The organism is Streptomyces sp. NPDC087845, from assembly GCF_044742755.1.
In the GTDB taxonomy this organism is placed as follows: Bacteria; Actinomycetota; Actinomycetes; order Streptomycetales; family Streptomycetaceae; genus Streptomyces.
In genome coordinates, this window is sequence record NZ_JBIUVC010000001.1 from 1,030,740 (window position 1) to 1,141,988 (window position 111,249).

Annotated in this window: 101 protein-coding genes, 1 tRNA gene and 5 pseudogenes (2 of these 107 running past the window's edge); 51 read left to right on the forward strand and 56 right to left on the reverse strand. The window is 70.0% G+C overall.

The genetic code is table 11. The annotated features are described in order from the left end of the window. The 4 genes from ACIOMQ_RS04735 to ACIOMQ_RS04750 all read left to right on the forward strand — a co-directional run. A protein-coding gene (locus ACIOMQ_RS04735) for a hypothetical protein (protein ID WP_402187832.1) crosses the window boundary here: on the forward strand, positions 1-5,412 show its 3' end. 7,566 nt of this gene lie to the left of the window's left edge; only the last 5,412 of its 12,978 coding nucleotides appear in the window; the start codon falls outside the window, past its left edge; it ends in the stop codon at positions 5,410-5,412. 147 nt (positions 5,413-5,559) lie between these two features. Then, positions 5,560-5,799, forward strand: coding sequence for a hypothetical protein (locus ACIOMQ_RS04740; RefSeq protein WP_402187835.1), 240 nt, complete (start codon positions 5,560-5,562; stop codon positions 5,797-5,799). A gap of 450 nt (positions 5,800-6,249) precedes the next feature. Next, positions 6,250-9,285, forward strand: coding sequence for a hypothetical protein (locus ACIOMQ_RS04745; protein ID WP_402187837.1), 3,036 nt, complete (start codon positions 6,250-6,252; stop codon positions 9,283-9,285). 50 nt (positions 9,286-9,335) lie between these two features. Further along, positions 9,336-10,844 (forward strand): hypothetical protein, encoded by a 1,509-nt coding sequence (locus ACIOMQ_RS04750; protein ID WP_402187840.1) that lies wholly within the window; start codon positions 9,336-9,338, stop codon positions 10,842-10,844. Between the two features lie 198 nt (positions 10,845-11,042). On the opposite strand, the pseudogene ACIOMQ_RS04755 reads toward ACIOMQ_RS04750, so the two are convergent. The 3 genes and pseudogenes from ACIOMQ_RS04755 to ACIOMQ_RS04765 form a co-directional block, all read right to left on the reverse strand. Beyond that, a pseudogene (locus tag ACIOMQ_RS04755) lies at positions 11,043-14,095 on the reverse strand (CHAT domain-containing protein). A gap of 3 nt (positions 14,096-14,098) precedes the next feature. Beyond that, positions 14,099-15,466 carry a hypothetical protein gene (locus ACIOMQ_RS04760; protein ID WP_401262942.1) on the reverse strand — a complete coding sequence of 456 codons (1,368 nt, stop codon included), beginning with the start codon at positions 15,464-15,466 and terminating at the stop codon, positions 14,099-14,101. Then, positions 15,466-16,836 (reverse strand): hypothetical protein, encoded by a 1,371-nt coding sequence (locus ACIOMQ_RS04765; protein ID WP_402187842.1) that lies wholly within the window; start codon positions 16,834-16,836, stop codon positions 15,466-15,468. The genes ACIOMQ_RS04760 and ACIOMQ_RS04765 overlap by 1 nt, the downstream gene beginning before the upstream one ends. A 279-nt stretch (positions 16,837-17,115) precedes the next feature. Between ACIOMQ_RS04765 and ACIOMQ_RS04770 the strand changes: the two genes are divergently transcribed. The 6 genes from ACIOMQ_RS04770 (at position 17,116) to ACIOMQ_RS04795 (ending at position 22,091) form a co-directional block, all read left to right on the forward strand. Beyond that, positions 17,116-17,541 carry a hypothetical protein gene (locus ACIOMQ_RS04770; protein ID WP_362194990.1) on the forward strand — a complete coding sequence of 142 codons (426 nt, stop codon included), beginning with the start codon at positions 17,116-17,118 and terminating at the stop codon, positions 17,539-17,541. A 531-nt stretch (positions 17,542-18,072) separates the two neighbouring features. Next, positions 18,073-19,281, forward strand: a complete 1,209-nt coding sequence (locus tag ACIOMQ_RS04775; RefSeq protein ID WP_362194987.1) for an HNH endonuclease signature motif containing protein — start codon at positions 18,073-18,075, stop codon at positions 19,279-19,281. Further along, on the forward strand, positions 19,281-19,595 hold the full coding sequence (locus ACIOMQ_RS04780; RefSeq protein WP_362194984.1) for a nucleoside triphosphate pyrophosphohydrolase: 315 nt from the start codon (positions 19,281-19,283) through the stop codon (positions 19,593-19,595). Before ACIOMQ_RS04775 ends, ACIOMQ_RS04780 begins: the two co-directional genes overlap by 1 nt. Positions 19,596-20,873: 1,278 nt before the next feature. Beyond that, positions 20,874-21,140, forward strand: a complete 267-nt coding sequence (locus ACIOMQ_RS04785; RefSeq protein ID WP_362211943.1) for a hypothetical protein — start codon at positions 20,874-20,876, stop codon at positions 21,138-21,140. Next, positions 21,121-21,477 (forward strand): DUF6545 domain-containing protein, encoded by a 357-nt coding sequence (locus ACIOMQ_RS04790; RefSeq protein ID WP_402187845.1) that lies wholly within the window; start codon positions 21,121-21,123, stop codon positions 21,475-21,477. Before ACIOMQ_RS04785 ends, ACIOMQ_RS04790 begins: the two co-directional genes overlap by 20 nt. Beyond that, positions 21,474-22,091 carry a hypothetical protein gene (locus ACIOMQ_RS04795; protein ID WP_362211940.1) on the forward strand — a complete coding sequence of 206 codons (618 nt, stop codon included), beginning with the start codon at positions 21,474-21,476 and terminating at the stop codon, positions 22,089-22,091. The genes ACIOMQ_RS04790 and ACIOMQ_RS04795 overlap by 4 nt, the downstream gene beginning before the upstream one ends. A 356-nt stretch (positions 22,092-22,447) precedes the next feature. Here ACIOMQ_RS04795 and ACIOMQ_RS04800 read toward each other — a convergent pair whose 3' ends face one another. The 4 genes from ACIOMQ_RS04800 to ACIOMQ_RS04815 are packed head-to-tail and all read right to left on the reverse strand — an operon-like array spanning position 22,448 to position 28,146. Next, positions 22,448-22,891, reverse strand: a complete 444-nt coding sequence (locus tag ACIOMQ_RS04800) for a hypothetical protein (protein ID WP_362211937.1) — start codon at positions 22,889-22,891, stop codon at positions 22,448-22,450. 10 nt (positions 22,892-22,901) lie between these two features. After that, complete coding sequence (locus tag ACIOMQ_RS04805) at positions 22,902-27,242, reverse strand: DUF6531 domain-containing protein (protein ID WP_362211934.1); 4,341 nt, start codon at positions 27,240-27,242, stop codon at positions 22,902-22,904. Then, complete coding sequence (locus ACIOMQ_RS04810; RefSeq protein WP_362211931.1) at positions 27,239-27,805, reverse strand: hypothetical protein; 567 nt, start codon at positions 27,803-27,805, stop codon at positions 27,239-27,241. The genes ACIOMQ_RS04805 and ACIOMQ_RS04810 overlap by 4 nt, the downstream gene beginning before the upstream one ends. A 2-nt stretch (positions 27,806-27,807) precedes the next feature. Further along, entirely contained in the window at positions 27,808-28,146 is a 339-nt protein-coding gene (locus ACIOMQ_RS04815) for an SseB family protein (RefSeq protein ID WP_362211928.1), read from the reverse strand. Positions 28,147-28,389: 243 nt separating this feature from the next. Here ACIOMQ_RS04815 and ACIOMQ_RS04820 point away from each other — a divergent pair. Together ACIOMQ_RS04820 and ACIOMQ_RS04825 are read left to right on the forward strand one after the other, a co-directional pair. After that, positions 28,390-28,593 (forward strand): annotated as a pseudogene (locus tag ACIOMQ_RS04820) (transposase); the annotation flags it as partial. A 27-nt stretch (positions 28,594-28,620) separates the two neighbouring features. Continuing rightward, a pseudogene (locus tag ACIOMQ_RS04825) lies at positions 28,621-29,788 on the forward strand (IS701 family transposase). A 184-nt stretch (positions 29,789-29,972) separates the two neighbouring features. Here the strand turns inward: ACIOMQ_RS04825 and ACIOMQ_RS04830 are convergent. The 3 genes from ACIOMQ_RS04830 to ACIOMQ_RS04840 form a co-directional block, all read right to left on the reverse strand. Continuing rightward, a complete protein-coding gene (locus tag ACIOMQ_RS04830; protein ID WP_362211925.1) occupies positions 29,973-30,167 on the reverse strand; it encodes a hypothetical protein in 195 nt (64 codons plus the stop codon). Beyond that, positions 30,167-30,607, reverse strand: coding sequence for a hypothetical protein (locus ACIOMQ_RS04835; protein ID WP_402187850.1), 441 nt, complete (start codon positions 30,605-30,607; stop codon positions 30,167-30,169). Before ACIOMQ_RS04835 ends, ACIOMQ_RS04830 begins: the two co-directional genes overlap by 1 nt. A gap of 108 nt (positions 30,608-30,715) precedes the next feature. Continuing rightward, a complete protein-coding gene (locus ACIOMQ_RS04840) occupies positions 30,716-31,954 on the reverse strand; it encodes a helix-turn-helix domain-containing protein (protein WP_391724069.1) in 1,239 nt (412 codons plus the stop codon). 514 nt (positions 31,955-32,468) lie between these two features. On the opposite strand from ACIOMQ_RS04840, the gene ACIOMQ_RS04845 reads away from it, so the two are divergent. The 9 genes from ACIOMQ_RS04845 to tyrS all read left to right on the forward strand — a co-directional run bounded on the left by ACIOMQ_RS04845 (position 32,469) and on the right by tyrS (position 41,513). Continuing rightward, the gene (locus ACIOMQ_RS04845; RefSeq protein WP_402187854.1) at positions 32,469-33,215 is read left to right on the forward strand and encodes an HAD family hydrolase; all 747 of its coding nucleotides are present in this window, start codon (positions 32,469-32,471) and stop codon (positions 33,213-33,215) included. Next, complete coding sequence (locus ACIOMQ_RS04850) at positions 33,212-34,213, forward strand: zinc-binding dehydrogenase (protein ID WP_402187856.1); 1,002 nt, start codon at positions 33,212-33,214, stop codon at positions 34,211-34,213. Before ACIOMQ_RS04845 ends, ACIOMQ_RS04850 begins: the two co-directional genes overlap by 4 nt. 18 nt (positions 34,214-34,231) lie before the next feature. Continuing rightward, positions 34,232-35,383 (forward strand): hypothetical protein, encoded by a 1,152-nt coding sequence (locus ACIOMQ_RS04855; RefSeq protein ID WP_402187859.1) that lies wholly within the window; start codon positions 34,232-34,234, stop codon positions 35,381-35,383. Further along, on the forward strand, positions 35,377-36,273 hold the full coding sequence (locus tag ACIOMQ_RS04860; protein WP_402187861.1) for a radical SAM protein: 897 nt from the start codon (positions 35,377-35,379) through the stop codon (positions 36,271-36,273). Before ACIOMQ_RS04855 ends, ACIOMQ_RS04860 begins: the two co-directional genes overlap by 7 nt. Further along, positions 36,270-37,286 (forward strand): hypothetical protein, encoded by a 1,017-nt coding sequence (locus ACIOMQ_RS04865; RefSeq protein WP_362211909.1) that lies wholly within the window; start codon positions 36,270-36,272, stop codon positions 37,284-37,286. Before ACIOMQ_RS04860 ends, ACIOMQ_RS04865 begins: the two co-directional genes overlap by 4 nt. 14 nt (positions 37,287-37,300) lie before the next feature. Then, the gene (locus ACIOMQ_RS04870) at positions 37,301-38,011 is read left to right on the forward strand and encodes a methyltransferase domain-containing protein (protein WP_362211906.1); all 711 of its coding nucleotides are present in this window, start codon (positions 37,301-37,303) and stop codon (positions 38,009-38,011) included. Positions 38,012-38,034: 23 nt separating this feature from the next. Beyond that, the gene (locus ACIOMQ_RS04875; RefSeq protein ID WP_362211904.1) at positions 38,035-39,096 is read left to right on the forward strand and encodes a leucine-rich repeat domain-containing protein; all 1,062 of its coding nucleotides are present in this window, start codon (positions 38,035-38,037) and stop codon (positions 39,094-39,096) included. Next, positions 39,093-40,010, forward strand: coding sequence for a glycosyltransferase (locus ACIOMQ_RS04880; RefSeq protein ID WP_362211901.1), 918 nt, complete (start codon positions 39,093-39,095; stop codon positions 40,008-40,010). The genes ACIOMQ_RS04875 and ACIOMQ_RS04880 overlap by 4 nt, the downstream gene beginning before the upstream one ends. 99 nt (positions 40,011-40,109) lie before the next feature. Beyond that, positions 40,110-41,513: a tyrosine--tRNA ligase gene (tyrS, locus tag ACIOMQ_RS04885; RefSeq protein WP_362211897.1), complete on the forward strand. Its 1,404-nt coding sequence runs from the start codon at positions 40,110-40,112 to the stop codon at positions 41,511-41,513. 267 nt (positions 41,514-41,780) lie between these two features. Here the strand turns inward: tyrS and ACIOMQ_RS04890 are convergent, their stop codons facing one another. Then, entirely contained in the window at positions 41,781-42,035 is a 255-nt protein-coding gene (locus ACIOMQ_RS04890) for an integrase (protein WP_362211894.1), read from the reverse strand. Between the two features lie 89 nt (positions 42,036-42,124). Between ACIOMQ_RS04890 and ACIOMQ_RS04895 the strand changes: the two genes are divergently transcribed. Together ACIOMQ_RS04895 and ACIOMQ_RS04900 are read left to right on the forward strand one after the other, a co-directional pair. Further along, a complete protein-coding gene (locus ACIOMQ_RS04895; RefSeq protein WP_362211892.1) occupies positions 42,125-42,757 on the forward strand; it encodes a helix-turn-helix transcriptional regulator in 633 nt (210 codons plus the stop codon). 17 nt (positions 42,758-42,774) lie between these two features. Then, positions 42,775-44,400 (forward strand): tyrosine-type recombinase/integrase, encoded by a 1,626-nt coding sequence (locus ACIOMQ_RS04900; protein ID WP_362211946.1) that lies wholly within the window; start codon positions 42,775-42,777, stop codon positions 44,398-44,400. Positions 44,401-44,492: 92 nt separating this feature from the next. Here the strand turns inward: ACIOMQ_RS04900 and ACIOMQ_RS04905 are convergent, their stop codons facing one another. From ACIOMQ_RS04905 to ACIOMQ_RS04915, 3 genes are all read right to left on the reverse strand, one after another. Then, on the reverse strand, positions 44,493-45,494 hold the full coding sequence (locus ACIOMQ_RS04905; protein WP_362211889.1) for a hypothetical protein: 1,002 nt from the start codon (positions 45,492-45,494) through the stop codon (positions 44,493-44,495). Between the two features lie 59 nt (positions 45,495-45,553). Next, on the reverse strand, positions 45,554-46,195 hold the full coding sequence (locus tag ACIOMQ_RS04910; RefSeq protein ID WP_362211886.1) for a hypothetical protein: 642 nt from the start codon (positions 46,193-46,195) through the stop codon (positions 45,554-45,556). Between the two features lie 255 nt (positions 46,196-46,450). After that, positions 46,451-46,524, reverse strand: a tRNA-Thr gene (locus tag ACIOMQ_RS04915). Between the two features lie 178 nt (positions 46,525-46,702). Here ACIOMQ_RS04915 and ACIOMQ_RS04920 point away from each other — a divergent pair. The 3 genes from ACIOMQ_RS04920 (at position 46,703) to ACIOMQ_RS04930 (ending at position 49,229) form a co-directional block, all read left to right on the forward strand. Next, positions 46,703-47,839, forward strand: a complete 1,137-nt coding sequence (locus tag ACIOMQ_RS04920; RefSeq protein ID WP_093540284.1) for an ABC transporter ATP-binding protein — start codon at positions 46,703-46,705, stop codon at positions 47,837-47,839. 231 nt (positions 47,840-48,070) lie between these two features. After that, positions 48,071-48,484: a hypothetical protein gene (locus tag ACIOMQ_RS04925; protein WP_362211883.1), complete on the forward strand. Its 414-nt coding sequence runs from the start codon at positions 48,071-48,073 to the stop codon at positions 48,482-48,484. 34 nt (positions 48,485-48,518) lie between these two features. After that, entirely contained in the window at positions 48,519-49,229 is a 711-nt protein-coding gene (locus ACIOMQ_RS04930; protein ID WP_362211880.1) for a nucleotidyltransferase family protein, read from the forward strand. Between the two features lie 172 nt (positions 49,230-49,401). On the opposite strand, the gene ACIOMQ_RS04935 is transcribed toward ACIOMQ_RS04930, so the two are convergent. From ACIOMQ_RS04935 to ACIOMQ_RS04970, 8 genes and pseudogenes are all read right to left on the reverse strand, one after another. Beyond that, positions 49,402-51,081: a DoxX family membrane protein gene (locus ACIOMQ_RS04935; protein WP_402187866.1), complete on the reverse strand. Its 1,680-nt coding sequence runs from the start codon at positions 51,079-51,081 to the stop codon at positions 49,402-49,404. A 115-nt stretch (positions 51,082-51,196) separates the two neighbouring features. Beyond that, positions 51,197-52,153, reverse strand: a complete 957-nt coding sequence (gene rlmB / locus ACIOMQ_RS04940) for a 23S rRNA (guanosine(2251)-2'-O)-methyltransferase RlmB (RefSeq protein WP_362206469.1) — start codon at positions 52,151-52,153, stop codon at positions 51,197-51,199. 83 nt (positions 52,154-52,236) lie between these two features. Then, complete coding sequence (gene cysS / locus ACIOMQ_RS04945; RefSeq protein WP_362206468.1) at positions 52,237-53,640, reverse strand: cysteine--tRNA ligase; 1,404 nt, start codon at positions 53,638-53,640, stop codon at positions 52,237-52,239. A gap of 81 nt (positions 53,641-53,721) precedes the next feature. Further along, a complete protein-coding gene (locus ACIOMQ_RS04950) occupies positions 53,722-54,126 on the reverse strand; it encodes a PPOX class F420-dependent oxidoreductase (protein WP_402187868.1) in 405 nt (134 codons plus the stop codon). Between the two features lie 56 nt (positions 54,127-54,182). Then, positions 54,183-54,428 (reverse strand): annotated as a pseudogene (locus tag ACIOMQ_RS04955) (MFS transporter); the annotation flags it as partial. Positions 54,429-54,447: 19 nt separating this feature from the next. Then, on the reverse strand, positions 54,448-54,951 hold the full coding sequence (gene ispF / locus ACIOMQ_RS04960) for a 2-C-methyl-D-erythritol 2,4-cyclodiphosphate synthase (protein WP_402187871.1): 504 nt from the start codon (positions 54,949-54,951) through the stop codon (positions 54,448-54,450). Continuing rightward, the gene (gene ispD / locus ACIOMQ_RS04965) at positions 54,941-55,687 is read right to left on the reverse strand and encodes a 2-C-methyl-D-erythritol 4-phosphate cytidylyltransferase (protein ID WP_362206465.1); all 747 of its coding nucleotides are present in this window, start codon (positions 55,685-55,687) and stop codon (positions 54,941-54,943) included. The genes ispF and ispD overlap by 11 nt, the downstream gene beginning before the upstream one ends. Positions 55,688-56,020: 333 nt before the next feature. Next, positions 56,021-56,503: a CarD family transcriptional regulator gene (locus tag ACIOMQ_RS04970; RefSeq protein ID WP_006380568.1), complete on the reverse strand. Its 483-nt coding sequence runs from the start codon at positions 56,501-56,503 to the stop codon at positions 56,021-56,023. A 629-nt stretch (positions 56,504-57,132) separates the two neighbouring features. On the opposite strand from ACIOMQ_RS04970, the gene ACIOMQ_RS04975 reads away from it, so the two are divergent. After that, the gene (locus ACIOMQ_RS04975; protein WP_362206464.1) at positions 57,133-57,804 is read left to right on the forward strand and encodes a DUF461 domain-containing protein; all 672 of its coding nucleotides are present in this window, start codon (positions 57,133-57,135) and stop codon (positions 57,802-57,804) included. A 118-nt stretch (positions 57,805-57,922) separates the two neighbouring features. Here ACIOMQ_RS04975 and ACIOMQ_RS04980 read toward each other — a convergent pair whose 3' ends face one another. Further along, on the reverse strand, positions 57,923-58,603 hold the full coding sequence (locus ACIOMQ_RS04980; RefSeq protein WP_362206463.1) for a response regulator transcription factor: 681 nt from the start codon (positions 58,601-58,603) through the stop codon (positions 57,923-57,925). Then, a complete protein-coding gene (locus tag ACIOMQ_RS04985) occupies positions 58,600-59,874 on the reverse strand; it encodes an ATP-binding protein (RefSeq protein WP_362206462.1) in 1,275 nt (424 codons plus the stop codon). The genes ACIOMQ_RS04980 and ACIOMQ_RS04985 overlap by 4 nt, the downstream gene beginning before the upstream one ends. A gap of 197 nt (positions 59,875-60,071) precedes the next feature. On the opposite strand from ACIOMQ_RS04985, the gene phoU reads away from it, so the two are divergent. Beyond that, positions 60,072-60,749 (forward strand): phosphate signaling complex protein PhoU, encoded by a 678-nt coding sequence (phoU, locus tag ACIOMQ_RS04990; RefSeq protein ID WP_362206461.1) that lies wholly within the window; start codon positions 60,072-60,074, stop codon positions 60,747-60,749. 206 nt (positions 60,750-60,955) lie between these two features. Further along, on the forward strand, positions 60,956-61,105 hold the full coding sequence (locus ACIOMQ_RS04995) for a hypothetical protein (RefSeq protein WP_401262833.1): 150 nt from the start codon (positions 60,956-60,958) through the stop codon (positions 61,103-61,105). A gap of 342 nt (positions 61,106-61,447) precedes the next feature. Here the strand turns inward: ACIOMQ_RS04995 and ACIOMQ_RS05000 are convergent, their stop codons facing one another. Continuing rightward, positions 61,448-62,740: an MFS transporter gene (locus ACIOMQ_RS05000; RefSeq protein WP_362206459.1), complete on the reverse strand. Its 1,293-nt coding sequence runs from the start codon at positions 62,738-62,740 to the stop codon at positions 61,448-61,450. Between the two features lie 238 nt (positions 62,741-62,978). On the opposite strand from ACIOMQ_RS05000, the gene ACIOMQ_RS05005 reads away from it, so the two are divergent. Further along, complete coding sequence (locus ACIOMQ_RS05005) at positions 62,979-63,737, forward strand: phosphoglyceromutase (protein WP_389792007.1); 759 nt, start codon at positions 62,979-62,981, stop codon at positions 63,735-63,737. A gap of 252 nt (positions 63,738-63,989) precedes the next feature. Here ACIOMQ_RS05005 and ACIOMQ_RS05010 read toward each other — a convergent pair whose 3' ends face one another. Continuing rightward, entirely contained in the window at positions 63,990-64,592 is a 603-nt protein-coding gene (locus tag ACIOMQ_RS05010; protein ID WP_402187873.1) for a hypothetical protein, read from the reverse strand. Positions 64,593-64,727: 135 nt separating this feature from the next. Here ACIOMQ_RS05010 and ACIOMQ_RS05015 point away from each other — a divergent pair, with 135 nt between their 5' ends. Next, entirely contained in the window at positions 64,728-64,976 is a 249-nt protein-coding gene (locus tag ACIOMQ_RS05015; RefSeq protein ID WP_362206441.1) for a hypothetical protein, read from the forward strand. Beyond that, the gene (locus tag ACIOMQ_RS05020) at positions 64,973-65,215 is read left to right on the forward strand and encodes a hypothetical protein (protein WP_402187876.1); all 243 of its coding nucleotides are present in this window, start codon (positions 64,973-64,975) and stop codon (positions 65,213-65,215) included. The genes ACIOMQ_RS05015 and ACIOMQ_RS05020 overlap by 4 nt, the downstream gene beginning before the upstream one ends. A gap of 114 nt (positions 65,216-65,329) precedes the next feature. Here ACIOMQ_RS05020 and ACIOMQ_RS05025 read toward each other — a convergent pair whose 3' ends face one another. From ACIOMQ_RS05025 to mshA, 5 genes are all read right to left on the reverse strand, one after another. Continuing rightward, the gene (locus ACIOMQ_RS05025) at positions 65,330-65,671 is read right to left on the reverse strand and encodes an SCO0607 family lipoprotein (protein ID WP_402187942.1); all 342 of its coding nucleotides are present in this window, start codon (positions 65,669-65,671) and stop codon (positions 65,330-65,332) included. 104 nt (positions 65,672-65,775) lie between these two features. Further along, positions 65,776-66,564 carry a hypothetical protein gene (locus ACIOMQ_RS05030; RefSeq protein ID WP_362206439.1) on the reverse strand — a complete coding sequence of 263 codons (789 nt, stop codon included), beginning with the start codon at positions 66,562-66,564 and terminating at the stop codon, positions 65,776-65,778. A 353-nt stretch (positions 66,565-66,917) separates the two neighbouring features. Further along, positions 66,918-68,534, reverse strand: a complete 1,617-nt coding sequence (locus ACIOMQ_RS05035; RefSeq protein ID WP_402187944.1) for a glycosyl hydrolase family 28-related protein — start codon at positions 68,532-68,534, stop codon at positions 66,918-66,920. Positions 68,535-68,914: 380 nt separating this feature from the next. Next, positions 68,915-69,433 (reverse strand): YbjN domain-containing protein, encoded by a 519-nt coding sequence (locus ACIOMQ_RS05040; RefSeq protein WP_362206437.1) that lies wholly within the window; start codon positions 69,431-69,433, stop codon positions 68,915-68,917. After that, on the reverse strand, positions 69,426-70,778 hold the full coding sequence (mshA, locus tag ACIOMQ_RS05045; RefSeq protein ID WP_362206436.1) for a D-inositol-3-phosphate glycosyltransferase: 1,353 nt from the start codon (positions 70,776-70,778) through the stop codon (positions 69,426-69,428). The genes ACIOMQ_RS05040 and mshA overlap by 8 nt, the downstream gene beginning before the upstream one ends. Before the next feature lie 194 nt (positions 70,779-70,972). Between mshA and ACIOMQ_RS05050 the strand changes: the two genes are divergently transcribed. The 3 genes from ACIOMQ_RS05050 to ACIOMQ_RS05060 all read left to right on the forward strand — a co-directional run bounded on the left by ACIOMQ_RS05050 (position 70,973) and on the right by ACIOMQ_RS05060 (position 74,975). Then, complete coding sequence (locus tag ACIOMQ_RS05050; RefSeq protein WP_362206435.1) at positions 70,973-71,764, forward strand: class I SAM-dependent methyltransferase; 792 nt, start codon at positions 70,973-70,975, stop codon at positions 71,762-71,764. A gap of 293 nt (positions 71,765-72,057) precedes the next feature. Further along, the gene (locus ACIOMQ_RS05055; protein ID WP_362206434.1) at positions 72,058-73,140 is read left to right on the forward strand and encodes an NlpC/P60 family protein; all 1,083 of its coding nucleotides are present in this window, start codon (positions 72,058-72,060) and stop codon (positions 73,138-73,140) included. 431 nt (positions 73,141-73,571) lie between these two features. After that, positions 73,572-74,975 (forward strand): PP2C family protein-serine/threonine phosphatase, encoded by a 1,404-nt coding sequence (locus tag ACIOMQ_RS05060; RefSeq protein ID WP_402187878.1) that lies wholly within the window; start codon positions 73,572-73,574, stop codon positions 74,973-74,975. On the opposite strand, the gene ACIOMQ_RS05065 is transcribed toward ACIOMQ_RS05060, so the two are convergent. From ACIOMQ_RS05065 to ACIOMQ_RS05080, 4 genes are all read right to left on the reverse strand, one after another. Continuing rightward, the gene (locus tag ACIOMQ_RS05065; RefSeq protein ID WP_362206432.1) at positions 74,957-75,292 is read right to left on the reverse strand and encodes a DUF2516 family protein; all 336 of its coding nucleotides are present in this window, start codon (positions 75,290-75,292) and stop codon (positions 74,957-74,959) included. The two genes, ACIOMQ_RS05060 and ACIOMQ_RS05065, sit on opposite strands and share 19 nt — an antisense overlap. Before the next feature lie 123 nt (positions 75,293-75,415). Then, the gene (locus ACIOMQ_RS05070) at positions 75,416-76,084 is read right to left on the reverse strand and encodes a hypothetical protein (protein ID WP_362206431.1); all 669 of its coding nucleotides are present in this window, start codon (positions 76,082-76,084) and stop codon (positions 75,416-75,418) included. 27 nt (positions 76,085-76,111) lie between these two features. After that, positions 76,112-76,597: a helix-turn-helix transcriptional regulator gene (locus ACIOMQ_RS05075; protein WP_362206430.1), complete on the reverse strand. Its 486-nt coding sequence runs from the start codon at positions 76,595-76,597 to the stop codon at positions 76,112-76,114. A 358-nt stretch (positions 76,598-76,955) separates the two neighbouring features. Then, positions 76,956-78,074: an FAD-dependent oxidoreductase gene (locus ACIOMQ_RS05080; protein WP_401262821.1), complete on the reverse strand. Its 1,119-nt coding sequence runs from the start codon at positions 78,072-78,074 to the stop codon at positions 76,956-76,958. 53 nt (positions 78,075-78,127) lie between these two features. Here ACIOMQ_RS05080 and ACIOMQ_RS05085 point away from each other — a divergent pair, with 53 nt between their 5' ends. Beyond that, entirely contained in the window at positions 78,128-78,820 is a 693-nt protein-coding gene (locus ACIOMQ_RS05085) for a TetR/AcrR family transcriptional regulator C-terminal domain-containing protein (RefSeq protein WP_362206428.1), read from the forward strand. 336 nt (positions 78,821-79,156) lie between these two features. Here ACIOMQ_RS05085 and ACIOMQ_RS05090 read toward each other — a convergent pair whose 3' ends face one another. Continuing rightward, positions 79,157-79,900 carry a hypothetical protein gene (locus ACIOMQ_RS05090; protein WP_401936791.1) on the reverse strand — a complete coding sequence of 248 codons (744 nt, stop codon included), beginning with the start codon at positions 79,898-79,900 and terminating at the stop codon, positions 79,157-79,159. Between the two features lie 314 nt (positions 79,901-80,214). On the opposite strand from ACIOMQ_RS05090, the gene ACIOMQ_RS05095 reads away from it, so the two are divergent. Next, positions 80,215-81,126 carry a LysR family transcriptional regulator gene (locus tag ACIOMQ_RS05095; RefSeq protein WP_362206426.1) on the forward strand — a complete coding sequence of 304 codons (912 nt, stop codon included), beginning with the start codon at positions 80,215-80,217 and terminating at the stop codon, positions 81,124-81,126. A gap of 111 nt (positions 81,127-81,237) precedes the next feature. Here ACIOMQ_RS05095 and ACIOMQ_RS05100 read toward each other — a convergent pair whose 3' ends face one another. Further along, positions 81,238-81,855: a TetR/AcrR family transcriptional regulator gene (locus tag ACIOMQ_RS05100; RefSeq protein ID WP_362206425.1), complete on the reverse strand. Its 618-nt coding sequence runs from the start codon at positions 81,853-81,855 to the stop codon at positions 81,238-81,240. A gap of 69 nt (positions 81,856-81,924) precedes the next feature. Here ACIOMQ_RS05100 and ACIOMQ_RS05105 point away from each other — a divergent pair, with 69 nt between their 5' ends. The 3 genes and pseudogenes from ACIOMQ_RS05105 (at position 81,925) to ACIOMQ_RS05115 (ending at position 84,230) form a co-directional block, all read left to right on the forward strand. Continuing rightward, complete coding sequence (locus ACIOMQ_RS05105) at positions 81,925-82,326, forward strand: hypothetical protein (protein ID WP_401262813.1); 402 nt, start codon at positions 81,925-81,927, stop codon at positions 82,324-82,326. Positions 82,327-82,819: 493 nt separating this feature from the next. Further along, a pseudogene (locus ACIOMQ_RS05110) lies at positions 82,820-83,492 on the forward strand (class I SAM-dependent methyltransferase). Between the two features lie 240 nt (positions 83,493-83,732). Beyond that, on the forward strand, positions 83,733-84,230 hold the full coding sequence (locus ACIOMQ_RS05115; protein ID WP_401758783.1) for an HIT family protein: 498 nt from the start codon (positions 83,733-83,735) through the stop codon (positions 84,228-84,230). Positions 84,231-84,308: 78 nt separating this feature from the next. Here ACIOMQ_RS05115 and ACIOMQ_RS05120 read toward each other — a convergent pair whose 3' ends face one another. Continuing rightward, positions 84,309-85,499 (reverse strand): serine hydrolase domain-containing protein, encoded by a 1,191-nt coding sequence (locus ACIOMQ_RS05120; RefSeq protein ID WP_362206421.1) that lies wholly within the window; start codon positions 85,497-85,499, stop codon positions 84,309-84,311. 270 nt (positions 85,500-85,769) lie between these two features. After that, entirely contained in the window at positions 85,770-86,300 is a 531-nt protein-coding gene (locus ACIOMQ_RS05125; RefSeq protein WP_402187882.1) for a hypothetical protein, read from the reverse strand. On the opposite strand from ACIOMQ_RS05125, the gene ACIOMQ_RS05130 reads away from it, so the two are divergent. Further along, a complete protein-coding gene (locus ACIOMQ_RS05130; protein WP_402187885.1) occupies positions 86,299-87,207 on the forward strand; it encodes an oxidoreductase in 909 nt (302 codons plus the stop codon). The genes ACIOMQ_RS05125 and ACIOMQ_RS05130 overlap by 2 nt on opposite strands. 250 nt (positions 87,208-87,457) lie before the next feature. Then, complete coding sequence (locus ACIOMQ_RS05135) at positions 87,458-87,979, forward strand: DUF2199 domain-containing protein (RefSeq protein ID WP_401262800.1); 522 nt, start codon at positions 87,458-87,460, stop codon at positions 87,977-87,979. Positions 87,980-88,045: 66 nt separating this feature from the next. On the opposite strand, the gene ACIOMQ_RS05140 is transcribed toward ACIOMQ_RS05135, so the two are convergent. From ACIOMQ_RS05140 to ACIOMQ_RS05155, 4 genes are all read right to left on the reverse strand, one after another. Then, positions 88,046-88,729: a TetR family transcriptional regulator gene (locus ACIOMQ_RS05140; RefSeq protein WP_401262798.1), complete on the reverse strand. Its 684-nt coding sequence runs from the start codon at positions 88,727-88,729 to the stop codon at positions 88,046-88,048. A gap of 222 nt (positions 88,730-88,951) precedes the next feature. Next, positions 88,952-90,202 carry a GNAT family N-acetyltransferase gene (locus ACIOMQ_RS05145; RefSeq protein ID WP_401262795.1) on the reverse strand — a complete coding sequence of 417 codons (1,251 nt, stop codon included), beginning with the start codon at positions 90,200-90,202 and terminating at the stop codon, positions 88,952-88,954. 129 nt (positions 90,203-90,331) lie between these two features. Further along, a complete protein-coding gene (locus tag ACIOMQ_RS05150) occupies positions 90,332-91,306 on the reverse strand; it encodes an asparaginase (protein WP_362206417.1) in 975 nt (324 codons plus the stop codon). A gap of 47 nt (positions 91,307-91,353) precedes the next feature. Continuing rightward, positions 91,354-91,935, reverse strand: coding sequence for an ABC transporter substrate-binding protein (locus ACIOMQ_RS05155; RefSeq protein WP_401263469.1), 582 nt, complete (start codon positions 91,933-91,935; stop codon positions 91,354-91,356). Between the two features lie 212 nt (positions 91,936-92,147). Here ACIOMQ_RS05155 and dtd point away from each other — a divergent pair, with 212 nt between their 5' ends. Then, positions 92,148-92,597: a D-aminoacyl-tRNA deacylase gene (gene dtd / locus ACIOMQ_RS05160; protein ID WP_362206415.1), complete on the forward strand. Its 450-nt coding sequence runs from the start codon at positions 92,148-92,150 to the stop codon at positions 92,595-92,597. A 123-nt stretch (positions 92,598-92,720) separates the two neighbouring features. Here dtd and ACIOMQ_RS05165 read toward each other — a convergent pair whose 3' ends face one another. From ACIOMQ_RS05165 to ACIOMQ_RS05175, 3 genes are all read right to left on the reverse strand, one after another. Next, a complete protein-coding gene (locus ACIOMQ_RS05165; RefSeq protein ID WP_362206414.1) occupies positions 92,721-93,686 on the reverse strand; it encodes a folate-binding protein in 966 nt (321 codons plus the stop codon). Positions 93,687-93,739: 53 nt separating this feature from the next. Further along, on the reverse strand, positions 93,740-94,210 hold the full coding sequence (locus ACIOMQ_RS05170) for a Fur family transcriptional regulator (RefSeq protein WP_362206413.1): 471 nt from the start codon (positions 94,208-94,210) through the stop codon (positions 93,740-93,742). Between the two features lie 78 nt (positions 94,211-94,288). Further along, positions 94,289-94,861 (reverse strand): FABP family protein, encoded by a 573-nt coding sequence (locus tag ACIOMQ_RS05175; protein ID WP_402187887.1) that lies wholly within the window; start codon positions 94,859-94,861, stop codon positions 94,289-94,291. 458 nt (positions 94,862-95,319) lie between these two features. On the opposite strand from ACIOMQ_RS05175, the gene ACIOMQ_RS05180 reads away from it, so the two are divergent. Beyond that, complete coding sequence (locus ACIOMQ_RS05180; protein ID WP_362206411.1) at positions 95,320-95,682, forward strand: DsrE family protein; 363 nt, start codon at positions 95,320-95,322, stop codon at positions 95,680-95,682. Positions 95,683-95,736: 54 nt separating this feature from the next. Here ACIOMQ_RS05180 and ACIOMQ_RS05185 read toward each other — a convergent pair whose 3' ends face one another. The 8 genes from ACIOMQ_RS05185 to ACIOMQ_RS05220 all read right to left on the reverse strand — a co-directional run bounded on the left by ACIOMQ_RS05185 (position 95,737) and on the right by ACIOMQ_RS05220 (position 101,602). Further along, positions 95,737-95,994, reverse strand: coding sequence for a DUF3099 domain-containing protein (locus tag ACIOMQ_RS05185; protein WP_362206410.1), 258 nt, complete (start codon positions 95,992-95,994; stop codon positions 95,737-95,739). A gap of 155 nt (positions 95,995-96,149) precedes the next feature. Next, the gene (locus tag ACIOMQ_RS05190; RefSeq protein WP_030925040.1) at positions 96,150-96,437 is read right to left on the reverse strand and encodes a DUF1416 domain-containing protein; all 288 of its coding nucleotides are present in this window, start codon (positions 96,435-96,437) and stop codon (positions 96,150-96,152) included. Positions 96,438-96,533: 96 nt separating this feature from the next. Continuing rightward, positions 96,534-97,379 (reverse strand): sulfurtransferase, encoded by an 846-nt coding sequence (locus ACIOMQ_RS05195; protein WP_362206409.1) that lies wholly within the window; start codon positions 97,377-97,379, stop codon positions 96,534-96,536. Between the two features lie 159 nt (positions 97,380-97,538). Next, positions 97,539-97,646 carry a putative leader peptide gene (locus ACIOMQ_RS05200; protein ID WP_353782750.1) on the reverse strand — a complete coding sequence of 36 codons (108 nt, stop codon included), beginning with the start codon at positions 97,644-97,646 and terminating at the stop codon, positions 97,539-97,541. A gap of 239 nt (positions 97,647-97,885) precedes the next feature. After that, positions 97,886-98,575 carry a DUF2993 domain-containing protein gene (locus tag ACIOMQ_RS05205; protein ID WP_401758771.1) on the reverse strand — a complete coding sequence of 230 codons (690 nt, stop codon included), beginning with the start codon at positions 98,573-98,575 and terminating at the stop codon, positions 97,886-97,888. 144 nt (positions 98,576-98,719) lie between these two features. Then, positions 98,720-100,303, reverse strand: a complete 1,584-nt coding sequence (locus ACIOMQ_RS05210; protein ID WP_402187947.1) for a hypothetical protein — start codon at positions 100,301-100,303, stop codon at positions 98,720-98,722. Positions 100,304-100,397: 94 nt separating this feature from the next. After that, entirely contained in the window at positions 100,398-100,652 is a 255-nt protein-coding gene (locus ACIOMQ_RS05215) for a MoaD/ThiS family protein (protein WP_362206406.1), read from the reverse strand. Positions 100,653-100,693: 41 nt separating this feature from the next. Beyond that, complete coding sequence (locus tag ACIOMQ_RS05220) at positions 100,694-101,602, reverse strand: alpha/beta hydrolase (RefSeq protein ID WP_362206405.1); 909 nt, start codon at positions 101,600-101,602, stop codon at positions 100,694-100,696. Positions 101,603-101,915: 313 nt separating this feature from the next. Between ACIOMQ_RS05220 and ACIOMQ_RS05225 the strand changes: the two genes are divergently transcribed. The 6 genes from ACIOMQ_RS05225 (at position 101,916) to ACIOMQ_RS05250 (ending at position 107,450) form a co-directional block, all read left to right on the forward strand. Continuing rightward, entirely contained in the window at positions 101,916-102,719 is an 804-nt protein-coding gene (locus ACIOMQ_RS05225; protein WP_401758765.1) for a winged-helix domain-containing protein, read from the forward strand. Positions 102,720-102,743: 24 nt separating this feature from the next. Continuing rightward, the gene (locus tag ACIOMQ_RS05230) at positions 102,744-103,787 is read left to right on the forward strand and encodes a LacI family DNA-binding transcriptional regulator (protein WP_362206403.1); all 1,044 of its coding nucleotides are present in this window, start codon (positions 102,744-102,746) and stop codon (positions 103,785-103,787) included. 219 nt (positions 103,788-104,006) lie between these two features. Beyond that, a complete protein-coding gene (locus ACIOMQ_RS05235; RefSeq protein WP_362206402.1) occupies positions 104,007-105,023 on the forward strand; it encodes a trypsin-like peptidase domain-containing protein in 1,017 nt (338 codons plus the stop codon). A gap of 10 nt (positions 105,024-105,033) precedes the next feature. Beyond that, entirely contained in the window at positions 105,034-105,252 is a 219-nt protein-coding gene (locus tag ACIOMQ_RS05240; protein ID WP_402187890.1) for a hypothetical protein, read from the forward strand. Positions 105,253-105,294: 42 nt separating this feature from the next. Further along, complete coding sequence (locus ACIOMQ_RS05245; protein WP_362206400.1) at positions 105,295-106,026, forward strand: response regulator transcription factor; 732 nt, start codon at positions 105,295-105,297, stop codon at positions 106,024-106,026. Next, positions 106,023-107,450: a HAMP domain-containing sensor histidine kinase gene (locus ACIOMQ_RS05250; protein WP_362206399.1), complete on the forward strand. Its 1,428-nt coding sequence runs from the start codon at positions 106,023-106,025 to the stop codon at positions 107,448-107,450. Before ACIOMQ_RS05245 ends, ACIOMQ_RS05250 begins: the two co-directional genes overlap by 4 nt. A gap of 104 nt (positions 107,451-107,554) precedes the next feature. Here ACIOMQ_RS05250 and ACIOMQ_RS05255 read toward each other — a convergent pair whose 3' ends face one another. Further along, positions 107,555-108,448, reverse strand: a complete 894-nt coding sequence (locus ACIOMQ_RS05255; protein ID WP_362206398.1) for a phosphatidylinositol-specific phospholipase C — start codon at positions 108,446-108,448, stop codon at positions 107,555-107,557. Between the two features lie 448 nt (positions 108,449-108,896). On the opposite strand from ACIOMQ_RS05255, the gene ACIOMQ_RS05260 reads away from it, so the two are divergent. Continuing rightward, positions 108,897-109,412: a hypothetical protein gene (locus tag ACIOMQ_RS05260; protein ID WP_402187892.1), complete on the forward strand. Its 516-nt coding sequence runs from the start codon at positions 108,897-108,899 to the stop codon at positions 109,410-109,412. A gap of 326 nt (positions 109,413-109,738) precedes the next feature. On the opposite strand, the gene ACIOMQ_RS05265 is transcribed toward ACIOMQ_RS05260, so the two are convergent. Further along, positions 109,739-111,249, reverse strand: partial view of a bifunctional metallophosphatase/5'-nucleotidase gene (locus tag ACIOMQ_RS05265; RefSeq protein WP_362206395.1) — the 3' portion only. 340 nt of this gene lie beyond the right edge of the window; 1,511 of the gene's 1,851 nt are visible here — the last part of the coding sequence; its start codon lies beyond the right edge, outside the window — the gene reads right to left on this strand; the stop codon is at positions 109,739-109,741.

The following is a 111,249-nucleotide window of genomic DNA, read 5'->3' on the forward strand; positions in this document are numbered from 1 at the left end:
TCCGGCAGCCTCTCCATCCCCACCATCGACGACAGCAAGCACAAGCTGGGCCTCGCCCCCTCGGCCACACACACCACCACGCGCACCGACACCGTCACCAACACGAGCACCGCGGAGGACCGCCTCTGGATGCGTACGGAGGGAGGCGCGGAGTTCCGGCTGGCGTGGACCTTCACGGCCTCGATGGAGATCGACGGGACGACGTACGCGATCGACCAGGTGGACGCCGCCGTCACCGTCCGTTTCGCCAAGGACGAGGATCCCCTGGTCACGGGCGAGGCACCGGCCGAACCCAACCGTCTGCCCAAGGGCGTGCGGGAGACCGACCCGAGGAACACCGCGAACGGACTGCTGACCGCAGTGCCGGTGAGGCCCACCGGTACGGAGACCGTCTACGAGATCAGCCACCACCAGGAGCTTCTGCAAGCGGTCCACGAGGTGGCCCCCGAACTCGCGAAGGGCGCCACCCTCAGCAGCGGCGCCAGCGACGAGGCGGCGGCGGCACGGCTGACGGAGCTGCTGCACGGTGGGGAGATCACAGTCGACTCACTGCGTCAGGCAGCGGGCTTCGGCGGTTCCGCGCCCCGCGCCGACGGCACGTCCTCGGTGAAGATGACCACGCAGTTGCTGCGACCGAAGATCATCGGCAGCAGCCGCGGCGTCACCATCGACCACGTACGTCAGACCGGTTCCGGCACCACCGCGACCTCCTCCGTGTCGCGTTCGTCCGCCTTCTCCCTCGGCGCGAACCACACCGTCGACAGCAAGGGCGAGCACACCCTCGGCGTCTCCACCACGCCCTTCCAGTTCCAGTCGGTGCCCCAGGGCCAGGGCGGCGGTGTCTCGGCCGGCGGACGCCGCTGGACGAAGATCGGCACGGCGGGGCTGCCCACAGCCACGAAGGGCCTGCAGACGCACGAGGTCGAGGTCGACACGGTCACCACCGTCACCAGACCCGGCGGGCCGGTCCGCTACGTCACCGGCACCGCGATACTGCGGGTCTCCGAAACGGATCTGCGGGGGCTCGGCATCCTGCCCCCGGGCAACGGCGTCTGGGACCTGCCGCCCCTCCCCACCACACCCACCACGACAACGCCCACGACAGGCACTGCAAACGCAACAGACACTGCGGCGCCAACGGACACCGCCAACGGCGGACGGCCCGATGCCGACCTGATCCAGGCAATCACCACCTACCTGACGGAAGAGGTCGGCGAACAACCCGACGGACAGCAGGACGAGAACCGCCCGATGCCGCAGCTCTGGCTGGCGCTCGGGCCGCAGGACGGTGCGGCGCAGTTGGCAGCTGCCGAGACTCGTGCCGTCGCCATCGCCACCGCCATCGGGTCCCCCGTGGAACTCGCCGTGCACGACAACAACGGCATCCACTACCTGGTCGTCACCGGCGAGAACAATGAGGCCACGGTGTCCGCCGGGAACACCGGAAACGCCAGGCCTCTTGGCGGCCCCGGCGGCCCGCGAGGGGAGTCGGTCTCCTCCCAGCCCCTGAACCGCCCCTCGATGCTGCCGCGCCCCCCGGTCGCCGCGGTCTCACAGAACACGGCGGCCGGGAACACCAACCAGGTCAACCGGGACGAGTCCGCGAACACCCTCGCTCCGAACGAGCAACCGCCGACGGCCACTTCGACCACCCCGACCACCCCGATCTCCCCGCCGACCCCGACCACGTCGGAGCACTTGCCCTCCCTCGACGACAACGAGGACACCGCCCAGGACCCGACACCGGTCAACGAATCGGAGACAGCCAGCCCCACCCCGAACACAACAACACAGCACCTTCCCTCCCCCAACAACAACGAGAACACCACCCAAGACCCGACACCGGTCAACGAATCAGAGACAGCCAGCCCCACCCCGAACACAACAACACAGCACCTTCCCTCCCCCAACAACAACGAGAACACCACCCAAGACCCGACACCGACCAACGAATCAGAGACAGCCAGCCCCACCCCGAACACAACCGTGGCGTCCACGGTCCTCCCCGCCCCCGCCCCCTCCCCGTCCGCCGACCTCACGGACACGACCGAGACGCGGCCTCCGGTCCAGAACTCCAGCCGCTCCGCGCTCGCTTACCAACTCCTCAATCCCACGCCCACCCCCACGCCCACCCCCACGCCCACACCTCCTCCGCCTCCCCCGCTGCCAACCCCGCCACCGCCGCCCCCTCGGCCCCAGCCGCGCGTCGGCGAGACCCCGTGGCGGCCGGCTGCGGGACGCGGCAATCTGCCCGACCGCCCCGTCCGTCCCCGGGTCCTGGGCAAGCGGGTCGACGTGCTCGTCTCCGAGGCGGAGTTGCGGCCGTTCCGAAACACCGCGACGGCCGCGGTGCACACCGAACGCTTCGATCCGGCCCTGCGGCAGAGCGACCGGCGCCCCGGCCTGCTCAACGGTTCCGAGACGCTGATCCGCAACCACGTACGTCGCGAACGCCTGTCGGACGGTCGCACTGTTCGCCATTTCTTCGTCACCCTGCCCTTCGAGATCGCCGACTACCTGGATCACTCGGATCTCGACGCACTCCTGACGCGTGTGCAGAGCCTCCTGGACACGCACATGAACCGGGGCTACGTGCTCCCTCGTTCCGGCGACCAGTTCCGCGTCACCGCAGAGTTCGTGCACGCGCCCGGCCACGGTGAGGCCATCACCCTCACCCGGAACCTTCTGCCCGACCGGGCGGACCAGCTCCACTGGGACCTCGAACACAGCGACGCCACCCTCGTCCACGAACTCCTCCACTACCTCGGACTCGCCGACGAATACCTGGACGCCAACGGCCTGGCGACCGGTGACCCGCATCTGTTCCGCCGCGACCCGCGCCTCACCGGAGTTCACGAGGAGGGGTTGATGGCCCTCCTCGACTCGGACGGCCTGCGCGAACTGCCCGTCGACTACCTCAGGACGATCGAGGACGTCAGCGACACCGTCGACATCCCCGTGCACAACGAGTCCCAACTGACCGAATCCACTGTGCACAACGAGTCCCAACCGACCGAAACGTCCACGCGCCTCGCCCCCGGTCAGACGCCGCACCGCCCCCCGAGCAACGCGCCGGACCTGAATGGAGCCCCCGGATCAAGCCAGAAAAGGCGTGTTGGCGAAGAAGAGGACGACGGCGCCCCAGGGCCGAGCAATCAGAAGAAGCCCCGTGCCAGAGAGGATGACGCAGAAGAGCTGGAGCGACTGAGGGAGTACCAACATCAGTTGAACCAGGACGATCGGGAGGACCTCGGGTACCAGGGGGACCAGGAGGACCTCGGGTACCAGGAGGACCTCGGACACCAGGGGGAACAGGAGACCCCGGCGAGCGAATCGGATACGGGGAAGGGCAAGGAGCGCAAGAAGAATCCGGCGGACTCCATCAGCTCCCACGTGACAGAAAGCCCGATTGTCGCCGTCCACGGTGGTGGCACCCTCGGCTGGGTGACGAGCGAAACCCGTCTGCGCTTCCCCCGCTCCATGGCGAACGAGCGATCCGAGCAAACCCTTTCCCATCTTTCTTTTCTGCTGCACAAAATCATGACTGACGCCCAGAAGGAGCAAGCAGGGGCGTCCGGAACGGTTCAGGACGACCGCGAGACACAGTCCATGTTGATCAATGGCAGACTACTTTTCGCATCGAACTTCAACGAATCCGCAGACGCTCTCAAGGAATATCTGAAAGCAAGCGGGGACACCTCGCTGCAAGGGCTTCTGGAGCAGCAGCTCAATCCCCCCACGGCCGGGAAGCAATCCGAAGAAATCAAGCGAATGGACCGCGCCACGGAGAAGGTTCAGGCAATCCTGGACGATCAGCGCGGCATGGAGGACGACGCCACAGCCGACGTCTTGCGCGACGCGGTCGGCAGGACGATCGAGTTCGTCGGCACGGACGCCGACAACCTGCGAGAGGTGCTCACCGCCAAGGAGTACGAAGGCAAGGTGATCATGCTCCGCGTCGGCCCCACGGAAAGAGAGGGTTCGGAGAAACCTCGTTCGGTGCATGCCGAGCAGAAGCTGCTTCTGGCCCTGCACAAGGCCGACATCAAACCCGCAGAGGTTGCTGGGCGATCCTTCATCGTCCAGGGCAGGTACCGGCCGTGCGCCGGCTGTGCGGCCGCACTGAGGTACTACCGCGATGCTCTCGGATTCAGTGACTTGTCCTTCAATCCCAATCACGGCCATTTCTGGAAGTCGGCCGTGCAGAATCTCCTGGATCACCAACCCCATGTTGCCAACAGTCCGGAGTACGCACAGTATCTCCAGCACATGGTCGAGTCGACGGAGAACGGGACGGACGATTCGACGCCGACCAACCCGATGAGCACACCCGCGAGTTCCGGGGTGAGACCTCCGTCCGACGGCACCACGGTGATCGAGAACAACGGCCTTGAGATCCGGATTCCATCCTCGGACGGAGGAAAACACGGATACAGAACCGACTCCGACAGTGACATCGAGGTTTCCACCGAGAATGGAGCCAAACGCTATCGCTCCGTGATACGCGAACGGCACGAGTACCTGGGTCCGGAAACCGGGAGGATCGGCCGAGGCAGCAACAAGGCAAGCGGAGGGAGGCAGGCCGTCCGCGCCCTGGGTGAAGACGAGAGGAACTTGATCAAGGCAGCCCACCTGTCGGGTGACCGAGAGAGGCTGAGAGAAATTCTCATCAATTTCTCCACACAGGGAGGAGTACGCGGAGTACCGATATCAAACATAGAGCTTTCCGGCATCATCGGACTGAGTCCGGGCCATATCGGACGCATTATCCTCGGGAAGTCCGGCCACGAAGCCCGGAACCAGAGGGAATTCAAAAGAAGAGTACAAACCTTCACAGGAGAAGGCGAGGAAGCCGCCAGCCTCACCGACGATCATTGGCTTGCGATCGTCAACGAGATGGTCAGACTCCACATCGACAAGGAGACCGCAGAGGACATTTCCGGATTTTCCGGGGACCTCTTCGACAGCGCCTACGACAGGCACAGAGAGAATGAAGGCATCGGAAGCCTCGACGTCTCTCCCGGCGAAACACTGAAACAGCGAATAGGGAAGCACTTCGCCGGTGGCTTCGAAGAATTCCGCATGGGCTGGGAAGAACTTTTGCATGTAGACACGAAGAAGCTTTCCAGGATGAGCGCATCGGAAATAGAGAAACTTCTGGAAATCTACGAGGAAATCGAATCAGAAGGTGTTGATATCGACAATTTGTCCACCTTGCTGGACAACCCGCACCTCAAAGAGGTGATCTCAGGCAACCTGCGGCTCCTTCAATCAGAGGTGAACAGCCCTTACTTCGGAGACACCCACCCCGACGAACAAGGCGCAGATGAAGAAGGCGATGAATTTGAGGCCGGATCTCTTCCGGCTCGTTATGAAGCATACCTACGGCACATTTACGGAAAGAGGCAGTGATCGTAACGAAAGGCGCCGATGATTCGGATTTCCCGGCCCCACCGAGAAGCGCCCTCATCGTAGTACCGGTCAGGCCGATATACCGGCTCATGACAACAGCCACCTCGACCACGGCAGTCCTGTGATCCCGGATTCACTGCGTCGTCGATGAAAAATCCCACCCCGCTCCCCTATTCCCCGGAGTCGAGCCTCCTCGTCGACGGGGCGGACGTTCAGCTGGACAACAAGGAGATCCGCCTGTGCCCCGTCGCGTACCGTGCCCGGCCACCCGCGCCGCTGGATCCGGGCGGGCGTCGGGCCGCCGCCCGCCCGGCCCGCCCGTATGCCCGCCTGGTTTCCCCGCACGGCTTCCCCGGTCCCGGCCGGCGCCGCAGACGCAGGACCTGACGGGTCGGTCGGACTTGCCGGGCGCGGCCGCCAACGATCTCCTCGTCCGCCCGATCACCGGTCGGACGCAACCGTTCACCGCCACCATGGAGGTGGACGCGGAGCACGGCGCAGCCCGGACCCGGACCGTCCCGAAGGGCGCTTCGTCGTGCACCGAACTCGGCTCCACAGCGGCCTTCTTGCTCGACCTGCACCCCGACGGCCCCGGCCGGACCCTCCTGCTGACGGGTCCCGACGGCATACCCCGCACCTTCCCGAGGTCCTCCGCCGACAACGCTCGCTCAGCCCTCTCCGAATCCGCTGCGAGCAGCGCACCCGCGATGCCGGAGTACCACGCTCCCGCACGAGGCGCTCTTCGTGATCGAATCGGGGCGACCGGACAGGGGAGGGCCAGTGCGACAGGGTGACGACGGACGGGTGGGGCCGGCCTCGGGTGGCATATCCGAGCGGATGATGCGTCGGTTCCGCCGCCGCGGCGCCGCCCCCGCGCCCGCCGAGGCGGCGGGCGGCTCCGCTGCCGGTGCGGCACGGGGGGCATCACCGCGCACCGTGCGGGACGAGTTCCCCCACCGCTACCTGCTGCGTTCCTCGGCCGTGCCGGACTCCCCGGTCCGGGAACTCGTACGGGAGTTGCCCGCCGACCCCCGACGCCCCGTCGTCGTGGTCGACGTACCCCAGAAGGCCGCCGGCAACCTCGGTGAGGAACTGGGCTCACTGCTGGCCCGGCTGCGCGAGGAGGAGCCGCTCGCCGTCCGGCTGGTGCTGTCCGGGGCCGCCGCACCGGCCGGCGAGGCCGGTCCGCTGGCCCAACGCCTCGCCGACGCCTGGGAGGTGACTCTGGAGGCACCCGACGCCCCCGCCGTCCTCACCCCCGGCGGCCTGCTCTACGTCACCGAACCCGCCACCCCCGGCGGCGGCTGGTGGCGTTTCGCCCCGGGGACCGCCCCCGAGGCGCTGGGCACCCGCCTGCCCGCCCCGCGCTGGCAGCGCGCCCTGACCCGGGTTCCCCTGGGGCCGATCGGGGAGAGCGTGGTCCGTGCCGTCCCCGCCGGGCTGGCCCTGTACCCGGCGGGCACCGCCGCGCCGCGCCCCGATGAACTCGCCTACGCGGTCGCCGTGCACCCCGAACGGCTGAGTGTGCTGCTCGGCGCCCCGCGCGCGGAGCCGGTCGCGGCGGAGGACCTGGCCACCCTCCTCGCCGGTCTGCCCGCCGAGCCCCGCCACTCCCTGCGGCTCGTCCCGGCAGACGGCCGTGAAGCGGTCGGCCTGGCCGAGGAGGTGTGCGACCTCCTCGGCACGGAGATCGAGGTGACCCTGGGGCTCCCGGTCACCGCCACCGGGAGCGAGGACAACGGCGAGGCCGAGGGCGAATCCGTACGACTGGTCTCCCCCGAGGGGGAGTTCACCTGGCCCGCGCCGCTGACCGCCCTGGTCTGCTCCCCCACCGGGGAGGACGGCTCGCGTCCCGCCCCTCGCCCCGCAGCCTGGGCGTTCCCCGAGAAGGCGGGGGTCCCCGGGACGGAACCGGCGAGCCTGCGGCTGCCGTCCGGGGCCTGGGCGGTGGCGGTGCGTTCCGGGCTCTGGCTCGGCACCTCCCCCGAACCACCCGCCGAAGTACGGGACCGGGCCGGCGAGTCCCGCGCGCTGCGGGTGGAGATCGCGGCGGACTGCCTGTCCGGGAAAGCGGCGGGCGAGAAGCGTCTGAAGGACCTGGCCGCGCTCCTCACCGGCCTCGGCGCAGCGGCGCGCACCCACTCCGAACTCGCCGTCTCCGAGGACGTGGAGCCCGACGCGGTCGCCGGGCTGCGGCGATTCGCGATCCGTACGGGGCTGACGCTGGCGGCCGCACCTCGGCGGAGCAGTGCCCCGGCGCTGTCCGGGAGCGCGCCGACGTCCCGCGAAGTGGGCACCTCGGCCGACGAGGCCACCGCGACGCGGACCGAAACGGCCACGCCCCGCCCGAGCACGCCCGTGGCGGTGGCCGCGCCGACAGCCGGAGGGGACTCGGCTGCCGAGCCCGGACCGCCGGTGGAACCGGAGCCCGAGACGGCACCGCCCGCCCCCCGCCCCCGGGCGGAAAAAGCTCCCGCTGCCAGGACGGGCGCAGGCACGCCGCGCACCGAAGGCCACCCGTCCGGAACCGGAGCAGCGGCGGCCGACCCCGCCCCACGCCCCCGCCCGCAAACAACCCCCCACACGGAATCAGGTCCGGCCGAACCACACGCCCAAGGCCGCCCGCCCACAGGCGGAACCGTCACGCCGCTCTCCTCCGCCCGCCCGGAGGAAACCCCTGGGCCCGGGGCGGGCCGGGGTCTGCCCCACACCGGGGGCCGGCCGGCGGTGGCAGGGGCCGGGGGCACCCTCGGGGCGCGCCTCGACCCGGCCGGAGCCGTACCGGACGGGGGGCCGCACGCCCCAGCAGGATCCGGTCGGCCGGCACCGGCCCGGCGGGAGGAGCCCACGCTCCCGCCCGGGGCGGTGGTCGGCGCACGGACCACAGGTGCCGGGGGCGAGGAGGCCGAGCCGAGCGGCCCGCCTCCGTCGACGACGTCCGGCCGGACGACCGCCGGTCGGAAGCCCGCCGCATCTGCCACCCCGCAGCCGACGGTGCCCGGCGCCACCGCTCCGCCCCCGATGCCCGCCCCAGCGGGCCAGGTGGTCCCGGCACCGGCCCCGAGCGTCCCGGCCCAGGTCAGGACCCCCGTCGCCCCGGCCCAGGTCAGGCCCCCTGCCGCTCCGGCCCGGCGCCGCCGCGCGCCTGTGGGCTTCAGCGGCGAGCCGGACCGCCGGGCGTTCCGGGAGCTGGCCGCCGAGGTCTGGGAGAAGCACAGCGGACCCGTGGGCCAGGCGCTCATCCGGCTGCCCGCACTGCGCGGAACCGGTGAGGACGCCGCACGGGCCGATCTGATCGCTGTCCATCTGTACCTCTCCTCCTCCCCGGAGGACCCCTTCGGGGCTCGTGCCCTCGCCGAGGACAGCGAGGCACTGCGCCCGTACGCGGCCTGTCTGGCGTCCGGGTTGCAGCGGCTGCCCGCCCTGCGGGGCACCCTCGTGCGCGCCGTGGCACAGCCGGCTGTGCCGGACGAGGTCGTGCCGGGTGCGGTGCTGGAGTGCGACGCGCCGCTGGACGTCGTCCACCTGGAGGCGCAGGACGCGCCCCTGCCGCCCCTGTCCCACGTCCGTTACGTCATCCGGCCCGTGACCGCCCGGCGCACCTCGGTACTCTCCGTCGACGGAAACGGTGTGCACGCACTCTTCGGTACCGGGACCGCGTTCACAGTCCTGACCCGCCACGAGGCGGAGGGCGACATGCCCGCCCGGGTCCTGCTGGCCGAACTGCCCACGGGCACCGGCCGGTTCCGGGAGCCCTCCCCCGAAGCCGTGGAACGGCTGGACAGCGCCGCCCGCCGCCCGGGTGCGGCCGGGGCGCTCGCCTGGCCGGATCGGTGCACCGGTCCGTTCCACCACGCCCCACCGGTGCGCTGAGCGGCGCCTCCGCAGAACTCTTTCCTCCCGTCCAGAAAGGCAGACCAGCCATGGCAAGCAAAGAGTCCACCCCGGCAGGTGAGAGCGCCGGGGGCTCCTCGGTGCGACGTGCGGCGGCAATCGCCGTCCTGACCGAGGAACCGACCACCGGCCTGTTCCCCGCGACCGCGACCGCCTCCGCCGCTTCCACCGCCTCCGCTTCCGCTCCTGCTCCCGCTTCCGCCTCTGCCTCCGCTTCCGCGGCCGTGACGGCTCCGGCCGCCGGTGCGGAGGCCGCAGCCACAACCGGCACGAAGGCCGGAACGGGCGGTGGGACGGCGACGGCCACCGCCGTAGCCACCGCGACCCCCGAACCGGCCGCGGAGGAGGGCGCAGCCCCCGCAGCGGGGGAGGAGGCGCCGACTGCCGCCGCGACGGCCGCAACCGGCGAAACCACCCCGGCCGCCCCCGAATCGGCCACGGCGGCCACCGCCGAGACGGGTCCGGCGGCGGACGGAACCGCTTCCGCCGCTCAGACCCGGACCACGACCGAGTCGGCGGCCGAGACGCGTCTCACCGCCGCGGCGGGCTCCGGGGCCTCCGGGAAGCGCACCGTCGGCCTGCCCCTGGGGCGGCCCAACAAGCCGATGATCGCCGCCGCGGTCCTCGGCGGGCTGGTCCTCATCGGGGTGCCCTTCCTCATCTCCGGCCCCGACGACAAGCCCCGTCCCCCGGTCGCCGGGGCCCCTGCCGGCAGCTCGATGAACCCCGACGGTTCCGGCCCCGGACTCGTTCCCAGCGAGCAGCGCATCTCCGCGCCGGGCGTGGCCAAGGCCAAGGCCAAGGGCGAGCACTCCGGTATGGGGCCCGGCTCCGGCGGCACGACCGAACACAACGCCGCTCTGGGCGGCATACACGAGTCCGGCAGCGGCGGTGAGGACAAGGAAGACAAGCCCAGCACCCCGAAGAAGGCCCCGTCCACCAAGACCGGCAAGAAGAACACCCCACCCGCCGAGAACAACAAGCAGGCCCCCGCCAACAAGCCCGCGGGCGTCGCCCCGGACGCCCCCGCCCCGGCCATCACCTATTCGCACCTCATAGGCCCTGGCTGCAACACGCCCGGCTTCGCCGCCGGGGACCAGTACACCGACGGGAACGAGGGCTGGCGCGGCAGCCGGGGAAGCACCACGTCCTACGGGTGCAGCGGCTTCTACTACAGCCTGCCGATGTCGGGCAGTTCACGCTCGGACGGCATCTGGGCGCAGTGGAAGTTCACGTCCGGCGACGTGAAGAAGGGCAACTGCGCGGTCCAGGTGTACATCCCCAACGTCCACGACCTCTCGTATGTCGGCGGCACCCCGGCTCACTACACCGTCTACCGCGCCTTCACGCAGAGTTCGGGCAACCAGATCGGCACCTTCGAGATCAACCAGCCCTCCCACCTGGGCCAGTGGGTCTCCGCCGGCACCTTCCCGATCACGGACAACAAGATCTCCGTCGTCCTCGACAACCGCGGCAGCGGCGCCAACAACCGCCACGCCGCCGCGGCCCCGGTCCGGGTCAACTGCACCGCGACCTGAGCGGTGTACCGCCCCTCCCCACGCCGCCACACGCGCGGGGAGGGGCCAGCGGTGAGTGCCGCGATAAGGACCCCGAGCTGCGCGCCGCCACACGCGCGGGGAGGGGCCCCTGCCCCGCCCCGCCCCTGTCCCGCCCCGAGGATCAACCCCGGCACCGGATCACCGGGCGAACGTCACAGAGCCCGTATCGCCTGCCGGTCATACAACGATGCAGGTCATGGCCGCCCACAGCAGGGGCGAGTGCTCGATCCGGCCGCCGGCGCGCCAGTGGTCGAGCTGCTCGCGCTGCCAGCGGCCGAGCCGGTGCACGGGGTCGCGGTGCTCGTGGGCGGCGTCGACGGCGATGATCGCCTCCGACAGCGGGCGTACGGACTCGGGCAGACCGGCCAGCCGGTGGAACGCGAAGCTGGTCGGCAGCACCCAGCGGGTGGCGGTGACCAGCTCGGCGCCGTTGTGGATCATCGCCGTCGCCAGGCCGAACGACTCGGCGAACCGCAGATCGCCGCCGCTCTCGCAGCCGATCAGCGCGACACGCGGCGGCGCGGGCCAGATCCGCGCACCCGGCTCGCCGTCCGCGCGCAGGGGAAGCGTGCCCAGCAGGAGGTCCTTGGCCGACAGCGGCCGATGGGTACGGACCGCCTCGGCCAGGCCGGCGGTCCCCGGACCGCAACACAGATGGAGCGCGCCGTCCTCGCTCTGCCCGCCCTCGACCGGCGCGCCGCTCACGTGCCCGACGTACATCAGCCTGCGTGCCCCCTTGCGGAGCACGCCGCTCAACCAGTCCCGGTCCAGGTCGGTGCGGCGGAAGGCCTCCGCCGGGGCGGCGACGGACGGCACGACGGCGCCCGCGTCCAGACGGCTCTGGACGAACGACAGCAGCTGCGGGTCCGAGCCGGGCGGCCCCAGGACCGAGCCGAGCGGGGAGTCGGCCCGGAACCCGGGCACCCGGGGGTCGAGGACGAGCACGACCGCGTCGGCGCCCGCATCCGCGCCCGCATCCGCATCCGCGTCCGTTTCGGCGTCCGCATCTGCGTCCGTTTCGGCGTCCGTGTCGGGCGCCGGACACGCAGCGGATCTCTGCAGCCGCAACGACACCGGCGCGGTGGTCACGACGTCCGCCAGATCGATGAGCCGGACGTCGTCGCCGACGGCAAGCAGTTCCCACGGGACCTGGGCGACCCTGGGCGACGGCTGGATCCGCACCAGGGGACGGCCCGCGCGCGCCGACACGTGGCGTATCTGCGCCGTCAGCCCCTCCGGCCACAGCGCCTCGGCCAGCACCCGCGCGAGCCGGTGCTCGGTCCGGTGACCGGCCATCGCTCCCGAGTCGAACGCCCGCCGCAGCCCCTCCGCTCCCCCGCCCGCGCCCGGCAGCGCGGCGGCCAGCGCGCCGACCGCCCGGTCGACTTCGGCACCGGGCCCGTGGCCGGTGCCGAACCCCCGGGCCCCGCTGGTCCACGTCCAGGTCATGAACAGGTCGCCGGCGTCGGCCAGCCGGACCTGGACCACCGGCCGGCTCATCACGTCGTCGGCGACCAGAACGGCACCTCTTCCTCACTCACGATCCGTCGGTGATAGCGGAATTCGGCCGCCTCGATGTACTCCTGGAGCGCGATACGGCCGGATTCCGGCGACATCCGCACCTTCGGCGGCGGCGCGACGCGCAGGCCGACGGAGGCAGCGGCCTCCGCCGCCACGCCCCCGGGCATCATCGGGCCGTCGACGTGCCCGTACGCCTTCATGGCCGCACTCGGGAAGACCGACGCAGCGTCTTCGGCGGACCCGGCTGCCCCAGCTGCCCCGGCGGGCGCAGAGGACTCGCCGGGCCCGGAGGACTCGCCGGACCTGGAGGACTCGCCGGGCCCGGAGGGCGGGACACGCATCGCCGACCGAGGTGAACGGTCCAGCGCCAGCGAGGCGCCCGCGCAGCGGTGTTCCACCAGTTCGAAGAGGAGTCCCTGGTCCTGCCGGCGTACCGCGAGGCGGAAGACCAACTGCATGGCGTCGTCCGCCAGTTCCAGCCACTGACTGCGGGCGTGGGCGGTGGCGAAGTCGTAGCGCGCCGCCTCCAGGGCCAGTGCGGCGGGAAGGGCGAGGGAGAGCGCGGTACCGATGGACTCCCGCTCGTGGTCACCGTGGTCCGTCCGGTTCAGGTTGTCCTCAAGGGCTCTCGCGAGCATGAGATCGACCTGTGCGCACCGCTCGTACACCTCCCGCGCCTGGTACACGTCGCGGGCTTCCTGGGCCAGCCGCTTCATCTCGGTGATGTCGCCCCGGGCATAGGCCTGTTGGGCGCCCAGCAGGCTGGTGTCGGCGGCGGCGATCGATGCGCCGAGTCGTTCGAACCGGGCCAGGCTCGCCCCCAGCAGGTCCTGTGCGCCGGTGGCGTCGCCGCGCAGACCGGCGAGAAAGCCACGGGCCTGTTCGCAGACCGCCAGATCACCGAACTGCCGCTGCCGCTCGAAGATCGCGGACGCCTCGGCGTACCACCGCTCCGCGAGGCCGAGATCGCCCCGGTGCATCGCGGCGTACGCCCGGTGCACGAGCAGCGACTGCTGCTCACCGGCGTTGCCCATCGCCCGGAAGCCGTCCTCCGCGCGGACGAAGTAGTCCTCGGCCGGGTCGAACCGCCCCGTCGAGGCGCAGATCAGGCCGAGGGCGGTCAGCAGTCGCGGGACGGCCGGCACCACGGCCTGCGGTGTGGTGGACAGCAGCGCCGAGGCCTGCTCCTCGGCCGCTCCCCACTCGCCCCGCTCCATCAGCAGATGCACCCGGTTCAGGCCGAGTTCGGCAGTACGCAGCCCCTCCGGGTCGTCGAACTCGGGCAGTCTGGCCGCCACTTCGTCGAGACATGCCAGCGCCTCGTCCAGGTGCCCGGTCCTGCGCAGCAGGTCGGCCCTGGCGAGCAGGGTCTTCAGCAGGACTTCCAGCCACAGTTGACGGCCGAGCGGCCCCATCGACACCGAGGGGATGCCGTGGAGCAGGCCGAGGGCCCGCTCCACGGCGTCCGCCGCCCCGGCCAGGTCCGTGGCGGTGAGCCGGACGCTCGCGAGGTCCGACAGCAGATGCGCCCGCAGGAAACGCACGTCGGGCGAGTCCTCGATGGGCTCGGCCACGGTGAGCAACCCCTCGTAGACGGTGCACGCGGCGGCGAGGTCAGCAGCCAGCCGATGTTCCTCGGCCAGGGCGAAACCACTGTCGAACGGCTCTCCGTACAGCCACACCCCCGCGTCGTCCTCCTCGTCCGGCATCCGTCAGTAGTCCTCACCGGTGGCAGCAGCGGCGATCTCGGCAAGGAACGGGCCCGAAAAGGCGTCGTGCGGCAACGCGCCCTGCGCCGGGGACTCTGCCGCGGTTGCCAGCCGCCGCCGGGCCAGAGTGCGGATCGCGTCGCGGTCGGCGACGCCTCCGGCTCCGCCGGCCGTATCGGGACGGGGGCCGGGGTCGAAGCCGGGCAGCAGCACACCGACCTCGATGCGCGGCGGCGGCGCCGCGGCCGGCAGCTCCAGCTCCGCCCGGCCGGTCCACACGTCGTCCCGCCTGGCGAGCGGCACCCGATACCGGCGGCCGCCGTTCACACGGACCTCCGCGACGAGAGGCACCGCGGCGGCGGGTGCCGCGATGTGCGCGACGACCTCGACCTCGATCTGCCGTCGCGCGCCGAGTGCGCGAGCGGTCCAGGACACCGCGGTCTCGGAGGCGTCGACGAAGCCGGGCGGGTAGCGGCGCCAGTCGTTGGTGCCCGAGCCCCGGGCGATCACCCGGCCGCCCGCGACGAGCGGTTCGCCCGCCGCGAGGGCATAGCCGCCCTGCCGTGCGAACAGCGCGCCGGGGTCGACCGGCGCAGCGGCCGGCCGGCGCCGGTCCAGGGACGACCGGAGGCGGCGCAGAGCCTGCCCGTCCAGCCCGGCACTGTCCGCCGCGTCGTCGATCAACCGCAGGACGCTCTCCAGGTGGCGTGCCGTGTCCGTCGGCCGCGGTGCCGCGCGCCACCACTGGGTCAGCGGGTCGAGGGCGGACCGATGGTCCTCGATCAGTTCGGCCACGCAGTCGTCGGGCTGGTCACCGAAGTCGTCGAACAACTGCTGGCACGCGTGGGTGAGCGCGGCCAGCTCCAGGCCGAGCACGTCCGGTTCGAGCGCCGGTATCCCGTCCGCGTACGACGCCGGCCACCACCGCGCCGCCCAGTGCCCGAAACCGAGCCGGGCGGCGCCGCCCGCGAGAGCGGTCAGGTCCGCCACCACCCGCGGGCCGGCCGGCTCCCCCGCCGCGCAGGCGTGCACGGCAGCGGCAGTGCGCTCGCCGTAGACCGCCCACAGCCACTGCTGCGCCCGCCCCACGTCGTTCACCTCCGCCACCGGCAGACCCGGGTCCCCGAGGACGGGCCAGGCCAGAACCGCTCCCGCGACGTCGAGAACGGCCCGGGTGAAGTCGGGGCCCACACCACCCATGTCGGGGCCCACGGCGCCCGCGCCGCTACCACCCGTGGCACCCACGTCGCTACCGCCCGTGGCACCCACGTCGCCGCCGTCCCCGGCCCCGCCGAAGGCAGGACCGGCGGCGACCCGGATCGTGCCGTCCGCACCCCGCACGACACGGACGTCGAAGTGGGCCCGCGCCATCACGCGCTCCCCGGCTCGGCCGCTTCCGCCGCGGTCGCCGACAGTGCCCGCAGCGCCGACCGGACCCTGGCGCGGTGGTCCATCATCACCGAGCGGGCGACCCCGTCGAGCACCGCCCAGGCCGACGCGGCGTCCCTCAACGACGCGTCGCGGACATCCCGCCCGTGCAGCCGCACCCACAGCCGCCGCATGTAGGCGGCCCAGGGGGTACGGAGGTCCTGAGCGAGGGCTTCCAGTACGCCGCCGTCCGGGTCGGGGCGGGGAGAAACGGTCATCCTGCGGGCGCGAAGGGCCGAAGCCTCCCGCCGCCAGCGGCTGTTGACCGCCCGGTGCGCCGCCGTCCGCCCCGGCGCGGATTCTCCGGTGCCCAGCGGGTCGAGGCCGACCGCGAGCCGACCGCCGAGGACTACGGCGACACGCAGGCTCTCGTCGTACAGGCCGAGCGGAGCACAACTGCGGCCGACCTCCCGCCCGACGAGCTCCGGCACCGTCGCCAACTCCTCGCGCCGGGCCGACGACTGCAGCACGACGAAGAGCCGCTCGAAGAGCGTGCGGTCCAGCGGCGCGGGAAGCGTGGCCGTCGAGGCGCCCCGGCCCACCTCCGGACGCGGCGGCACCTGGCGCTCGGTCAGTCCCAGATGCGCCGGCAGGTCGTCGCGGCCCCAGACACCGCTCGGGTGCGCCCACAGCGCCCGGCCGAGCAGGTCTCCGTGCCCCGCCTCGACCATGGACACGTACGCCGGTGGGTTCCCCGCCCCACCCGGCGCGCCGCAGGCGTCCAGAACCTCGGCCGCCAGCGCGACCGCCGCGGCCGCGCCGTCGGCGGCGGCCGGCCGACGACTCTCCCACCCGGTGGCCAGCTCCCCGTCGAGCCGGGCGCGCCGGGAGGCGTCCGCCAGGTGGTCCTTCAGCACGTCCACCGTGCGCCCGCCGACCGCGTCCGCCACGTCCTCGACCACGGCCCTGGCCAACGCGTCCGCCCCGGCCGAGGGCGCTCCGTGCTCGGTGGCCAGCTCGAAGCACCGCTGGAAGTACAGATCCTGGGGGTTGCCCGCCACCACGCCCAGAGCCCGCCGGGCCCTCTTGAGCAGGGTGAACCACTGCGCCGTCGCCTCAAGCCGCGGACCGGACTCCCGGATCAGCGCGTCGAGGTGCGCGGCCTGCGCCGGTCCGAGGAAATCCACCGCGAGTTCCGGGCTCAGCGCCGGCCTGACGATCAGCGGCAGCACGATCAGCTTGACCGTCCGGGTCAAGGGTGCGCCACCGGGGCCACTCAGCGACTCCAGCCCCGGCCCGAGGCCGCGCCAGGCTCTGTCGATGACCATGGCGCGCGGTAGGCGCTCGCCGGTCGGCCGGCTCGGAGGCGACATGTGAGGAGGGTACGTCGTCCGAAAACGGGCGGGCGAACCTGAGATCGGTAGGTGCCCCCGGCCGCCTAGCGTCCACCCCGTCAGCAGGACGCACCCGTAGGCCGGGACGGTCACCACGCCCCGTCCCACCGGCCCGACAGCCGACGGCCGCCCCTCTCTCACCGTCCGCACGCCGGGCACACCGGCCCCAAGACCGACACCGACATGGATGCGCTCCAAGTCGCACAGGACGAAATCCGTCTGAACCGCACCGGACATCACCAAGAAGGAGAAGCCGCCATGGGAATCTTCGGGAATCGTCGCAAGAACCGCGAGGAGCGGGCCGCCGAGATCGCCGGCAAGGTGGCCAGCGGCAAGGGTTTCTACGGCCGCGCCACACGCGCGTTCCTCGGCAACGAGGACTTCGCCAAGGTTCAGCAGTCGATCGGCGCGTACCACTCCGGCCTCGACGTCCAGCAGTTGCTCGCCATGGGGGTGCCGACCATCCCCGCCGTCGTCGAATCGATCAGCGACACCGGCAGGCTGGTCAACTTCAACCCGGTCGTCGACCTGGTCCTCCAGCTGTCCGGGGCCGCCGACCGGATCGCCCTCCAGACCATCGTCTCGAAGGTGCGGATTCCCCGCCCCGGCGACCAGGTACTGCTGATCGCCGACCCCGCCCGGCCGGGCGGCTACCTGTACGCCGGGGACGGCGTCACCCCGTGACAACACCGCCGCACGACGTGCCGGCGACCGCCGCACCACTCCCCCCGCGCTCCGGACCCCAGGGCTCCGAGAACGACTGAAGGCCCAGGTCGGAGACTGTCCTCACCTGGGCCTTCCCGGAGCCCCCTGTCGGATTCGAACCGACGACCTACGCATTACAAGACCACTAGGGATCATGCCGGGCTGTGCCGCGCGATCGTGTCAGATCCCGTTTTCCCAGATCAGAGCACCTGTGGCGGTCCCGCTGCTCGCGTCCTGTGTTGCACCGTCCAAAGGCATCCGCGCTCCCCTTGCGCTCCCCGCCGCCTGGCGAATCGGTACCGCTGCGCGGGAAGCCCGTCGTCAACGACATGCTGGCGCAGTTTGTCGAGATCGCACAGCGAGACCCCCGTGTGGATGCTTGCGCGCTCGGCCGTCCGCTGATGGGAGTGGAGGCCGGTACCGATTCGTCGGCCGTGGTCCGGCAGCTGAGGATCCTGCACGCCCACAACTCGTCACTGTTTGTCGGTGGCGTCGCCTACTGTTCACGACATGGCGTTGGCGGACATCACGGGCTCAGAGATCATCAAGGCCCTCGCAGAGTGCGACCGCCTCGGTCGCGAGAGTTTTCTTCGTACCCATGGGTTCAAGCGCGCTCGGCGCCACCTCCTCTCTCACAACGGCAAGCTCTACGACTTCAAGGCCATCGTCGGCGCGGCGCACGGGTACCTCCTCGACCAGGCGCCTCTCGAGGCGCAAGCTTTCTCCGGTGGCGCAGACCACGCCGTTGCTCTGCTCCGCAAACTCGGTTTCGCGATCGTGGATGGTCCCGGCGCCGCTTTGGAGGCGTACGAGGAGCTCCTCAGCCGCATCGACAAGCTGAAGGTGAACCGTGCCGCAGGCCGCCCCCTCCTGTACCAGCCGATCACCCTGCTTTGGGCCATCGGACGGGCTCGCCACGGAGAAGAACGGCTTCTCCCCTGGAACACCACGATGGAAGTAGTCCGCAGCTTGCTGGAGCAGCACGGCATGCGAAGGGAGCGCCCGCGCCCCGACTATCCGGTCGCCGCCCTGTACCACGCAGGCCTCTGGGAACTGCGTGACCACTCGGGCCCGGTACCCACCGCCCACGGAGATTCTGCGCTGAGACGATGGTTCGCCGACAACCAGCCCTGCAGCGGTCTCGTCGAGTCGGCCTATGGCGTGCTGCGCCGGTCCGGTGACGCCCGCGTTGCCGCAATCGACGCACTACTGTCAACGTACTTCGACGGCCTGAACTACGGGCCGCTCCTACACCAAGTCGGACTGTACGACGATGAGATAGCTGACGACTGCGCCGACGATGATGCCGAGCCGCCGCCTCCGGTATTCACGGCAGCCCAGTACGACCGGCTGTGCAGGATCGTCGAGCATCGCGAGGGCGAGAACCGAGGCAGACGCGCACCCGACGCCTCATACAACCCGTTCCGGTCAGGGACGGCCAGACGAGCAGTGCTCTTGCGCAGTAAAGGAATCTGCGAGAACCCGCACTGCACGGGCCAACCCACCGATGTGACAGCCAAGGGCGCACCGATACTCGAAGTCGATCACGTCGTGGACCTTGCCCGCGGTGGACGCGACCACCCCAGCCGGATGGTTGCGCTGTGCCCGAACTGCCACGCGATTAAGACCCGCGGTCGGAGCCAGGAGAAACTCCGCGCCGTGTTGCTTGAGGTGGCACAGGAGCGCCACACCCAGTGGACTAAATTCGCGGAGGGCTGATGGCAGACGGCAAGCTCGTACGAGACCTGATTCCCCAGATCATCCGTGAAAGCGGTGCGGAGCCGAAGGTCTACATTGCCAGCCTGGAAGAGTACCGGGAGCGGCTGCACCACAAGCTCAGCGAGGAGGTAGCCGAGTTCCTCACCGCGGACGACTCCGCTGCTGCCGAGGAGCTGGCAGACATCCTCGAAGTGGTTTACGCACTTGCTCTCGACCTGGGCATGGCACCGAGCCGCTTGGAAGAGCGGCGAGCACAGAAGGCTGCGTCGAGGGGTGGTTTCGCTGGCAAGATCGTGTGGACCGGCAACGCCTGAGCGTAAGGTTCGGTGCTGCCGTATGTAGATTCGCCGGTCGAATCCCAGGAAGCGTGCATGTCAGAGCAGCTCTGGAGTAACCAACGCCGCCAGACGGCCATCGGCCGTGTCGGTTTGTCCGTCCCGGCGCGTCAGGCCGTGGTCGATCTGCAACTCAAACCGGGGATGCAGGTCCTGGACTACGGTTGCGGCTCAACTCACCGATGCCGAGGTAAGAGCTGGCCTCTACAAGGAGCCGCACCGCATCGGCAACGAGGAGGGCTGGGAGCGAGCGCTTGCCCGTCGCGGCGGCGCCATGCGGGGACACCGGCTGGTCCGACATTCCAACAGCTGAAATGAACTTCGATCTGCCGACCGAGACCATGCAGTCCCAACTGTCAACGGCCAAGCCCATCAGGGAATTCACAGCCGCTTGAGAGCGCCGACTGGGCAGGCCCTCGGCAGCCTGAACCCGCCGATGATGTCTTGCGGTGAGCTCTCATCTCACGGTACGACGGTCACATGGCGCGCGTATGCGAAAGGAAGGAACCGCAACAATGGCTCGGGCTGTGTGGCTCTTCGACAAAGAGACGGGTAAGCGTCTGGCCTACTTCGCCACCGACGGGGCAGGCTGGGCGGAGGTCCACGGCCTCGAAGACCTGTGGGAGCGGGTCGCGGCCGCAACCGCGGAAACCGACCCATCCCTTAGTGGCTTCTTCGAGCGCGCCGCCGCCGAGACGAAGGCCCACACCCGGCCGGAGCTGTGCAAGGTAGTCGGTGGCAAGACACACCGGCCGTGCAGATGGGATAAGACCAAGGGCCCCTGCGCGCTTCATGACGTTCCGACGGTGCGGTGCGGGCACCAGGCGAGCACGGGCACGGTGTGTACCTGGAACACCACCCGCAAGGGACCCTGCCCGCATCACGACCCGGCCTCGAAGGAGCAGCGGACGAAGGCCCGGCGTGAGGCGATGTCGAAGTCACCCAGGCGCAGCCCGGCTAAGCCGGCGAAGCGAATGGCGCCGGTGAAGGCGTCCGCGTGGAAAGACGTTGAGTGTCCGCGCTGCGGATCGGCGGTCGGCCAGAGGTGCCGGTATCCCAACGGGTCGGAGACGACCGCGCACCGGGTACGGCGCCTGGCAGCCCAGCAGGTACGGCCTAGCTAAGGCCATGTCTACGCATGTGCGATCTCGCGCCCGCCAGATTCCCGCAGGGTCCAGTAGGCCCAGCAGGTCCTCAAAGGGTGAACAGCCCCTGTCCCGCGCCGGGTTGTCAAACCGGCGTGAGACGCTCCCACACATGGCATCCACACAGACCCCGGGCCCTTGTCTGCCCCCATACCGCGCTCAGTCAGCCATGGCGCTCCTCGACCCCCAAGAACACGCCTCCGAACTCGCAGACTGGGTGGAACGGATCCCTGCTTCGTCCGAGCCGGCCGAACGCGAGGCATGGGACAACGTCTACACCTGGCTCCGCCTGGCGAGCGGCCTGCGCACAGTCACGTTCGACATGGCCTACGAAGACGGCGGCATGTGCGCAGCGGGCGATGACTTCGCATACACATGACCGGCTGTACCGGCGCACCATCGAGATCCGCGACTCGATCCTCACTCTCGCCGACTACGCGCCGGCGGAACTGCGCGGACGCTCCTACGACCACGCCACCTCCCTCGGCTTCATCGGCGCTCACGCCGACATCACCGCCGAGGCCTGTTGGCTCGCCGTCGCCCGCAAGGAACGGCTCCGGGGAGCGGCCACTGGCTCCGGTGAACCCATGCCCCCCGCCAGCGGAGGCCGCGACCTCGCCACCGAGATCCGCGCCCTCACCACGCTCAGCACCGCCTACCGCTCCCGCGCCACACAGGACTTCCTCCGCGCCCACCTTGAGGAGACACCGGCATGACCACCGCCACCCAGCTTCCACCCACTGCCGCCGTTCCTGCCGAGAGGCGATCCGCCCGCCTCGTCACCGAGGTCCTGGCGCCCGCCAACCTGGTCATCGGCGTCCTGCTGGTCATCGGCTGGCACTCCACCAACTCCCTTGCGGGTGCGGGCTGGGGCCTGCTGGCAGGCGCCTTCTGCGGCGGCCTGCCGATCGCCTACATCGTCGCCGGAGTCCGCCGTGGGCGCTGGACGGACAAGCACCTCAAGGTTCGGTCCCAGCGGTGGACACCGCTCTTCGTCACCCTTAGTTCCGTCCTCATCGGCACGGGCCTGCTCCTGGCGCTCGACGCGCCCCGCGAGGTCGTCGCCCTGGTCGCCGCCATGATCGCCGGCCTGCTGCTGACCATGGCGGTCACTGTCTGGTGGAAGGTCAGTGTCCACACCGCCGTCGCCTCCGGCGTCGCCGTCGTCATCACTGTCGCCTATGGCTGGTGGGCCGCCCTCCTCTTCCTCGGCGTCGCCGCCGTCGGCTGGTCCCGTGTCTCCCCCCGCGACCACACCACAGCCCAGGTCATCGCGGGGGCCATCCTGGGCGGCACGGCGGCGGCTGTGGTTTTCGCAGGGCTGCGCTGACCTCCAGCACTTCTTCGGAGCGCTGCCACGCTCCGACCACACGGCTGGTTTACCGTCGCACCTGAATGAGACGGTGCATGCCGCTGGCACGGGCGGTGCGCTAGTGTGACGCGGCCGCAGGTCAGGACCATGCTGTAGGACCGCTGGTCAGCAAACTCCCAGCATGAGTCAGGAGCGGTGCACGTGGCGACCAAACTCATCCGTGGGATGGGCAGTTTCTTCAAGACCTGCAGCTGCAAACGGCAGGGCGGATGCGCACACCCCTACGCTATCCGGTTCCGCAACGGAGCGGGGCTCCATGACCGCCTCGCCCGCCGCCAATACCGCTCCTTGAGGAGGCGAGGCACGAAGCGGTCTCAGTCCGGCAAGGTTGCCAGTGCTTCGCGCAGCTCATCGGTTGAGTACCCAGTGCGTAGGGAAATCTCCCGGGGACTGTGAGCATGGAGGACCCAGCGCGCTGCGGGGGCCCACCACTGCGCGACGCTGGCGGGAACGGTGACGGTGGTGTGGGCGGGCGCCGCCCGAGTGTGGTTGTCTCCGTCGCGGGCAAGAGCTGGTGCGGCGTCCGATTCAGGGAGCGTCGTCGAGAAGACAAGTGTCAAACGGTGAGCTTCCCCATGCTCTTTGGACTGCCGACGAGCGCTCCTGAGCCGTGACAACAGATCTTCCAGTTCTTCGGCATCGCATCCGAAACCCTGCAGTCTCTCGGCGGGGAACTCATTGAGTTCGCGTGTCAGGAAGTAAAGCCTCGTGAACTCCGAGTGGGAGAGACTGACGCTGCGGCTGGTTTGCTCGGACATACCGCTCCTCTTATTCCAGGTCCTCGAAGTAGGAGTATCCCTGCTTGGGGGTGAACACGGTGCCCCCGTCACCGTCCACGATGACCACGGCCTCCTTGTCCGGGTCCCAGAAGGCCTCTCGACCATTTCGCAGTCCGTATTTCGGTTCGATGTTGGGTATGCGCTCGTTGATCACTCCGTCGACGTAGAACTTCAGGGCTTTGGGGTCGACTCCTCGCACGTAGTGCGTTCCGTTGCCGTCGGGGCGGAGCGCTTCACCGTTGGCGTGGTCCGCGATCTTCTCCGACTCGGGTTCGAGGTCGTAGGGAGCCAGTCCGAGCGGGTCGGTCAGCCGGATCGGGTTTCGAGGGTACGCATGGTGGTTGTCCGAAGGGGTGAGACCGAGCGGGTCTGGGGTGAGGAATCGAGCCGTTTCCGGGTCGTAGTACCTGAAGTAGTTGTAGTGAAGGCCGCTCTCGGGGTCGGCGTACTGGCCTGGGAAGCGGAGGGGGCAGGTCTCCACGTCGGAGGGGGCAGGGACAGGGGTTCCCCAGAGGGTAGTCCGGTGCTGCCACGTCATTTCGCCGTCTGGGGTGAGCAGTTCGGTGGGCGTCCCCGTGGCATCCGTGACCACGACACGGAAGCGTGAGGTTCCCACTTCGCCGACCGTCTGGGTCAGGGGGCGGTGAGTCTCCGGGGCGTGGTCCCAGGTACAGGTCGCACCGCCCCGGGCGGTCTGTTCCGCGAGGCGGGTCGTATCCCAGGCGAGGGTGAGAGTCGCGCCCTTCGGGTCGGTCTTGCCGATGCGGCGGCCCAGGGGGTCATAGGAGTACGTCCACGTCTCGCCGTCCGGCGTCACGACCCGCGTGAGCTTGTCCTCGGCACTCCACGCGTAGGCCCACGTCCGGGTCTGACCGTTGAGCAGCTTGCGGGTCTTACGGATCAGGCGGCCCGCGGCGTCGTGTTCGTACACGGTGCGGCCCGCCTTGCGGACCAGGGTTCCGGTGAACTCCCTCTCGCCAGAGGCTTCCTGTCCTGGCGCCGAGGCGTGGGTTTGGTTCCCGGCCGCGTCGTAGGCGTAGCGCTCGGTCCAGCCGTGCGCTTGTACACCCGTGACCCGGCCGACCGGGTCCAGGGTGAAGTGGCGAGTACCGGACGTCAGTTCGCGAATCTGAGTGACGTATCCGTCGGGCCGGTAGGCGTAGGTGCGGTGTTGGATGAGGTCATCGGCGGCGGAAGTAACCGTCTGTGCGGTGATTCGGCCGGTGTCATCCCAGCGTTGACTGAGGGTGACACCGCCGACGGCACGCTGTGTCTCGTGACCGGTGGCGTCGTGGGTGAAGGTAAGGGTGTTGCCCGCCGTCGTGAGGGTCAGGGGTCGGTCGGCGGCGTCGTACGTCCAGGTCGATGCCAGCCCGGACGGAGTCGTGCGAGTCAAACGGTTGCCCACCGCGTCGTAGGCGGAGGTGATCGTGCGGCCATTGACCGTCTCCGCCAGGACTCGGCCCAGGGGGTCCCGCTCCAGGGTCAGGACCGCGTCGCTGTTGGAGGCGCGGGCGAGGGCCCCTCGCGTACCGTAGGCGAAGGTCGTCAGTTCGTCCGTCGTCTCGTCCTGCTGGGTGAGCACCCGCCCCATCGCGTCATGTGTGTACCGCAGCGTCTGGCCAAGCGCATTCGTCCGGGCGGTGAGGCGGCCCGCCGCGTCGCGCTCGTAGGAGCGGGTCACCCCGTTGAAGTCCGTCTCGGCGACCAGGCGGCCGGCGGTGTCGTACTCATAGCGCCATTCATGCCCCTGGGGGTTGGTGACGGTCACCAGGCGCAGTTCGGTGTCGTAGGCGAAGGCGTAGTGGGCGCCGTCGGGGTCGGTGCGGGTGGCGGGCAGGTCGAAGTGGGTGTAGGTGTACTCGGTGGTATGACCGGCCTGGTTGGTGTGTTTGGCGAGGTTGCCCTCGCAGTCCCACTTCCATTCCTCGCGAGTGCCGTCAGGGTGCTCGCGCCAGGCGGGCTTGCCCTCGATGGTCCAGCCGAAATGGGTGGTGCGGTCGAGCGGGTCGGTGAGGGCGGTGACGCGGCCGTGGGGGCCGCGGCGGACGTGGGTGGTGTGTCCCAGGGGGTCAGTGACCGTCACCGGGAGCCCCGCCGCGCCCGTCGTCACTGTCGTCGTGCGCCCGAGCACGTCCGTGACTGAGGTGAGGTGGCCTGCCTCGTCGTACGTCCAGTGCGTAGTAGCGCCCGTCGGGTCCGTGGTGGAGGTGCGTGCGCCGCGGCCATCGTAGGTGTGGCGCCATTCCACACCATCGGGCTCGCGGATCTCCGTCGGGAGGCCGTTCTCGTCGTAGACCGCCTCGGCGCTGCTTCCGTCCGGACGCTCGATGTGGGTGAGGTTGCCGTCCTCGTCGTACGTGTACCGCGTCGTGTGGCCGAGTGCATCGGTGACGGTGAGAGGGAGGCGGTTGGTCTCGTCCCATTCGGTGCGGGTGGTGTGACCAAGCGGGTCGGTCACCTCGACGACCTTGTGCGCCTCGTTGAGGACGTACGTGGTGACGTTGCCCTGGGAGTCGGTGTAGCGGGTGGTGCGGTGGGCGTCGTCGTAGTGGAAGCGGCCCGAGAGGATGCCGGTCGGCCCCACGGTACGCAGGACGCGACCGCGGTGGTCGTAGACGTAGGCGAACGCGGTGCCGTTGCGGTCCTTCCAGGATGTGATGCGGTGCTCGTCGTAACGGTAGAGTTGCGGCTTGCCGGTGGAGTTGGCGACCTCGATCAGGTCGCCGCTGTCGTCGTAGGTGAAGGCGACGAGCCGGGCGCTGTGTTCATGTTGCTCGCCGTGCAGGAGACGCAGGGCCGTGACGCGATGCAGGGCTGTGTCGGTGTCGACGACGATGCGGTAGCCGCCGGAGTGGGTGATCCGGGTGGGTACGCCGTGCTCGTCGTACACGAAGTCGATGCGGTCGCCCTCACCGCTGCGGTCGGTGATCGCGTGGAGCGCCAGTTCTGGGCCTCCCACCGGGAGCCGGGCAAAGTGCAGGCGGCGGTTCTCCTCCGGGATAGTGAGGGTGAAGGCGCCGTCCGGTTTGCCGTCCCAGCGCAGCGGCCAGCGCGGGCCGGAGACGGGCAGGGTGAGGGTCTCCGGCTCTGGTACCGGGTATCGCAGCACCATGCCGTCGGCCGCGATGTAGACGAGTCCGGCATCGTCCAGTTCCAGGCGCTGATCGAGGGTGGCCGCCCAGGTGGGACCGAACCAACCGCCGCACGGGTGACCGGAGACGTAGTGCCGCTCCAGTACCAGCGGCAGGGCGCCGGGCAGACTGACGTCCGTGGCGGACATGAACATCTCGCCGGTTGCGACGTCGACCGGCTCGCCCTCTCCGCACTTCTCCTTGGTGCACTTGTCGTGCTTGTTCGGCTCGCCGTCGGCACGCTCGGCGGCGCTGCCGTCGCGACGCAGCGCCCGCTCGCGTCCCGCCAACCGCTGAGCGGCAGTCTTAGCGGTCGAGGCGCCCTTCCGCAGGGCGCCCCCGCCGCCGGTGGCGAGGGCGAGCAGCAGATCCGGGGTGAGCTGGCCGGCGGCACGGCTGGGGTTCCGCTGCCACTCCTCCCAGTTGGTGACGGCCTTGGCGAACTCCTTGGGGTGGTTCGCGGCGTAGGCGGCCCCGTCGATCGCGCCCGCCAGTTGCAGGCTGGCGCCACCGGGGCCGTCCTCAGCCATGTACTCGAACTGCTTCCACATGTCCTTGGCGCTGTCGCCCATGCCGCCGAAGAAGTCCCCGACGCCCTTCTTGAAGCGGTTCCAGCCCTCGGGCGCGTTGGGGGCCTTCTCGGCCGCCTTGGCGAGCTTGGCCTTGGAGTCGTCGACGACGCCCTGCAGCTCGCTCTCCAGTTTGTCGAGCCGGCGATAGCAAGAGTCCAGCCCGGTGATGGGATCGTCGTCCGGCGGCCGCTCGGGCAGCGTGTCATCCCCGCGGTCGACAGCGGCGTTGTAGGCCGTGACGTTCTCCCAGTACTTCTTCGACGCAGCCCTTACCTCGTCCGCGTCCTCGATGATCGGCTTGGCCCGGTTCTGCACGGAACGCAGCTTGTCGGCGTAGGCGTCCAGAGCGCCCGCCGCGGAGGTGAAGTACTTGCGTGCCGACTCCAGCTCCCTGGGCAGACGTTTGCTCGCGTCCTGGAAGCTATCTGCTGCGGCACCGGTCCACGGGAGCAGGGACAAGTCGGTCAGCTTGTCGTAGCCGTCCTTGAACGCGCCCGCATAAACACGGAGCTTGATGACCAGGTCGTCAATCTTCTCGGGTTTGCCCGGTATGACCTCTTCGGGCTTGGCGTGCGGGGGTATGCGCTCAGAAGCGCCGCCCTCCATGGCGTCCTTGTGCGTCATGCGACAGGGCCCTTTCCACCGCCGTCGACCACCCAGCCCTCACCGCCTTCACCGGCCACGCGGTAACGAGGATTGCTGGTTGGATCGCCCGTGACGACCGTACCGTCACCACTGCCGCTACCGCCGTCGAGCCACGGCTCCTGGTAGATCTCGGGAGGCGGATCGAAATGAGGCCGGTCTCCGTTCCTCCACGCACGCAGGCCGTGTTCGCCCATGGGGAGTTTGGCGATGTTGTCCTCAGTCGGCGCAAAGTTCTCGAGCTGCAGCAGGTCCGCCATCATGTAGGCCGCGATGGCCTGCCGCAGGCCTTCAACGATGGAGTCGGCGTGCTCGGCGAGCCGCCCCATGCCGAAACCCCACTCGGACAGCACGTCCTTGGCCGGCTTCTCGATGTCGACGGTGGCCGCGTTCTGGATCCCCTGAGCCATGGACTTCCAGTCACGCTTGATTTGGTGCGCCGCGACGACGGACTCCTCCATCGGCGTCATGATCTTGCGCACCTCAGCGATCTCGATCCTGTAGCCATCCCCCGGCGCAGGCCCATCCGCTCCGCCCCCTGCCATGTCTACTCCCCCTCCACCTCTGCCGGCTCCTCCAGCATCGCGGCCTCCAACAAGAACGGGTTCGGCCCCAACAGGTCCACCAGCGCCCGCACCCCTTCAGGCAACAGCCCTACCAAGTCCTCGGCCGTGGTCGACGCCCAGTCACATGCTCCTGCGAACAGAGCCAGCTCCTCCCAGGAGGTGAAGACCGGCACTATCGGACCATCCACGGTCTCGGACACAAAAAAACCGGGGCTCTCCGGCCGCTGGAAGTACAGCCGTGCGGCGCGCAGTTGAGCCAACCGTTCCGCCGGAGACATCCGCGCCATCGCCTCGTCGCGGACCAAGTCACGCAACGACATCCCTATTCCCCCTCTTCCATCCGAGCCCTGAGCTGGATGAAACACGGGAAGGATCATCGCATATCCATCGGCGCTGGTCGGGAGAGCAATGAAACCGACTGGAACGATCCTGTGGCACACGCCGACACCACAGCCGGCTCCCTCGTGTCACAACGCCCCGGACTCCGCCCCCCTGCCAGTCGCAGATAGCCGTCGTACGCTAACGTCCCCACTCACCGATACCGCTGTCCGCTGAACCTTGCAGGCGCGAAGTTCCCCAGGGCCGTCAAGAAGATCACCGGTGATCAGGAGCAGTTGCTGGCGTTCTTCGACTTCCCCGCGGAGCACTGGATCCACCTTCGGACGACCAACCCGATCGAGTCCACATTCGCCACCGCCCGGCTGCGGACCAAAGTCACCCGCGGTGCCGACTCCCGCGCCGCCGCCCTAGTACTGCAACCGCGTTTGGCGTGACGATGTGTCGTTGTTCCTGTCATGGGAGGGGATCTCGAAGTCGGTGACGTGTGGCGGTGGGCGGCGGAGCTGAGGGAAGTGCATGAGCGGTTCATGCACCGGTTTCAGCGCTCGGAACCCCGGGAATCGGCGTTGGCCTATATGCGTGGGCTGGTGTCGTCGCTGGAGTGGAAGAACGCGTGGACGGTCGCCGAGCGGGTGGGGCATGACCGGCCGGACCGTTTGCAGCGACTGCTCAACACGTGTGACTGGGATGCTGACGAAGTCCATGACGACATACGGGAGTTCGTGACTGAACGGCTCGGTGGCCGGCAGGCGGTACTCGTCGTGGATGACACCGGGTTCCTGAAGAAGGGTGTGCGCTCGGCCGGGGTCCAGCGTCAGTACACCGGCACGGCGGGCCGGGTCGAGAACAGCCAGGTCGGCACGTTTCTGGCCTATGCCACTGATGTCGGTCACACGCTGATCGACCGGGAGCTGTACCTGCCTGCGTCCTGGACCGAGGACCATGAGCGGTGCCGTACTGCCGGGGTCCCGGACGAGGTCGCCTTCGCCACGAAGATCGAACACGCGAAGGCTATGGTCGAACGGGCCCTCGCCGCGCGGGTACCGTTCGCGTGGCTGACCGCCGACGAAGCGTACGGGCAGGTCAAGGGCCTGCGGTACTGGCTGGAACAGCGCGGGGTGTTCCACGTGCTGGCAACCCGTCGCACCGACACCGTCGTCACCGCCTCACGCATGGACCACCCCGTGGACGAACTGGTCGCCGGTCTGCCACGGCAGGCGTGGAAGCGCCGGTCGTGCGGGCGAGGCGCCCACGGTGAGCGCGTCTACGACTGGGCCCGGGCGCCTATCCGCCCCCTGGCGCGAGGAAGGTGTCGGGCACTGGGTCCTCGCCCGCCGCAGCATCACCGATCCCACCAAGATCGCCTACTACGTGTGCTTCGCACCCGAAGGCACCACCCTGAACACCCTCCTGGCCGTATCCGGCCGCCGGTGGACGATCGAAGAATGCTTCCAGACCGCGAAGAACGAATGCGGACTCGACCACTACCAGGTACGCAGATACCACGCCTGGTACTGGCACATCACTCTCGCCATGGCGGCCCACGCCTACCTGGCAACGGTCCGCGCGGAGGAACTCAAAAAAGGGGATCAGAAGCCGGTGAACAGCACCTCGTCCCGCTGAGCCTGCCCGAGATCCGCCGCCTGACCGCCCACCTCACGGCACGACTCCTTCCCGGGTCGCCCAGGCCCTGCACCTGGTCCCACTGGCGACGACGAGCACAACACCGAGCACGCATCAGCCACTACAAACGACGAGGCCACAACCCATAAACCGAATCATCGTCACGCCAAACGCGGTTGCAGTACTAGACGCGAATCTGGCCGATCATGTCCGCAACGCTGGAGACCAGCCGATTGATCTCCGGCGCCATCGACGTGCCCGCCAGGAAGAACCCGAAGAGCACGCTCACGACCACGGGTCCAGCCTTCAGGGAGCCGCCTCGGATCAGTACGACCAGGACGATCCCGAGCAGCAGGACGAGGGAGATGTTCAGGGACATCAGGAATCCGTGGCCTCCGCCGGGCCGCTGCGCTCTCTGCGTGCCTGGCTGAGGGCCTTGCACAGCGGACCGGGCTGTGTGAGTGACCTGGGACCTCGGGGGACGACGTGCCAGTGCAGCCCGGGCGGCTGCGTGGCGCCGGCGGGCGGCACCACAACGTGGCACTTCCGCCCGAGAGGAACCGTTCCCGGCTCCTCCCAGTCGGCGGCCGTGCCGGGCGGCACAAGGAAGTACAGGCGTGGCTCCGGCCCTCCGGGGTCAAGGATGACCGGACCGATCGCCGCGCCGTCCTCGCGGAGAAGCTCGATCGCGCGCCGACCGGTGGTCTCCACGACACGTATGGCATCCCACCAGTGGCCCGCCGAGCACAGCTCGGGATCGTCGCCTATCGGCATCCACCGAGGCGGCAGCGCGGGAACGCGCGGGGTGGCATCAGACATGGAAACGGCCTCCTCAGAACCATCTGTGAGGAGACCTTTCCACTCTGCTGGGCCCGTGCGCGGACAGATTGTCCGTGGAATTTATCTGCGAAGTATCTTGACTTCGCCTCAGTTTGTGATAATTCCTGCCCAACTGCCGAATGTCGACAGCTCGTTGGAAGGTTGCGCGTCCATCCGCAGGAGGGCGGCGACCGTCTCGCGAGCCGAGGGGTGGAACCGCGTGTGGTTGGGGGCGACCTTACGCGCACGTCGCAGGTCCCCGAATGCGCCCGCCCTGTCCCCCACGGCCAGCTTGGCCGAGGCGACGTCGATGAAGTGGTGGCTGGATCGCTCGCCCACCGTCGGAGCCGGGGGCGTCCATTCCTCGCCTGGCACGTCGGACCACTCCGCGAGGCGGGCGAGCGCCTGCTCCGTGTCCCCCATGTCGATCATGGCGTGTACTTCGTGAATGCGGATGTTCGTCGGCCCGAAGGACATCTCGTAGGCGAGGGAGTCACGGTTGCCGGCCATCCTGGCCACGACCTCGGCCTCGCGCAGGTAGTCGTCCGCGCGGTCCGGATTGTTCTCCCTCGCCTCCAGTACGGCGAGCTTCAGCAGCAGCGCGCCGTCGACCGCGAGCGCATCGTCGCTGAAGGAGCGTTCCGGCTGGAGCCGTTCGAGTTCCTGTCGCAACGCCTGAAGCTTGCGACGAGCAGACGAGTACGCACCCTGGCGGAGCATCGCGCCGGCGACCAGATATCCGGCGGTGAACTTCATCAGCGGGTCACCGGACCGGTCCGCCGCCCACCGCACCCTCTCCAGCGCCGTGTTGGACAGGTCATGGTGCCCCATCTTGTGCGCGAGCGAGTTCACGGCTCGGTAGGCGCGGGCAAGGTGCCAGAACGCCTTGGCCTGGTCGCCATTGCGGCTGGTGAGGGCGAGATGCGTCAGCTCCGTGATGACGGCCGGCAGGAGCGGACCCATGGGGGCGTAGCGCGCATCCCGTCGGAGAGCGGCCACCTGGTCGACCTCGGACGCCAGGACCGACAGCGGCCTCGGCGCGATCTCGAGTTCGTCCGGGGTGTCGTAACACAGCATGATCCTGCGGAGGTCGGGAATCACCGCGTGCACCCCGTCCTCGGCCTCCGGTTCGCCGTAGTACGGCTGGCCGGTGAGAACCTCGGGGCCGAAGTGGAGTGCCTTGGCGAGTGCCAGGACCAGCGACGGTGAAGCCTTGCGTGCGCCGGACTCCAGCTTCTGGACGTAGCTGGGTGATATTGCGACCTTCTGTGCCAGTTGAGTGGCAGACAGCTTCCGTGTCCGGCGGGCTATACGGAGACGGTCTCCCAGCGTCAGGTTTTCACTCATCAGTGGATCGATCCCTTCGCGACGGAGCACTGCGCTCAGCGTACGGACAATGTCCAGTCCCACAGAGGTGCTCGCCGAGTGTTAACAGCATCGTCGCTGTCAGGTGCGGGCTCGGTCACCAAGCGACCCTCGACCGCCATGGTTCTGAAATCTACACAAGTCACGTGATTCACCTCCCCCGATGGGCCCTCGCGGGCGCCGGCCCTATACCGACAACTGGGCGATCAGTCAAGCCTCGTGCATGAAAGAGGCGCGGACAGTCTGTCCGCTCGCGCGTCCTCCCCAGTGGGATTGTTCTGTACACAACGCACACCACCCGTGGGCTGGTTCCCCGGAGGGCTCCGCCCTTCCCGCGCTCGACCACCAGGACGTTATGGGGTCGCAGACAGCCAGCCGACCGGAGAGTTCGGTTCTGCACACGATCACCCCGATCTACTGATGGAGCCTTGCCATGCGCCATCCGCCGACGAGCACCATCTTGTCGAAGAGCCTGTCCGCGATCAGCACACACCCCGTGAGCGACGTACTGCTTGGCACCTCGCTTATGCAGAGTTCCGCAGTTCAGACGCCAAGGCTGACCGCGGTGATTCTCGATCTCTTCGGCACACTCGTCGAAGCCCCGAGCGCAGTTGAACGGAGTACCGCCGCCCATCAGTTCGCCGAGGTCTTGGGCGTATCCTCAGCGGCCGCCGATTCGGCACTGTCCGACAGCTGGCAGGCAAGGCACGACGGGTGGCTGCGGACCACTGCCGAGGTTGCGGCACACCTCGTCGCGCGCTGCAGCGCTCCCGCTTCCCGTGTGGATGAGTTGGAACGGCTCCTGGCGCAACTCGCCCACGAGCGGCTCCAGGCCGACGCGACTCTCCTGCGGGCTCTGAAGGAGCTTCGGCACGGCGGAGTCATGCTGGCCGTTCTCAGCGATGCATCCCCTGACATCGCCGAGGCGTGGAGCCGCAGCGATCTCGCGTCGTACGTCGATGCCGCCGTGTTCAGCTGCCGGGTGGGCGCGGTGAAGCCTGCTCCTCAGCTCTTCGCCGCGGTGCTCGGAGCACTCGGCGTCGCCCCGCACCAGGCCCTCTACTGCGGCGACGGTGGCGGTGACGAGTTGGCCGGCGCGGAGCGCGCGGGAATGCGTGCAGTGCGTGTGGAACGCCGGGGCGGGCCGCATGGCCTCGCGTTCGGTGAGACTGCCTGGCCCGGCAGGGCGATACCCAAGGTGGAGACCCTCCCCTTCTTACTGAGTACGTGGAGGGACCTATGAACCTCCCGTACACATGGGCAGTTGAAAGCGGTGCCCTCCGCCAGCTCCCCGCGCCGGTCGACATGCACCCGATGGGCAACACGACGATCGTCGAGATCCGGTACACGGGCTTGTGCGGAAGCGATGTCGCGAAGCTCAATCACCCTTGGCAGGGGCGGCTTCCGGAGCCCTGGTACCCCGGGCACGAGATCGTCGGGGTCGGCACGGAAACGGGTGACTGGGTCGCGGTCGACCCGCTGGTGCCTTGCCGCTCGTGCCACTACTGCGACCGCGGCCACGTTCACCTCTGCCCGGAGCTGCGACGCGTCGGATGGGACCTTCCCGGGGGTCTCGCCGACGCCGTGAGGGTGCCCCGCGACAACGTCGTCCCGCTGCCCCACCTGCACGATCCCGCGCACGGCGTTCTTGCCGATCCGATGGCAGTAGCACTGCACGGAGTCCGTTGCGGTCTCCGAGCACCTCTGGGGCGGCTCGGCATCATCGGGGGCGGCGTCCTCGGGGTGTGCACGGCGGTCTGCGCGGCGGAAGCCGGGTGGGACGTCCACATGCTGGTCAGAGAGCCCTCGCGGTCGCACCAGCTGAGCTACGTCCTCGATTCGCACATCAACCTCCACTCCGCCAGCCTGCCGCCGTGCGACGTCGTCGTGGACGCCGCGTCCGGCGACAGCGACTCCCCCATACGCCAGGCGCTGAGCGCCGTTCGTGACGGTGGAACGGTTCTCGTACAGAACGCCTACGCACCCCGGGTGCTTCTCTCAGTCCCGCTGCGGGACGTCTTCCGGCGCTCGATCACTCTGCGCGGCTCCTTCTCGTACTGCCGCGCGGACGGCCACGACGACTTCCGTGACGCCATCGACGTCCTCGCGAAGAGCGGCGACTGGGCGGCCCTGATGACCCGGGACCGATTCCCTCTGAGCGGCCTTCCGCAGGGGCTGGCGGCCCTGAAGAGCGGGGCCCGCCATCGCCCGTTCAAGGTCCTGCTCACGTCCGATATCTGAAGGAAAGGAGCCGAAGCCGTGGCAGTGACAACGCCATTGCTGGCCCAGAAGATCAACTCGTCGGCCGACATCGCCCCCGAGGACGTCCACGACGGCATCGCGAGCATTCTCGCGTTACCGGAGGGCCACACCCGGGACGTGATGCTCGGAAGCGTTCTCACCGGGCTGCTCCTGCGGGGTCCGAGGCTGGAGGAGGTCGAGTCCGCGGTCCGGGCCGCGACGGCTCTGGACCGGAGTGGCTGGGACTTCCACCAGCCGCCGGCGGGCATGCGGTTCGTCGGCTACACCGGCAGCGGGAAAAAGACTTTCAAGACGATCAACCTCAGCAGCGCCGCCGCGCTGGTGGCGGCCACCGGGGGAGCGCACGTCGCGAAACTCGGTTCGCGCAGTGTGTCGTCGAAGACCGGATCGCGCGACTTCATCGACCTCGTGGGTGCGATGAGCGACACGGTGCCGCACCAGAAGATGGTCGACATCACGGCGGAGGTCGGCTTCGGGTTCTTCTCCATCGAGAATCGCGTACCCGAGTTCGACCGGCGCTACGGAGGCAGGTTCCAGGCCGTGCACGCCCTCAGCCTGGCGTTCCCCGCCCTCCTCAGCCCGGTCACCTGCCCGGCCTACGTGTACGGCCTCTCCCACCCCGCGGTCGGTGCTTCCGCCCGGCTGCTGTCCCGGCTCGGCCTGCCGGACGTGACGGTCGTCAACTCCAGCGTCGGCCCCGCGGTCCAGGTCGATGAGCTGATCCCCGGGAGCACAGTGCGGGCCTGCCGAATCAGCGCCGGCGACGAGGACTTGGCCTTCAACGACGAGGCCCGCAGGGGCGCGGCCTCGATGCCGCAGGACCTGATGTCCGTCGCCCAGCACGAGGACCCCCGGGTAAACGTCGCCGCCGCGATCCGCGTGCTCGCCGGCCGGGACACCAGTGAGGCGCGGAACGCGGTCGCCCTCAACGCGGCCCTGCTCATGGCGATGTCCGAGGTGGTCCCAACCATCCAGTCCGGCATCGACAAGGCCCTCACCATCATCGACGCGGGCGCGGGACTGGACACACTCCAGCAGTTCGTACGGCTCACCGGTGGTGCCGCGCACCAGCTCCGCTCACTCCTGCAGGGCATCTCCCCGACGGCCGTCCTGGTGAGCCCGGGCATCAAGGAGGCGACGCCATGCTGACGCACGACGAACTCCCGATCATCCACCTCGTCCTCAACACCGACTGCAATGCCTGGGATCTGGCTCCGACCAGTGCCTCACCAGGCGTGTGCCGCTTCTGCTATCGCGAGCGCAACCGGGTCCAGACCGACGCGGACACTGTCCGCCGCGTCATCGACCGAGTCCGCTCCGAGTCCGAGGCCCATCGGTGCGTCTTCACGGGTGGCGATCCCGTGATGCCGTACGACAACCATCTGGAGGTCGCCCTCCAGCACGCCACCGAGGTCGGCTTCGAGACGAACCTCCACACCAACGGGCTGCTCCTCAGCGAACGCTATGCCGGCGTCCGCGATCACGTGACCGTGTACTCCTTGGCGGTCGACGGCCCGAACTCCGAGACGGCTGACTGGTTCCGCGGGCAGGGGTACTTCGCACGCTTCCTCTCCAACATCGAGTTCCTCGCCTCCGACCAGCGACGGCTCGCCTTCAACACGTTCACCACGGCTGGCTCCGTGAAGGAGCTGCCAAGCCTCGCGCGGCTCATCTCCGAAGTGACCCAGCGGACGGACGTCGAGTACTGGCTGATCTCCCAGTACCGCCCCATCGGCCGCGCCAGCACGCGCAAGGCGGAGATCTACGGCTTCGAGCGGGACGACTTCGTACGTGCCGTGGACGACGTTCGCGGCGACGTCAGCGGAGTGACGATCTACGCCCAGCCGACGCGTGCCCCCGAGGACCCGTACCCGTTCCGCGTGTGGGTCCTCGCCGACGGAACGGTCACGGCGGACCTCGGCAGCGTCGCGGCACCTCGCAACGCCGTGCTCGGCGACCTCCTGGTCGAGGGGTTCGAGCAGCTGGTCCGTCGGGCCTTCACCCTCCGTGAGCAGACTCAGCTGGAAGGAATCGCATGAAGTTCGACACCGCGTACTACGAGAGCGTCATCGACCAGCACAGTTACGAACGCCTGGGGCTCGGCGCCATCGACTTCGGCCTCGCGGGCATGAGCCCCGACGACCTGCACACGAAATGGGTGTGCCACACCGGAGCGCGCCAGTTCGCGGAGGCGGTCGCGGACAGTCATCCCACGATCGTCACCACCGGGGTCGGACTCGGGGGGCCACCCCACGCCGGCACCCTCTTCCAACTACTGCGCGCCGTCAAGCTGCAGCAGTGCGGGCTCGACGTGCAGATCGTGCTGGGCGATCTCGACTCCTACAACGCCCGTCGTACGCCCCTGGACTCGGTACGGAGACTCGCCGACCAGTACGAGGAGTTCGTCCTGCGTCTCGGGTTCGACGCCGAGCGGGGTGTGCTGCGCAGGCAGGAGGGCGAAACCGATGTCCTGGCCACCGCGTTCCTGCTGTCACGCCACCTGGACGACGACGACTTCCAGTGGGCGGAGGAGGACCTCGCCGGTCTCTATCGCAACCACGGCGTCTTCGACCACCTCAACTACGGCATGAAGCAGGCCACCCTGCTCATGGCCGCGGACTTCGTACATCTCCTCCACGAAGGTCGTCACGTCCTGGTCTCCCTCGGGGTCGACGAGCACAAGTACGTCGCCCTCGCCCGGCGCGGAGCGGAACGCTGGGGCCTGCCCGCGGAACGACTGTCCGGCATCTACACCAAGATGATCCCGGGCCTCGGCGGCCTCCCGAAGATGAGCAAGAGCATCCCCGGCTCCGGCATCGATGCCTCCATGTGCGGCGAGGACATCCGTGCCCTGCTCAGGGCGGACACCGACACCGCCCGCACCGACGACGGCTCGGCGCTCCTCCAGATGTACGCGTGTCTGCCCGAGGTCGACGGCCGGGAGTACGCCCGGGCCTCGGCCGCGCGCCGCGACGGCAGCACCGAATGGCACACCGTACGCGAACAGCTGGTCGAGCGGATGCTCTCGCTGTTCTCCCACTGGCCAAAGTAAGCAAGGAGCATCTCGTGCACACAGACACCACGACCGCCCGCCGACCCCTCGGCGACGCCGAGTCCTACTTCATCAGGAGCGGCTACCGCAGCCGGGACCAAGTGGAGTACTTCCTCGACGAAACTGACGACACCGTGACCTGGCAGCCCGATGTCTACCCCTACGCCGCCGCCCGGGCCAAGGAGCTCGGCCGCGACGTCGTGATCGACATCGGCTGCGGACGGGCGGGCAAGCTGGCGTCGCTGGCCTACGAGTACCCGGCCTGGTCCTTCATCGGCGTGGACTTCGGGGACAACCTCGCGTGGTGCCGCGACAACCACCCCTTCGGCGAGTGGATCGAGGTCGATCTCGAATCGGCAGAGCGTCTGCCCGTCGACCCCGCCCTCGTACGCCGGTCCATCGTGGTCTGCTCCGACGTGATCGAGCACCTGGTGAATCCGGTTCCGGCCCTGTCCCTGATCCGCAGCCTCCTCCTGGAGGGCAGTGCCGCCGCCGTGCTGTCCACGCCTGCCCGCGAGTGCCGCAGCGGTTACGACACTCCCGGACCACCCCGCAACCCCAGCCATGTCCGGGAGTGGGCGAGCGACGAGTTCCAGGCGCTGCTGAAGGCGTCGGGCTTCGAGATCCACCACGCCGAGCTCACGCGAAGCGACGACGCTTCCAACGGCCTCTCCACCCAGCTGCTCCTCGTCGGCGCGGAAGAGGCGGAGGGGGAACAACGGTGACAGCGATTCCCCGGTCCACGGGCATGCGTGTCGTTCACCTCCCGGCTCGTACCCCGTACGCGTGGAAGCTGCAGAGCCATGACTTCCACATCCTGAACGGAACCGAGATCCCCGGCGGTGACACGGTGCCGACGGCGGTCAACGCCACCTGGCTCCTCGAACATGCCCCTCTCACATGGCTCGACGTCCTGCACCTGCACCACGTCGACTTCGAGGACCCCGCCACTCTTGAGCGCCTGCTCGACGCGTGCCTGGACGACGGAGTGAAGGTGGTCTTCACCGCCCACGACACGCGGCCCATGGTCGGCAGCGCCGAGGACTTCACCACACGGCTGCGGATGCTCCACTCGGCCGAGGTGGGCTGGGCCTGCCTCACCGAAGGCTCTGTCACCAAGCTGACCGAGGTCCTCGGCAAGCGTCCCGACGCGGCCGTCGTCCCCCACGGGTACGTCGCGGCCCCGGAGGAACTGGCTGGCCTGGAGCGCGAGTCCAGCGGCTCGTCCCGGTACCTCATGTTCGGGGCCTCACGGGCCAGCCGGGACCAGTTATCCACCCTGGTCAACTGGAGTCTGGGGATCACGGACCCCGACAGCGCCCTCCATGTCCTTCTGCGCGCGTTCAGCCCTGCCGACTTCGCCGATGGAGGCCGCGCTCCGCTACTGCTGGAGACGGCCCGGCGCGATGCCCGTATCCGCCTGACCATGCGCCCGTATCCCACGGACGAGGAAGTGGTCGAAGCCGGCCTGGCATCGGACGCGCTGCTGCTCCCCTACCTCTGGGGCAGCCACTCCGGCCAGCTGGAGCTGGCCTTCGACCTGAACCTGCTCCCGGTCTGCTCCCTCACGGGACACCTGACCGATCAGTACGAGCAGCACAAGGGGCTGGTCGAGGAGCCTGAGTGGTTCGACTGGTCGCAGGGGCACCCCAATCTCTTCGGAGAGAAGTTCCTGACCGCGCTGGAGAACGCGGCGGCTCGGCTCGACTCCAGGCCACGCCGTCTGGATCGTGAGTTCCTTGACTACAGGACTCAGGAGCACCAGGTGATTCTGCGGCAATACGCCCGCGTGTACGGAGGTGACCGATGAACGGCCCGCCTCGTATTTCGTGCGTGATCCTGTGCCACAACTACGGTCGGTATCTCGACCGGGCCATAACGAGTTGTCTGGAACAAGAACCCGGAGACTTCGTCCTGCACGAGGTGATCGTCATCGATGACGGTTCCGTCGACGAGACCGAAGAGGTGTGCCTGCGCCACGGGGGAAACGACAAGGTCAAGGTCATTCGGAGGAACCAGCGGGGTTTCGGACAGACCCTGACCGACGCCTTTCTCGCCAGCACCGGTGACTGGGTGGCTCCGCTCGACGCCGACGACTGGTTCCACCCGTCGAAGCTGCGTACATGCGCCGAGGCGATGACGGGTGGGACGCTGTTCATCGAGCACTGGGAGCGCGTGGTCGACTCCGACGGGAACCGGATGTTGAAGGATCCGCACCCGGGCGGGAACACGAGCACGCTGGTGGTCCGCCGCGATGCCGCCCTGAGCCTCCTTCCGGTGAGCAACGAGATCTTCTTCCACGCGTTGCGCGAGGCCGGCCGAGGCATCACCCTCCGGGATCCGTTGACCTTCTACCGGGTCCACCCTCGCAGCATGACTGACCGCGGTACGCCCGGCGTCTCACAGGACTACCGGGCCGAGGTCTGCGTGGCGCTCTCGGACCGTCTCCGTGCGATGTACGGGAATCCTCCCGCGTGGGCGAACCGTCGCCGGCTACGAAGGATCTCCTGCCATTTCCGCACGCTCGCCTTCGGCCACAGGGTGGAATCCGCCATGCAGCGGGAGAAGCGCCTGTCCGCGATGCTCCTCATTCCAGGAATGCTCATGGGCACGCTCCGTTCCCGTGACCCAATAAAGCCATGGCTCCGGTCGCTCTCCAGTACGGTCGCGGGACGGCCGCTGGTGCGGCTGACGGCGGGCCCGGAACAACCGGGTCATTCATGATCAATCCGACGATGTACCGAAGGTGGCGATGATAAAATCGCCGCTTCCAATCCCACTACTGGTCAGGCCAGTTGTCCGACGCAGGAGCGTATAGGCGCCATGAGCCGTTTGAGTGAGTCCGTCACCCGTGTCATGCACATCCTCGATGGAGCGGACCTGGGCGCGGACTATACGGCCGCGCAGCTGCTCGGCGAGACAACAGCACGGCGCTCCCTCGACCTCTCCGACCTCTCCCCCCAGGAGCAGGCTGCCCTGGTCGAGGGGCGCGCGAACCACCTGATCCCCTCGGCCGCGGCACTCGCCGAGAAGATCGAGGCCGCGCAGGCGGCGGGACGTCCGTTCGTCGTCAAGTACGGCATCGACCCGACCTCGCCCGATGTCCACCTCGGCCACGCGGTGCCGATCATCATCGCCAGCCGGTTCCAGCGGATGGGCCACCACGTCGTCTTCATCATCGGCGATGTCACGGCCAAGATCGGCGATCCGTCGGGACGCTCCTCGGAGCGACCGCCCCTCACCGACGAGGACATCGCTCGCAACCTGAGTGGCTACCAGCAGCAGGTCACACCGTTCATCGACTTCGAGCGGGCCGACCTGCGCTTCAACGGCGAGTGGCTGAACAAGGTCTCCCTGCCGGAGCTCGTCGGGGTTCTCGCCCGGGTCCCGGTCTCCATGTCGCTCCAGCGCGAGGACTTCCGCACCCGGCTCGCCGAGGGCCACGGGCTATCCATCGCCGAGCTCGTCTACTCCGTCGTCATGGCCTGGGACTCGGTGGCCATCGACGCCGATGTCGAACTCGGCGGCATGGACCAGCTGCTGAACCTCCAGATGTGCCGCAAGGTCATGGAGATCTCGGACCAGACCCCCGAGGTCGTCATCACCACCTCGCTCATCGAGGGTACCGACGGCACGGGCGCCAAGATGAGCAAGAGCAAGGGCAACTACGTGGGCCTGACGGCGTCGCCTGATGACGTCTACGGCCGGCTGATGTCCATCCCCGACCACCTCACCGAGCCGTACCTCCAGCTGCTCACCGAGTGGACAGACGACGAGATCCGCCTGGTCACCAAGCGCCTGGAGGAGGGAACCGCGCACCCGATGGCGATCAAGCGGATCCTTGCCGGCGAAGTGGTGGCCGCTCTCCACGGCCTGGACGCCGCTGCCGCCGCCCGCGCGGAGTTCACGGCGCGCTTCTCCAAGCGCTCCTTCGGGGACACCCAGAACCTCCCCGTCGTCTCCCTGAAGGACCACGCCGAGGACACCCTCGGGACGCTGATCAGCCGCACGCTGGACTTCGCTCCCAGCATCTCCGCCGTGCGCCGTGTGGCCCAGCAGAACGGCCTCCGCCTCATCCGCGAGTCGGACGGAGGGCAGCAGACCACGCAGCTCACGGAGGCTTCCGTCCAGCAGGCTCTCAGCGCGGTCGTGAACGAAGTCGGGGCACTCGACGGCGCCGAGCTGTACCTCAAGGTGGGCCGCAAGGTCGCCCGCATCGACGCCTGAGACTCAGACCCGGCGCCGACCCATCCGTCCGGGTCGGCGCCGTTCTGTTCGGGAAAACCGAATCGCTGCGGATCCCCATACCGCCACCTGAGCAAGGGTGCGTCCTCACGACGGTTCGAGACCGCTTCCTCCGGCGCCGGAATGGAACGAGTGCGGCACAGGCGCACGGCGCGGGCTGTGCGCAACCGCTACGGCAGCAGTGAACGGGTGCGGCTCGGGAGAGGAACAGCTCACCGGTGCGTTAGTCAGCCGGATTCAGCGCCCGGCTCACGCCGCAAGCCCTGTCCTCCCTGCCTCACCTCGCACGGTGATGCCCAGCAGGCGGTACAGGTCCGCCGTGACCACCCGGTACGCGTTGCCGAGCTTAAGGACCGTGACCGGGTACTCACCCCGCTTCGCCAGCGCGTAACCCGTGCTGCGGCCGATCGTCAGCGCCTTGTTCGCCGTGTCGAGGTCGACGGCGACAGGCAGAGCGAGCAGTTCCTCGCGAGCCATCCCCCTGACAGCCTTGCATGTAGCCATGACGCATCCCATCGAAAACAGTTGCCCTAACAGCAGAACGAGTATCACGAATGTTGCAGTCACATATTTTGACGGCGTAAGTTGCAACCATGATGAACCCTGATTGGTCCCCGAGCTTCACCGCCCGCGTCGCCGAGCAGATGCGCCGGGCCCGTAAGGCCGCCGGCCTCACGGTGGCGGAGGCCGCCGAGGCGTGTGCCTCCCTGGGGCTCTCGGTCCCGAAGACGACGATCACGAACCTGGAGACCGGACGCCGCAGCTCGATCGACCTGGCGGAGTTCCTCGTCCTGGCCGAGGTCTACAAGATCCCCCCGGTCAGTCTGCTGTTCCCTCTGGGCACCGATGCCTCGGTGGCCGTGCTCCCCGACAGGGAGGTCCCGACGTGGGAGGCGGTCTCCTGGTTCACCGGCGAAACTCCCCTCGACAAGCCCGCCCCCGAGGGGTCCGCCCGGGACGTGCTCGACACCTTTCGCGCGCACAGCGACGCCATGGCCACCGCCCTGACATCCAGTCGACTGGCGAAGGAACGGCGCCGGAAGGCCAGCATCACCCTCGACACCGCCCGCCGTGGCGCCCTCCTCGAAACCGCAGCATCGTACGAACAGCTCGCCTTCGACGACTGCAGAGAACTGCGCGAGTTCCGCGACGCGATGCGGGAGCGCGGACTGATTCCCCCCGCCCTCCCCACCGACCTCACATTCATCGAAAACCCCGAGGACTAGTGTTGCCGAGCCCCACCATGTCCGGCGGCACCGTCACACGCCGCTGCTCCTGCCGCAACCCCGAGACCGGCAAGAACTACGGCAAGTCATGCCCCAAGCTGACCAACCGGCGTCACGGCAACTGGTCCATACGCCACGAACTGATTAACCGACCCGACGGGACCCGCCGAGAGTTCCGCCGCAGCGGGTTCGAGTCCTCGACCGAGGCCACCAAGGAACTCAGCAAGGTCCGAGCCCTGCTGGCCATCCCGGACGAGGACGACCCCGCAGGGCACCTCGCGATCAGCGACATGCTGGAGGCCTGCGCCAAGAACAAGGAACCCCTTCCGGACTACGACGAGACCCGGCGGCGCCTGGCGGCCGGTCAGGCCCTCAACCCCAAGATGCTCGTGGCCGAGTGGCTAGACCTGTGGCTCGGCGGCAAGAAGCGTCTGCGCGTGAGCGGGTACAAGCGGTACGACGTGGACGTCCGTGTCCACCTCAAGCCGCACCTGGGCGAGATACGGCTCGACAAGCTCAACGTGCCGCACCTGGACCGGATGTTCGACGCCATCAACGAGGCGAACATCGAGATTCAGGAGCAGAACGCGCAACGGCGGGAAGCCCTCGGTGAGTTGAATGCCATACCGTGGAAGGGCCTGGAGAACCGGGCTCGCCGCAAGTGGCTGAAGACGGCTATCGACCAGATGCCACCCTTCCGCCGAGTGACCAGTGTCAACACCCAGCACCACATCAAGGCCACCTTGCGCGCGGCCCTCAACACCGCCATCGCGCAGCGGATCATCCCCAACTACAACCCCGCCGAGCACGTCGAGCTTGAGCCCGGTACCAAGCCGAAGGCCCTCGTGTGGACCGACGAACGCGTCGCCCACTGGCGGGCCACCGGCGAGAAGCCAAGCCCCGTGATGGTCTGGACGCCGGAGCAGACCGGCACGTTCCTCGACCACGTCTTCGGGGACCGGCTGGAGGGTATGTGGCGAATGATCGCCTTCCGTGGCCTACGCCGAGGGGAGGGGTGCGGACCCCGCTGGGTCGACTACTCGAAGAAGAACCGGTCGCTGGAGATCGCCACCCAGCTCGTCCAAGACGGCTGGCAGGTCCTCGAAGGGCTGCCCAAGACCAACAGCGGTATCCGCTCTGTCGCGTTGGACGATGAGACGGTCGAACTCATCGAGCGACGCCGGATCGCTCAGGAGGAGGAGAAGCGCAAGTGGGGTGACGCCTGGAGGGACACCGGCCGCATCTTCACCGAAGAGGACGGCTCCCTGCTCCACCCCGGCAGGATCTCCGACCTGTTCGATCGCCTGGTCGCCGAGGCCAACCTGCCGCCCATCCGACTCCACGACCTGCGCCACGGTGCCGCAACGCTCATGCTCGCCGCAGGCGTCGACATCAAGGTCGTCTCGGAGACCCTCGGGCACAGCGACACCCGCATCACCCGAGACATCTACCAGTCCGTCCTCGACGACCTCGCCCACGCCGCAGCGGCGGCGGTCGTCAGGCTCGTTCCCCGCGCCCCGCGTGCGGTTCGCTCGGCGATCGAACAGCGCGCAGCTCGACCTACGACTCCCATCAAGGCCACGAGCGGGTGCACCTGCTCGTGCACGTGCGGCGCCGCCGACCGTCAGACGCTCACGGCGTAGCCCGCACGCCACCCCTCCGACCGCTCCGGCAGGGCTCAGCCACAGCACGGCTGAGCCCTGCCTTCGTCTGCGTCCGAGTGCGCATTCGGTACTCAGTTGGTTCCGGCGTTGTAAAGGTGGTCACCGAAGAACCCGATGACGACCGTCCCACTTCTGTCGGTGTCATCGAGATAGTGCAGTCGAGGCGCCGGAGGAGCACCGTCGCCGATGCGGATGTGTTCCAGCATCACAGCCTTCCCCGAGGGGTCGATGTGCTCAGGGACGCGGAGGGTTCGCTGGGCCTTGCCTCGCGGGCTGCTGCTGGCGGTCTGGCCCTCGCTGACGACCACCTTGCCCTCCGCCAGCAGCGGGAACGGCTGGCTCGCGCAGTACGCCTTGAGATTGGCCAGCTCAGGGCCGGCCTTGCCACCGCGCGCCCGCGCGAGGTCTTTGGTCTCGGCGTACGCCTGCATGGTGGCCAGCGTGGCGGCCAGACGGTTCCGCCAGTGCGGAGCCTTCTGGTGATGCTCCAGCTTCGTTGTCTCGTCCAGGTCTGCGGTAATGACGAGCGCCAAGTAGTGGCACTGAGCTTGTTCAAGCACGCCACGGAGAGTGGGGGCGTCCAGCCGCGCTCTCAACGCTTCCGCCTCTCCTGGTGGTTGCTCGTCGTTCTGGCGGGGCTGCAGCCTGGCAATAGCGGCGTCACGGGCGCGCAGTGCCGCGTCCCGTTCCTTCGTCGCGGTGTCCAGCAACTCGGCGAACGTGTCTCGGTCCTTCTCCGTTGCCTCAAGCTGCGCCTGAAGTTCGGACACCTCAGGCGGCGGCGGAAGGCACGCCGCTGCTCGTACCAGATCGGGGATCATGGAGTTGAGCTTCGCCTCAAGGTCCGGCCCTTCGTCGAGCAGCTTGCTGCAGACCCGCAACTGGGCCTCGACCTCGCGGCGCCGGTCTCGCTCCATCTCAGCACGCCGCTTGTACTTGGCGGCTTTCTTCTTGTAGAGCTCGACGAGCTGTTTGCCCGATTCGTCGATCGCTTTGGATAGACGATCCAACTCGACGCGAGAGTCTTCAGCGCGGGCCTTGTCTGCCGCAGGGCCGAACGGACTGATGGACATTGACCTGACGCCCCCTCATCTCAAAGTGAAGACGAGGATAGGGGTAATACGAGTCGACGCTATCCATCTACCTGGTCGCCGAGACCGCGGGCCATCGCGGCGTGCCGACGCATGACCGGCAGGGCGCCAATGTCGGCCCTCCCCTGATCATGCTCCTCTCCGCAGGGGCAGATACTCCAGCCGTCGTCCTCAATGCGGTCGGCCACGGCGTCCACCAGTCCGGCCAGCTCGTCGAGCACCCCCACCGCGATCTCGGCGGCTCCGTCGGCGTGCTGCTTCACCAAGGCTGCGCCGATCTCGGTAGCGAGGTCCAGAAGGTGTGCCGCCGCTGCGCCGTCGTCGTTGATGCTGGCGTACTTGCCCGCCTGCGATGCGGCCATGACCAGGTGACCCAGCGACTCGACGGAGACGCTGACTGTACGGACGTCGATCCGTACCGGCCGCATCGCATGCGGGCCGACAGACGCTCCCCGGTTGTCTTCGGCCGCCGCCTTCCTGATGATCTCAGCGACGGCTTCAGGGGTTACCAGGTGGACGGCTTCCTCACGGTCTGCGCCCACCCGCTGCGCCATGACCTCGACGAGGTGGGCCGCGACACCCCGCACCGACGCCGCCTCCACCTCGAATCCGTGGGTCAGCAGCACGGCGCTCGACTGCGTCACGAGCGTCTTGAACGCGAGGGTGTCCTTTGGGTCTGCCACGGTGCCCAGCCTAGAAGCGGAGGTTGGAGCGTTTCCACAAAACCGGCGTGATCTCCGAGGAGCCTCGCCGATCCGATGAGCGGCGCCGTCGCGTTACCTCCCGCACACCCCGCTGCACAGGCGCCGCGCTCATGCGCTCCCCTCGCGCACCCTGTGGCTTCGGTGGCAAGGTCCGAGCCGGCAGCGTCCGCCGACAGCGCCCCACCGGACAAGGAAAAAGCCAGGTCAGAGAGTGTCTGACCTGGGCCTTCCCAGAGCCCCCTGTCGGATTCGAACCGACGACCTACGCATTACAAGTGCGTTGCTCTGGCCAGCTGAGCTAAGGAGGCGTGCCGGAGCAGTGTAACCAACACCGCTCCCCGCGCGGTCCAAGATTTCGCGCCCCTCGAACTACTGACAGATTTCAAATGTCCAGGTAGCGTCGCTGGGGATTCAACCAAGTGGACCAGACCACTCCCTTACTCGGATCGTCCGGCACGTTCCTGCCGGTGAAGGAGAAGATTCAGCATGGCCAGTGTCACGTTCGACAAGGCGTCCCGCGTCTACCCCGGCTCCACGAAGCCGGCCGTGGACCAGCTCGAGATCGACATCGCGGACGGTGAGTTCCTCGTCCTCGTCGGTCCTTCCGGTTGTGGCAAGTCGACCTCCCTGCGCATGCTCGCGGGTCTTGAGGACGTCAACGGCGGCGCGATCCGCATCGGTGACCGCGACGTCACGCACCTGCCCCCGAAGGACCGGGACATCGCCATGGTGTTCCAGAACTACGCGCTCTACCCGCACATGACCGTCGCGGACAACATGGGCTTCGCGCTCAAGATCGCCGGTGTCAACAAGACCGAGATCCGGGCGAAGGTCGAAGAGGCCGCCAAGATGCTGGACCTCACCGAGTACCTGGACCGCAAGCCGAAGGCGCTCTCCGGTGGTCAGCGTCAGCGTGTCGCGATGGGCCGTGCCATCGTGCGTGAGCCGCAGGTCTTCCTCATGGACGAGCCGCTGTCGAACCTCGACGCCAAGCTGCGTGTCTCCACCCGTACGCAGATCGCCTCGCTCCAGCGCCGTCTGGGCATCACGACCGTGTACGTCACGCACGACCAGGTCGAGGCCCTGACCATGGGTGACCGTGTCGCGGTCCTCAAGGACGGTCTGCTCCAGCAGGTCGACTCGCCGCGCAACATGTACGACAAGCCGGCGAACCTCTTCGTGGCCGGCTTCATCGGCTCCCCGGCCATGAACCTGATCGAGGTCCCGATCACCGACGGCGGCGTGAAGTTCGGCAACAGCGTCGTCCCGGTCTCCCGCGAGGCGCTCTCCGCCGCCGCGGACAAGGGCGACACGACCGTCACGGTCGGCATCCGCCCCGAGCACTTCGACATCGTCGAGCACGGCGGCGCCGCCGCGAAGTCCCTCTCGAAGGACAGCGCCGACGCCCCGGCCGGTCTGGCCGTCTCGGTCAACGTCGTCGAGGAGCTCGGCGCCGACGGCTTCGTCTACGGCTCCGCGCGGGTCGGCGGCGAGGACAAGGACCTGGTCGTCCGCGTCGGCGGCCGCGCCGTTCCGGAGAAGGGCACCAAGCTGCACGTCGTGCCGCGCCCGGACGAGCTGCACGTCTTCTCCACCTCGACGGGCGCCCGTCTCACCGACTGACGTCCCGCGCACCCGCACCGCAGACCACGACGGCCCCGCACGTTCTCCGTGCGGGGCCGTTCGCGCGCCGCACGGCGTGTCCGGGTTTGAATCCGCAGGGCGCCGGATTCCCCGGCACACCGGGCATTTCACCGCCGTCCGTCAACACGCGATTCGAAAAGCGCCCTCGAACCATCCCACTCAAGGGTGACAAGATGTCGCCACATCGTTACTGCCCGCTACGCTCGCTGCGTGACCCACACCGCTCGCCGCATCGGCCGATCCCTCGCTTTCGTTCTGCCCGTCGTGATGGTCCTCTCCGGGACCCTCGCCGTCACCAGCGTGCCGTGGGCAGCGCACAACTCCGAGTCGCAGATCCTGGCCGCGTCGGCTCAGGACGTATCGAAGCGCGCCGAGGCGCGCACCCCGCAGGACGTCCTCCGCGACCGGCTGCTCCTGGAGCTCCGGGAGAAGAACCCGGGTGCCGCGCTGACGGACCTGCAGCGTTCCGTCGAGGCCCGTCCCTCGCTCGCCCGGCACTGCATGTCCATCGCGAAGGCACTGGGCCGCGCGGCGGTCGAGCAGTACGGTCCGACGCGCGCCCACCGGTTCTCGCGTCCCGTCTGCGACACGTCGTTCGCCTCGGGCGTCGCACAGTTCAGCTGACCGGCCTGTCCGGGCACGGCATATCGTGCCTGACATGCATACGTATCCGACGCAGGCCGTGGTCCTGGCTGGTGGCCAGGGTTCGCGGCTGCGCCCGTACACCGACGACCGCCCCAAGCCGATGGTCGAGATCCCGGGCACCGGGACTCCGATCATCGGCCATCAGCTTTCCTGGCTGGCCGCCGAGGGCGTGACCGACGCCGTGGTGTCGTGCGGTCACCTCGCCGAGGTGCTGCAGGAGTGGCTGGACGCGGCGGTGCTGCCGCTGCGCGTGACGACCGTCGTGGAGTCCGAGCCCCTGGGCCGCGGCGGCGGACTGAAGTACGCCGCCGCCCGGCTGCCCGACCCCGACCAGCCCTGGTACGCCACCAACGGCGACATCTGGACGCGCTTCTCGCTGCGCGAGATGGCCGCGTTCCACACCGAGCGCGACGCCACCGCCACCCTGGCCCTGGCCCGCCCCCGGATCCCGTGGGGCGCCGTGGAGACGGACGCGTTCGGCCACATCACCGACTTCATCGAGTCGCCGCCGTCCCCGTATCTGATCAACGCCGGTGTGTACGTCTTCTCACCGACGTTCACGACGCTGCTGCCGGACCGGGGCGACCACGAGCGGACGACGTTCCCGCGGCTGGCCCGCGAGCGCCGGCTGGCCGGGTACCCGCTGCCGCACGGCGCGTACTGGCGGGCCATCGATACGGCGAAGGACCTGACCGAGGCCGCCAAGGAGCTCGACGGGCAGTAGCCTCGACGGGCAGTAACGGAGGGCCGGGGACAGACACGGGGGAAGGCCGGGGACAGACACGGCGGAGGGGCGCCGGGGACAGACACCGGCGGAAGGCCGGGGACAGACACGGCGGAGGGGCGGTCACCGGTTCGTTCCGGTGACCGCCCCTCCGCCGTATGGGCCGGGCGGCTCAGCCGAGCAGGCCGCCGATCGGGTTCTGTCCGCCGCCGGAGCTCCCGCCGTTGGCACCGCCGCCGCTGTCCGAACCGCCCGCACCGGAGCCACCGCCGGTGCCGGTGCCGGTGGAACCTGACGAGCTCGGGCCGGAGCTGCCGGACGGGGGCTGCTGCGGGGCCGTCTGCTGCGGGGGCTGCTGGACGGTGCCCTGCGTCTGGCTGGGCTGCCCGGCACCGGCCCCCGCCTGGCCGGACTCGCGGACGGAGCCCGCGGCGGGCGTGGACGCACGGGCGGAGGGGGTGGTCGCGGCGCTGCTGCGGGAGGGCGAGGGCCGCTGCCCCTCCGGCGTGTGGGAGGCCCGGCCGCTGCGGGACTCCTGCGGGATCGGGGAACCGGGGAGCTGGTTGGTCGGGTTGCCGTTCGGTCCGGGCACCGTGACGACCCCGGAGGAGCGGACCGCGCCACCGAGCACGGAGCCCACGAGCAGGGTGAGGCCGACGACGACGGTGGCGACGACGGCGCCCCGCCGCAGCACCCGGCGGCGGAGGTCCCAGATCGCCGAGCGCGGGCCGAGCCTGCGCCACGCCTCACCGGCGAGGCGTCCGTCGACGGAGTAGACGGGGGCACCCGCGATGATCAGCGGGCTCCAGGCGGCGAGGTAGATGATGTCGGGCGCGTCGTAGGCGGCGACGGTGCGCCAGCTGACGGTGACCAGCAGGGCGGCGGAGAGCAGGGCGCCGACGGAGGCGGCGACGCGCTGCCAGAGACCGAGGACGGTGAGAACGCCGACGACGACCTGGAGGAAGGCGACGGTCAGTCCGGCACCGACGGGGTGCGAGAGCGCGAAGTCGCGCAGGGGCTCGGCCAGCGCCCAGGGCTGCAGCGAGGTCAGCCACTTGACCATGGAGCCGCGCTCGCCGCCGTCGAAGTAGACGGGGTCGCACAGCTTGCCCATGCCGGCGTAGATGGAGATGAAACCGAGGAAGACCCGCAGCGGCAGCAGCACGACGCCGAGGTTCATACGGCGCCCGGGGTAGTACGCGTGCCGCACGGAGTCGTTGCCCTGGCGCCGGCCGCGGGCCTCGGCACTGTCGTCGTACTCGTCCTCGGCGTACCCGTCCTGGTCGTACGCGTCCCGGCCGTACGGTCCCGTGTCGACCGGGTCGTAGGCACCGACCGCCTGCCGCATGGGCGGCAGCAGGGGGCCGCTGCCGTGGCGGCCCGGCTGGTGGGGCGCGGTGATGACGGGGTTGGGCTGGGTCTCTTCGAGGCGCTCGATGACCTGGGTGCCGCCCGTGCCGAGCCCGCGGTCGAACTCGTGGCCCGCGCGGGCGGCATAGGAGTCGTAGGGGTCGTAGGAGTCGTAGGAGTCGTACGCGGTGGCCGGGCCGCCCGCGGTGGAGTTCCGTACGGCCTGGAGGAGTCCGGTGGCGCCGGGGTCGCCGGGAGCGGACCTGCCGCTCCACACGACGGGCGAGCGCCTGCCGCGCGTCGCTCCGGTGCCGCCACTCATGGCGGGGATCCTGGGCACGCCGGCGGGGGCCAGACCGCGCAGCCGTGCGCGCTGGCCGGGGGCGAGCTGCACCCGGAAGCTGGCGTGGTTGACGATGACCTGCGCAGGGTCGCAGTCCACCTTGGTCATGCTCAGGGCGGGTTGTTCGTCGAACCGAGGCGTTCTGGTGTCCACACTCATCTAACCGAGTGATGTGTGTTTAGGACACTGCCTTGACGGGCCCGATGTGTCCGAGGCCCGTCAATGGGTCGGGCGGGGGGGCGCCCCGGACGGCCGCCCCCCGGCCGGGCGTACCTCAGGCCCGGCGCCGCGCGACCTCGTACAGGACGATCCCGGCGGCGACACCCGCGTTCAGCGACTCCGCGCCGCCCGGCATCGAGATGCGGACCCGGTAGTCGCAGGTCTCACCGACGAGGCGGCCGAGGCCCTTGCCCTCGCTGCCGATGACGATGACGACGGGGCCGCCGAGCGCCTCCAGGTCCTCGACGGTGTGCTCACCGTCCGCGGCGAGGCCGACGACCGTGATGCCGGCCTTCTGGTAGCCCTCCAGGGCCCGGGTCAGGTTCGTCACCCGGGAGACCGGCGTACGGGCCGCCGTGCCCGCCGAGGACTTCCAGGCGCCCGCCGTCATCCCGGCCGCGCGCCGCTCGGGCACGACCACGCCGTGACCGCCGAACGCGGAGACGGAGCGGACGATCGCGCCCAGGTTGCGCGGGTCGGTGACGCCGTCGAGGGCGACGATCAGCGGGTCCTCGCCGTTGTCGTACGCGGCCGCGGTGAGGTCCTCCGGGTGCGCGTACTCGTACGGCGGGACCTGGAGGACGAGGCCCTGGTGGTTCAGGCCGTTCGTCATCCGGTCCAGCTCGGGGCGCGGGGCCTCCATCAGGTTGATGTTGCCGCGCTCACCGGCGAGCTGGAGCGCGTCGCGGACCCGCTCGTCGTTGTCGATGTACTGCTGGACGTACAGGGTCGTCGCCGGGACGCCGTCGCGCAGGGCCTCGTAGACCGGGTTGCGGCCGACGACCATCTCGGACGTGCCCTTGACGCCGCCGCGCCGCGGAGCGGGGCGGCGGGCCGCGGCCTGCTTGGCCTGGGCGTTGGCGACGCGGTTCTTCTTGTGTCCCTTGCGGGCGGAGGCGGGCGGCGTCGGGCCCTTGCCTTCGAGGCCACGGCGTCGCTGCCCACCGCTGCCGACCTGCGCGCCCTTCTTGTTGGACGTGCGGCGGTTCCTGCGCTGGCTGTTCCCGGCCATGACCTACCTGTTTCGTTGCTTCTCAGACATGCGTACGTAAGTAAAGTGTGCCGCCCGGGAGGCCGGGCGGCACATGGGGAGGACTACTGGCGCGGGCCGAGTGTCCACCGTGGTCCGGCCGGACTGTCCTCGATGACGAGGCCGGACTGGTTGAGCTGGTCGCGAATGGCGTCGGCGGCGGGCCAGTCCTTGCGCTCGCGGGCCGACTGGCGCTGGTCCAGGACGAGGCGTACGAGCGTGTCGACGACCCCGTGCAGATCGTCGCCGCGGTCGCTCTCGCCCGCCCAGTGGTCGTCGAGCGGGTCGAGGCCGAGGACGCCGAGCATCGCGCGGACCTCCGCGAGCCGGGCGACGGCGGCTTCCTTGTCGTCGGCGGCGAGCGCGGAGTTGCCCTGGCGGACCGTGGTGTGGACGATCGCGAGCGCCTGCGGGACGCCCAGGTCGTCGTCCATCGCCTCGGCGAACGCCGGCGGCACCTCGGTCGCGGGCTCGACCGTCTCGCCCGCCTTCTCGGTGACGCGCTGGACGAAGCCCTCGATCCGCGCGAACGCGGACTCGGCCTCGCGCAGCGCCTCCTCGCTGTACTCGATCATCGACCGGTAGTGCGGGGTGCCGAGGTAGTAGCGCAGCACGATCGGACGCCACTGCTTGACCATCTCGCTGACCAGCACCGAGTTGCCGAGCGACTTCGACATCTTCTCGCCGGACATGGTCACCCAGCCGTTGTGCACCCAGTACTTCGCGAACGTGTCGCCGAACCCCTTGGCCTGGGCGATCTCGTTCTCGTGGTGCGGGAAGATCAGGTCGATGCCGCCGCCGTGGATGTCGAAGGCGGTGCCGAGGTACTTGTGGGCCATGGCGGAGCACTCCAGGTGCCAGCCGGGCCGGCCGCGGCCCCACGGTGTCTCCCAGCTGGGCTCGCCCGGCTTGGACGCCTTCCACATCGCGAAGTCGCGCTGGTCGCGCTTGCCCGTCTCGCCCTCGCCGGACGGCTGGCGCAGATCGTCCAGGTCCTGGTTGGAGAGCTCCAGGTAGCCCGGGAAGGAGCGCACGTCGAAGTAGACGTTGCCGTCGGCCGCGTAGGCGTGACCGCGTTCGATCAGGCCCCGCATCATCTCGATCATCTCGGTGATGTGGCCGGTCGCGCGCGGTTCGTACGTGGCCGGGAGGCAGCCGAGCGCGTCGTAGCCGGCGTTGAACGCCCGCTCGTTCTCGTACCCGATGGCCCACCACGGGCGGCCCTGCTCGGCCGACTTCGTGATGATCTTGTCGTCGATGTCGGTGACGTTCCGGATGAACGTGACGTCGTAGTCGCGGTACTCGAACCAGCGGCGCATGATGTCGAAGTTCAGCCCGGACCGGATGTGCCCGATGTGCGGGGCGGCCTGGACAGTCGCGCCACAGAGGTAGATCGAGACACAGCCCGCTGTGAGCGGGACGAAGTCACGGATCTGCCGGGCGCTGGTGTCGTACAGGCGAATAGTCACGCCTCAAGGGTAGTGGGCGCGCACCAGTGCCCCGCGACCCCTTGGCGATCGCGGGGAAAAGTTTGCGGCAGCGGAGTGTCCCTAGACGCGTCCGACGACCTTCCGCGGGGTGATCCGGACGACCACGCGCTCGCCGTCGTCACCGGCCGCGGGGTTGAACTCCGCGTACCTCTTGCCGGTGTACTTCGCGGACAGCTCGTCGATGAGCTCCTGGCCGCCCTCGGTGGTGAGCGTCGCGGTGCCGCGGATCTCGGCGTACGTGTACGGGGCGTCGAAGGGCTGCACGACGACGGAGACCCGCGGGTCGCGGCTCAGGTTCTGCTCCTTGCGGCGGCCGGCCGTCGTCGAGAAGAGCAGGTCGTCGCCGTCGCGCTTCACCCAGACCGGGGAGACCTGGGGGCTGCCGTCGGGCTGGATGGTGGCGACGGTGACGAAGACGGGGGTGTCGAGAAGCGCCTTGAGTTCTGCGGAGAGTGCGGCGGTCATGGCGTACGTCCTCCAGTGGGGATCGGTGGTGCCTCTACCCGTACCCCAACTCCGCGTCACCGCTCACGCTTCCCGTTCCTGCCCACCGGAAGGGTCAAGGCGAGCGCGGCGCCCGCGAACGGCACGGCGGCCGGCACCGCCCACCGGACCGGGCCGGGCGCCTGGAGCAGGGCCCCGGTGGCCGCGCTGCCGACGAGGACGGCGAGCCCGGAGACGGACGACAGGGCTCCGGTGGCGAGTCCGGGCCACCGGCCGTCGACCAGATCCGGTACGAGGCCCCGTGGGGCCGGGAGCACCAGCAGGTCAGGGCCGTGCGGCGGGTCAGTCCGTGCGGTAGACCAGCGCGGTCGCGATCCCGGCGAGGCCCTCGGACCGCCCGGTGAAGCCGAGTCCGTCGGAGGTGGCGGCGGAGAGCGAGACGGGCGCCCCCACGGCGGCCGACAGCACCCGCTGCGCCTCGTCGCGGCGCTTGCCGATCTTCGGCCGTACGCCGACGACCTGCACGGCGACGTTGCCGATCTCGTAGCCTTCGGCCCGGACGATCCGCGCCGCCTCCGTCAGCAGGGTGACCCCGGCCGCGCCGGACCACTCGGGCCGCCCGGTGCCGAAGTGCTGCCCGAGGTCGCCGAGCCCGGCGGCGGAGAAGAGGGCGTTGCACGCGGCGTGCGCGACGACATCGGCGTCGGAGTGCCCGGCCAGGCCGGGGCCCTCGCCCTCCCACAGCAGCCCCGCGCACCACAGCTCGCGGCCCTCCTCGAAGGCATGGATGTCCGTGCCGATCCCGACGAGCGGAATCACGGGCCCGGCGCCCCGCTCAGAAGCCATCGTTCGCCCTCCTGCGCGCGAGTACCGCCTCGGCCAGCACCAGATCCAGTGGCCGGGTCACCTTGAACGCCTCTTCGTGCCCGGGTACGACCACGACGGGCGCCCCGAGCCGTTCCACCATGCCGGCGTCGTCCGTGGCACCCTCGCCGCTGACGGCGACGGTCCGGTGCGCGCGCACGAGCGTGTCGCGATCGAAGCCCTGCGGTGTCTGCACCGCGCGCAGCCGGGCCCGGACGGGCGTGCCGAGCACCGGCTCCGGCTCGCCCGGCCCACCCGGCTCGACCTCCTTGACGGTGTCGGCGAGCGGCAGCGCGGGGACGACGGCGGGCGCGCCGTCCCGCACCGTCTCGATCACCGCGTCCACGGTGTCGACGGGCACCAGCGGGCGCGCCGCGTCGTGGACGAGGACGACGGAGACGTCCTCGGGCAGGGCGTCGAGGCCGATCCGCACCGAGTCCTGGCGGGTATCGCCGCCGGGAACGACGAGGTAGTCGGTGCGCTCGGGCAGGGCGTGCTCGTCGAGCAGGTTCTTGACCTCGGCGGCACCGTCCGGCGGCGCCACGACGACGACCAGGGAGACGGAACGGGACGCGGCCATGGCCCGTACCGCGTGGATGAGCATGGGCGTCCCGCCCAGCGCGCGGAGCGCCTTGGGGGCACCCGGGCCGAGCCGTACACCGCGGCCGGCCGCGGGAATCACGGCGGCCGTGCGGTACGGACGCGATAGATCAGACATCGGTTGCACTCCGAAGCTTCGGCATGTTTGTTTCCCTCACCGACATGGGTATGGCCACAAGCGAGCCGGGCGCCACACCCTGACTCGACCGGGCCCTTTCCGTGACACCCGGTCGGCGTCGGACAAGCCGCACCGGCCGCTCGGGATCGGCTTCACAAGATCGCGAGCAACGTATCGGGGGGATTGCCTGTGAGGCCAACGCATGGGTGGGTCGGGGTGTAATCCGGACACACCGCGGCTGAAAACGAACATGCCGCAGCGCCCGACGACATACCGTGTTTACGGTTGTCAGCGGGCACCGCGGCAGATTCTTTACGGCCGGCACGCGCCGGTTCAGGACGCGAGTACCTCGTCGAGCAGAGCCTCGGCCTTGTCTTCGTTCGTGTTCTCCGCGAGAGCGAGCTCGCTCACCAGAATCTGGCGAGCCTTGGCGAGCATCCGCTTCTCACCTGCGGAGAGTCCACGCTCGCGCTCACGACGCCACAGGTCGCGAACCACTTCGGCGACCTTGATGACATCGCCGGAGGCGAGCTTCTCCAGATTTGCCTTGTAGCGCCGGGACCAGTTCGTCGGCTCTTCGGCATACGGTGCGCGCAGCACCTCGAAGACCCGGTCCAGCCCCTCCTGCCCGACTACATCGCGTACGCCCACGAACTCCGCATTGTCCGCCGGCACACGAACCGTCAAGTCGCCCTGGGCGACCTTGAGCACCAAGTAGGTCTTGTCCACGCCTTTGATCTGGCGAGTTTCGATAGCCTCGATCAGCGCGGCCCCGTGATGGGGATAGACCACGGTGTCGCCAACCTTGAACGTCATGTGACAGGTACCCCTTCCGTGGCTATCAAGAGTAACACGAGAACAGCTTCTCCTGAATGGCGTTTTCGCAGGTCAGGGCATATCTCGGGGCTTGACAACAGCAACACGTACGTGCTGCGGAAGGCTCACGGGAGACGGTATTCGCAGGTCGGAGCGGCTGTGCGGGCGAGGTGAAACGCGGACGTTACACCCATCCGAACCCCCCTCTGAAGTGACTGAACGTCCCGTTTTGCCTGGTTCCGGATGATGAACTTTACGTACTCCGTTCGGAGATCGATCACCCGTGCGGGCGTAAGTGTGGTTGATCAATGGATATTGATCAGTGCCCCGATGCGATCGGATATACGAGCGGAATGCGCCACGCTCCATGAATTGATCACCGGCGATATGTGAACGGTGCGTGTCGACCGGATTCGGTGATGCACCGGCCCCCGAACCCCTGCCCGGAGCGGCCCGGAACGGCGCCCGCCCCGGAAGCGCCGCGGCACGAAGGAACGCCAAGGGGCGGGTCGGGTGCGGGGCGGGAGGGGCGGCTCGGTAGCCTAAGGCCGCTGACACACCCTTAGGGCGGCTTTAAGTCGCTCGCCCCTCCCGTCCGCAGTCCGAACGTTCAAGGAGTTGCCGCCGCCGTGAGCCGCAGCCTTCGACACGGCGCTCTCGCCGCCACAGCCATCGTGTTCTCGATCGCCTCGCTCGCCGCGTGCGGTGCGGGCAATGACGCAGCGACACTCAAGGTCAGGCCGGACACTGCTGCCACCACCTCCGGTGACATCAGCATCCAGAACGCGAACGTCGTCACCCAGCCCGAACGTGACGCCGAGGGCCCGGCCGTCGTCAGCGCGACGCTGTTCAACAACGGCACCAAGCCGCAGACCCTGGACGCCCTCACCCTGCCGGGTACGAGCGCCGCGGTGCAGCTGCACGCCGCCAAGGGCAAGGGGCCCATCGTGGTCCCGGCCGGCGGCAGGGTGGTTCTCGGCGGCAAGGGCAATGCCTCCGCCGTGATCGAGAACGGCCGTGAGGCCGCGCAGGCGGGCAATGTGCAGCCCGTCGTCTTCAAGTTCAGCTCCACCGGGGAGATCTCCCTGGGCGCGTTCGTCGTTCCGGCGACCAGCTACTTCGAGGGCTTCGGTCCGAGCTCGCTGCCGGTGGCGCCGTCGAAGTCGTCCGCGACGCCCTCCGGTTCCACCTCCGCGAACCCGGGAGCGCCCGGCGAGTCCGGCTCCGGGTCCGACTCCGAGTCCACGGACGACGCGGTCCTCCCGAGCGACGCCGCGTCCGCCTCGACGCAGACCGACTGACCGGCTGACCGGCTGACCGGCTGACCGACTGACCGTACGCGCATACGCGGGTACGTGAACGGCGGAGGGCGCCCTCCCTTTCGGGGGGGGCGCCCTCCGCCGTCGCGTACGGGCCGGTCTACGGCTCGAACTTGTACCCCAGGCCCCGCACCGTCACCAGGAAGCGCGGCGCACCCGGGTCGGGCTCGATCTTGGCGCGCAGGCGCTTGACGTGGACGTCGAGGGTCTTGGTGTCGCCCACGTAGTCCGCGCCCCAGACCCGGTCGATCAGCTGCATGCGGGTCAGGACCCGGCCCGCGTTGCGCAGCAGCATCTCCAGCAGGTCGAACTCCTTGAGTGGGAGGTCGACCTTGCCGCCGGAGACCGTGACGACGTGGCGGTCCACGTCCATCCGGACCGGGCCCGCCTCCAGGGCGGCCGGTGTGACCTCCTCCGGCTCACCGCGGCGGCGCAGCACCGCGCGGATGCGGGCCACGAGCTCCCGCGAGGAGAACGGCTTGGTGACGTAGTCGTCGGCTCCTATTTCCAGGCCGACGACCTTGTCGATCTCGCTGTCCTTGGCCGTGACCATGATCACGGGGACGCTGGACCTGCTGCGCAGTTGCCGGCAGACCTCCGTACCGGGCAGACCCGGCAGCATCAGGTCGAGCAGCACGAGGTCGGCGCCGTTGCGCTCGAACTCGTCGAGCCCGTCCGGGCCCGTCGCCGCGATGGCGACTTCGAAACCCTCCTTGCGGAGCATGTACGACAGGGCGTCGCTGAAGGATTCCTCATCCTCGACGACGAGCACTCGGGTCACGGAAGGACCTCCGGGGCAGGGAATGGTTCAAGGGTGTCGGGGTGAGCGGGTCCGCAGGGGCCCTCGTCGCCATTGACGATGAGCGGTCCGCCCGAGCTGCGGTCCCGTTCCCGTACGGAGCCCGCTTCGGGCAGCCGCAGGGTGAAGGTGGAGCCCTGGCCCTCCGAGCTCCAGACCGTGACCTCCCCGCCGTGCGAGGCGGCCACGTGTTTGACGATGGCGAGGCCGAGGCCGGTGCCACCGGTGGCCCGTGAGCGGGCCGGGTCGACGCGGTAGAAGCGTTCGAAGACCCGCTCGCGGTCCTTCTCCGAGATGCCGATGCCCTGGTCGGTCACGGCTATCTCGATCTGGTCCCCGCCGGGTACGGACAGCCGCCTGGCGGCGATGCCCACTCGGGTACGGGCGGGGCTGTAGTTGACGGCGTTCTCGACGAGGTTGCCGAGCGCCGCGGCGAGCTGGCCGCGGTTGCCCCAGATACGGAGCTCCGCGGTGCCGCCCGCCGCCATGGTGATCTGCTTCGAGCCGGCCTGCTGGCGGCAGCGGTCGATGGCCTCGGCCACCAGTTCGTCCACCCGGACCGGTTCGGCATCCTCCAGCGGGTCGTCGTTCTGCACCCGGGAGAGGTCGATGATCTCCTGTACGAGGTTGGTCAGCCTGGTCGCCTCGATCTGCATCCGCCCGGCGAACCGCTCCACCGCCTCCGGGTCGTCGGAGGCGTCCGTCACGGCCTCGGAGAGCAGCGAGAGCGCGCCGACCGGGGTCTTGAGCTCGTGGCTGACATTGGCGACGAAGTCGCGCCGTACCGCTTCGATACGGCGGGCCTCGGTGAGGTCCTCGACCAGCAGGAGCACCAGCCGGGAGCCCAGCGGGGCCACCCGGGCGGAGACCGCCAGGGCCTCGCCGCGGCCCGTACCGCGCCGGGGAAGGTCCAGTTCGACCTGCCGTATCTCGCCGTCGCGGCGGGTGTCCCTGGCCATGTTCAGCATCGCTTCGACGGCGAGCCGCCCACCCCTGACCAGTCCCAGCGCATAGGCGGCGGAGCTGGCCTTGACCACGCTGTCGCTCTCGTCGAGCACGACCGCGGAGGAGCTGAGCACGGAAAGGACCGTGTCCACGCCCGGGGGGAGGGGGGCATTGCTGTCGGGCCGCAGGGAGGTGCGCGTCGGCTTCTTCTGGTCGCGCTCGCTCCAGCGGAACGCAAGCATGGCGATCACACCGGTACACGCACCGCCGATCGCCGCAGCTGCGGCGACTGCCGCGTTCACGTCCATACGTCAAGGTTATGCGGGTCCGGGAGGACTCTCCCAGCCATCCGAGTGCGTATCCGAACACTCGTCGCCCAGAGTTCACCCAGGAGCAAGGGTTGATTCACTTGCGCGGCCGGAAGTCGACGCGTACGCCCCCCAGGGTGGCAGCGTGGGGTTCACACCTGGCCCCGGCCTACACAGAGGACTGGAGAGGGACTTCCATGCGTGACGCCTATCACGAGGAACTCGACTCGATCGGCGAGGGACTGGTCGAGATGGCCCGGCTCGTCGGGTCGGCGATCGGCCGGGCGACGACGTCCATGCTCGATGCCGATCTCAAGCTCGCGGAGAGCGTGATCGCCGCGGACCAGAAGGTCGACGACCTCCAGCACGACCTGGAGGCGCGGGCCATCGCCCTGCTCGCGCGCCAGCAGCCGGTGGCGACGGATCTGCGGATCGTGGTCACCTCGCTGCGGATGAGCGCCGACCTGGAGCGCTCGGGGGACCTCGCCCAGCATGTCGCCAAGCTGGCCCGGCTGCGGTTCCCGGCATCGGCGGTGCCGCACGACCTGCACGCCACCATTCTGGAGATGGGGCAGCTGGCGCAGCGCCTCATGGCCAAGGCGGCCGAGGTGATCATCACCAAGGACGTCGACCTGGCACTTCAGCTGGAGCAGGACGACGACGAGATGGACCTGCTGCACCGCACGCTGTTCCAGCACCTGATGGACGACCGCTGGAAGCACGGCATCGAGACGGCCGTCGATGTGACGCTGCTCGGCCGCTACTACGAGCGCTTCGCCGACCACGCGGTGTCGGTCGCCAAGCGCGTGGTCTACCTGGTGACGGGTGAGCACGCCGACGAGATCCAGCAGCAGACGGCGGTGGAGGGCGCGTAGCCGCGGGCACGGACCGAGCGGCGGTGGGGGTATTGGGCGTACGCGGTCGCATTCGGTCGCACATGTGTCTCTGCACGTGTGCGCCGTTGATGCGCCCGCCGGGGTGGGGATGCAATGGGGTGGGGCGGCACGCCTTGGCCGTACGCCCCGGTCGTACGCGCGTCGCCGTGGCGTACGGCCCTGTCGTACGCCTTGAAGGAGGAACCATGGCCGATTCCCCCACGACCGAACCCCAGCAGGAGGCACCCGCCGACGTGGTGCACCTGCCCCTGCTCGGCGCCTGCGGATGTGGCTCGGGCTGCGGATGCGGCTGCCAGTCCGGGGCCCCGTGCCAGTGCGGCGGCTGCTGCGGCTGACAGGCCGCCGCGGAAGCCGAAGGGCGCCCCGCCCGGAGCAGGCCGTTCGCTGCTCCGGGCGGGGCGCCGTCGTGTGCGGACGCGGTGGGGCGAGCCGGCTCCTGTGGGTGGTGTCGCGACAACGTGACACCTGCCGGGCCAAGTGTCACGCTCCCCGGCGACCATCCATCCCACACCCGGACGACGACGATCGAGCCACCCGACCCACCCTGCCCCGCGGCGCGGGCACCACCGACTGAAGACGAGCCCGCTCCCACAAGTGACCTCGCAGCAACGTGACACCCCCCACGCCAAATGTCACGCTCCCCGACAACCACCCACCCCACACCCGAGCCACGACGATCAAGCCACCGTGTCCACCGTGTCCTGCGGCACGGACGCTTCCGCCTCGGACACCGGCACCGCCGCCCCCACCGTCTCCTCCGCCGCCGGAAGCGCCCGCATCAGCAGCCAGTAGCCGAGCGCGGCCGCCGTCCCCAGAACCGCACACGTTCCCCACAGCCATTCCGCACCGAAGCGGTCGATCACCACACCCGACATCAGCGGCGCGATCAGCGCGGCGGCGGACCACGACATCGTGTACATGCCCTGATAGCGACCGCGGCCCCGGACCGGCGAGAGCCGGACCACCAGACTGCTCTGGATCGGCGAGTTGACGATCTCGGCGACCGTCCAGACGCAGATGGTCAGCGCGTACACGGCGACGGATCCGGCGAAGGCCGTGAGTCCGAATCCGTACCCCGCCAGCAACGACGACACGATGAGCAGCCGCCGCGGATCGCGATGCTGGATGAAGCGGGTGACCGGGATCTGGAGCACCACGATCAGTACACCGTTGACGGCGATGGCGGTGCCGAAGTCGGAGCTGGAGAACCCGTCCGCCCCCATGGCCACCGGCAGCCCCACGTACCCCTGCTGGAAGATCAGCGCGATCACGAAGGACAGCCCGACGACGCTCATGAACCGCCCGTCGCGCAGCACGGTGGAGAGCCGGACCTCGTCCGGTCCCCCGACCGCGCGGCCGGACACCGCCGGCTTCTCGGGCCGCGACTCGGGCACCTTCATGAAGACGACGAAGGCGCAGACCAGCGTCATCGCGGCCTCGCCGAGGAACCCGGCGAGATAGCTGTACTCGGCGACGAATCCGGCCCCGGCCGAGGAGACGGCGAAGCCGAGATTGATCGCCCAGTAGTTGAGCGAGAAGGCCCGCACCCGGTCCTCGGGCCTGACAATATCCGCCATCATGGCCTGCACGGCGGGCCGCGAGGCGTTGCTGGCCATGCCGACGACGAAGGCGACGGCCGCGATCGCCACCGGGTGGACCATGAAACCGAGGACGGCCACGGACACGGCGGTCGAGGTCTGCGCGATGAGCATGGTGGGCCGCCGCCCCAGCCGGTCGGTCATCACCCCCGCCCCGAGCGAGGAGACGACCCCGCCGAGCCCGTGCAGCGCCGCGACCAGACCGGCGTACGAGGCGGAGTAGCCCCGGTCCAGGGTCAGGTAGAGCGCCATGAAGGTGGCGACGAACGCACCGAGGCGGTTGACCAGCGTGCTGGTCCACAGCCACCAGAACTCCCTGGGGAGACCGGACACGGATTCACGTGCGGCCCGTCTGAGCCCGGCGACAGACATGCGGAATCCCCCCAGGGAAGTACGGAACGGACACCATCGGTAAGAGGTCCGATGGCCATCCGAACATTACGAATCCCGGTTTCCGAACCGCCAGTCAATTGACGCCGACCGTCAATCGTCCCGCTCCCCGGCTCCCCACGCACCCTCACACTCCCCTGCTGTTCCCCTACTGTCCCCCACCTGTCCGCCCTGTGACCGGCCGCGCAGCGCCCGTACGCCGTCGATTACGCTCGGACCCATGGCCGACGCACCGTACAAGCTGATCCTCCTCCGCCACGGCGAGAGCGAATGGAACGCGAAGAACCTGTTCACCGGATGGGTGGACGTCAACCTCACGGAGAAGGGCGAGAAGGAGGCAGTCCGCGGCGGTGAGCTGCTCAAGGACGCCGGCCTGCTCCCCGACGTCCTGCACACCTCCCTCCAGAAGCGCGCCATCCGCACCGCGCAGCTCGCGCTGGAATCCGCGGACCGCCACTGGATCCCCGTCCACCGTTCCTGGCGGCTGAACGAGCGCCACTACGGCGCCCTGCAGGGCAAGGACAAGGCGCAGACGCTCGCCGAATTCGGCGAGGAGCAGTTCATGCTCTGGCGCCGCTCGTACGACACCCCGCCGCCCGCCCTGGAGGACGGCACCGAGTTCTCGCAGAGCGACGACCCGCGCTACGCGACGATCCCGCCGGAGCTGCGTCCGCGCACCGAGTGCCTCAAGGACGTCGTCGTCCGCATGCTGCCGTACTGGTACGACGGCATCGTCCCGGACCTCCTGGCCGGCCGCACGGTCCTGGTCGCCGCCCACGGCAACAGCCTCCGCGCCCTGGTCAAGCACCTCGACGGCATCTCCGACGCCGACATCGCGGGCCTGAACATCCCGACCGGCATCCCGCTCGCCTACGAGCTGGACGCCGACTTCCGCCCGATCAAGCCGGGCGGCACGTACCTCGACCCGGACGCGGCGAAGGCCGCCATCGAGGCCGTGAAGAACCAGGGCAAGAAGTAGTCCCCACAGTCGGACAAGCCCCCGTCTGCGGTTCACCGCAGACGGGGGCTTGCCGTTGCATGCGGGCGCCCGCAGGTCGTCAGCCTGGCGCGGCCGGGCAGGGAAACGGACGGGCGGAAACGGACGGGGTCGGGTGCCTCTGCGGTTTGCGAGCATGGCGTGGACGACGGCTTCTCGCACGGAGAGCACGGCCAGTACGCCGTGGCGTCGAGGCCGCCTCCTGTCGGATCGTGCGGCCCCAGTTCCGCGGCGTCATTCCGGGCCCAACGCCCGCCCGATGCGCGCCGCGAGCGTGTCCCACGGCCGGCAGGCGACCACCGGCAGCGCGTGCGGGCGGGCCTGGTCGCCGAGCCATCGCGAGTACGCCACGCTGACCCGCGCCCGATGCCGCTGCACACCGCTCCCGGGCTCCCGGGAGGCGTAGTTGGCGGTGATCCGCTCCGGGTCCTCCTCGTGCAGGAACACCGCCCGCACGCGGCGGCCCGATGCCGAGCCCTCGTTGATCGCCGCTACGGCGGCGGCCGGGGTGAGGTAGTCGCCCTCGATCACGGCAGGTACATCGACGGTCAGGCGGTTGCGTACGACGCCGAGCACCGCGGGTTCCAACGCGCGGGCGGTGGCGATCTGAAGGTTCAGTACTTGCTCGACCGCGAGCTGCGCGGTGTCGGGGATGTCGTCGAAGTGGTGGACGGCGGGGTGGTGTTCGGCCGTGGTCATGGCCTCGACGGCACTGACCACATCGTCGAACTCGACCACGAACCCCTGTGCGTCAGCGGCCAGTTGGAGGGCCACCCGGCTCTTGCCGACACCGGACGCTCCACCGAGCAGCAGTATGTCCCATGATGTTCCAGTCACGGTGGAAACGTATCGCGTGGGCTCCGCGTCCGCCTCCGGCCCTGGCGCTACGGTGGCCCAAGTACCGGCCCGTACACGGGCGGAGCCGATCGGGCGGGCCGTGCGGAGAGAGCAAGGAGAGCGGGGAGAGCAATCATGGGCGAGCCCCTGAAGACCTTCGTCGGCGGCGCCGAAGTCGACGTGCCCAACAGCATTCCGGACATCCGGGCAACCCTGCCCGAGGAGAGACGCGAGGAGTTCGACCGCGCCATCAACGGCGCCGGTGTGGACCAGATCCAGGCGGTCATGCGGCACTGGATGCTGGAGGCCGTACCCGATCCGGAGGCCGAGAAAATCCTGGACCGGCTGGCGCAGGACGAGGCCGAGAGGCGGAGCGTCGCTTGAGCTTCCGCATCTCCTACGCCCCGCCCGCCGACGACACCCTGGCCAAGATGCGTGACGGTGAACCCTTCCGCGACGAGATGGCTCGCACCCTGGGCCTCGACCCGTACGGACACGGGTCGTCGGCCGTCAAGAGCGAGCGCGACCGCCGCGAGGCGACGGTCGCCGGGGCGATCGTCCTCTATTACATCTCCGGTTCGGTCCTCACCGTCACCGTGGTGAGACTCGTCCCGCTGCCCTGAACCCGTCTCGTTCAAACGAGCGGGCGGGCGGCGTCCCGGCGGGGCACTTCGTGGCGGTCGGCCCGGCCGTTTCGCGCCGGGCAGGTGCGCCGGCCGCCCACGGGCGGGACCGGCTCACTGCCCGGAGTCCGCCGGAACCTCGGTGATCCTGCCGCTCTCATCCACGGTGTGGGTCTCCCAGTACGTGTCCCACTTGTCGCCCACGTGCTGGGGAACCTTGCCCTCCGGGTAGCGGACGTATCCCTTCGGCGGATCCTCGTCGTTGGGCACGCACGCCGATCCGGTGCTCCCGATGGTCATGACGGGATATTCGCCGCCGCCGCAACTCGCGTCCTGGAGCGAGCATCCCGCGGTCAGCATCGCCGCGGTCACGGAGGCCAGGGCGACACCCACCGCGAACCGGCCCGCGCGGCGCTCGCTGTCGTTCGCGGATGTCACACGGCCGCGTCGGTCCATTCCGTGCACAGGTGCCTCCCTCGGGGCGGTTGGTAGGTCCAGCCTGCCCGGAGAGCGGGACATCGATCGTGAGTACGCATACTCACTCGGGTCCGTACGGGCCCCTACGCCAGTTTCGCGGCCTGCGCCTCGACCACCGCGGTCGGCAGCTCGAAGTCGCCGCCCCCGCCCATCGCGGCCAGGTTCATCGAAGAGAACGAGGCGAACGAGGGGCCCTGGCGCATGGCCACGAGCTTGAACTGGATCTTCTCCCCGTCCTGTTCCACCTGCACCGTCCAGGCGGCCGCGTCCTCCCCGCCCTTGATGCGCTCCTCGGTGATCTTGCTGACCTTCTGCTTCTCGCCGGCCGCCGTGAAGTCGAACCCACCCGCGCATTCGGTGGCCGCGGTACGCAGCGAGGCGACCGACTCCTCCGCACCCTTGCCGTCGTAGGAGCCGAGGGCCAACTGCGTCGTCGTGATGTCGAACGCCGCCTTGAACGCCTCTTCGGCATCCGCGTCGTCCTGCTTGTCCATGCTGCCCTTCTTGGGCTCACTGACGACGGTCCGCTTGGTGAACGCGCCGGGCTCACCGACCTGCGCGCCCATCAGCGCGTCGGCGAGCGGGGCGCAGACCTTCTTCTCGACCTTGATGTCGTCGACGGAGATCACGTCCTTGGCCGCGGCCTCGGAAACCTTGTGCCCCTTGACGTCGCCCTGGGCCAGCGCGACCTTCTCCAGCTCGGCGGCGGTCAGCGCCTTGGCCGCCGGCTTCGCGGCCGCGGACTCCTTGCCCTTGGCGTCCGCCCCCTTGCCGTCCGAGCCGGAGTCCGAGCCGCCGCAGCCGGCGGCGAGCAGGGCCAGGGACACCGCGGCGGCGGCAACAGCGGTACGGCGTACGGCGGTGGATCGCATGGGTCCGGTCCGTCTCTCTGAGCTGGGGTCTTCGGTTTTGCACACTCTATGAGCGAGAGTTGGTTTGGTGATCAACAAAGAAGGGCACGCGCCGTGATCGTGACGGCGCCGTGATCATCCCGTGAAGGCACCGCTCTCCCTCGCAAGCCCTCCCAGATACCGACACCAAGGGGTATTTCCGCCCATACGGAGGGATGGGACGGGGGGATGGGACAACTGCGGGTGCTCTCCGCGCTGTTGGCGTACGACGGAGGGCCGCATCGCCGCATCCCCCTCGCCGCATCCCCCTCACCGGAGACACGTTCGGCGCCGCGGGCGAGGGACCGAATACCGACCCGCGGCACCCACCCGGCTCAGAGACGGACGGCGCGCTGGGCGTCGTGGAGGTTGGGCGGCCACACCGCTCCGGGTGATCCGTACGCCTCCAGCCTGGTGTGCAGGTCACCGGTGAAGTCGGGGACGTCGATCTGGTCGAACTCCGTCACCTCGCTGACGCCGACGGTCGCGCTGTACGGGGCGAGCCCGTCGATCCTCATCAGGCCGGCCCGGCCGTTGGTGACCCGGATGTTCCAGTGCGTGAAGCGGGCACCGAAGAGCGGGCCCGCGCTCGCGTCGCCACCGTGCCGGCCGTTGTTGTCGACCGTGATGTCGGTACGCACGTTGGCGAACGGCATGCCGCGGTGGGAGTCGAACGTTCCCATCTCCATCACACCGCGCGACCAGACGTTGTAGCTGGACAGCCCCTCGACGTTGATGCCGTGCAGTTGCGTTCCGGCGGGTGCCGGGACGGTGCGCCGCTCGATCGTGAAGTCCTCGACGAGGTTGTCGTGCGAGCCCTCGCGGCAGTAGTAGGGGTGGTGCGAGCCGCGGCCCGCGACCCGTGTACGGCGCAGGGTGCAGGCGGACGCGCCGATCAGTCCGAAGCCGTTGTCGACGTGGCGGACGGTGATGTCGTCGGCCCAGCAGTCGTACGCGCACTGGAACGCGACCCCGTTGTACCCCTTGTCGAGCAGGTGCTGCGACTGCGGGGTCTCGACCGCTTCGAGCGTGAGGCCCTCGACACCGGAGCCCGTGAGCGGAGTGACGAGAGTGGTCAGGCGGGGATTCCACTCGGGGCGGACGTCCAGCGGAAGCGGGCGCTCCAGCGTGACCCTGCGCCCATGTACGGAGGTGACGCGGACCGGCCACTCGTAGGGGACGTACGAGGTCAGCTTGGTCTTGTCGTCCCAGTCGTACGCCTCGGGGCCGGGGCCGCCACCGGCCACGTGCTCCAGGAGCGTGTGGTCGGCGTCGTCGGCGAGACGGAGCAGGACGAGCCCGCCGCGCTTCAGCTTCCGGGGGTCCCGGACGGTGATCACACGGTCCCCCTGCCGGGCGGGTGCGACGGCGGTCAGGGTCCGCCACTCGTCGCGCCGGTTGCCGGTCCAGCCCTCGAAGGGCCACGCCTTCGCCCGGATCGCGTCGGTGAGCGCGGCCCAACGATCCTTCGGGCAGAGCCAGATGAGGCCCCCGGCCCAGGACCAGCTGGACTTGTCGCCGCCGTACCGGCTGCCGTACACACCGATCAGCTCGGTGAGGTTCCTGGTCGCGTACAGCTTGGTGCGCGCGCTGCCCGCACCGCGCACCACCACGTCGCTGTGGCCGATCCGGATGATGCCGTCGATGCGGTACGTGCCCGCCGGGATGAGCACCGTGCCGCCGCCGCGCTCTCCGGCGGCGGCGATGGCACGGTTGATCGCGGGGGCGGCGTCGACGGAATTGTCCGGCTTCGCACCGTAGTGCAGGACGTTGGCGACGAAGCCGCGGCCCGCGCGGTGGCGGGGCAGGTCGGAGCCGCCGCGGTAGCCGGCCCGACCGATGAAGGGGACCTGGGGGTGGGTGAAGGGGGCGGCGGCGAACTCCCGCCAGAGGGCGGTGGCGTGCGGGCCACCGGCCGAGGCCCCGCGGCCCGTGGCGGTTCCCGTGCCCATGGAGGACGCCGCGGCGGTTCCGGTGCTCGCGGCGGGCGCCGTGGCGGTTCCGGTACTCGTCGCGGATGCCGAGCCGCCGCCGAGGGCGCCGGTGGCCGTCGCCGCGACGACGGCCACCGCGCTGCCGAGCAGTCCGCGCCTGCTGATGTTCCCTACGTTCCGCATGTTTTCCCTGGTCGCCATGAACCCGAGCCGCCCTTCATGCATGTGAACGATGTTCATATCTGCGTCGGCGGTGAGCATGCCACGGTGCCCCGGCACGGCGAAAGAGGTCGCGCACCGAAGAAAATGCGGGCAAAAAACGCGGGCCGGGAAAGTTGCAGACAGGGAGAGTCAGGAGGAAGGCCGACCGGTCCGGCCGGTCGAGCCTCGCACGGAGATCAGCCGACCGGGCGCTGGGTCAGATGCGTGAACGCGTCCAGATTCCTGGTGGACTCGCCGCGCGACACCCGCCACTCGTACTCCTTGCGGATCGCGCTCGCGAAACCCAGCTCCAGCAGGGTGTTGAAGGAGTCGTCGGCCGCTTCCAGCACCGCGCCGAGCAGCCGGTCCAGCTCCTGCGGGGTGACCACGGAGAGCGGCAACTTGCCGACCAGGTAGATGTCGCCGAGCCGGTCGATCGCGTAGCTCACGCCGAAGAGGCGGAGGTTGCGCTCCAGCAGCCAGCGGTGGACCGCCGCGTCGTTCTCGTCCGGGTGGCGGACGACGAAGGCGTTGAGGGAGAGCGAGTGCTTGCCGACCCGCAGCGAGCAGGTGGTGGACAGCTTGCGCGTGCCGGGCAGCTGGACGACGTAGCCACCGGGTTCGGGGCTCTCCCATTCGAGCCCGGCGTCCGCCAGGGCCGCCTCGATGACCTGCGCGACCTGCGTCGTCGCCGCCGTACCGGGTGCGTCAGCCATGGTGCGAGCGTACGCGACGGCGGTGTTCGTACATCGCGGCCGTGTACACGTCGGCGGTCGCGGCCGCGGCGGTGTCCCAGCCGAAGCGCTGGGCGTGCGCGGCGGCCGCGGCCCCCATCCGGGCGACCAGTTCCGGCGCATCGGCGAACCGGGCCAGCGCCTGTGCGTACGCCTGCGGGTCGTGCCCGGGTATCAGGAAGCCGCTGACCCCGTCCCGCACCGCCACCGGGAGACCGCCCACGGCCGCCGCGACGACCGGGGTGCCCGACGCCTGGGCCTCGATGGCGACCAGGCCGAAGGATTCGCTGTGCGAGGGCATGACCAGCACGGACGCGGCCCGGAACCAGTCGGCGAGCCGGTCCTGCCCGACCGGCGGCTGGAACCGTACGACATCGGCGATGCCCAGCCGCGCCGCCAGCTTCTGCAGCCCCTCCGGCTTGGCGAGCCCGCTCCCGCTGGGGCCGCCGACGACCGGTACGACCGTCCGGGAGCGCAGCGAGGGATCGCGGTCCAGCAGGGCGGCGACGGCCCGCAGCAGCACGTCCGGGGCCTTCAGCGGCTGGATGCGGCCGGCGAAGAGCGGGACCAGGGCGTCCTTCGGCAGCCCGAGCCGCGCCCGGGCCGCGGCGCGGCCGTCGGCGGGGCGGAAGCGGTCCAGGTTGACCCCGGGGTGGACGACGGCGACGGACCCGGGATCCGCCTCATAGAAGCGGACGAGCTCGTCCGCCTCCTCGGCGGTGTTGGCGATCAGCCGGTCGGCCGCCCTGACGATCTGTGTCTCGCCGATGACGCGGGCGGCGGGCTCGGGGGTGTCGCCCTCCGCGAGCGACGCGTTCTTGACCTTGGCCATGGTGTGCATGGCGTGGACGAGCGGGACGCCCCAGCGCTCGGCGGCGAGCCAGCCGACGTGGCCGGAGAGCCAGTAGTGGGAGTGGACCAGGTCGTAGTAGCCGGGGCGCTGGCCGGCCCACGCCTGCATCACGCCGTGCGTGAAGGCGCAGAGCTGGGCGGGCAGCTCCTCCTTGGCCAGACCCTCGTACGGTCCCGCGTCGACGTGCCGGACCAGGACACCGGGGGCCAGCTCGACCGCCGGGGGCAGCCCACCGGTGGTGGACCGGGTGAAGATCTCGACCTCGATGTTGATCGCGGCGAGACGCCTGGCCAGCTCCACGATGTAGACGTTCATGCCGCCCGCGTCACCCGTGCCCGGCTGGTGCAGCGGTGAGGTGTGCACGGAGAGCATCGCGATACGGCGGGGTTTGCGGTGGCCGCCGGGGAAGGCGGCGGGGAACCTGAGGCGCGGCGCGACGCGGCTGCTGCCGAGCCGGGAGACGTACTGGCTCACGTCGTCCGGTCCTCCTCATTCAGGGCATGACGGCGAAGGGACTCAAGCCCCTTGCAAGGGGCTGCAACAGTGGAATGCCTCCTTTCATTTCCGCTTTACCAAATCATTACGGTGAGGGGGTCGCGCGCCGGGCCGGGCAGCGGGCCGGGCCCCGCACCGCCTCCCGCCCCCGCGGCATCGTTACGCTCGGTGTCATGCGCCCCATCGGCACCGCGACCCGCGGGACCACCAACCCGAACCGGCTCCGCCGCATGGACCGCTGGATCGCCGCCACCCATGGCCCGGCCCTGCGCCGCGCCGACGCCCCCGTCGCCGTCGACCTCGGGTACGGCGCCGCGCCCTGGACGGCCGTCGAGCTGCTCCAGCGCCTGCGCACCGCCGAGCCGCGCACGCAGGTGGCGGGCATCGAGATCGACCCGGAGCGGGTCGCGGCGGCGAAACCGTACGAACGCGAGGGCCTCACCTTCCTGCACGGCGGCTTCGAGATCCCGCTCCCCGTGCGCCCCGACCTCATCAGGGCGGCAAACGTGCTGCGCCAGTACGACGAGGACGAGGTCGCCGCAGTGTGGCAGCGGCTGTGCGGCCGCCTCGCGCCGGGCGGGCTCCTGGTGGAGGGGACGTGCGACGAGATCGGCCGCCGGCACGTATGGGTGGCGCTCGGCCCGGAGGGCCCGCGCACGGTGACGTTCGCGACCCGGCTCGGCTCCCTGGAGCGCCCCTCCGACCTCGCGGAACGCCTGCCCAAGGCACTGATCCACCGCAATGTGCCGGGCGAACCGGTCCACGCCTTCCTGCGGGACTTCGACCGGGCATGGGCCGCGGCCGCCCCGTACGCCTCACTGGGAGCCCGGCAGCGCTGGATCACCGCGGTGCGGTCGCTGTCGGCCGACTGGCCGCTGGCGGACGGGGTACGGCGGTGGCGCCAGGGCGAAGTCACGGTGAAATGGGCCGCCCTCCAGCCCGACCGACAGCCCAACACGCGCTGAACAGGTCCGGCGAACCCCTGTACGAGGAGGCGGGCGGGAACGGGGACGGGGCATCGTTCGTCCAGACGAGGGGAAGCGATTCCCGGGGCGTGGGGAGCGATCCCCGGGGCGTCGGCCGACCCGTGTGACCGTCAGGACAGCAGGAGTGCGCCTCTGTTGCTTTTCGGTACGGCATGGCACGATCTCGTCATCGGCAAAAGTTACTGACGGTAAATCAGATATATCTGATCCATCAGGTCTATCCGATCCATCAAATTCATAGGATTCATCGGATTCATTCGGAGGGGGATCTCGTGAACCGACGTCACTGTGCCGCAGCCGCGATCACTCTGGTCTGCGCACTGACCGTACTCACCGCGCCGGTGCAGGCTTTCGCCGCGCCCGCGCCCCCGCCCCCCTCCGCGTCGCAGCCCGCCTCCGGGTCCGAGGCGGCGAAGCCGAAGAAGACCCTCGAAGAGGTGCGCGAGGAGATCGACGCCCTCTACCGCAAGGCCGGGGCGGCGACCGACGCGTACAACCTCGCCGAGGAGAAGGCCAAGAAGCAGTCCGGCGAGATCGTCAAGCTCGCCCGGGCCATAGTCGAGGGCCAGGCGAAGATCGCCGAGCTCAAGAACCAGGCGGGCGCCCAGGCCCGCGAGCAGTACCGCAGCGGCGGACTGCCGCCCGGCGCCCAGCTGATGCTCAGCGACGACCCGCAGCTGTTCCTGGACGGGGTGAACCGGGTCAGGGAGGGCCAGCAGGCCGCTCAGGGCGTCCTCGGCGAACTGACCAGGACCCAGCAGGACTTGGAGACGTACACCCAGGACGCGAGCACCAACTGGAAGAAGCTCGAAGCCGGCCGCCTCAAGCAGGCCGCGGCCAAGAAGGAGATCAACGCGCAGATCGCCGCGGCGAAGAAGCTGGAATCCCGGCTGAAGAAGGAGGAGCGGGCCCGCCTGCTCGAGCTGGAACAGGAAGCCGAGTACAAACAGCAGACGGCCTGGCTGAGCTCCGGCGCCCTGAAGGACATCAACCGCGAAGCGAGCGCGAGCGGGAAGAAGGCGGTGGCCTTCGCGACCTCGCAGATCGGCAAGCCGTACCGCTGGGGTGCCGAGGGCCCCCGTTCGTACGACTGCTCGGGACTGACGTCACAGGCCTGGGCGGCGGCGGGCCGGCCGATCCCGCGCACCTCGCAGGAGCAGTGGCGGCTGCTGCCGCACATCGCCATCAAGGACATGCGCCCCGGCGACCTGATCATCTACCACAGCGACGCCAGCCACGTGGGCATGTACGTCGGCGACGGCGCGATCGTCCACTCCCCCCGCCCCGGCCGCAACGTCACGCTGGCGGGCGCGGGCTCGATGCAGATCCTCGGAGTCGTACGCCCGGACAAGTAGGGGCGCCTCCCGGGCGGGCGGACCGAACCCGGAGGGGTCGAACCGAGCCCGCCCGGCGATCGACGATCGAGGACGAAGCGCCCACGCGGACGCCCTCTCCTCCCGGTACCCCGACGCCGACGGCCAGGGACGCCACTCCGCCCCTTCCGCCCCTGACACCCCAAGGCCCGCACCCCGCGCCCCACGGGAGTGACCCGCGCCACCCGCCCCCACCGCCCCGCGTGACCTTTGTCATGCCCGGACATCCGCCCCCGCCCCCGCGCATCTCGCCGGATCCGTGACCTGACGCGGCTTATGCCGGTGCATAGGACAGCGGCCGGCTGCGGCACGCCATTCCGTTCCCCCGCCGCGGACCGCTATGGTCCCCGTCTGGCGGATCGTCGATCGTCGTTCCGCCGCGCCCTCGGGGGGAGGGAAGGAAACCCGAACCGATGCCCGTACCCGAACCGCGGCAGCACGCCGTTCCCACTGCGGAGACCTCCCACGGCGCCCACCTCACCCTCCTGGTGATCGAGGACGACCCGGCGGGCACGTTCACCGTTCCCGAGCTCCCGGCAGCGGCCGGCACGCGGGTCCGCGTCCGTACCGCCCGCAACCTCACCGAGGCGGGCCGGCTCCTCACCGACGACGTGGACTGCATCCTGCTGGACCTGGCCCTGCCCACCGGCAGCGAGGCGCGCTCCACCGGACCCGAAGGGGCGGAAGGAGCCGAGCGGGGCGACGGGCTCGCCACCCTCAAGCACGTGCTGCGGATCGCCCCGCACCACGCCGTCCTCGCCCTCACCGCGCAGGACGACGCCGAGCTGGCCGCCGAGGCGGTGCGGGTCGGCGCCCAGGACTACCTCTCGCGCGGCGAACTCGACGGACTGCTCCTCAGCCGCGCCATCCGGTACGCCGTCGAACGCAAGCGCGCCGACATCGCCCAGCACCAGCTCACCGAGTCCCGGCTGCGCGCCCAGGAGAACGCCCGCCTCGAACGCGGACTGCTCCCCACCCCGCTGCTCGACGGCTCCGATCTGCGCTTCGCGGCCCGCTACCGCCCCGGCCGCAGCCGCGCGCTGCTCGGCGGGGACTTCTACGACACGGTCCGCACACCCGACGGCACCGTCCACGCGATGATCGGCGACGTCTGCGGACACGGCCCGGACGAGGCGGCGCTCGGGGTGGAACTGCGCATAGCGTGGCGGGCGTTGACCCTGGCCGGGCTCTGCGGGGACGAACTGCTCTCCACACTCCAGCAGGTCCTGGAACACGAGCGGGAGAGCGAGGAGATCTTCGCGACGCTCTGCACCGTCGACATCGCGGCCGACGGCCGACGCGCCGGCCTCTGCCTGGCGGGCCATCCCGCCCCGCTGATCGCCCGGCACGGACGGGCCGCGCACCTTCTCCCCCACGAGGACGGCGGTCCGGCCCTCGGCCTGCTGCCGCGCGACGCCCTTCCGCGGGCTCTGCGGGCGGGGGACACCCCATGGCCGCGCCGGCAGGTGGACCTCGGCGGCTCCTGGAGCCTGATGATGTACACGGACGGGCTGATCGAGGGGCGCGTCGGGCCCGACAGTACGCAGCGACTCGGCCAGGACGGCATGGTCGCGATGATCAACCGCCGGCTGGCGGAGGGGCTCACCGGCGACGCCCTCCTGGACGCGGCGGTCACCGAGGCACGGGAGCTGAACGGCGGCGAACTGACCGACGACGTCGCGGTCCTGCTGCTCGACCGCGACCAGGAGCACAGCCGCCGGGGCGCGAACGGCGAACGGGGCCGGAGCATCCCGCGCCCCCGCCCCGAACCGACACCGCCGACGCCCGCCGCGAGCGCTCAGCGCCCGCCGTTGTAGGGCCCGTACGGCCCGTCACTGCTGGAACCACCGCGCCGGCCGCCGCCACCCGAGACCGCCTGCAGCGCGGGCCGTACGTCCACCAGGAAGACGATGGACGCGACGGCTCCGGCGAGTTGCAGGAACAGCATCGGCACGAAGAGATTCACGGCGACGGTGATACCGAGGATGATCAGCCAGAAGGACTTCTTCTGCTTGTCCGCGGCCCGGTAGGCGTCCTCGCGGGCCATCGCCGCCATGATCAGAGCGACCACGGCCAGGACGAGCATGACCATGTAGAGCAGCCAGACGAGTGTGCTGAATCCTGTGAGCAACATGGTGTGCACCGCCTAATAAATGGATGAGCGCCTCGCGGCCAAGGTACCGGGACAACGAGCCGGGCACCCCGAAAGGTGCCCACCCCGCGCCCCGGTACCCACGCCGGCCGGGGCGCCGGGACCCTACTTCGCGGTCGGCGGAGTGGTCTTCTTCGCGGCGGGCTTGCGCGCGGGAGCCTTCTTGGCGGGCGCGGCCGGAGCCTTGCTCTCCGGCTTGACCGCCTTCGGGGCGGGCGCGGGCTTGGCCGGACCGGACTTGGCCGCCGGACCGGGCCTCGCCGCCGGACCGGGCTTGGCGGCCGGAGCCGGCTTCGCAGTGCCTGTCGGCCGGGACTCCTTGCGCGGCTCGACGACGACGGCGATCTCGACGATCTCGTCGGCCGTCTCACCACGCCAGTTCTTGACGGTCTGCTCGCCGCGCTCGGCGACCTTCTCGTACGTCTCCCGGGCCCGCACCGCGTACTCCGCGGCCACGCCCAGACTCCGCAGCGCCAGGTCCTGGGCGCTCTCGCCCAGCTTCCGCAGATCGCTGTCGAACGACCCGATCACCTCGGTGACCTTGGCCTGCACAGTGGCCTGCGCCTCCTTGGCCTGCGAGGCCACCTTCTCCTGCACGGCCTTGGGGTCGGTGTTGCGTACCGCCTCGATACGCTCCGGCGCCTCGGCCCGCAGCTGCTCGATCAGCGCCGGGACCTTGCGCGCCTGCTCGACGGCGATGTCGGCCGTACCGGCGGCGAAGTAGAGGGGGGTCGGGTCGGTGAGGGTCTTGCGCAGGTCATCGGTGATGGCCATGACTGTGGTCCTCCCGGATCATCAGACTCAGTGTGAGGGTTTTGAAGGCTTTGAAGCCGTGTCGGCGTCGCTGCCGTCGGCCTTGTGGGGGCCATCGGCACCGGCACCCGATGCGGACTCGCCGCCGGTCTCCGATCCGGCTCCTTCGCCGGATTCCGGTCCGGGCTCGAACCCGTTCTCCTTGCGGAAGGAGTCGTAGATTTGCAGCAGAACACTCTTCTGCCGCTCGTTTATGGACGGGTCGGCCAGAATCACCGCCCGCGTCTCCAGCTCCTCCCGCTCCCGCTCATCCAGAATCCCGGCCCGCACGTAAAGGGTCTCGGCGGAGATCCGCAGCGCCTTGGCCACCTGCTGCAACACCTCGGCGCTCGGCTTGCGCAGCCCGCGCTCGATCTGGCTGAGGTAGGGATTGGACACCCCGGCGGCGTCGGCGAGCTGCCGCAGCGACAGCTGCGCGTTGCGCCGCTGCTCGCGCAGGTACTCACCGAGATTGCCGACGTTGAGGGATGCCATGCCCCGATGGTGCGCCACCCTTGCTAACTTTTGCAAGCACTCGCTTGCAAAAGTGCGCCACACCACTCGGACGGCCCCTGCGCCTCGCCACCGTCCCTGTCCGTTCCCGGTCCATCTGCGGTTTCCCGCCGGGTCTGCATTGTGAAGTGAACGGGTCCCGGACGACCTGCGCAGCGAGTTGCTTCACCGGCCCGCAAGGAGGATCGGACCAGTGGCGGTAGCGGGTTGAGGGTTGCGCTCGGTGCAGGCGTCCGTGCGTTCGTCTAACGGTGGCTTTGCCGGAAGGGACTGCGGCGCTGCCGTTCTGTCCCGTGAAGCCGTGGCGAGCTGCTGGTGCTGATGCTCTCGCGCTTGGCGGTCAGGATGGCTGGACTTGGTCGAAGAGGGCGAGGGCTTCGGCGGGGTCCGGGCTCACGAGGCGTTCCAGACCGGCCGTCGTGATCTTCGCCCACCTGCCGGCCCGTGCCCACATCTGTTCCTCGAAGGCGCGGACGGTCTCGTCCAGATCTTCAGGGCCGGTGGCGATGGACTCGGCGAGTTCGGCGCCTTCCAGCATCGCGAGGTTCGCGCCCGCCCCCAATGGGGGCATCAGGTGGGCGGCGTCGCCCAGTAGCGTCACCCCGGGGACGTGGGTCCAGGTGTGGGACACGGGCAGGACGTAGAGGGGGCGGTGGACGAAAGCGGTGCCGTGGCGGAGGAGGTCGAGGACGGGAGCGGCCCAGCCGTCGAACAGAGCCAGCAGGCTCGATCGCACGGCCTCGACGTCGGCCAGGTCCAGGTTCGTGTGCCAGTCCAGCGGCGCGCGGAACTGGGCGTACACCTTGACGTGGCCGCCGCTGTTGCGCTGGGCGACGAGCGCGCGGTTCACGCCGTACACAGCTACGGAACCGTCGCCGATCAGCCGGGCGAGGTCGGGGTGGCGGGTGTCGATGTCGTTGAGGGAAGTCTCGACATAGGTGACGCCGGTGTAGCGCGGTGTCGCCGACGAGACCGCCGGGCGGATCCGGGACCAGGCGCCGTCCGCGCCGACCACGAGGTCGAACGTCTCCTGCCGCCCGTCCGCGAAGTGGACCAGTACGCCATCCCGGGTCCCCGGCACCACCTGCGTCACGCCCCGGTCCCACTGGACGTCGAGAGGGCCGAGCAGCAGGTCACGGAGTTGCCCGCGGTCGATCTCGGGATTGGCCCGGTCATCCGGCCGGGGTCGCCAGTCGCGCAGGACAGTCCCGTCCGTGTCCAGGATGCGCATGGCCTGCCCCTCGGGACGGGACAGCGCCTGGAACTCCGCCAGCAGCCCCGCCTTGTCCAGCGCGAGCTGGCCCAGCCCTTCGTGCAGGTCCAGGATGCCGCCCGGGGGGCGGGCGTCCCGGGCGGGGTCGCGTTCGAGGACGGCGACCGGGTGACCATGACGGTGCAGGACGCGGGCGAAGGTGAGGCCGGCAGGACCGCTCCCGACCACTGCGATGCGGTGTCTCATACCGATACACTGTATTGCTCGTATACGGTGCATCGCAACGGTACGGTGTGAGCATGACTGTCTGGGACCGGCCGGAACCGCCGACTCGCCCCGTGCCGCTCGACCGGGAGCGGATTGTCGCCGCCGCCATCGCACTGGCCGACGAGGGCGGGCTGGAGGCGGTGTCGGTGCGCAAGGTCGCGGCCCGCCTGGACGCCGGCCCGATGCGGCTGTACAGATACATCTCCACCAAGGAGGAGCTGTTCGACCTCATGGTGGACGAGGTCCAGGCCGAGATTCTCCCCGAGGAACAACCCGGTGACTGGCGGGAGGCACTGCGTATCCTCGCCCATCGAACCAGGCAGGCCGCTCTCCGTCACGAATGGCTGGCCGACCTGCTCGGCGGTCGTCCGACCCTGGGTCCGAACGGCCTCGCCGTGACCGAGACCACGCTGGCCGCCTTCGACGGCCTCGCCGATGTCGACACCGTCATGCGCGCCGTGGAGACTGTCAGCGCCTACTTCATTGGCTCGATCAGGCGCGAGATCGCGAACCTACGGGCCGAGCACGCCACGGGCCTGTCCAAGCACGACTGGCAGCGCGCCCACGGCCCGCATGTGACGAGAATACTGGCCACCGGCCGCTTCCCGGCGTTGGCCAAGGCCGTGTACGACGGCACGGACGTGGACGCCGAGACATCCTTCGCAACCGGCCTGGACTGGGTCCTCGACGCCGTGGCCACCAAACTCACCCGGCCGCCGGCGTGACGCTCAGCTCTTGCCGAATGTGAGCGAGGTCGGGGCCGGTGTCCACGGGCCGTGCGGACCTGCGCCGCCACCATGAATCTTGCCGAAGGCCCCTCGCCTCGCCCCAGCAGGTAAGAGTCACGGCCCAGCGACGGGGGATCGTGGCGGACTGTGCAATCACTCGGACGAGGGGTTTGGTGAAGCTTCCCCTTGATCGGGGACACCTGCGTCGTCGACGCGTTCGCGAGTTCGAGGAGAAGCACTACGCCGACCAGGCAACGGCCGAACAAGTGAAACTGAACCCCCGCCGCCCCGCCCTGACCAGCTGATCAGCATCTCCCGCACAACGGGGGAACCTCAGGCTGGCCAGTCGGCGCCGACCTGGTCGGCGACGGAGAAGCCGGTTTCGCAGTCCGGGCACGTCGCGTGTCCGAATACGTGGGTCAGCGCGTGGGCGACCTCGTGTTGGCCATCAGAGATGGCGATGTCGTGGAGGCGTCGGCCGATGCCGTCGAGATCGGCAGGGTTCGCCGGGAGCAGGGGCCTCCCCTCGACATCGTCGTCCGAGAGCGCGTAGTCCTCGCTGGTGGAGAAGAATCCTCGCTCGCCGAGAACGATGAACAGGCCGGCCTCGCAGCCGGGGCAGTCGACCTCGTACTCCTCGTTCCCCAGCCCCTGGGCCAGATCTTCGCTCCAGCCCACGACGCCTTCGAAGCCCAGCATGGCTTCCAGCAGGTGGATGTAGTCGATGCGATCGGATGTCATCCGGAGGTGCTGCTTCGCTGCCGCCAGGAGGCTCTCGACCTCCACCGCGTGATGCGTACGGACGTCGCCGGCCCCGTGCTGCTGCTCGGCGCCCGCCATGATCGCGCCTGCCAGGGTCAGGGCGTTCACCGCCTGCTCGCGGTCGTCACTGCCGGCTACGTCGGCCAGCCAGGGCAGCGCCGCGAAGCTGGCCGAGTAGACGCTGCCCTGGTGGCACAGTGCTGACCACAGGTCGCTCCAGAGCTCGGGTTCCGGTTCCCGTGCGATCCGGCCCAACAGGGTGGGCATGTCTTCTGCCGAGCCGTAGGCGTGGCTGAGTTGCGACCAATCCGTCATGCGGGGATCAAACCAGGTTGATGCGCCTGGTCGAGGGCGGAGCGATTCGAAGTCGGCCGGCGTGATGCCGGAGGTGAGCACCGACAATCGCCTGCGGAGGCGGCAGCGGTGGAGTTCGAGGCAGGGCTGCCGGTACGCGGCCGTGTCCTTCCGTCGCGCGGGGTCGACACCCGTCCGCGCCTTCGCCTGTGGTCCGGACCCTGCGAAAGCGCCGGACGGGTTGCCGCCTGGGCCCTGCACTGATCATCCTGGACCCCGTAACCCCAGTCAATCCTATGGATTTCTAGCTATACCCAAGCTATAGCTTGGGGTTTATGACTTTGGAGGACCTGCGCGTCTTCGTGGCCGTGTGCAGGGCGGGAAGCCTCAGCGCCGTCGCCCGGGAGCTGGACCGCACGCAGTCAGCGGTGAGCCAGCATGTGAAGCGGTTGGAGCGAGAGACCGGTGTGAGCCTCCTGGAGCGCCAGCCACGAGGCGTCGTGCCCACACACGCGGGGCGCGTCTTGTGCGATGCCGCCTCGGGCAGTATCGCCGGTCTGGATCTGGCCCTGCGGCGTCTCGGGGACCTCGCCGACGGCAACAGCGGCTCCGTGCGCGTCACCACGGGCGGAACAACCGTGCGGCACTTCATGTCCGAGGCCGTCGTCGCCTTCCGTCAGCGCTACCCGAGGGTCAGTCTGGAGTTCCGGACGGAGACCTCCAGCCGCAACTGCTTCGACGCCCTCACCGCCGGCAACCTGGACCTCGCCTGGGTCACGATCGACGGCCCGGTGCGCGGTATCGAGCAGCGCCCCGTCGTCACCCTGCCCTGGGTACTGGCGGTCCGCGCCGACGATCCGCTCGCGGGCCGGCCCTGTGTCAGCACGGCCGAACTCACCGACATCAGCCTCATCCGGCTCCCTCAGAACTCCACCTCAGGTGCCCGCCTCGACGCCGCGTTCGCCGAGCTCGGCGTCCGGAGCAGCTCCGACACCAGCGTCGCCGACTGGGACACCGCCCTCCTGTTGGCAGAGCTCGGCCTCGGTCACGCCGTCGTGCCTGTCCTGCCCGGCCGGCAGGTACCCGGTGACGGCCCTCTACGTCTCGTTCCCCTCCCCGACCTGCCCCCGCTCCCGGTCGGCTGGGCCGTCCGCCGCTGGGACGCCCTCACCCCGCTCGCCCGGTCCTTCGCCGATACCGTCGCCCGCAGTTGTACGGAGAAGGCCGCCAACACGCAGCCCAAGTAGTACGCAGCCACTTCAGATGGGACAGGACTGTCACCGTCCCGCCTCTCCGAGGGCGAGGCGGTCCGAGTCCTTGTGAGGCATCTTCGTGAGGCATCCGGTCGTGCGCATCTGTCACGTCCCGACGTGATCGATGAGGGACATGTCGGACGCCAAGGCGCGGGCAGCGGCGGCGAAGTACTGCTCGTCGACGCCATGGGCGAGACCGAGAGTGACGCCCTGGCTGAGGCCGACGAACAGCGCCCTGAGTGCGGTGGTCAGGCGTTGCGCCTGATGCGGCGTCACGACGTCCCCGTTGTGCGATCTCCCGGCGAACAGTGCGATCAGGTGGTTCTCCTGCGACCGGACGGACGTGGCGAGCCGGGCCCCCAGGTCCGGGTCGTGCAGGGCCATGCCCAGCATGGTGATCTGGAGCGACAGGCGGGAACGCGCGTCGGGGTCGTCACAGCTACGCCGGTAGTACCGGGCAAAGGCATCGACCGCTTCAAGCAGATCCAGCCCGGCGGGAACCACCTGCTCGATCTCGTCGTAGTGCGGCCGCAGGTAGTCGGCGACCAGGGCGACGACCAGGCCGTTCTTGCTCCCGAACAGCGAGTAGACGGCACCGGTGGTCAGGCCTGCCCGTTCGGCGATCTCTTCGAGCCTGGCCCGGTGCCCGTCCCGGGAGACGACGTGGAACGCGGCATCCAGCAAGGCGCGGCGGTTGCGCTCCTTGGTCTCTGCTCTCGACATTCTCATAATGAAATTATTACCGTAATCTCGTTATCGAAATGGTCAGGACGTGCTCAGGGAGGAACGCTCATGGCCCAGATCGTGGCACCAGCAGTCACACTCCGGACGGCGGGGATCATCGCCGATGGCGTGGTCAAGGTAGTGCTCGCCGCTGTCTACATCACCGGCGCCGCCCCGCTCGGCCGTCTGCTCGGCGTGCCCGCCTGGCTGATGATCGTCTCCGGCGTGGCCCTGCTGATCGGGGGCGGGATCGAGATCGGGTGCGCCCGCAGCCGCCCGATGCGCACCTGCATGCGGCTCATGGTCGCCTACGACGGCGGCTGGGTCCTGGCGGCCCTTGCCGGCCTCCTGATCGCGTGGCAGGGCGGCAGCGCCGGGGGTGAGGTGTGGATCGGGTACCAGACAGCTGCCCCCGTCCTGCTCGCCGCGCTGCTGGTCGCCGCCAACCCGGCGCAGACCGCCTCGGATTGAGCGAGACGGTCTGCCCGCCCCCGTCTCGCTCCACCCTCCGCGACTGCGAACCGTTTCTGATCTACTGCCTGGCTGGATGTCGCTGTAGGGCTGTCCAGCCTGACTGTCCGGTCTGGACGTCCGGTCCGGACGTCCACGTCCTCTCGGCGGAGGGCTGCCCATGGTTGAGCTCGACACCGGCCGCCGACGATCTGTCCCACTCGGTCATGGGCCCCGAAGCGCGGAGCCCCACGTGACCCGAATCGGCGCGCCGAACTCCGGCCGCCCAGGTCCGCATCGCCGGCCGGACGACAACCACCTTGCGGGTCCCGCACCAGTCGGCGACCACGGCAGGGCATGCGGCTTCGGACGGCTTCCGCAACGCCTGCGGCCACGGAGAGGGGTACCTGTGCCCAACTCCCGGGCCGAGCAGGGCAGACGGAGTCTCGCTCCACCCGCGCCCGGCCGGAAATGAGCGGCGGGAACGGGAGGAACGAGGCTACCGTCATCGGTCGTGACCGAGACCGAAGCGACCTATCTGCACGCCACACGGACGGCCTACGACATCGTCGCCGTCGACTACGAGAGACTCCTCCGCGACGAACTGAACGCCAAACCGCTGAACCGCGCGATGCTCACCGCCTTCTCCGATTTCGTGCAGGCGCAGGCGCCGGGCACCGGGCCGGTCGCCGACCTCGGCTGCGGCCCCGGACACATCACGGCCCACCTCCACTCACTCGGAGTGGACGCGTTCGGCATCGACCTGTCACCCGAGATGATCGCGGTCGCCCGCCGGACGCACCCGGGCCTCCGGTTCGAAGAGGGGTCGATGACCGGACTGGATCTGAAGGACGGCTCTCGGTGGTGTCATCGCCTGGTACTCCACCGTCCACACCCCACCGGAGCTGCTGCCGACCGTGTTCGCCGAGTGCCACCGGGTACTGGCCCCGGGCGGCCACATGCTCCTGGCGTTCAAGGCCGGGGACCGGCTTCGGCACCTGGACCAGGCATACGGACACGAACTGTCGCTCGACGTCTACTGGATGTCCCCCGATCATGTCGCCGGCCTCATGGGCGAAGCAGGCTTCGGCATGACCGCCCGGATGGTCCGCGAACCCGACGAGAGCGAGAAGCCCCGGCAGGGCCGGCAAGCCTTCTTCCTCGCCCGCAAGCCCGAGGGATCGTGACGGGAAGCCCCGGGTTGAGCGAGCCGGCCGAGCACCCGGCGGCTCGTTCGCCCGTAGGCATCCGGGCCGGAGCGCCGCCCTGCCGCCTCGCCTTGAACGGGACAGGACGGGACGGGACGGCCGTACGACAGGTTCGCCCAGCCCCGGGGAAGAACGCAGGGAACCTTGATCGACACCGCTGAGCCACCATCAGCAGGTCTGCACGCCCGAGGTCCGAACCATCGACGAAGAGGAGACAGCGTGGCACCGGAGCGGCGATCCCACGACCTTGAGGCGTACGAGTCCAGAGTGCGCGACGGCCCGTGCTTCGTCTGTGCGTTCGTGGCGGGTGCCCCTGGGTCCGCGCATGTCACGGTGTACGAGGACGACGAGCACGTCGCCTTTCTCGACCGGTATCCGACCGTGCCGGGAAAGGTGCTCGTGGCCCCGAAGGCTCACATCGAGCACGCTGTCCGCGATCTGGACGAGCTCGCCTACCTGCGGCTGATGTCGGTGGTCCGGAAGGTGGCGCTGGCGGTGGAGGCGGTCGTGAAGCCCGAGCGCACGTATCTGCTGTCCCTCGGCAGCCAGCAGGGGAATTCACATCTTCATTGGCACATCGCCGGCCTCCCGGCGGGTACCCCGTATGCGCACCAGCAGTTTCACGCGCTGATGACCGAGAACGGCGTGCTGTCCGTCACGGACGAGGAGGCCGCCGCAACGGGTGCACGCCTGCGTGCGGCAATTTCCGGGGTCTGAGCGGCCGAGGCGTCGTGGGCGGATCCCCCCGGAGCCGCCGACGGCAGGGAGCCGCACGCGCCGGAAGAACACCGGAGGCTACCTGCAGAGGGCGGCGTCGACGAGATCCAGGACATCGGCGGGCCCCTGCTCCACCCGCGGCCCGTCGGCGGTGACGGCGATCGTGACGGCGCGGCCGTCATCGGTGACACCGGTGCGCGTCTGGTAGCCGGGGATGTCACCTCCGTGCCCCCACGCCAGACCGCCACAGCTCATCGGGGTGCTGACCACACCGAGTCCGTACCGGGCCCCGGGCCACATGCCTCCCTCCGGGACCTCGACGGTAGTGCGCATCTGGGCGAGCTGAGCGGGCTTGAGGAGCCTGCCGCCGAGCAGGGCGGAGAAGAAACGGTTCAGGTCGCCGGGGGTCGAGATTATCTGCCCGGCGGCCCATGCCCAGGAAGGGTCGAACTCCGTGATGTTCTCCAGCGGCTCCCCGGGCTTCGCCGCGAAGTAGCCCTGGGGGTGGGCCCCCCGGATGCGCTCGTCCCCCACGCCGGGGAAGTAGGTGCGGCGCAGCCCGATGCGGTCGATGACCCGGTGGGTGATCTCCTCGGCCAGCGGGCGGCCGGTGACCTTCTCGATGAGCAGGCCGGCCAGGACGTAGTTGGTGTTGCTGTACGACCAGCTGGTCCCGGGGGCGAACAGCGCCTTGTGCGCCAGCGCCATGTCGAGAAGGGCGCGGGGCTGAACGTACGTGTGCCGCCCCGTGCCGGTGAGGTCGCCGGCGTAGTCGGTGTAGTTCGGCAGTCCGCTGGTGTGCTGGAGCAGCTGACGTACCGTGATGCGGCGGCCGTCGATGCCCTCGCCCCGCACCAGGTTCGGCAGGTACTTCTCGACCGGGGCGTCGAGCGCGACCTTGCCCTCGCCGACCAGTTGCAGGACGACCACGGCGGTGAACGTCTTGGTGTTGCTCCCCGCCCGCACCTGCCCGTCGACCGGCACCTTCGCCCCGGTCCTCAAGTCCGCGACTCCGGCGGTGTAGTTGCGGGCGTGCCCGTCGCGGCCGACGGCGGCGGCCAGAGCGGCGGGGTACTCGTCCTCGTGCACCAGACGCTCCAGCCCCTGCCGTACGGCATCCCCGGAGCCGCGGGCCTGTACCGCGGACGCGGGCAGCGTGCCGCCCACGGCCAGCGCCGCAGCCATCACCGCCACCATGGCCACCCCCCGCTTCGGCCGGAGCGACGACGGGGCGCGAACACAACGAGGCCGACGGGAACGATCGGTCATGGGGGAACCCTCCTGATGCTGCGACCTGCCGGCCGCACCGGAAATCCGGACGCGCCCAGCCTGCACGCTCGCGAACCACCGATCGATCCGGGCAGCGGGCCCATGTGGTGTGGGGATACCCCCCGCCCGCCGGACAGCCGGCCGCGCGTACGGGTCGTCGAGTAGGCGGGCCGGCCACGGAATCCTGAGGTCCGGTACGGGTGCGCGCCCCGTCTACGGGTGCGCGCCCCGTCTACGGTGTGCGCCCCGTCTGCGGTGTGCGCCCCGTCCTCATCCGCGGCGGCGCTTGGGCCTGGGCGGTGGCCCGTAGGCCCGCACCAGGGCGTTGCGCACGGCGACGCGTCCGGCTTCCCGGAACGCCCCCCGGTGGGAGTCGATTTCGTGCACCTTGATACGCCGCAGGACGACGGCCACCGCGACGACCGTTCCGGACTCGCGGCCGACGAGACCGGCGAGCTCCTCGCGTACGCCTTCGACGAAGCCCTCGTGGAACGAGGCGATCTCCTCCGCCGACCGGCCGTTGACGGACGCGGTGTCGGCGGCCTCGAACGCGACGCCCTCCTCCCAGGGCTCGAAGTCCGCGACGACCTGCGCGAAGTCGGAGGGACAGCCGGCCTGGCGGGCGTACGTCGCCTGGACGCCCCGGATCGGGTGGGGCGGGAAGACTCGCGGGGCGGGGACCGGTGCGGGGATCGGTTCGGGGACCGGTGCGGGGACCATTGCCTCACGGTAGTCCCGGCCCGAAAGCCCGAAGGAAATGAATGTGCTGATCCGGTCCTTCGTCAGCCATGCTGCCCCCATGACCTCCTCACCGATCGGCTCCCCTTCCGACTTTTCCTCCGCTCCCGCCCCCGGCCCCGGCACCTTCGAGCTGGGCGGCACCGTCACCGTCCCGCGACTCGGCTTCGGCGCAATGCAGTTGCCGGGGCGGTGGAGCGGGCCCGCCGGTGACACCGCGAACGCCGTGGCCGTGGCCCGGCGCGCCGTCGAGCTCGGGGCGCGGCACATCGACACCGCCGCGTTCTACTTCTCCAGCACCCACCGCGCCAACGACCTCCTGCGCGAGGCCCTGCACCCGTACCCCGCCGACGTCACCATCGCCACCAAGGTCGGCCCGCTGCGGGACGAGACCGGTGAGATGTACGCCGAGGCCCGCCCCGATCAGTTGCGCGGGGAGGTGGAGCGGAACCTGGAGGGTCTCGGGGTCGAGGCCCTCGACCTGGTGAATCTGCGGGTGGGGCGGCTGGGTTCGGAGGTCGCGGAGTCGATCGGCGAACGGTTCGCCGTGCTGGCCGCGCTGCGCGAGGAGGGGCTGATCCGGCAGCTCGGCGTCAGCAATGTGACGCGCGAGCAGCTCGCGGAGGCGCGGTCGATCGCGCCGGTCGCCGCCGTACAGAACCGGTTCGGTGTGCTCGACCAGGCGGACGCCGCACTCGTCGACGAGTGCGCGGACGCCGGCATCGCGTACATGCCGTTCTTCGCGCTCGGCGGCGGGCACACCGAGCTCGCCGGCGCGAACCTCCGGAAGGTCGCGGACCGGCACGGCGCGACGGCGTTCCAGGTCGCCATCGCGTGGGGGCTGGCCCGCTCGCCCTCGGTCGTCCAGATCCCCGGCACCGCTTCGCTCGCCCACCTGGAGGAGAACATGGCCGCCGGTCGACTGGTTCTCGACGACGAGGACATGACGCTGCTCGGGCGTCGCAAGTAGCGCCATGACCGCGCAGGACGTCACCGAGCAGAAGCCGGGTACCGGGCCACCCGGCTGTACGCAACGGCACTGGCACCTGCCGGCCGGGGAGTGACCGCACCGGACGGACCGGCCGACGGCGACCCGCCGGGAAACCGGCCGGTTCGCGTCGCCCCCCGTACGTCCGTCACCGCGCGGCGTCCGCCGTCCCCCGGCGGCCGGGTGCGGAACGCCCGGCATCCCCGGGACCGCAGGGCCTAGGATCCCGCCCATGGCTATCGACCCCGGCTACACCTGCACCTGCTGCGGCGAACACCACGCGGAACTCCCGATGGGGTACTCGACCATGGCACCCGACGTCTGGGACGCGAGCCTGGAGAACGATCCCGACAGCATGCTCTCCTCGGACCAGTGCATCGTCAGACACGAGCACTACTTCATCAAGGGCCTGATCGAGATACCTGTCCTCGGCAGCGAGGAGCCGTTCTCCTGGGGCGTCTGGGTCTCGCTCAGCCGGGAGAACTTCGGCCGCGCCCTCGACGTGTGGGAGACCCCCGGCCGGGAGTCCGAGCAGCCGTACTTCGGGTGGCTCAGCACCGAGTTGGGGCTCTACTCGCCCCGCACGACCAACCTCAAGACGAACGCCCACACCCGCCCGATCGGCCTGCGCCCCCGGATCGAACTGGAGCCCACCGACCACCCGCTCGCCGTGGAACAACGCACCGGCATCACGCGCGACCGCGTACGCGAGATCGCCGAGGCGGTACTGCACGGCCAGGACGCTCGCCCCTGAGCGGCCGGCGCCCCACGCCCGGCGGATCACCTGGCGGATCACCTGAGTCGCCCACCGTTCCGCCCGCTACTCCGCCCCGAGCCCCGACCGCAGCTGCACGAAGGCAAGCTCGGCGGCCTCGACCGCGCTTGCGTACACCTGGTCCGCGGTCTCCCCCGCGTCGATGCGCCGCCAGTTCTCCAGGGCCAGGATGCGCAGGACGGCGATGATCTGGCCCGCGGCCAGTCTGTCCCGCACCCGGTCGCCCAGCGCGCGGGCGAGCGCCGCCTCCGAGCGGCCCTGGTAGGCGTACATGCGGGCCACCAGGGACGGCGTCCCGTACAGCAACGCCATGAACGCCAGCACCTGAGGGACGTCACAGAGCCCGGTCACCGGGTCGCGCCGCTCCAGGCCGTCCAGGTAGTGGCGGCGCAGGGCGTCCAGGGGGGATTCGCCGTCCGCGCGGGCGGCGACCACGCGGGCCGCCTCGTCCTCGTGGTCGGCGAACCGGTGCAGGGCCAGGTCCTCCTTGGCCGGGAAGTACCGGAACAGCGTCGGCTTGGAGATGTCCGCGGCGGCCGCCACCTCCGCCACCGAGACCTTGTCGAAGCCCCGCTCCAGGAACATCGCGATCGCGGCATCGGACACCGCCTGGTACGTCAGCTGCTTCTTCCGCTCACGCAGGCTCATCGGCGCGTGCGGCACGGGGTCCGCAGCGTGCGCGGGGCCCGCGTGCGGGGCCGTCCCGGGGCCGGGTGTCTCTCCGCTCATGACCCTGAAGCGTACGCCTTGACCTCAATCGGACGTGACGTCCCGGAGCGGGCACACAGGCGCCGGACGGGGCCGGACGCCGGCGGCCGGAAGGGCACGGTGCCCATGCAGAGGGTGCCGGCCGGCGAGCGGGGCGGGCCGAGCCGTCGCCCCCTGCTCCTGCTCCTGCTCCTGCGTCCCGCTCACCCGACGACGGGCGGAAACGGACAGCCCCGGCTCGCCTCAGAACACATCCGGGCACCAGGCCCGCCGAGCCGCCCGGAACATCCCCTCCGCCAGCGTCACGGCACCCGGCGTGAGTTCTTCGATCCGGCCCAGGGCCGCCAGCCGGACCGGAGACTCGTCGCCCAGATACAGCGTCCCCAACTCCCGCACATCCAGGGCGAGATCGGCTGCGGACGAGGTAGGGGCGCAGGACGCGCCGGACGGGGAGGCCTCCAGACGGTAGCGGCCCGTGGTCAAGCCGGTGGCGTCGTGGATGTCCAGGGTCAGCGCGCCGGATGCCGCGTAGGTACGGGCTTCCAGTGCGCGTACGACGTCCAGGACGCGCACCCACAGCCAGTCCGCCTGCGTCACGATGCGGGCCGCGCGCGGGTCCGGGAGGAGAAGGGGAAGCAGGTCGTCGGGGGCGCGGCTGCCGGTGCGGACCGTGGTGATCCAGTCGATCGAGCAGACGAAGTGCCACAGCGCGCGCTCCGCGGCCGGGGTGACGGCGATCTGCCCGAGCACCGTGGCACGGTTCAGCGGTTGCTTGGCGTCGCTCCAGTTGTCGTCGGCGCGGTAGGCGATCAGGCCGTCGGGCTCGCCGTCCGCGTTGCTGTAGACGGCGTAGAAGGGTTCCGTCCAGGTCGAGGGTCCCGGCAGGTTCTCGCCGGTGTTCAGTTCCCACCAGCGTGCGTCGCGGCTGACCACACCGTGCTGCCGGGCGCGCAGCCGGTCGTGGAGGGCCGGGCCCAGTTTGCGTACGTCCGCGCCGCTCACCAGGTCGATCCGGCCGCCGTCCTGCGCGGAGGGGCCCGACCAGCGCGGGTCGAGGCCCGCCCTCGGTACGTCGATCTCCCACTCGGTGGCCCATGCCGCCGGGCCGAAGCCGTACCGCCCGTAGATCGGGTACTCGGCGGCGATCAGCGTGGCGACGACCTCGCCGCGCTCCTTCGCCGCCGCCAGATCCGCGGCCATCATCCGGCTGAGCAGCCCGCGACGGCGGTGCGTCGGTGACACCGTGACGTTGGAGACCGCGTCGGCCGGCACCGTGGCACCGCCGACGACCGTCAGCTCCTGCGCGAACGAGCGGAACGTGGCCACGCACCGCCCGCCGTCGAACGCACCCTGCGTCCGGTCCAGGTCGTTGTGGGGGAGGCGGTTGGCGACCTCCTCGTCCGTCACCGCCGGCGGACGCAGAAAGCCGGTGTTCAGGGACCGCAGCCAGTCGGGGAATTCGGATTCGGTGATCGTACGGACGTCAGGACGCATGCGCCCCACGCTAGGCACCGGCCCACCGGATGTCGTCCGATTTTCTTACGCCGCAGAATCCGGTTTCCCACGCCGCAGAATCCGGTTTCCCACGCCGCAGAATCCGGCTTCCCGCGCCGCGGAATCCGGTCAGAAGGCCGCCCTGATCTCGCCCACCTCACCGCCGCCGCCCAGCAGCGGCGCGCGTCCGATCCGGGAGACCACCGGGGCGTCGATGCCGAGCAGGCGCAGCGACTGGGCCAGCACCGGGCCGAGCGCCCGCGTGGCGCCGTCGTCGATCTTGAAGGCCAGCGCCCGGCCGTCCGCCAGCGCCACCGCCTGCACCGCCTCCGCGCCCATCTTCGAGAGCGTGCCCGGCACCTCCCGCATCAGCCAGGTGTCGGGGCGCCGCGTTCCGGCCACGTATTCGGGGTGGGCCCGCATCGCGTCCCCGACCCGGCGCTCCGCCGTTCCCGGTTCCGCCCGTACGAACGAGCGGAAGGCCCGTGCCAGGCCCACCAGGCTGATCGCCATCAGCGGCGCCCCGCACCCGTCCGTACCGACCGCCGCGACCGGCTCGCCGGCCGCCTCCTCGACCACCTGGTGGACCAGCTGCTGGAGCGGGTGCGAGGGGTCGAGGTAGGACGCCCGGTCCCAGCCGTTCAGCGCGCACACCGCGAGCATCGCCGCGTGCTTGCCCGAGCAGTTCATGGCGATCCGGTCCCGGACGTGGCCGGCGGCGAGATACGCCTCCGCCTCCGCCGGGTCCAGCGGCAGATCGGGCGGGGTCTGCAGATCATCCGGCGTCAGTCCGTGCTCGGCCAGCATCGTGCGGACGAGTTCGAGGTGGAAGCCCTCGCCGGAGTGGCTCGCGGCGGCCAGCGCCAGCCGCTCCCCGGACAGATCGAGGCCGGCCCGCAGCACGGCCGCGGCCTGCATCGGCTTGTTGGACGAGCGCGGGAAGACCGGCGCCGCCGGATCGCCCAGGACCCGCTCCACACTGCCGTCGGCGGCCAGGACGACCAGCGAACCCCGGTGGCGGCCCTCCACGAAACCGGACCGTACGACCTCGGCCAGGACGGGGTGGGCGGGGGATATGGCGGAGGGGGCGGCGCTGGAGGTCATGGTGGCCTTCCGGGGACGGGCGGGAACCCGCCCTCGGAAGGATCGCTTCAGGCGAGCAGGTCGTCTACTTGTGCTTCACCGTCACGGTACCTGCGCGCGATCTCCGCACTGCAATCGTCAGCGGTGCGTTGCAGTTGGTGACGACGCCGGGAGACCTGCTGCTCGGAGCGGACCAGGCGCCCCATCGCGGCGTGCAGCTCCTCGTCCGTACGGGCGTCGAGGTCGGAGAGCTCGACCTCGGCCAGCGTCTCGGCCGCCAGCCGGCGGTACTCGTCGCTGCGCGGCGTGGTGAGCGTGACGTGCCGGGCGGAGGAGCGGTGCTGGGACGGGGCGTCGGCGAGGATCTCCGAGAGCCGGTCCACCACCGGTGTCTCCGGATCCCGCCTGCGGGCCAGCTCGGCGCGCAGGATGTCGATCCGCCCCTGCACCAGCCGCCGCACATAGCTGAGATCGGCCTCGTCGCGCTGCGAATCGCGGCGCAGGGTGCGCAGCTCCGGCAGGCGCAGGCCGCCCAGCTCCGGCTGCGGTCCCGCGGACAGGCCGTCCACGCAGCCGTGGCTGGTTCGCTGCACGGGTGGGCGCATGATGCTGGTACTGGTGCCGGTGCTGGTACTCGTACTGGTACTGATGCCGGTGCTGGTACTCGTACTGGTGCCGGTACGCGTGACCGGCACGGCGCCGGGGGACTGCCCGGTTCCATAGGTACTCATGCTGGTGTCCATCCCCTCGACCGGTGCGTCGGCACACCGCCTTCCGAGCATGGTGCCACTCCAGTGGGGCATATGTGGATGCTCTGTACCCGTTCAGCCCAAGACAGGTTCGCCAGGATAGGTTGGGCCATATGCGTGCAGTGGTGCAGAGGGTGGACGGCGCGAGCGTCACGGTGGCCGACGGCGCGAACGCGTCGGGCGGACCCGAGGTCGTCGGCGAAATCGTCGGCGAAGGACTGTGTGTGCTGGTCGGAGTCACTCATGGGGACACGCCGGAGAAGGCGGCGCAGCTCGCCCGCAAGCTCTGGTCGGTCCGCATTCTGGAGGGCGAGAAGTCCTGCTCCGATGTGAATGCACCGCTTCTGGTGATTTCGCAGTTCACCCTCTACGGGGACGCGCGGAAGGGGCGCAGGCCCACCTGGAACGCCGCGGCGCCCGGCGAGATCGCCGAACCGCTGGTCGACGAGGTGGTGGCGCAGCTGAGGGCGCTGGGGGCGCAGGTGGAGACGGGCCGGTTCGGGGCGGACATGCGGGTCTCGCTCACGAACCACGGCCCGTTCACCGTCATCGTCGAGGTCTGAACCCGGTTCCGGCCCGCGCCGGATGCCGGCCCGCCGCGAATCCCGGCCCCCGCCGGATACGGGGCGGACCGAGCCGTCGGTGCAGACGGTGCAGACGCTCGCGCGTAGGGAATCTGCGCAGAGCTACGGCTCCACGACCGTCTCCTGGGCGGCGGCCGTATCCCCCGCGAGCAGCTCCGCGTCCACCGCCACGTTCCGCTTGACCAGGGCCAGCGCGATCGGCCCCAGCTCGTGGTGGCGGGCGGACGTCGTGATGAAGCCCAGCTGCCGGCCCTCGGCGCCGTCCGCGGCGAGCCGTACCGGTGTGCCGTGTCCGGGCAGCACGACCTCGCTGCCGTCGAGGTGCAGGAAGACCAGCCGCCGCGGGGGCTTGCCCAGGTTCTGCACCCGGGCCACGGTCTCCTGGCCCCGGTAGCAGCCCTTCTGGAGGTGGACGGCGGTGCCGATCCAGCCCAGCTCGTGCGGGATGGTCCGGTGGTCGGTCTCGAAACCGAGGCGCGGGCGGTGCGCCTCGACGCGCAGGGCCTCGTACGCCAGGATGCCGGCCACCGGGCCGTGTGCGGCCGCGTACGCCGCCAGGTCGGCGCGGGGCAGGAACAGATCCCGGCCGTACGCCGTCTCCCGTACCGTCACACCGTCCGGGACCTCCGCGATGGAGCCGGCCGGCAGGTACACGAGGGCGAAGTCCTCGGTGCGGTCGGCGACTTCGACCCGGTAGAAGAACTTCATGGACTCCAGGTAGGCGACGAGATCGCCCTGCGTGCCCGGTTCCGCGTGCATCCACACGGTCTCGCCGTCGTCGACGAGGTAGAGGGCGTGCTCGATGTGTCCGTGCGCGGTGAGGATCAGAGCCTCGGTGGCCTGTCCCGGGGCGAGTTCGCTGACGTGCTGGGTGAGCAGCAGGTGCAGCCAGGCCAGCCGGTCGCTGCCGGTGACGGTGACGACGGCGCGGTGCGAGAGGTCGACGAGGCCGGAGCCGTCGGCGAGGGCGCGCTGTTCTCGGAACAGATCACCGTAGTGCGCGGCGACGCCTTCGTCGCGGCCTTCGGCGGGGACGGCGCCGGGCAGGGACAGCAAGGGGCTCTTCATGCGACCAGCGTACGACGCGATTTACGGCTCGGGGCCGGCCGCCTACGGCTCGCCTACGGCTTGGGACCGGCCGCGTCGGCCGGCCGTGCCGCGGCTGCGGACGCCGCCTTCGCCGTGCAGTCGGCGCAGCGGCCGAAGATCGCGAAGTGCTTCATGTCCGTCTCGAACCCGAAGCTGTCCTGCAGCTTCGCGGTGAATTCGGCGACGACGCCGACATCGGCCTCGATGACGTTCGTGCAGTCGCGGCAGACCAGATGGATATGGTGGTGGCGGTCCGCCAAGTGGTACGTCGGCGCCCCGTGCCCCAGGTGGGCGTGGCTGACCAGCTCCAGCTCCTCCAGGAGTTCGAGCGTCCGGTAGACGGTGGAGATGTTCACACCGGACGCCGTCCTGCGCACCTCGGCGAGGATGTCGTCGGGTGTCGCGTGTTCCAGCGTGTCGACGGCTTCCAGGACAAGCTGCCGCTGAGGCGTCAGCCGATAGCCGCGCTGCCGGAGATCGGTCTTCCAGTCGGTGCTCACCACAGGCCCAGTGTAGGACCGGGTGAGCACCTGACCGCAGCTGTGTGCGAGAGGAACCCGTGAACTGCTCGCATCCGCGAATTACTTGAAGAAGGCGATGCCGTCGTCCGGGAGGTCGCCGAGGCCCTTCGCCATCGCCTCGACCTCTTCCGGGGTGACGACCTTCTTCAGGTGCGCCGACATGTACGGACGCAGCTCCACCTCGGGGGTGGCCTTCTCGCCGACCCACATCAGGTCGCTCTTCACATAGCCGTAGAGACGCTTGCCACCGCTGTACGGGCCGGAGGCCGCGGTGCGCGCCACCGCATCGGTGACCAGGTCGATCTGCGGCTTCTGATCGGCCAGCTCGCCGTACCAGATCTCGACGACGCCCTGGTCGCGGACCATGACGACCTCGACCTTGCGGTGCTTGTCGATGCGCCAGTAGCCCGACTCGGACTCCAGCGGCCTGACCTTCTTGCCCTCGGAGTCGAGCACCCAGGTGTGCGAGGTGTACTCCAGGAAGTCCCGGCCGTCCTGGCTGAAGGAGACCTCCTGGCCGAAGTTGCACTGCTCGGAACCCGGGAAGTCGGAGACACCCGCGCCCGCCCAGTTGCCGAGGAGGAAGGCCAGCGGGACGAGGTCCGGGTGGAGGTCGGACGGGATCTCGATCATGAACGGCTCAGACGATCTGTGAGGTGGGCGAGGGAAGGAGGGATCAGCGCTGACCCTGGTAGAGCTTCTTCACGGTCAGGCCGGCGAAGGCGAGAACGCCGACGCAGACCAGGACCAGCAGGGCGGAGAAGAATGCCTCAAGCACGGGAACTCCTTGGAACGAGCGGTAGGGCAGCAGTACGGGGCCCGGCCCCAGCCTAATGGGTGGGGGCCGGGCCCGCCGTTTCGGGGCTTGCGCCGGGAACGCCGAGGTGCGGGGCGGCCCGGCGGCCGGTTCCGCGGGGCCGGCGTCCGGGCCCCGCAGGCCCGGCGTCCGGTGGAACGGCGCGCCGATCCTGCGGAACCGGGACGGCGGTCTCCCACCGGGCGAGGGACGGCACCGCGCGCCGGAGCGGCCGCTTCCGCGAGGCGTTCCCGCTGGGCGCCGGCGGTTCCGCCCGGCGATTACAGTTCGGCACATGCCGAAGAAGCTCGTGATCAAGGTGACTGCCGGTGCCGACTCAGCCGAGCGCTGCTCGCAGGCGTTCACGGTGGCCGCGGTCGCCGTGGCCAGCGGGGTGGAGGTCTCGCTCTGGCTGACCGGGGAATCCTCGTGGTTCGCCCTGCCGGGGCGCGCCGCGGAGTTCGAGCTGCCGCATGCCGCGCCGCTGCCGGATCTGATCGAGTCGATCCAGGCGGGCGGGCGGATCACCCTCTGCACGCAGTGCGCGGCCCGTCGCGACATCACCGAGCAGGACGTCCTGGAGGGCGTACGGATCGCGGGCGCCCAGGTCTTCGTCAGCGAGATCATGGCCGAGGGCGTCCAGGCCCTCGTCTACTGACGCACCCCGCGTGCCCGTCCCCCGCGGCACAGAGGGGGACAGCCGTCAGCGCCGTCAGTGCCGTTTCTTGCCGTCGAGTTCGTCCCACCACTCGTCGGACTGCGGGTCGCCCGACGGGTCGTCCCACCAGCGGTCCTCCGGGCCCCGCCGGTTGGCGACCATGGCCGCGAAGGGCGGGATGACCATGGCGACGACACACATCGCTATCGCGGCGGGCATCGACCACAGCCGGACGAAGGCCCAGGCCGACACGAAGAGGACGATGCAGCCGCCCATCATCAGGAAATAGCCACGACGGCGTCGGGCGTACATACGTCAAGCGTAGGCCCGTTCCGCACCCACGCGAACGGCACGAAGGGCCGTACCCCGCTTCAGAAGGCGTCCAACCCCTGGGGTACGGCCCTTCGGCCGGTGAGGTGTCGCGGGAGCACCGGGCCGGTCGGCCGGACGGGCTCCCGCGTTCGGTACTAGACGGCGATGGCGACCTCGGAGAGGCCACCGGTCTGCGCCACGACCGTGCGGTCGGCGCTGCCGCCCGGGACGAGGGCGCGGACCGTCCACGTGCCCTCGGCCGCGTAGAAGCGGAACTGTCCGGTCGCCGAGGTCGGGACCTCCGCGGTGAACTCGCCGGTCGAGTCCAGCAGGCGCACGTAACCGGTGACGGGCTCGCCGTCGCGGGTCACGCTGCCCTGGATGGTGGTCTCACCGGGCTTGATGGTCGAAGCGTCGGGGCCGCCGGCCTTTGCTCCACACATGGTGTTCTGTCCTTCTGGGTCGGGGGTCGTCCTGGTCCGGATCGCGCTGGTCCGGATCGCGCTGGTCCGGATCGCGCTGGTCCGGGTCGTGCGGAGTTACTTGTTGGCGCCGAGCTCGATCGGCACACCGACGAGGGAGCCGTACTCGGTCCACGAACCGTCGTAGTTCTTGACGTTCTCCTGGCCGAGCAGCTCGTGCAGCACGAACCAGGTGAGCGCGGAGCGCTCGCCGATGCGGCAGTACGCGATGGTGTCCTTCGCCAGGTCGACCTGCTCGTCCTCGTAGAGGGCCTTGAGCTCGTCGTCCGACTTGAAGGTGCCGTCGTCGTTGGCGTTCTTCGACCACGGGATGTTGCGGGCGGTCGGCACGTGGCCGGGGCGCTGGGACTGCTCCTGCGGGAGGTGCGCCGGGGCGAGCAGCTTGCCGCTGAACTCGTCGGGCGAACGCACGTCGACCAGGTTCTGGTTGCCGATCGCCTTCACGACGTCGTCGCGGTAGGCGCGGATCGACTCGTCCTGCGGCTGGGCCTTGTACGCGGTGGCCGGGCGGGACGGGACCTGGTCGCCGTCGACCAGGTCGCGGGAGTCGAGCTCCCACTTCTTGCGGCCGCCGTCGAGCAGCCGGACGTCCTGGTGGCCGTAGAGCTTGAAGTACCAGAACGCGTAGGACGCGAACCAGTTGTTGTTGCCGCCGTACAGGACGACCGTGGTGTCGTTGCCGATGCCCTTCTCGGACAGCAGCTTCTCGAAGCCCGCCTGGTCGATGAAGTCGCGGCGGACCGGGTCCTGGAGGTCCTTGGTCCAGTCGATCCGGATCGCGTTCCTGATGTGGTTCTTCTCGTACGCCGAGGTGTCCTCGTCCACCTCGACGAGGGCGACCTGCGGGTCCTCGATGTGGGCCTCGACCCAGTCGGCGTCTACCAGGACGTCACTGCGGCTCATTCTGTTCTCCTCCGGGGCAGTCTGCGGCGAGATGGTGCGAGAGGGTGCGTGATGCGTATGTACGGCGGCGCAGGGTGCGGCGCACGTGCGACATGCGATCGGGATGGGCCCTGAATCGGTCCGAGGGGCCGGGGAATGCGGGGTACCGAAGGCTCCCGCTCAGACAGTGCGACAGAGCATGGCGGCGACGCGGCACAGGTCCACTGCCCGCCGCTTCGTGAGATCCGCCCGTCCCCGCTGCGGGAGACCGCCCATAGAGCACTGCATGGGACCGATCGTAGGGAGGTACGGGCGGACATGTCACCGTCGTATCGCATCCTGAGACTGGATCGTCCGCGATGCGAGACGTGGGCCGGATGGCGGTACCTCTCGCGGAGCTCTCCCGCCGCCCGTACCCGTCGGCCATCTGCGGATCGGACACGGCCGTCTCACTATGTGGAGCGCCGGGCCGTGGCAGCGCCCGGGAAGGCCGGGGCCCCGCCCCGGCGGGACCTGTCCGGCGGGACCTATCCGGCGAGCCGTACGTCCGTGCCCGCCACCGAGATCTCCAGACCGTCGGCGGTCGGCTGGATCTTCCGCAGCTTCAGGCCGCTGGGCAGCCCGCCGGCCTCCAGCGCGAAGTCGGTCTTCTGGCGCACCGCGCCCTCCAGCCCGGGAATGCCCTTGCCCGGCACCTTGTCCGCGTGCACCTTGAGGGTGTGGCCGTCGACGAGGGTGACGGTGGAAAGCACACTGCGCGACAGCGGGTTGCCGAGGACGTCGACCGTGCCGGTCACCTTCACCTTGCCGTTGCCGCCGTACTCGACGGCGACGCCGTCGCCGGCCGCCGCGGTCAGGTCCCGGTACGAGATGACGGCGGTGCCGGTGGCGCGCGCGGCGGTGGCACTGGAGTACCCGTCGGCCAGCTTCACCTCGTGCAGCGCGGCGTTCATCCTGCTGATCCGGACCCTGCGGCCGTTGGTGTCGGTCTCGATACCGGTGATCTCGACATCGACCTCGTCGAGCTGCGAACCGGCGATCTGTGTCAGGAACGGAAATCCCTTGATGGAGATGTCCGTGGAGCCGATCGTGGCGCCGGTGACCTGGACCCGGTCCGCGGCCTCCGACTCCGCGAAGTACACCGCCGCCCGGTCGACGGCGACGAAGATCCCGCCCAGGACCACCACTATGACCAGCAGTATTCGCAGTGCACGCATGCCCGCTCTTCCCCCACCCTGCATCCGGTCGGACCCCCGGCGCCCGTGCGTCCGTCATGAACGCACAGCACGCCCGGGTTGATCGACGAGCGGTGACCCCCCTTCGGTTCCCGTTCGGCTCCCGAAGGGGGTGACCGGTCCGCGCTACGAGAGCGCGCGGCCGAGCAGGTAGACGGCGGGGGCGGCGGCGGTGAGCGGCAGCGCCACACCGGCGGTCATGTGCACGAACCGCGACGGATAGTCGTAGCTCGCCACCCGCAGCCCGATCAGTGCGCATCCGCCCGCCGCGAGGCCGAGCAGCGCACCCTTCGTGCCGAGATCGGTGAACGCTCCCGCCGCGGCACCGGCGCCCGCGGCGGCGAGCAGCGCCACCACGACCGAGGCCGGACCGGGCAGCGGCAGCGCGCGGACGAGCACGGCGACCGCGACGGCCACCGCGCCCGCCGTCACCGCGTCCGGGACCGCCGCGAGGTGCCCGGCGGCCAGGACCGAGAGCGCGGCCGAGGCGACGGTGGCCATCAGCCCCTGCATCCGCTCGTCGGCGCTCGCGTGGCTGCGCAGTTGGAGGACCACGGTGAGCAGCACCCAGATCCCGAGGGTGCCGAGAAGGGCGGCCGGTCCGTTCTCGCGGCCCGAGGCGAGCAGCGCGACATCGGCGACGAGGCCGCCGGCGAACGCGAGCGCGATGCCCTGCCGGGCCGGCCACATGCCGTTGAGCCGGAACCACCCGGCCGCGGTCACGGCCTGGAGCAGCACCAGCGGTACGACCAGGGCGTACGGCCCGATCGCGGCACCGAGGGCGAGCAGCAGCCCGAGTCCCGCGGTGAGGGCGGCGGGCTGCATGCCCGGCGCGATGATCGGCGAGCGGCCCTCGGCGCGGGCGCGCTGGGCGTCGGTGACGCGGCTGTTGCCCAGGGTGGTGGGCGCGCTGTATCCGGCGGCGTCGAGCGCGGACGCGGTGGTGGCGGGGGGCGCGTCCGCGGGTACGGCCGCCCGGTCCGGCTCGGCGGCCAGGGACGCGGCCTGGGCGGGGGCCTGGGCGGGGGCCGGGGCCTCGGGAGGCAGCGGGTAGGCGCCGGAGGCGCCCTGCGACTGCGCGTGCTGCGGCTGCGCATGCTGCGGAAGGGGCGGCGGAGAGGCGGTCCCCGCGGTGGCCGGAACGGGCTGTTGCACCGGCTGAGCGGGTTGCACGGGCTGAGCGGGCCGGATGGTCGGCTGGTACTGGGTGTCCCAGGTCTGGCCCTCCCAGGTCTGCGTGACGCCGGGATCCTGCGGGCCGTGCGCCGCGGGTGCGTCGCCCTCCCGCGATTGCCCGGTCGGCCACGCGGGCGCGGGGCCGGCCTGAGGCGCCTGGTTCGGGTCGTGCGTGCCGTACGCCTGCTGCGGCGCTCCGTACGCCGCCTGCTGACCGTGGGGCCGGCCGCCGTACGACTGGTCGCCGTAGGCCTGGTCACCGTACGACTGGTCGCCGTAGGCCTGGTCACCGTACGACTGAGCACCGTGGGTCTGGCCGCCGTACGACTGAGCACCATAGGGCTGCGCATCATGGGCCTGGTCGCCGTAGGGCTGCGCACCATGGGCCTGGTCGCCGTAGGGCTGCGCACCATGAGTCTGGCCGCCGTACGACTGCTGACCATAGGGCTGCTGACCATAGGGCTGCTGGCCGTACGGCTGGTTCCCGTACGGCTGGGAAGGCTGCGGCTGCGGCTCCGGCTCCCGGCCGCTCAGCGGATCGTGCCCCGGCTCGTGCCCGTAGCCGTAGCCGTGGCTCGGGTCCTGTCCGTACGGACGCTGTTGATCGTTGCTGCTCATGTTCTGCGGTTCACCCTCCTGCGAACGGCGGGAGCACCTCGACCGTGCCGCCCTCGGCAAGGCGTACGGTCTCATGACTGCGGGTCCCCACGGGATCACCGTCGACGAGGAACGAGCACCTTTGCAGCACTCGGGTGAGCTCGCCGGGGTGGCGCTCGCGCACCACGTCGAGCGCCTCGGCGAGGGTCGCGGCGGCGTACGGCTCCTCCGCGGTCCCGGCGGCGGCCTTCGCGGCGGCCCAGTAGCGGATCGTTCCCGCAGACATGGCGGAGTTCCTCTCGTCTCGCATCAGCTGTCCATCATGAATCACCGCGCCGCCGCCCAGTCGCCGATGCGGGTGAGCAGGCTCTCGTCTGCGGCGTTCTCGGCGTGGCCCATGCCGCGCTCCAGCCACAGCTCGGCGCCGTCGCCCGCCGCTTCGGCCAGCATCCGGGGGTGGTCCAGCGGGAAGTACGGGTCCCGGTCGCCGTGCACGATCAGCAGCGGGGCCGGGGCGATCAGCCCGGCCGCCCCGACCGGGGAGAGCGGGACCGGATCCCAGTCGTCGCGGTCGATCCGGGTGCCGAACCCGTAGCGGCCGACCAGTCGGCCGGCGGGCCGGGTGACCATCCAGTGCAGGCGGCGCATCGGGGCCGTGCCCCGGTAGTACCAGCGGGCGGGGGCGCTCACGGCCACCACCGCATCCGCGTGCCCCTCCACATGCGCCCCCGCGCACGCCTCGATGCGCCCCTCCCGCTCCGCGACCCCACCGTCTTCCGTGCCGGCCGTTGACCGGCCCGTGTACAGCGCCCCGTGCCGCAGCACCACGGAGCCGCCCATCGAGAACCCGACGGTCACGACCCGCCGGTGTCCGAGCGCCCGCGCCCACTTCACCGCCGCCGCCAGATCCAGCACCTCGCGATCCCCGACCGTCGACCGCCCGCCGGACCCGCCGTGCCCCCGGAACGAGAAGGTGACCACCGCCGCGCGCCGGCCGAGAACCCCGGCGGCACGCCGCACCGCGGGACGGTCCACCGATCCGGTGAACCCGTGCGCAATCACGATCGCAGTACCGTCGAAGGATGTTTCCGCAACGGCTCCGGCACCCGCCGTACACGGCTCGTACACCGCCTCGATACGGACCCCGTCATCGGTCCGCAACGCGGTGCGCAGAGGACCGGGCGTGATCAAGGGAACAGAAGAACTCCGAAATCGTCCCTCGGACACAGAACTCATGTGGGCTATTCTGCTGGGAAGAGGATCCGGGCAAAGCAGCCCCCGGGTCCTTTTGTGCTTTTCAAGCGTTGTTACGGCGACGTTTCCACAAGCTCAGCGGTCCCGGGGCGCGGGGCCGCATCCGTAAAACCGTGTGACGAATGTCGTACGGCGAGCAGTGCGAAAGCCAGCACGAAACGTACGAAGAAGTGCCGCATACTCCCCCGGGCCGGAGCCCGGGAGTGCCCCTCTCGCAGGGAACGAGGAGGACCGACGTAATGGGCGAGCGAACTGTGCACGATCATCGACCGACGACCCAGGCAGGTGGGCGACGATGAGTTCACTGCTGCTCCTGACGAATGCCCTTCAACCGTCGACGGAGGTGCTTCCGGCCCTCGGTCTCCTGCTGCACAGCGTGCGGGTGGCGCCGGCCGAAGGCCCCGCTCTCGTCGACACCCCCGGTGCCGAAGTCATCCTGATCGACGGCCGCCGCGATCTGCCGCAGGTGCGGTCGCTGTGCCAGCTGCTGCGGTCCACCGGACCGGGCTGTCCCCTGATCCTCGTCGTGACGGAGGGCGGGCTCGCGGCCGTCACGGCCGACTGGGGCGTCGACGACGTACTGCTGGACACGGCGGGACCGGCCGAGGTCGAGGCGCGGCTGCGGCTGGCCACCGGTCGGCAGCAGATCAGCTCCGACGACTCCCCGATGGAGATCCGCAACGGCGATCTGTCGGTCGACGAGGCGACATACAGCGCGAAGTTGAAAGGCCGGGTCCTGGACCTGACCTTCAAGGAATTCGAACTGCTCAAATATCTGGCGCAGCACCCGGGCCGGGTCTTCACCCGTGCCCAGCTGCTCCAGGAGGTCTGGGGCTACGACTACTTCGGCGGTACGCGGACGGTCGACGTCCATGTGCGGCGGCTGCGCGCCAAGTTCGGCCCGGAGCACGAGTCGCTGATCGGCACGGTCCGCAACGTCGGCTACCGCTTCGTCGTACCGGAGAAGGTGGAGCGTGCGGCCGAGGAGGCCAAGGCCGGGGCCGCGTCGAGGACGGCCGCCGAACCCGTAACCCGTTCGGAGCAGTCGAGGGCGGCCGGAGCCGCGCAAGAAGCCCCGGTCCAGCCTGCCAAGAGGTAGGTATATCCGCGTAGACTGCCGCGCGTGGCCAAGGTGACGCGGGACGATGTGGCGAGACTGGCGGGTACGTCGACCGCGGTCGTCAGCTACGTCATCAACAACGGACCCAGGCCGGTCGCCCCGGCCACGCGCGAGCGGGTACTCGCCGCGATCAAGGAGCTGGGGTACCGGCCCGACCGGGTTGCCCAGGCGATGGCCTCGCGGCGGACCGATCTCATAGGGATGATCGTGCCGGACGCCCGGCAGCCGTTCTTCGCGGAGATGGCGCACGCGGTCGAACAGGCCGCCGCCGAACGCGGAAAAATGGTGCTCGTCGGCAACTCCGACTACCGCGACGAGCGCGAGGTCCACTATCTGCGGGCCTTCCTCGGCATGCGGGTCTCCGGGCTGATCCTGGTCAGTCAGGGCCCCAGCGAGCGGGCGGCGGCGGAGATCGAGGCATGGGACGCGCGGGTCGTGCTGCTGCACGAGCGGCCCGAGGCGATCGACGACGTCGCCGTCGTCACGGACGACGTCGGCGGCGCCCAGCTCGCCACCCGGCACCTGCTGGAGCACGGCAACGAGTACGTGGCGTGCCTCGGCGGCGTGGAGTCCACACCTGCGGTCGGTGACCCGGTCGCCGACCACGTCGAGGGCTGGCGCCGTGCGATGCACGAGTCGGGGCGCTCGACGGAGGGCCGGCTCTTCCAGGCCCCGTACAACCGTTACGACGCCTATCAGGTGGCGCTGAAACTGCTCGCGGGGCCGGACAGGCCGCCGGCCATCTTCTGCTCGACGGACGACCAGGCCATCGGCGTACTGCGAGCCGCGCGCGAGCTGCGGATCGATGTACCCGGGGATCTCGCGGTGGCGGGCTTCGACGACGTGAAGGAAGCGGGGCTGACCGATCCGCCGCTGACGACGGTCTTCTCCGACCGCCCGGCGATGGCACGGGCGGCCGTGGACCTGGTGCTCGACGACTCGTTGCGGGTGCAGGGGTCGCGGCGGGAGCGGCTGAAGCAGTTCCCGTCGGCGCTGGTGGTGCGGCGGTCGTGCGGGTGCGGGGAGCCCACGGCCGGGACGCGGTAGCGAACGGGGCGGGGCAGAGGCAGTAGCGCACGGGACGGCGGGACGCGGGAGAGCGGGCCGGGGCAGTGGGACGGGCACGTCCGGGCCCCGGTCGGCACCGCTCGGTTCTTTCTCCGCACAACGGGCAGCCGTACTCCTTATATCGGGCATACGAGGTTCTGCCGGGCTTCTCAGCGCGTGCTCAGGTTTCTCTCATCTTCGGCGGCCAGGCTCTTTTTCATGACAGAGAGCCAGCGCCCGAGCGGCGAGTACCCGATGTACCCCTCGTACGGCAACGGTGACGCGTCCTACCCGCCGCCGCCGTCCTACCCGCCCGTCCCCGAGGCGGCCACGCGCCGGCGCCGGGCCAAGCGGCCGGTGGCCCTCCTGGCGGCCGTGGCCATCGCGGCGGGCGTCGTCGGCGGCGGCACCGCCGCCTTCGTCGGCCGGCTCACCGGCGGCGACACGAACAGCACGGGCGGCGGCGTCGTCCCCGGCACCACCGTCTCGCAGAGCAGCAAGGGAACCGTCGCCGGTGTGGCCCAGGCCGTCTCGCCGATGATCGTCGAGATCAACGCGACCTCGACCGCGGGCAAGTCCACCGGTTCCGGCGTGGTCATCACGTCCGACGGCGAGGTCGTCACGAACAACCACGTCATCTCCGGCGCCTCGTCGATCAAGGTGAGGCTCAGCACCGGCAAAACGTACACCGCGAAGGTCGTCGGGACCGACGCCGACAAGGACCTCGCCCTCATCAAGCTCCAGGGCGCGAGCGGGCTGAAGACGGCCACGCTGGGCGACTCGTCGGCTCTCTCGGTCGGCGACCAGGTCGTCGCGATCGGCTCGCCGGAGGGCCTGACCGGCACCGTCACCAGCGGCATCGTCTCCGCCCTCGACCGCGACGTCACGGTCGCCAAGGAGGACGGCAACAGCCAGGGCCAGGGTCAGGGCGGGCAGAACGGCGGCCAGCAGTGGCCGTTCGAGTTCGGCGGCCGGCAGTTCAACGGCGACACCGGCGAGTCCACCACCACGTACAAGGCCATCCAGACCGACGCCTCGCTCAACCCCGGCAACTCCGGTGGCGCGCTCATCAACATGAACGGCGAGATCATCGGCATCAACTCCGCGATGTACTCGGCGAGTTCGTCCGGCGGATCCGGCGATTCCGGCGCGGGCAGCGTGGGTCTCGGCTTCGCGATCCCGGTGAACACGCTCAAGGCCGACCTCGACACCCTGCGGTCCGGCACCGGCTCCTGAGGAGGCACCCATGCACCATCCCGCGCGAACCCCCACCGGCCCGGCCGACCTGGCCCTGCCTCTCGCCCTCGTCACGGAACTCCTGACGGGACTCGCGACGGAACCGGCGACCGGACTCCTGACGGACGGCGCTCCGGAACGTGTCCCGGGACGCGTCCCGGAGGTCCGTACCGCCGCAGCCCGCGAGCGCCGGGCCGCGCGACGGCGGGCGGCGGCCGTGCGAGGCTGACAGCACAACGGTACGCACGGAACGAAAAGAGGACAACGAGCGATGAGCCCCGCCGAAGACGATCCGCAGCGCATCCTGATCGTCGACGACGAGCCCGCCGTACGCGAGGCCCTGCAGCGCAGTCTCGCGTTCGAGGGGTACGGCACCGAGGTCGCCGTCGACGGCCTCGACGCCCTCGCCAGGGCCGAGGCGTACGCCCCCGACCTCATCGTCCTCGACATCCAGATGCCGCGGATGGACGGCCTGACGGCGGCCCGTCGGCTCCGCTCGGCGGGCACCACCACGCCCATCCTGATGCTCACCGCCCGCGACACCGTCGGCGACCGGGTCACCGGCCTCGACGCGGGCGCCGACGACTACCTGGTCAAGCCCTTCGAGCTGGACGAGCTCTTCGCCCGTATCCGGGCCCTGCTGCGCCGCAGCTCGTACACGGCCGCGACGGGCGGCGGCCTTCCCGACGACGACGTGCTGGCCTTCGCCGATCTCCGGATGAACCTGGCCACCCGCGAGGTCACCCGGGGCACCCGCCGGGTCGAGCTGACCCGTACCGAATTCACCCTCCTGGAGATGTTCCTGGCACACCCGCGGCAGGTGCTGACCCGCGAGCAGATCCTCAAGGCGGTGTGGGGCTTCGACTTCGAGCCGAGCTCCAACTCGCTGGACGTGTACGTGATGTACCTGCGCCGCAAGACGGAGGCGGGCGGCGAACCGCGCCTCGTGCACACGGTGCGGGGGGTCGGTTACGCGCTCCGCCCCGGCGGCGGTGACGGATGACCGGGGCCCTGCACCGGCTCCGCGCCCTGCCGCTGCGGACCCGGCTCGCACTGCTGGTGGCCACGGCGGTCGCGGTCGCGGTGGCGGCGGTGGCGGCGGCCTGCTGGTTCGTGACGAAGGCGCAGCTGGAGCAGCAGATGGACGACTCGCTGCGCAACGTCCAGGTCGACTCGGCCTATGTGCAGACCCTGCTCGTCGCCTGTACGCGCCCCGATCAAGCGGCCGCACCGCAGCTCCGGGGAACGTACACCGTGCAGCTCGTCACCGTGTCCGGGAGCACGTGCGGCGCCGCCGAGGCGTCACCGATCGGCGTGACCGCCGCCGACATCGCCGTGGCCGCCCACCTGCGCGACAGCGCCCTTCACTCGGCCAGGGCCAAGAACGGCAAGGGGATGCGCGTCTACACCTACGCGTACGAGCCCCGCAGCCAGGTCCCGGGCCTGCTGCAGGGAAACTTCGCCGTCTCCATCGCCCGCCCGATGAGCGATGTCGACGACCCGCTCTCCACCCTCGCCTGGGTGCTCCTGATCGTCTCCGGCATCGGCGTCCTCGGTGCGGGCGCGGCCGGTCTCTGGGTCGCCCGCACCGGTCTGCGTCCTGTCGACGAACTCACCGAGGCGGTCGAGCACGTCGCCCGTACCGAGGATCTCACCGTCCGCATCCCGGTCGAGGGCGAGGACGAGATCGCCCGGCTGTCCCGCTCGTTCAACTCGATGACCGCGTCCCTCGCCAGCTCCCGCGACCGCCAGGCCCAGCTGATCGCGGACGCGGGCCACGAACTGCGGACGCCCCTCACCTCGCTCCGTACCAACATCGAGCTCCTCGCCCGCAGCGACGACACGGGCCGGGCCATCCCGCCGGACGACCGCAGGGCCCTGATGAAGTCGGTCAAGGCGCAGATGACCGAGCTGGCCTCGCTCATCGGCGACCTCCAGGAACTGGCCCGCCCGGACGCGGCGAACCCCGGCCCGCTCCAGGTCGTCGCCCTGCACGACATCGCGGACACCGCCCTGGAACGCGCCCGGCTGCGCGGCCCCGAACTGACGATCAGGGCGGACCTGACCCCCTGGTACGTGCGGGCCGAACCGGCGGCGCTGGAGCGGGCGGTGGTCAACATCCTGGACAACGCGGTCAAGTTCAGCCCGCCCCGCGGCACGATCGAGGTCGCGCTGCGCGACGGCGAACTGACCGTACGGGACCACGGCCCCGGCATCCCCGCGGAGGAGCTCCCCCACGTCTTCGAACGGTTCTGGCGCTCCCCGTCCGCCCGCCAGCTCCCCGGCTCGGGCCTGGGCCTGTCGATCGTCGCCCGCACGGTCCAGCAGTCGGGCGGCGAAGTGGTCCTGCGCCCGGCGGCGGAGGGGGACGGCACCGAGGCGTCCATCAGGCTGCCGGGAGCGCCGCAGCCACCGCCGGAGCTCTGAGGGGGAGCCGTCCTCCCCCGTTCCACGGGCCGCACGAGAGTAAGCAGCCGCCGCTCGCGGCCCGCCTCGTCCGTGCAAGGCGGCGTGAAGCCCCGCCGGGCCGGTCACCTCCCGGGGTTGTGCCGGATCAGCGATTCCACCAGGCCGGACCGGGTGGCGGGGAAGTCCAGCGGAACGATGCCGAGCCCGGTCCAGCCCGCCGCCTCGGAGCCGTCCAGGAACGACTGCACCTGCGGGTTGAGCCGGTCGGCGTTCCAGCGCGGCGGCATCAGGGCCGCGGTGCTGACGTAGTTCATGTACAGCTTCCCGGGCTGCTGGGCCGCCTTGCGGAACTGGGACTCGATCTTGGGGTACTTGGCGAACGGCTCCGCCATGTAGTCGTCCTGGATGTCGAAGAGTTCCGGGTCGGCGTAACGGACGCCGGGCAGACCGCCGTTGTCGGCGAGCAGCACGACCTTCCCCCGTGCCTCGCCCAGCGAGGGCAGCGCCGGGTCGATGCGGAACAGCGGCCGCCACCCCTTGCTGTCGAGGTAGAGGTCGAAGATCCGCCGGAACTCCGCGTCGCTCTCCTCGGAGTACTCCTGCTTGACCCGCATCAGCACGGTCTCGGCGGGATGAGCCGCCAGGAAGTCCCAGCAGGCGCCGAGCACGTCGCCGAACATCAGGTTCTGGTACGAGGCGCCGTGGTGGATGGCGAACGAGTCACCGGTGATCCGGCACCGTACGTCCAGGAACCGCAGCCCGCTGTCCAGCTGTGCGGCGACGGTGGTGTTCTGGCACTCCGTCCAGGGGCCGCCGTAGCGGGCACCGGAGTCGTGCGAGCCGGGGATCGTGAGGTGGTGCAGCGCGGTGGCGTCGGGGAGGGCGCCCATCCAGTCCTGGGTGGCGAGGACCTGCCGTGGCGCGGCGCCGGCGGGGGCCGCGCCGATGACGACGGTGGCGGTGGCGGCGAGGGCGCCGGCCAGGAAGTTCCGGCGAGTGGCGGTGTACGGGCTCATGCGGGGAGTGCCTCCGTCTGCCGTGGGGGGTCAGCCGTCAGATTATGACGGGTGCACGTCATTACAGGAACAGGGCGGACGGTTCCCGTCACGGGGCCGCGGCCGAGCCGGTCAGCAGGTCCAGACCCAGCGGGGTGCAGGAATGCCAGACCGCCTTGCCCCCCCCCGCTCAACGCGTACCTGCCCTCGGCCGAGGAACAGGCCACCGTCGAGCACCTCGTCTACCGCGTGCAACAGCACTGCATGCGCGGATACGGATTCCGGTACCTGCCGCATCTGTCCGCCGAGCACATCGACGCCGTGGTCACGACCGGGCGCGAGTACGACTCGCGCCGATACGGGATCAGCGACCGCGCCACCGCCGCCGGACGCGGATACCACCTGAGCCAGGAGCCACCCGGCACCAGGGGCCCGCAGCGCCACCGCCCTTTCGGTCCCGGAGCGCGAAGTGCTGTCGGGACGCGCACCGGACGGCCGGAAGCTGACAACCTCCGTCCGGAACAAGACCGTTCCCCATGGCGGATGCGCCGGGGAGGCCGAACGCACCGTGCACTTCGGCGCGGTGGACGAGGTGCAGCGGGGCTACGACCTCGTCGCCCGGCTGCGCCGCGAGATGTCCGAGCGCTCGCGCTCGGACCCTCGCGTCACGGCGGTGAACAAGAAGTGGTCCACCTGTATGCGGACCGCCGGATTCAGCTACCGCGATCCCGACGCGGCGGTCGACGACCCCCGCTGGGACCTGCGGAGCGCCGCACCGAGCCGCGCGGAGATCGCCGTCGCCGCGGCCGACATCTCCTGCAAACTGCGGACCAACCTGCTGGGCGTGAACTTCGCCATCGAGGCGGAGTACGAGAACGCGGCCATCGGCGACCACTCCCGCGAGCTGGACGCGGTGCGCGCCCACCGGGACGCCGAGACCGAACGGCTGCCACGGCTGATGCGCAGGTACGACCGGGCCCCGTAGGAGGGGTGTGCGGCCCCCTCGGTCCATGTCCACCGGGCGCCGGCCCCGGTCACCCCGGCCGCCCCGAGATGAGCGGCGGCACGCTCAACCTCTGCGGGAGAGACCTCGATGGAGATCAGAACGTGACAGTTGCGGGGGTAAGTGTCACGTTGTACGGAGGGGTAACCAGCGCGGGGTGGGGCGGCCGGGGGCACCGAGGGGGTGGGGCGCAGGCCACGCCGTGCTCGTCCGTCGTGGCGCCGTGCCCCGGTCCCCTCGCCCCGCGGAAACACGCAGTGGGGCGGTGGGCCCGCCGGCCCACCGCCCCACTCACCCGCATACGGGAGTTACTGGATGACCGTGATCCGGTCCGTCGCCGGCGGGGCCAGCGGCGCGGCGGCCGACGAGTGGGCCGCCAGGTAGGCGTTGAAGACGTCCAGGTCGGACGGGCCGACCAGCTTGTTGGTGCCCTGGCCGAGTGCCGCGAAGCCGTCACCGCCGCCCGCCAGGAACTCGTTCATCGCGACGCGGTAGGTCTTCGCCGGGTCGATCGCCGCACCGTTGAGCTTGATGGTGTCGGTGACCACGCGGGCCGCGCCCGTCTTCGTCATGTCCAGGGTGTACGTGAGGCCCTTGGACACCTGAAGGATCTTCGGGCTGGCCTCGTTGGAGCCGCTGACCTGCTGCTGGAGCGCGGTGATCAGCTGGGCGCCGGTCAGGTCGACGACGTTCATCATGTTGGTGAAGGGCTGGACGGTGAACGACTCCCCGTACGTCACCACCCCGTCGCCCTCGCTGCCGGTCGCCTTGTGGACCAGGTCCGCCCGGATACCGCCCGGGTTCATGAAGGCGACGACCGCCCCGCCCTTGTCCGCCGGGGCCAGGCCCTCCAGCTGGGCGTCCGCGATCAGGTCGCCGAGCGGCTTCTCGGGAGCCGTGGAGCCGCGGCCGTTGATGTCGGCGGTGATGTAGCCCTGCGGCTTGTTCGCGATGGGCGCCGCGAGGGTGTTCCAGCGCGCGATCAGCTCCGTCATGTCGGTGGCCTTGGGCTGGTCCCGGCTGACGATGTGGTTCGCCGACTTGGGGTTCGAGGCCCCGGCCGACTTCACCGACGTACGGACGATGTCCTTGGTGCGGCGGTCGTAGGTGAGCGTCGTGTCGGTGTAGAGCTTGCCGAACGACGACGCCGAGGTGACCATGCGCGGGTTGCCCGCCGGGTCCGGGATCGTGCAGACGTACGCCTGGTGGGTGTGGCCCGTGACCAGCGCGTCGACCTTGGGCGTGATGCCCTTGGCGATGTCGACGATCGGCCCGGAGATGCCGTCACCGGCGCCGGAGCTGTCGCAGTCGTAGTTGTACGAGGAGGAGGCCGGCGCCCCGCCCTCGTGGATCAGCGCGACGATGGACTTGACGCCCTGCCGGTCCAGTTCCTTGGCGTACTTGTTGACCGTCTCGATCTCGTCGTGGAACTTCAGGCCCTTGACGCCGTTGGCCGTGACGATGTTCGGCGTGCCCTCCAGGGTCACTCCGATGAAGCCGATCTTGACGCCGTTCTTCTTCCACACCGTGTACGGCTTGAGGATCGGCTTGCCGGTCTTCTCGTTCGTCACGTTGGCGGCGAGGTAGGGGAAGTCCGCGCCCTTGAACTTCTTGCCCTTCTCGTAGCACCCCTCGACCGGATGGCAGCCACCGTTCTGGAGGCGGGCCAACTCGACGGCCCCCTCGTCGAACTCGTGGTTGCCGACGCTCGTGACGTCGAGGTCGAGCTTGTTGAGGGCCTCGATGGTCGGCTCGTCGTGGAAGAGACCGGACAGCAGCGGGCTGGCGCCCACCATGTCGCCACCGGCCGCGGTGATCG

Excerpts from the sequence above, each read along its gene's own strand:
- ACIOMQ_RS05195 (WP_362206409.1), bottom strand. The coding sequence starts at position 97,379 with ATGAGCCGCAGTGACGTCCTGGTAGACGCCGACTGGGTCGAGGCCCAC.
- ACIOMQ_RS04880 (WP_362211901.1), top strand. The coding sequence starts at position 39,093 with ATGAACGGCCCGCCTCGTATTTCGTGCGTGATCCTGTGCCACAACTAC.
- ACIOMQ_RS04840 (WP_391724069.1), bottom strand. The coding sequence starts at position 31,954 with ATGAGTGAAAACCTGACGCTGGGAGACCGTCTCCGTATAGCCCGCCGG.
- ACIOMQ_RS04785 (WP_362211943.1), top strand. The coding sequence starts at position 20,874 with ATGGCATCCACACAGACCCCGGGCCCTTGTCTGCCCCCATACCGCGCT.
- ACIOMQ_RS04800 (WP_362211937.1), bottom strand. The coding sequence starts at position 22,891 with ATGTCCGAGCAAACCAGCCGCAGCGTCAGTCTCTCCCACTCGGAGTTC.
- ACIOMQ_RS05225 (WP_401758765.1), top strand. The coding sequence starts at position 101,916 with ATGAGTTCACTGCTGCTCCTGACGAATGCCCTTCAACCGTCGACGGAG.
- ACIOMQ_RS04815 (WP_362211928.1), bottom strand. The coding sequence starts at position 28,146 with ATGTCGTTGCGTGACTTGGTCCGCGACGAGGCGATGGCGCGGATGTCT.
- ACIOMQ_RS05215 (WP_362206406.1), bottom strand. The coding sequence starts at position 100,652 with ATGTCTGCGGGAACGATCCGCTACTGGGCCGCCGCGAAGGCCGCCGCC.
- ACIOMQ_RS04865 (WP_362211909.1), top strand. The coding sequence starts at position 36,270 with ATGAAGTTCGACACCGCGTACTACGAGAGCGTCATCGACCAGCACAGT.
- ACIOMQ_RS04750 (WP_402187840.1), top strand. The coding sequence starts at position 9,336 with ATGGCAAGCAAAGAGTCCACCCCGGCAGGTGAGAGCGCCGGGGGCTCC.
- ACIOMQ_RS05030 (WP_362206439.1), bottom strand. The coding sequence starts at position 66,564 with ATGCGATCCACCGCCGTACGCCGTACCGCTGTTGCCGCCGCCGCGGTG.
- ACIOMQ_RS04805 (WP_362211934.1), bottom strand. The coding sequence starts at position 27,242 with ATGACGCACAAGGACGCCATGGAGGGCGGCGCTTCTGAGCGCATACCC.
- ACIOMQ_RS04810 (WP_362211931.1), bottom strand. The coding sequence starts at position 27,805 with ATGGCAGGGGGCGGAGCGGATGGGCCTGCGCCGGGGGATGGCTACAGG.
- ACIOMQ_RS05005 (WP_389792007.1), top strand. The coding sequence starts at position 62,979 with ATGGCCGACGCACCGTACAAGCTGATCCTCCTCCGCCACGGCGAGAGC.
- ACIOMQ_RS05205 (WP_401758771.1), bottom strand. The coding sequence starts at position 98,575 with ATGCGTGCACTGCGAATACTGCTGGTCATAGTGGTGGTCCTGGGCGGG.
- ACIOMQ_RS05140 (WP_401262798.1), bottom strand. The coding sequence starts at position 88,729 with ATGAGCGGAGAGACACCCGGCCCCGGGACGGCCCCGCACGCGGGCCCC.
- ACIOMQ_RS05025 (WP_402187942.1), bottom strand. The coding sequence starts at position 65,671 with ATGGACCGACGCGGCCGTGTGACATCCGCGAACGACAGCGAGCGCCGC.
- ACIOMQ_RS05240 (WP_402187890.1), top strand. The coding sequence starts at position 105,034 with ATGCACCATCCCGCGCGAACCCCCACCGGCCCGGCCGACCTGGCCCTG.
- rlmB (WP_362206469.1), bottom strand. The coding sequence starts at position 52,153 with ATGGCCGGGAACAGCCAGCGCAGGAACCGCCGCACGTCCAACAAGAAG.
- ACIOMQ_RS04900 (WP_362211946.1), top strand. The coding sequence starts at position 42,775 with ATGTCCGGCGGCACCGTCACACGCCGCTGCTCCTGCCGCAACCCCGAG.
- ACIOMQ_RS05130 (WP_402187885.1), top strand. The coding sequence starts at position 86,299 with ATGACCTCCTCACCGATCGGCTCCCCTTCCGACTTTTCCTCCGCTCCC.
- ACIOMQ_RS04765 (WP_402187842.1), bottom strand. The coding sequence starts at position 16,836 with ATGTCGCCTCCGAGCCGGCCGACCGGCGAGCGCCTACCGCGCGCCATG.
- ACIOMQ_RS05085 (WP_362206428.1), top strand. The coding sequence starts at position 78,128 with ATGACTGTCTGGGACCGGCCGGAACCGCCGACTCGCCCCGTGCCGCTC.
- ACIOMQ_RS04935 (WP_402187866.1), bottom strand. The coding sequence starts at position 51,081 with ATGAGTGTGGACACCAGAACGCCTCGGTTCGACGAACAACCCGCCCTG.
- ACIOMQ_RS05135 (WP_401262800.1), top strand. The coding sequence starts at position 87,458 with ATGGCTATCGACCCCGGCTACACCTGCACCTGCTGCGGCGAACACCAC.
- ACIOMQ_RS05100 (WP_362206425.1), bottom strand. The coding sequence starts at position 81,855 with ATGTCGAGAGCAGAGACCAAGGAGCGCAACCGCCGCGCCTTGCTGGAT.
- ACIOMQ_RS04875 (WP_362211904.1), top strand. The coding sequence starts at position 38,035 with ATGCGTGTCGTTCACCTCCCGGCTCGTACCCCGTACGCGTGGAAGCTG.
- ACIOMQ_RS04920 (WP_093540284.1), top strand. The coding sequence starts at position 46,703 with ATGGCCAGTGTCACGTTCGACAAGGCGTCCCGCGTCTACCCCGGCTCC.
- ACIOMQ_RS04860 (WP_402187861.1), top strand. The coding sequence starts at position 35,377 with ATGCTGACGCACGACGAACTCCCGATCATCCACCTCGTCCTCAACACC.
- ACIOMQ_RS05150 (WP_362206417.1), bottom strand. The coding sequence starts at position 91,306 with ATGACCTCCAGCGCCGCCCCCTCCGCCATATCCCCCGCCCACCCCGTC.
- ACIOMQ_RS04795 (WP_362211940.1), top strand. The coding sequence starts at position 21,474 with ATGACCACCGCCACCCAGCTTCCACCCACTGCCGCCGTTCCTGCCGAG.
- ispD (WP_362206465.1), bottom strand. The coding sequence starts at position 55,687 with ATGTCTGATCTATCGCGTCCGTACCGCACGGCCGCCGTGATTCCCGCG.
- ACIOMQ_RS04985 (WP_362206462.1), bottom strand. The coding sequence starts at position 59,874 with ATGGACGTGAACGCGGCAGTCGCCGCAGCTGCGGCGATCGGCGGTGCG.
- ACIOMQ_RS04890 (WP_362211894.1), bottom strand. The coding sequence starts at position 42,035 with ATGGCTACATGCAAGGCTGTCAGGGGGATGGCTCGCGAGGAACTGCTC.
- ACIOMQ_RS05000 (WP_362206459.1), bottom strand. The coding sequence starts at position 62,740 with ATGTCTGTCGCCGGGCTCAGACGGGCCGCACGTGAATCCGTGTCCGGT.
- ACIOMQ_RS05165 (WP_362206414.1), bottom strand. The coding sequence starts at position 93,686 with ATGAAGAGCCCCTTGCTGTCCCTGCCCGGCGCCGTCCCCGCCGAAGGC.
- ACIOMQ_RS05080 (WP_401262821.1), bottom strand. The coding sequence starts at position 78,074 with ATGAGACACCGCATCGCAGTGGTCGGGAGCGGTCCTGCCGGCCTCACC.
- ACIOMQ_RS05185 (WP_362206410.1), bottom strand. The coding sequence starts at position 95,994 with ATGTACGCCCGACGCCGTCGTGGCTATTTCCTGATGATGGGCGGCTGC.
- ACIOMQ_RS05190 (WP_030925040.1), bottom strand. The coding sequence starts at position 96,437 with ATGTGTGGAGCAAAGGCCGGCGGCCCCGACGCTTCGACCATCAAGCCC.
- ACIOMQ_RS04970 (WP_006380568.1), bottom strand. The coding sequence starts at position 56,503 with ATGACGTTCAAGGTTGGCGACACCGTGGTCTATCCCCATCACGGGGCC.
- ACIOMQ_RS04770 (WP_362194990.1), top strand. The coding sequence starts at position 17,116 with ATGGGAATCTTCGGGAATCGTCGCAAGAACCGCGAGGAGCGGGCCGCC.
- ACIOMQ_RS05145 (WP_401262795.1), bottom strand. The coding sequence starts at position 90,202 with ATGCGTCCTGACGTCCGTACGATCACCGAATCCGAATTCCCCGACTGG.
- ACIOMQ_RS05050 (WP_362206435.1), top strand. The coding sequence starts at position 70,973 with ATGCGCCCCATCGGCACCGCGACCCGCGGGACCACCAACCCGAACCGG.
- ACIOMQ_RS05125 (WP_402187882.1), bottom strand. The coding sequence starts at position 86,300 with ATGGGGGCAGCATGGCTGACGAAGGACCGGATCAGCACATTCATTTCC.
- ACIOMQ_RS04835 (WP_402187850.1), bottom strand. The coding sequence starts at position 30,607 with ATGTCTGATGCCACCCCGCGCGTTCCCGCGCTGCCGCCTCGGTGGATG.
- ispF (WP_402187871.1), bottom strand. The coding sequence starts at position 54,951 with ATGGCTTCTGAGCGGGGCGCCGGGCCCGTGATTCCGCTCGTCGGGATC.
- ACIOMQ_RS04760 (WP_401262942.1), bottom strand. The coding sequence starts at position 15,466 with ATGGCGCGGGCCCACTTCGACGTCCGTGTCGTGCGGGGTGCGGACGGC.
- ACIOMQ_RS05075 (WP_362206430.1), bottom strand. The coding sequence starts at position 76,597 with ATGGCATCCCTCAACGTCGGCAATCTCGGTGAGTACCTGCGCGAGCAG.
- ACIOMQ_RS05220 (WP_362206405.1), bottom strand. The coding sequence starts at position 101,602 with ATGAGTTCTGTGTCCGAGGGACGATTTCGGAGTTCTTCTGTTCCCTTG.
- ACIOMQ_RS05040 (WP_362206437.1), bottom strand. The coding sequence starts at position 69,433 with ATGGCTGACGCACCCGGTACGGCGGCGACGACGCAGGTCGCGCAGGTC.
- ACIOMQ_RS05095 (WP_362206426.1), top strand. The coding sequence starts at position 80,215 with ATGACTTTGGAGGACCTGCGCGTCTTCGTGGCCGTGTGCAGGGCGGGA.
- ACIOMQ_RS05235 (WP_362206402.1), top strand. The coding sequence starts at position 104,007 with ATGACAGAGAGCCAGCGCCCGAGCGGCGAGTACCCGATGTACCCCTCG.
- ACIOMQ_RS05065 (WP_362206432.1), bottom strand. The coding sequence starts at position 75,292 with ATGTTGCTCACAGGATTCAGCACACTCGTCTGGCTGCTCTACATGGTC.
- ACIOMQ_RS05035 (WP_402187944.1), bottom strand. The coding sequence starts at position 68,534 with ATGGGCACGGGAACCGCCACGGGCCGCGGGGCCTCGGCCGGTGGCCCG.
- ACIOMQ_RS04740 (WP_402187835.1), top strand. The coding sequence starts at position 5,560 with ATGAAAAATCCCACCCCGCTCCCCTATTCCCCGGAGTCGAGCCTCCTC.
- ACIOMQ_RS05070 (WP_362206431.1), bottom strand. The coding sequence starts at position 76,084 with ATGGCCATCACCGATGACCTGCGCAAGACCCTCACCGACCCGACCCCC.
- ACIOMQ_RS05255 (WP_362206398.1), bottom strand. The coding sequence starts at position 108,448 with ATGAGCCCGTACACCGCCACTCGCCGGAACTTCCTGGCCGGCGCCCTC.
- ACIOMQ_RS04950 (WP_402187868.1), bottom strand. The coding sequence starts at position 54,126 with ATGACCGCCGCACTCTCCGCAGAACTCAAGGCGCTTCTCGACACCCCC.
- ACIOMQ_RS05090 (WP_401936791.1), bottom strand. The coding sequence starts at position 79,900 with ATGACGGATTGGTCGCAACTCAGCCACGCCTACGGCTCGGCAGAAGAC.
- ACIOMQ_RS04850 (WP_402187856.1), top strand. The coding sequence starts at position 33,212 with ATGAACCTCCCGTACACATGGGCAGTTGAAAGCGGTGCCCTCCGCCAG.
- ACIOMQ_RS05250 (WP_362206399.1), top strand. The coding sequence starts at position 106,023 with ATGACCGGGGCCCTGCACCGGCTCCGCGCCCTGCCGCTGCGGACCCGG.
- ACIOMQ_RS05180 (WP_362206411.1), top strand. The coding sequence starts at position 95,320 with ATGCCGAAGAAGCTCGTGATCAAGGTGACTGCCGGTGCCGACTCAGCC.
- phoU (WP_362206461.1), top strand. The coding sequence starts at position 60,072 with ATGCGTGACGCCTATCACGAGGAACTCGACTCGATCGGCGAGGGACTG.
- ACIOMQ_RS05200 (WP_353782750.1), bottom strand. The coding sequence starts at position 97,646 with ATGCAGTGCTCTATGGGCGGTCTCCCGCAGCGGGGACGGGCGGATCTC.
- ACIOMQ_RS04745 (WP_402187837.1), top strand. The coding sequence starts at position 6,250 with ATGATGCGTCGGTTCCGCCGCCGCGGCGCCGCCCCCGCGCCCGCCGAG.
- ACIOMQ_RS05105 (WP_401262813.1), top strand. The coding sequence starts at position 81,925 with ATGGCCCAGATCGTGGCACCAGCAGTCACACTCCGGACGGCGGGGATC.
- ACIOMQ_RS04780 (WP_362194984.1), top strand. The coding sequence starts at position 19,281 with ATGGCAGACGGCAAGCTCGTACGAGACCTGATTCCCCAGATCATCCGT.
- ACIOMQ_RS04930 (WP_362211880.1), top strand. The coding sequence starts at position 48,519 with ATGCATACGTATCCGACGCAGGCCGTGGTCCTGGCTGGTGGCCAGGGT.
- ACIOMQ_RS04790 (WP_402187845.1), top strand. The coding sequence starts at position 21,121 with ATGACTTCGCATACACATGACCGGCTGTACCGGCGCACCATCGAGATC.
- ACIOMQ_RS04905 (WP_362211889.1), bottom strand. The coding sequence starts at position 45,494 with ATGTCCATCAGTCCGTTCGGCCCTGCGGCAGACAAGGCCCGCGCTGAA.
- ACIOMQ_RS04995 (WP_401262833.1), top strand. The coding sequence starts at position 60,956 with ATGGCCGATTCCCCCACGACCGAACCCCAGCAGGAGGCACCCGCCGAC.
- ACIOMQ_RS04830 (WP_362211925.1), bottom strand. The coding sequence starts at position 30,167 with ATGTCCCTGAACATCTCCCTCGTCCTGCTGCTCGGGATCGTCCTGGTC.
- dtd (WP_362206415.1), top strand. The coding sequence starts at position 92,148 with ATGCGTGCAGTGGTGCAGAGGGTGGACGGCGCGAGCGTCACGGTGGCC.
- ACIOMQ_RS05120 (WP_362206421.1), bottom strand. The coding sequence starts at position 85,499 with ATGACCGATCGTTCCCGTCGGCCTCGTTGTGTTCGCGCCCCGTCGTCG.
- ACIOMQ_RS04895 (WP_362211892.1), top strand. The coding sequence starts at position 42,125 with ATGATGAACCCTGATTGGTCCCCGAGCTTCACCGCCCGCGTCGCCGAG.
- ACIOMQ_RS05175 (WP_402187887.1), bottom strand. The coding sequence starts at position 94,861 with ATGATCGAGATCCCGTCCGACCTCCACCCGGACCTCGTCCCGCTGGCC.
- ACIOMQ_RS05245 (WP_362206400.1), top strand. The coding sequence starts at position 105,295 with ATGAGCCCCGCCGAAGACGATCCGCAGCGCATCCTGATCGTCGACGAC.
- ACIOMQ_RS04775 (WP_362194987.1), top strand. The coding sequence starts at position 18,073 with ATGGCGTTGGCGGACATCACGGGCTCAGAGATCATCAAGGCCCTCGCA.
- ACIOMQ_RS05060 (WP_402187878.1), top strand. The coding sequence starts at position 73,572 with ATGCCCGTACCCGAACCGCGGCAGCACGCCGTTCCCACTGCGGAGACC.
- ACIOMQ_RS05015 (WP_362206441.1), top strand. The coding sequence starts at position 64,728 with ATGGGCGAGCCCCTGAAGACCTTCGTCGGCGGCGCCGAAGTCGACGTG.
- tyrS (WP_362211897.1), top strand. The coding sequence starts at position 40,110 with ATGAGCCGTTTGAGTGAGTCCGTCACCCGTGTCATGCACATCCTCGAT.